We start from the raw sequence: 112342 nt of genomic DNA, 5'->3' as shown, positions 1-112342 counted from the left end.
CGCCTCTCCCAGGAGGGCCTGAACGTCATCGCGCTTCCCAAGACCATCGACAACGACACCTACGGCACCGACATGACCTTCGGCTTCACGAGCTCCGTCGAGGTGGCCACCCGCTGCATCGACGAGATCCACACCACCGCGAGCTCCCACGGCCGCGTCTTCGTGATCGAGATCATGGGCCACAAGGTCGGCTGGATCCCGCTCTACGCGGGCGTGGCCGGCGGCGCCGACGTCATCCTCATCCCCGAGATCCCCTACGACATCGAGAACGTCATCCGCGTCATCGAGGACCGCGACAAGGCCGGCTCGCGCTTCACGATCGTCGTGGTGGCCGAGGGCGCCATCTCCAAGGAGGAGGCCGCGCTCTCGAAGAAGGAGTACAAGAAGCTCGTGGCCGCGCGCACCTCGCCGTCGGTCGCCTACGACATCGCGGCGGAGATCGACAAGCGCACCGGCCGCGAGATTCGCATCGCCATCCCCGGCCACACCCAGCGCGGCGGGCAGCCGGACGCCCAGGACCGCATCTTTGCCACCCAGTGCGGCGTCGAGGCGGCGCTCTCCTGCCTCAAGGGCAAGTACGGCGTCATGATCGCGCAGGTCAACGGCAAGATGTGCCGCGTGCCGCTCAAGGACGTGGCCGGCAAGCTCAAGTACGTCGACCCCAAGAGCGACCTCGTCAAGGAGGCCAAGGCCATGGGGATCAGCTTCGGCGACGAGTAGGCCGCACTTCTCGGCCCGCGCCCCTCGCGCGAACAGGCCGCCGGGCGCGGGGCCTCCTCCGGGGCCCCGCGCCCTTTTTGCTGAGAACTCGCCTAAAAGGGGCCTGTCCCCTTTTAGGCGATCTCCGCCGCGTCTGAGCCGTCGATGCGCAGGTCGGCCTCGTAGAACGCCGTGAGTGCGGCGATGCCGAGCGCCGTGTCGCGGGCGCCCGCCGTCTCAAAGACGGAGTGCATGGCCAGCTGCGGCAGGCCCACGTCCACGGCGTGCACGCTCACCTGGGTGTTGGAGAGGTTGCCGAGCGTGGAGCCGCCGGCCACGTCCGAGCGGTTGGCAAAGGTCTGGTACGGCACGCCCGCGCGCTCCAGCACGGCAACGAGGACGGCGCGGCTGAAGGCGTCCGTGCAGTAGTGCTGGTTGGCCGCCTCCTTGATGACGAGGCCGCCGTTGAGCCGGCAGCGGTTGGCCGCATCGAACTTCTCGGGGTGGGCGGGGTGGACGGCGTGCGCGTTGTCGCAGCTCACGAGCATGGAGCCGGCGAGCGCGCGCAGGTGCTCCTCGGGCGTGCGGCCGAGCGCCGCGCTCGTGCGGGAGAGCGTGTCGGCGAGCAGCGTGGACAGCGCCCCCTGCTTGGTGCCCGAGCCCACCTCCTCGTTGTCGAAGCACGCGTAGACGCTCACGTCGCCCGGGTTATCCGCCGCGAGGAAGGCCTCGAGCGCCACATAGGCGCACTGGAGGTCGTCGAGATGGCCTGCGGAGACGAACTCGCCAGCGCGGCCCCAGACGCGCGGCTCCTCGTGGGCCACGAGGAAGAGGTCGCGCGCGAGGACGTCCGCCGGCTCGCAGCCCGCGGCCTCAGCCACCATCTCGTCGAAGGCCCCCGCGGGAAGCTCGCCCGCCGAGAAGAGCGGGCAGAGGTCCACCGCGCGGTTGAGCTCGGGCGTAAGGCCGCTCGCGCGGTCCAGGTGGATGGGCACGCTCGGGATGAGACAGACGTCCTCGGCGATGTCCACGAGGCGGCTCTCCACGCGCGCGCCGTCGCGCACGAGCACGCGGCCCGCAAGGCCGAGCGGCCGGTCCAGCCACGTGTGGTCGAGCATGCCGCCGTAGGCCTCGACGTCCAGGCGGAGGTACCCCTCCGGGCCCTCGAGCACGGGCGCCGCCTTCACCTTGTAGGTGGGCGAGTCGCCGTGGGCGGCGGCCAGCTGGAAGTGGTAGCCGTCCTCGGGGAGCTCGGCGCCGACCTTCCACGCCACGACGCTCGAGTTGTTGCGGACGGTGTAGTAGCGCCCGCCCGGCTCCATGGCCCAGGCGTCGCCCTCGGGCAGATAGGCAAACCCGGCGGCGTCGAGCCGAGCGCGGATGGCGGCGGCGGTGTGGAACATGCTCGGGCATGCGCGGACAAACTCGACGAGCCCGGCGGCGACGTCCTTCTCGATCATAGGTCTCCTTCGGTCGCAGATTCTTTCGCAGGTCGTTTGCGAAGCGCGACCGTCCAGCCTAGCACTTCTCGGCGCGCCGGGCGCCTCCGGGCGCACGCCCTCCCGGGTACGTACACTCCCCCTCCGGATGCGTACGCAATTTGATAATTCATACGGTACCATGCAGCCAAGGACCCGCAGGCAGAGCGCTTGGCGAGAAGAACGTCGACGCCCGAGGCGTGTACGTACCCGAAAACGGCGTGTACGTACCCGCGGCGGGCGCCAACGGGCCCGGACCGGGCGCCCGGGCGTCAGGCGAGCATGTTGCGGGCCGTGAACTCCGCCTGGACCGTGGCGAGCATGAGCTCCACGTCGTCGAGGCCGAGGTGGCGCTCCGACTCCCCCGCCTTGAGCGTACCGCGGCGGCGCGCCCAGCTCTCGAGCGACGCCGGCCGCTGCTCGTGGGGCAGGATGCGCGTCTCGGGGTCCACGCGGCGGCAGATGTCGCGCGAGTCCACGACCACCACGCGCCCGGCCTTGCGCGCCTCGGCGTAGCCGTCGATGTGCAGCATGAACCAGGAGTCCTCGAAGGCGGCGTTGTGCGCCATGAACGGGTAGGCGCACATCGCGGCCAGAAGCGCCTTCTGCACCTGCTTGTCCTCGCGGAAGGGGGTCTTGCCCTCGAGGTCGGACCACGAGATCTTGTGGATGTCCGCGAGCGGCACGCCCTTCTCGGCGTACATCTCGGGCAGGCCGAAGTAGCCGGCAAAGGGGTCGTGCGGCTTGGCCTTGGGCCCGATGGTCATGAACTCCAGGCCCACGTTGATGATGTAGCCGCGCGCCGGGTCGCGGTCCGTGGTCTCGATGTCGATCCCCACGACCATGCCGGAGACCGGCGCGTCCACCCAGGCCACGTTGAGGTCGCGCGCGTCCGGGCCGGCGAGCGCCGTCACCTGCGCGTCCGTGCGGTGCTGGAGCACCGCCACGGCATGGATGAGGTCGGCCGCGGAAAGCCCGCGCGCGAGGCTCGAGGGAGAGAGGTCGCGCAGCTTCTCTATGCCAAAGCGGTCGCAGACGTCGCGGTTTCTGTCCGCGAGGGAGAGCACGAGGTCGTACGGGAACGGCTCGCGGCCGGCGGGCGCCTCCGCCCAGGCGGCGCGCAGCACCCCGAGCGCCTCCTCGTTCTTGGCGCGCTCGGCGGAGAGCGACGCGTCGTCCGTGAGGAAGCCGGGAAACACGAAGGCGCTCGCGCACTCTATGGCTTGGCTGAGGTCCACGTTGCTCACTTCCGTCCAAGGAAAAAAGACGCCGAGAAGAACCCGGCGCCTTCCTAGGCTAACAGAACGCGCGGCCGCCGCGGCCTACTCCGCGTAATAAACGCGACCGTCCCTCCTCGGCTTGGGCTCCGGCACCTCGGCCGCATACCCCAGGATGCAGTGGCCGATGCCCTCGTAGTCGCCCTCGACGCCCAGCTCGGCGAGGATGGCCTTGCCCTCGGGGGTGTCAAACTCCTCGCGGGCGCGGTGGATCCAGCAGCTGCCGAGCCCCAGCGCGTGCGCGGCGAGCATGAGGTTGCCCATGACGAGGCTGCCGTCGTAGACGCGGTTGGGCTGGTCGCGCGGGGCAAGCACCACGAGCACGACCGGCGCGCCGTAGAACGGGTCGCGGCTGGGGTCGCCGATTATCTCGGCGTTCATGCGCGAGAGGCGGTCGCGCAGCGCGCGGTTGGTGACGGCCACGATGATGGGGCCCTGGCGGTTCATGCCGCTCGCCGCCCAGAGGCCGGCCTCGACGACCTGGTCGACCTGCTCGCGGCTCGGCACCTCGTCGGTGTACGCGCGGACGCTCCGGCGGTCCAGCATGCCCTGGATGACGCTGTTCATGGGTTCCTCCTCGCCTCGATTGCCGTTTGAGGCTGTTATACCCCATCGCGCGCCGACCCGCCCCGTCGCCGGCCCCAAGACGGCGCGCGGCGAGAGGAGGGCCGCGCCTCGCGATCAGCGGGCGGCGGCGCAGGGGAACGTTCCCACCCCTCGTTGCCTACGCCCGCGGAATCGTTCCCACCTTTGGGCGGGCGCACCGCTAGAATGCGTGCGGGAGCATACGCAGAGGGGGAAAGGACCGCCCATGACGGAGAAGGCCACGAGGAAGAGCCCGGCCAAGAAGGCGCCGGCGAGAAGGACGTCAAAGGCTGCGGCCGCCAAGCCGCGCGCCACCGCCGCCAAGGCCGCCACCGCCAAGCCGCGCGCCACCGCCGCCAAGGCCACCAAGCCGAGCGCCACCGCCGCCAAGGCCGCGGCCGCCAAGCCGAGCGCCACCAAGGCGGCGCGCGCGAAGGCCGACGCCGTCTTCCAGGAGCGGCTCGCCCGCCACCACGACGAGCTCCGTTGGCTCTACATGGAGCTCTACGACAACAGCGACATGTTCGCCGAGCTCCTCGACCAGATGCGGGCCTACTACGACGCGCGCTCCGAGCAGCTGCGCGCCCTCGACGCCGAGCGCGCAGCCGCCGGCGAGTGGTACCGCAGCCGCGACATGCTCGGCATGCAGATGTACATCGACAACTTCGCCGGCAACATCCGGGGCGTGGAGGACCGCCTGGACTACCTCGAGCGCGTGGGCGTGAACTACCTCCACCTCATGCCGTTCCTGGACACGCCCGCGGACAAGAGCCGCTCGGACGGCGGCTACGCCGTCAAGGACTTCCGCCGCGTGAAGCCCGAGCTCGGCACGATGGAGGACCTGGCGCACCTCGCCGAGAAGTGCCACAAGAAGGGCATCAGCCTCTGCATGGACTTCGTCATGAACCACACCTCGGAGGACCACGAGTGGGCCCGGCGCGCCCGCGCGGGCGAGGGCGAGTACATGAGCCGGTACTTCTTCGAGAGCAACCAGGCCGTGATCGACCAGTACACCCGCGACGTCCCCCAGGTCTTCCCCACCACCGCGCCCGGCCACTTCACCTACCTGCCGGAACTCGGCCAGTCCGTGATGACGCAGTTCTACCCCTACCAGTGGGACCTCAACTACCGCAACCCGCGCGTCTTCAACGAGATGATGTACAACTTCCTCTACCTGGCCAACCAGGGCATGGACATCATCCGCATCGACGCCGTGCCCTACATCTGGAAGCAGCTCGGCACCAACTGCCGGAACCTCCCCCAGGTCCACACCATCGTGCGCATGATGCGTATGATCGGCGAGATCGTGTGTCCCGGCATCGTGCTTCTGGGCGAGGTCGTCATGGCGCCGGTGGAGGTGGTGCCCTACTTCGGGACGGTTGAGAAGCCCGAGTGCCACATGCTCTACAACGTGACCACCATGGCCACCACCTGGAACTCCGTGGCCTGCCGCGACACGCGCCTGCTGCGCTCGCAGCTCGACGCCGTCTGCGGGCTGCCCAGCCAGTACACCTTCCTCAACTACCTGCGCTGCCACGACGACATTGGCTGGGGTCTCGACTACGCCACGCTCAGCACCTGGGGCATGGAGGAGGTGCCGCACAAGCGCTACCTCAACGACTACTTCCAGGGCCACACGCCGGGCAGCACCTCGCGCGGCGAGCTCTACAACGCCGACCCGGTCACGGGCGACGCCCGCTTCTGCGCCACCACGGCCTCCATGTGCGGCATCGAGGCGGCGGGCTTCGAGGGCGACGAGGAGGCCATGGACCTCGCCATCCGCAAGGACGTCATGCTCCACGCCTACCTGCTCGCGCAGTCCGGCCTGCCGATCATCTACAGCGGAGACGAGGTCGGCCAGGTGAACGACTACACCTACAAGGACGACCCCGAGAAGGCCGAGGACTCGCGCTACATCCACCGCGGCCGCTTCGACTGGAGCCTCGTCGACCGCGTTGACGAGAAGGGCAGCGTCCAGCAGCGCATCTTCGACGCGCTCGGCGAGCTGGAGGCCATCCGCCGGCGCGAGGACGTCTTCGACGCCGACGCTGAGGCGGGGATCGTCGACTACAGCGACCCGGCCATCCTCTGGATCCGCCGGAGCGCCGGCGGCCGCACGCTCAACGCGGTCTTTAACTTCAGCGATGACGAGAAGACCGTGTGGATGCCGTCCTGCTCCGAGTACACCAACCTCGTCACGGGCGAGACCATGGGCTTCGAGACCTTCCAGCTCCCCGCCTGGGACTTCGTCTGGTACCTCGCGTAGCCGCCCGCAAAAAACCTGACGGAATGCCCTGACACCATTGTCATGATGACAAAGGTGCCAGGGCATTTTGTCAGGTCCTAGGAGAGGATCTTCATCTTGGAGAGGGCGTGGCTGAGCTCGAGGTAGCTGAAGCTCGCCCCCTCGAGCGACGAGAGGCAGATGGGGATCGGCATCCGGTCGCGCGGGGCGATCGGCCTCATGACGCAGCCCTCGAGGGGGCCGATGAACTCGCCGCCCACGATGAACGAGAGGCCGTTTCTGTGCTCCAGGAGGTCGTTGTACGACCCCATCGTGGGAATCTCGACGAGCTCCAAGGTCATCCCGCGGGCCGCGTAGGCGCGGCAGACTGACTCGTTGAAGTGGTCGAAGTCCGGTGCGAGCGCCACGGGGCACGCGTTGATGTCCTCGAGCGTGACCTCGCGCTTTCTGGCCAGCGGGTTGGACTTGGACATCAGCACATAGGGGGACATCGTGCCGAGGCTCCCCGTGACGACCCCGCGCTCCTTCAGGGGGCCGATCGTCACGAGCGCGTCAAAGCGGGCCGCCCTGAGCTCGTCCACGCAGGTCCTCCCGCTCGTGAGGATGACCTCGACCTCGCAGCCGAGGGCGCGGCCGGTCACCACGTTGATCATGGCGCAGATGCGCTCGATGCCCGGAAAGCTCGGCACGCAGAGCCCCAGGCGCAGGCCGCGGCCCGCGGCGGCCTCGCGGGCGCTCGACCGGGCGAAGCTCTCGAGCGCGTCGTACTCCACGAGCACCCGCTGGGCGCGCGCCCCGAAGGCGCGGCCGAGCGGCGTGGGCGTCACCCCGGAGCTCGCACGGTTGAAGAGCGGAGCGCCCATCTCCCCCTCGAGCTCGGACATGGCCTTGGAGACCGCCTGGACCGAGACGCTCTCACGCGCGGCAGCGGCAGAGAAGCTCCCCGTGGCGAGAATCGCCACGACGTATCTGAGCTGCTTTATGTTCACGAATGAGCCTCCCTGCGAGACGCGCTGCCGAGAGCGGATATGTGTTATGCGATGTGCCTAGTTTGTCACAGCCGCGCTACCAGTGAATAACATGCGCCCCCTTCCTCAAAAGGCAGTTGACCATGCGGCGCGGCAGGGACCGCACCCTCGAGCCGGCTCCGACCGGCTGCGGCATGCGTCTCGCCACGCACCGAAGTCTTTCAGCCTTGCGGAGGCTTTGGGATTATCGTGAGAGGTCAAGGCGGCCCGTTCCCCGCCCCCGAGAGGACGCCCCATGCACGAGATACCCTGCGACATCACGGACCCGCTGGGTCTGCACATCCAGCTTGCCGTCCTGCTGGCGAGCGAGGCAGAGCGCTGGAGAAGCGACGTCACCCTGGAGCACGCGGGGCGCGTCGTGGACGCCAAGCAGCTCATGCAGCTCCTGATGCTCGGCGTGCGCACGGGCGAGCACGTGGTCGTGACCGTGAGCGGACCGGACGAGGACACTGCCGCGGCGGCCATCCGGCAGATCACGCGGACGTTCTAGGAGCGGGACGGCCAGGGCGTCCACGTTCTTGTCGCCATTCCCCCCGCGGAGCGGATGCGCGGGGCGCTTGCGACAGTCCCGCTCACCAAAACGTCGCCATTCCCCCGCAGACCCGCAGCGCGGGGCGCTTGCGACGGTCTCCCGGCTGAAAACGTCGCGAACCCCCGGCGGAGCCACCTTGCGGAGGATTTGCGACAAACCCACGCGCCAAAACGTCGCCAAGGCCCCGCAGAAGCCTCATGCGGGGATGCGGCGACACATCCCGTTTCCGGAGCGTCGCGAATCCCCCGCAGGCCCGCCGTGCGGGGGCGGGGCGACAAGAACGTCCGGCCGTCAGCACATCAGCCCGGCGAGTTCTTCTCGCCACCGCGCGACGAGCCGGTCGAGCGACCACGCCGCGTTGGCGGGGCTCGTGGACGGCAGCACCCGCGCCGGCAGGCCGCACACGGGCTCCAGCCAGCGGCGATAGAGCCTTCCGGCCGTACCGCCGTTGCAGAGCACGGCCTCCACGGGCGACGCCCGCAGGATGCGGGGGACGTCGGCCGGGACCACGTTTCTGATGGAGGCGTCCGCCGAGCCGCGGATGTCGCAGCTCTCGATGACGTCCCAGAGCGCGATGCCGTGGCGCAGGAGCAGCGCGCGCTTGGCGGGGACGTCGTCATCCGCGGGGACGGGCTCGCCCGCGCAGGCGGCGATCACGCGCCAGAAGCGGTTGCGCGGGTTGCCGTAGTAGAAGCGGTTCTCGCGCGAGAGCGCCGAGGGGAGCGAGCCCAGCACGAGCACGCGGGAGCGCCCGTCAAAGACCGGCTCGAACTCGTGGACTATGTGCTCGTAGTCTGCCATGTCACGAGCATAGCGCCCCACGCCCCGAGCTGACCCCTCAACCTGCGCTTTCATGGCGGTTTGGTGAGGTGTGCCCCGGCGGCGCTACACTCATGCTGTCTGAAGGGAGCCCCAAGGGATGGACATCAACCAGATAGCGCAGATGGCCGGCGTGTCGCGGGCCACGGTGTCGCGCTACCTCAACGACGGCTACGTGAGCCAGGAGAAGCGCGCGGCCATCCGCCGCGTCATAGAGAAGACCGGCTACGTCCCGTCCCAGCACGCCAAGACGCTGCGCACGGGGCGCACCAACGTCGTGGGGGTCATCATCCCCAAGATCAACTCGGCGTCGGTCAGCCGGATGGTCGCCGGCATTACGCCCGTCCTCAACGAGGCAGGCTACCAGGTGCTCCTTGCCAACACGGACAACGACGCCGCGCGCGAGGTCGAGTTCTTGCGCCTGTTCTCCGAGAAGAGCCAGGTCGACGGCGTCATCCTCATAGCCACCGTCATCACCGACGAGCACCGCGAGGCCATCTCGTCGCTCCCGGTGCCCATCGTGATGCTGGACCAGGACACCGACAGCTGCTCCTGCGTCTTCCAGAACGACCTCGAGGCCATGCGCGACGTCACCGCCCTCGCGCTGCGCTCCGCGCGGCACCCGGCCTACATCGGCGTCTTCGAGGAGGACGTGGCCGTGGGCCAGATGCGTCGGCGCGGCTTTCTCGAGGCGTGCGCGGCGGCGGGCGTCGAGGTCCCCGAGCGGGCGATGCGCATCGCCGAGTTCACCGTGGACTCCGGCTACGAGCAGGCCGAGGCGCTCCTCGACACCTATCCCGAGCTCGACGGCATCGTCTGCGCCACCGACTCCATCGCCTACGGCGCCCTCACATGCCTGCGCGAGTACGGCCACCGCGTCCCCGAGGACGTGGTGGTGACGGGCATGGACGACTCCGAGATTTCGCAGATCGTCACGCCCACGCTGACGACGGTCCACCTGCACTACAAGTCCTCCGGCGCCGAGACCGCCAAGACGCTCCTCGGCTTCATGAGCGGCCAGGAGTACGCGCCGCGCAAGGTCAGGATGGGCTACGAGGTCGTGGCGAGAAACTCCACGCGCTAGGCCGCGTGCCGGCGCCGCGTTGCCGATTGCGGGGCCATGGCAGGAGCGGCGTGAGACGCGTTGCGAAGGGCGGGGTCGTGGCAGAGATTGCGCTGCCACGACCCCGCCCTTCGCAACAGGGGCGAGAAGAACCGCAGGTCGTTCTTCTCGCCGATTGCCACAAGCCCCATCCACGCAACGCGCCGGACCGCGGGATTGCCGCTTCTGCCCGCCGCCGCGCGATTCCGTGCGGGGAGGCATGCTCGGGCCGCACGCCGCTTGCCGACCGGATTCAACCGCTCGCACAATATCTTGCGTTCCCCGGCTCTCTGCGCTATTGTGAGAACGATTTCATATGGGAACGTTCTCATACGGCAGGACATCGCAGAGAGAAGGGCGGTTCCAATGGCACTTGACTATCGGCAGGCGGCACAGGAGATACTGGACGCGATAGGCGGCCCGGGCAACGTGGTCTCGGCCGCGCACTGCGCGACGCGCCTGCGCCTCGTGCTCGCGGACGACGGCAAGGTCGACCAGGCCAAGGTGGACAACGCGACCGGCGCCAAGGGCAACTTCAAGGCGTCCGGCCAGCTCCAGGTCATCTACGGCACCGGCACGGTGAACAAGGTCTACGACGAGTTCATCGCGCTCGGCCACATCACCGCTGCCACCAAGGCGGAGGTCAAGGCCGCGGCGGCGGAGCAGCAGACCAACCCGTTCATGCGCGCAATCAAGCTCCTGGGCGACGTCTTCGTGCCCATCATCCCGGCCATCGTGGCCTCGGGCCTGCTGCTCGGCATCATGAGCGCGCTCAGCTTCATGGACACCAACGGCTTCATCAGCCTGGACACCAACAACGCCTGGTACCAGATCCTGAACCTCGTCTCCAACACGGCGTTCACGTTCCTGCAGATCCTCATCGGCTACTCCGCGGCGTCGGCCTTTGGCGCCAACCCGTACCTGGGCGCCGTCATGGGCATGATCCTCATCAACCCCGGCCTGCAGAACGCCAACACCGTGGCCACCGAGGGCGTGCTCCAGACCTACTCCGTCATCCCGGGCCTCTACTCCATCGAGTGGACCGGCTACCAGGGCCACGTCATCCCCATCGTCATCGCCTGCGGCATCCTCGCCTTTGTGGAGAAGCGCCTGCACAAGGTGGTGCCCGAGGCCTTTGACCTCTTCGTGACTCCGCTCGTCTCCGTGGCCGTGACCGCGTACGTGGTCATGCTCGCCGTCGGCCCGATCTTCGTGTGGGCGGAAAACGCCATCCTCGGCGGCATCCAGTTCCTGCTCACGCTGCCCCTCGGCCTGGGCTCGCTCATCATGGGCGCCCTCTACGCCCCCACCGTCGTCACCGGCATCCACCAGATGTACACCACCATCGACCTCGGCCAGATCGCCACGTACGGCGTGACCTACTGGCTGCCGCTCGCAAGCGCCGCCAACATCGGCCAGGCCGGCGCCGCCCTTGCCGTGGCCCTCAAGACCAAGGACGTCAAGGTCCGCTCGCTTGCCCTGCCCTCCTCGCTCTCCGCGTTCATGGGCATCACCGAGCCCGCCATCTTCGGCGTCAACCTGCGCTTCTTCAAGCCCTTCGTGGCCGGCTGCATCGGCGGCGGCCTGGGCGCCATGTTCGCCTCCATCGCGGGGCTTGCCGCCAGCGGCACCGGCGTCACCGGCATCTTTGGCATCCTGCTCTGCCTCAACCGGCCCGTCCAGTACGTGATCATGTTCGCCATCGCGGGCGTCGTGGCCTTTGCGATCTCCTACATGCTCTACAAGGACCCCGAGCAGCAGGCCGCCGCACCCGTGGTCGAGGCCTCCGTCGCCGCGTCCGCCGCTGACGCCGCCAACGCCGCGGCCCTCTCCGCCGCCGCGGCCGACGCCGCCGTGGCGGCCGTGAGCGCGGGCGCCGCCAGCGCCACCAGCGCCGCCGAGACCATCGTCTCCCCGCTCGCCGGAACCGCCATCAAGATGACCGAGGTCCCCGACCCGGTCTTTGCGAGCGAGGCCATGGGCACCGGCGCCGCGGTGCGCCCCACCGAGGGCAAGCTCTACGCGCCCGCCGCGGGCACCGTCACCGTGCTCGCCGAGACCGGCCACGCCCTGGGCATGACCACCGACGCGGGCGCCGAGATCCTCATGCACATCGGGATCGACACCGTGACGCTCAACGGCGCCCCCTTCACCGCGCACGTCCGCGTGGGCGAGCACGTGAGCGCCGGGCAGCTACTCATGGACATCGACCTCGACGCCATCCGCGCGGCCGGGCTCGACCCCGTGACGCCCGTGATCGTCACCAACACGGACGCCTACGGCAGCGTGACCCCGCACACGGGCGCCGCCGTGCGACCCGGCGACGCGCTCGTCGAGCTCTCCTGACCCGTCCCCGTGCGCGGGACCGGCCGGATGATCGCCCACCGGGAGCGCCTCTTCCGCCATCTGCCAAAAACAGCGCGAAGTGCACCGCTTTTGGCCGATGGGACGCCCCTCGACGCGGCACGCCCGCCGAAATCCAGGCACTATCCGCTCGGTCCCGCGCCTCATTTCCCGTTCCCGTCAAAAAGTGGTGCACTTAGGCTATTTTTTGGCAGGAGCTCGCCGCGCCCCCTTTGGGCCCCGATGCCAGCCGGGCGGCGCGGCCCGAATTCCCGTCCCTCCTTCGGGGCGGCCCGTGCCGGACGGGCCGTCCCTCACCCGCAAAGGAGTCCCATGTCACACGACCCCTGGCGCATGGGCTTTCACCTCATGCCACCCACCGGCTGGTTGAACGACCCCAACGGCCTCTGCCAGCTCAACGGCACCTATCACGTGTTCTACCAGTACAGCCCCGACTGGCCCGCCCCGCACGCCCCGCGCGGCTGGGGCCACTTCACGAGCGAGGACCTCGTTCGCTGGCGCGCCGTCGACCGCGAGTTTGTCATCGCGCCCGACACGCCCGACGAGGCCTCGGGCGCCTACTCTGGCTGCGCCGTCCCCGTGGAGGGCGGCGTGCGCTTCTACTACACCGGCAACGTCAAGGAGCCCGGCGACTTCGACTACGTGCACGCCGGCCGCCGCTCCGTGCAGATACTCATAGAGAGCCCGGACGGCTACAAGATGGGCGAGAAGAACGTGCTGCTGAGAAACGCCGACTACCCCGCCTTCTGCACCCGCCACGTGCGCGACCCCAAGGTCTGGCGCGAGGGCGACGCGTGGCGGATGATCCTCGGGGCGCGCGACGTGGACGACCACGGCCTCGTGCTCGTGCTGCGCTCGGACGACGGCCTTGCCTGGGAGAACGCGGGCACCGTCCGCTCCGCGGAGCCCTTCGGCTACATGTGGGAGTGCCCGGACCGCGTGGAGCTCGGCGGGCGCGAGTGGCTCTCCTTCTGCCCGCAGGGCATGCAGGGCCTCCCCTGGGCCAACGGCATCCGCGACCAGGCCGGCTACGTCCCGGTCGCCGCAGGCTCCCGCGTGAGCGAGGGGGCCGTGGTGGACGCGGGCGCCTTCCGCCGCTGGGACTGCGGCTTTGACTTCTACGCGCCGCAGACCTTCGTCGACGAGTCCGGCCGCACGATCCTCATCGCCTGGATGGGCCTGCCCGAGGCGGACTTCGAGAGCGCCCCGGACGGCATGGCGTGGTGCCACTGCCTCACGGTCCCGCGCGAGGTCACGGCCGGGGCGGGCGGGGCGCTCCTCCAGCGGCCGGTGGCAGAGCTCGAGGCGCTGCGCGGCGCGCGGCACGAGCTCGCGGCCGACGGGACGCTCGAGCTGGCCGAGCACCGGGCCGACGTCCTTCTTGCCAACGCGGAGCCCGCGGGCTCCCTCGTGCTCGACGACGCGCTTGCGATAAGCTGGGAGAACGGCACCGTGCGCCTGACGTTTGCGGACGATCGCGTGGGCTGCGGCCGCGACGAGCGCGCGGCATCCGTGGACGCGGTGCGCGACCTGCGCGTTCTTGTCGACAGCTCCGCCGTGGAGGTCTTCGTGAACGGCGGCGAGCTCGCGCTTGCCACGCGCTGGTTCCCCCGCCCCGGTCACCTCGCGCTCGCGCAGAAGGGACAGTCGCTTTTGCACGCCTGGGAGATGGGCGACGGCATGGCCGGCACGTACTAGAAAGGACCGCATGACCCCGGACGACCCCAACGCCAGCTTCGCCCCGCACGAGCAGGCCCTCGCCCGCGCCGAGCGGGGCGTGGCCGAGCTCGCCGCCGCGCGGCGCGACCGCTGGTATCCCACGTTCCACGTGGCCTCCCCCGGCGGCTGGATCAACGACCCCAACGGCCTTTGCTTCTTCGACGGGCGCTGGCACGCCTTCTACCAGCTCCACCCCTTCGGCACGCAGTGGGGCCCCATGCACTGGGGCCACGCCTCGAGCGCCGACCTCGCGCGCTGGCGGTCGGAGCCCGTCGCCCTGGCCCCGAGCCTCGTGGCCGAGCGCGCGGGCGTCTACTCGGGCTCGGCCGTGACCGGGCCGGACGGGCTCCTCTACGTCTTCTACACCGCGCACCGCTGGCGCAACGGGCGCAACGAGGACGAGGGCAACCTCGAGGTCCAGTGCCTGGCCACCTCCGAGGACGGCGTCCGCTTTGAGAAGCGCGGCGTCGTGGTGGGCAACCCGGACGGCCTGCGGGACTTCCGCGACCCCAAGGTGTGGCGCCAGGGGGACGCGTGGTACATGGTCGTGGGCCGGCGCGCGCCGGACGGACGCGGGGAGATTGTGCTCTACGCCTCGGACGACCTGACGCGGTGGCGCCCCGAGGGCGTGATCTACCGCCACCCCGACCCAGACGTCTACATGCTCGAGTGCCCGGATCTCTTTGAGCTCGCCGCGCCGGGCGGCGAGCGCCGCTGGGTGCTCTGCTTCTCCGCCATGGGCGCCCGGCCCTCGGGCTACCGCTACCGCAACTTCAACAACGCGGGCTACCTCGTGGGCACCTGGCGGCCTGGCAGCCCCTTCGAGCCCGCCGGGGACTTCCGGCAGCTCGACTGGGGGCAGAACTTCTACGCGCCGCAGACCATGGAGGCGCCCGACGGCCGCCGCATCCTGATGGGCTGGATGAGCCCCAACGGCGGCGCGCTGCCCACGCAGGAGGACGGCTGGTGCGGCCAGCTCACCGTGCCGCGCGAGCTTGCGCTGGGGCCGGACGGCGCGCTGCACTGCGCGCCCGCGCGAGAGCTCGATGCCCTGTGGGGGCCGGCGCGCGAGGTGGGGCCGCTTGAGCTGGGGCCCAACGAGGAGCTCGTGGTCGAGAAGGACCTCGCGTCCGGCCGCGTGGACCTCGCTATTGACCTCGCCTCCTCGACGGCCGAGCGCGCCGGCCTCATGCTGCACGCCACGCCGGACGGCGGCGGCACCTACGTGGCCTATGACGACCAGGCCGGCCGCGTCGTGCTGGACCGGCAGGCGGCGCGCGTGGGCGAGCGCGGCTACCGCGCGGCTCCGGCTTCCGCCGGCCGCCGGGAGCTCAGGCTGCAGGTCCTCCTGGACCGCGGCTCGGTGGAGGTCTTCGTGAACGACGGCGAGCAGGTGCTGAGCGCCTACAGCCTGCCCGCGGCGGGGCCGCGCGCCGTGCGCCTGGTGGCGGAGGGCGGCTCGCTGCGCGTCAGCTGCCTGTCCGTGCGCCGGCTGCTTCCCTAGAGCCCGGAAAGGAGGGGCGAGAAGAACCTGGGGCCGGCCCCGCGATGGGGCCCGTCCAGGTTCTTCTCGCCCCTCTTGCGTCCCTACGACAGCTCGGCCAGCAGCTCGCGCATCGCCTGCTGGACGGAGCGCTCCGTGTTGGGCCCAATCACGCGCTCCGCGATCTGCTTGAGCGAGTAGCGCGCGTTCTCCACCACCACCGGGTGGCCCACAAAGCGCAGCATGGAGTAGTCGTTCATGGAGTCCCCGAAGGCCATGACCTCGTCTGCCGCCACGCCGTAGTAGCGCATCACCTGCGCCAGGCCCACCGCCTTGTTCACGTGGACCGGCGCCACGTCGATCCAGCGCGAGCCGCTCGGCAGGAACGTGAACCACTCCCCCAGCTCGCGCTCCAGCACGTAGGCCATCTCGGTGATGAGCTCGGGGCGGTCGCAGCACACGGCGGCCTTGATGATGTTGACGCGCGGCGAGGGCGGGTCAAAGACGCGGATGGCCGAGCCCAGGTCCTTGTCGAGCTCGCTGATGTAGGCGCTGAGGTCGTCGATCAGGTAGGTGGCGTCGTCCTCGTAGACGGCCAGGTGCAGGCAGTCGAACAGGGCGCAGGTCTCGAAGAGCCGCATGACCGAGAGCGTTGAGAAGACCTCGCGGTCGAGCAGCTGCCCCTCCGCGTAGACCTGCGTGCCGAGCGAGGCCACGTAGTCGATCTTGTCAGCTATGGGCTCGAAGAACCAGCGCAGCGTGTCATAGCGGCGGCCGGAGCTGGCCACAAAGTGGACGCCCTTCTCGCGCAGGGCCACGATCAGGTCGAAGGTCTCCTCGGGCACGCGCGAGCCCTCGTCCAGAAGGGTGCCGTCCATGTCTGACGCGATGAGCTTGATCATGTGTTCCCTCCCCCTCTCCGGGTGTGTGGTTGTGGTATCGTTCTCATAGTCGTTGACGTTGCGTTTTTCGTCAAGTGCCATCCGGTGAGCGGCGGGGCCGGCCGCGCGTTGGCGCGCCTGACGGAGGAAATGCGCCCTCTTACCGAGAAGAGCGCGCGGCGCGGCGCCACGGCGGCATAATGGCCATGGAATCGATTCCGCAAGCGAAAGGACACCTCATGTTCTCTGTCTCAGCACTGGGCGAGCTCCTCATCGACTTCACCGACGCCGGCACCTCGGCGGGCGGCCAGCGCCTCTTCGAGCGCAACGCCGGCGGCGCGCCGGCTAACGTCCTCGTTGCGCTGGAGAAGCTCGGCCACAAGACCGCCTTCCTCGGCAAGGTGGGCTGCGACATGCACGGCGAGTTCCTGCGCGCCACCCTGGAGGAGCAGGGCATCGACACCACGGGCCTCATCTCCGACCCCGACGCCTTCACCACCCTGGCCTTCGTGGCGCTCTCCCCGGACGGCGAGCGCGAGTTCTCCTTCGCGCGCAAGCCCGGCGCGGACACCCGCCTCACGGAGGACGAGCTCGCGCGCGACGTGATCGCCAGCTCGCGCGTCTTCCACGTGGGCTCGCTCTCCCTCACCGACGAGCCCGCCCGCTCGGCCACGCTCGCCGCGCTCGAGGCCGCGCGCGAGGCCGGCTGCACCCTCTCCTACGACCCCAACTACCGCGCCAACCTCTGGCCCTCCGTCGAGGCCGCCGTGGAGCAGATGCGCGCCGTGGTGCCGCAGATGGACCTCATGAAGCTCTCCGACGAGGAGTGCGGGCTGCTCACCGGCCTTGACGACCCCGAGGCCGCGGCGGCCGCGCTTCTGGCCCAGGGCCCCAAGGTCGTGGCCGTGACGCTCGGCGCGGGCGGCGCGTACGTGCGCTGCGCCGACGGCGGCGTCGAGGTGCCGGGCTTCCCCGCGGACGCCGTAGACGCCACGGGCGCCGGCGACTCCTTCTGGGGCGGCTTCCTCGCGGGCTTCTGCGAGAGCGGCAAGGCGGCCGGCGACGTCACCTGCGAGGACGCGGCCGGCTTCGCGCGCCTCGGCAACGCGGTGGCGTCCCTCTGCGTCCGCAAGCGCGGCGCCATCCCCGCCATGCCCGAGCGCGCCGACGTGGAGGCGCTCCTCGCCGAGTAGCCCAGAGAAAGCGACTCCGTGACATCAGTGACAGGTTCTGGACGTATGCGACCCCAAAATCCGGGCCATCCGTTCAGAGCCTGTTACTCTACCAAGGCGAGACAAAGGTGATGGCGGGGGTGGCTGACCTGACAAAGGTGCCGGGGGAGTTTGTCATAAAAAACATGACAAACTCCCCCGGCACCTTTGTCAGGTCAGAGTGCCGCCGCGTGCATGAGCATCGCGAGCGCGAGGCAGCCCAGAAGCGTCGAGGTGGCCAGGCAACTCAGAAGAACGGCCCGCTCGGACATTCGTGCGATCATGGTGCCCCCTTCCGCGCCGCTGCCCCTCCCCCAGGGACCGGGCGCGCCGAGTCGCCTGCGCGCCCGTCCTGGGAGGGTGACCCCATTCTCGCAGCCAGGCGGGCCGGGGCCAATCGATTGGGCTTACGCGCGGGTGACGCTTTGGTAAGATTCGCCCCGGCGCGTCCTAGCGGCGCAGCTCGGAGAGCGCCACGCGCACGGCCTCGTCCTCGTCGTCAGTCACCACGATGAGCGCAGGGTCGAGCGGCGAGATGTTGCCCGCGCCGAGCACGGTCCCCTCGATCCAGTCCATGAGGCCAGACCAGTACTCCGCGCCGAAGAGCACCACCGGCGTGCGCGCCACCTTGTGCGTCTGCACCAGGGTGAGCAGCTCGAAGGCCTCGTCGAGCGTGCCAAACCCGCCCGGGAAGATGATGGCGCCGCCCGAGTACTTCACGAACATCGTCTTGCGCACGAAGAAGTAGCGGAAGGTCATGCCGAGGTTGACCCACTTGTTGATGCCCTGCTCGTGCGGAAGCTCGATCCCCAGGCCCACCGACTTGCCGCCCGCGCGCGCCGCGCCGCAGTTGGCGGCCTCCATGATGCCGCCGCCACCGCCCGTGATCACGGCGACGCCCGCCTCGGCGAGCTTACGCCCCACGTGGCGCGCGGCGCGATACATCGGGTCCGTGCGCGAGGTGCGCGCCGAGCCAAAGACGCTCACGGCCGGGCCCAGCTCGGCGAGCGCGCCGAAGCCGTCGACGAACTCGGCCTGGATGCGCAGGACGCGCCATGGGTCCATGTGCAGCCAGTCGGTCGAGTCCTCCGCGGCGAGCAGGTTGCCGGTCGTGGTGTCCGAGGGAATCATCGGCCCGCGCATGATCACGGGGCCGCGGTGGTAGGTCTGGCCGAGCGGGTCCTCGGGGGCGGTCCGCTGGTCGAGGCTCTTCTCGTCTGCCATGGTCTCTCCTTCTCCCGATGGACCCTACGGTACGCCCGTTCCGTCAGCGGCGGGTAAGCGCGCCGTGCCGCTGGCATCAGGCGTGCCCGGCACGGCACGCGGCGCGCGGCGCTACCCCAGCCCGAGCGCCATCCCCACGAGGCGCACGGCGAGCGCCACGACCCACGCCACGCCACACTGCATGGCAATGACGGCCCACATCATGCGGGTGCCGAGCTCGCCGCGCACGGCCGAGACCGCGGCCACGCACGGCGTGTAGAGCAGCGTGAACGTGAGGAACGCAAAGGCCGTGAGCGGCGAGAAGAGCGCGGGCAGCCCCGCCGTCGTGCCGCCCATGAGGACGGTCAGCGTGGCCACGACGTTCTCCTTGGCGCCGAAGCCCGCCGCCAGGGCCGCCGCGGCGCGCCAGTCCCCAAACCCGAGCGGCGCGAAGAGCGGGGCCAGCAGGGCGCCCAGCGCCGCGAGCATGCTCTGGGACTGGTCGGAGACCACGTTGAGCCGCACGTCAAAGGTCTGCAGGAACCAGATCACCACGCTCGCCACGAAGATGATCGTGAACGCCTTGGTGGCAAAGCCCTTGGCCTTGTCCCAGGCCAGGCGCGCCACGGTGCGGGCCGCGGGCAGGCGGTAGTTGGGGAGCTCCATCACAAACGGCACCGGGTCGCCCTTGAAGGCCGTGCCCTTGAGCACGAGCGCCACGAGAATCCCTACCACGATGCCCATGAGGTAGAGCGCGATCATCACGAGCGGCGCCTGCTCGGGGAAGAACGCGGCCGAGAAGAGCGCGTAGACCGGCACCTTGGCCGAGCAGCTCATGAACGGCGTGAGCATGACCGTCATCTTGCGGTCGTGCTCGGAGGGCAGGGTGCGCGTGGCCATGATGGCGGGCACCGAGCAGCCAAAGCCGATGAGCATGGGCACGAAGCTCCGGCCGGAGAGGCCGAGGCGCCGCAGCAGCTTGTCCATCACAAAGGCCACGCGCGCCATGTAGCCGGAGTCCTCGAGGATCGAGAGCAGGATGAAGAGCACCACGATGATCGGCAGGAAGGAGAGCACCGAGCCCACGCCGGCAAAGACGCCGTCTATGACCAGGCTGTGCACCACGGGGTTGAGGCCAAAGGCGGTGAGCGCGGCGTCGACCTGCGCCGTCACCCAGTCAATGCCGGCGGCGAGAAGGTCGGAGAGCCGCTGGCCTATGACGTCGAAGGTGAGCCAGAAGACGAGCGCCATGATGCCCACGAAGACCGGGATGGCCGTGTACTTGCCCGTGAGGATGCGGTCGGCCGCCACCGAGCGCGCGTGCTCGCGGCTCTCGTGCGGCTTGACCACGCACTCGGCGCAGACGCCCTCGATGAACGAGAAGCGCATGTCCGCGAGCGCCGCCATGCGGTCGCGGCCGGACTCGCCCTCCATCTGGCTGATGATGTGCTCCACGGCGTCGAGCTCGTTCTGGTCGAGCCCCAGGGCGCCCATGACGAGCTGGTCGCCCTCGATGAGCTTGGTCGCCGCAAAGCGCACGGGCAGGCTCGCCGCGGCGGCGTGGTCCTCGATGATGTGGCAGATGCCGTGGATGCAGCGGTGGAGCGCCCCGTGGTCGGGGCCGTCCGCCGCGCAGAAGTCCACGCGCCCCGGGTGCTCGCGGAAGCGCGCCACGTGCAGCACGTGCTCCACGAGCTCGGAGATGCCCTCCTCGCGCGCCGCGGAGATTGGCACCACGGGGATGCCGAGCGCGGCCTCCAGGCGGTTCACGCTCACCGTGCCGCCGTTGGCCGTGAGCTCGTCCATCATGTTGAGCGCAAGGACCATCGGCCGGTCGAGCTCCATGAGCTGGAGCGTGAGGTAGAGGTTTCGCTCGATGTTGGTGGCGTCCACGATGTCGATGATCGCGTCCGGGCCGTCCTCCAGGATGAAGCGGCGGGAGACCACCTCCTCGCTCGTGTACGGGGAGAGCGAGTAGATTCCCGGCAGGTCCGTGACCGTGACCTCGGGATGTCCCTTGACCTGGCCGTCCTTGCGGTCCACGGTCACGCCCGGGAAGTTGCCCACGTGCTGGTTCGCGCCCGTGAGCGCGTTGAAGAGCGTGGTCTTGCCGCAGTTCTGGTTGCCGGCCAGGGCAAGGCTCAGCGGCCGGCCCTCGGGGATGGCCTTGCCGTCGCGCCGCGGCGCGTACTTCTCGCCAATGGCGGGGTGCGGGGCGGCCTCGAGGCGCTCGCGGGTGCGCGGGGCGTCGTGCATGTCGTGCACCTGCGTGAGCGCGATGTGGCGGGCGTCGTCCCGGCGCAGGGTGAGCTCGTAGCCGCGCAGGCGGATCTCCAGCGGGTCGCCCATGGGGGCGCGCTTCATGAGCGTGACCTCCACGCCCGGCGTGAGGCCCATGTCCAGGATGTGCTGGCGCAGTGACGGCTCGTCGCAGTCCACCGACGCCACCACGGCGTCCTTGCCGATCTCCAGCTCGTCCAGGTTCATGCGCACTTCTCCCCTCGCAGCTCCACTCGCACGCCATTGTAGCGTGTGCGCCTGCCCTGGAGCGCCCCCTTCTCGCCCGCTCGCGCAAACTCGAGGGAAGCCCTGCGGGCAGCGCAGCCCAGCGAGCCCCTGAGCTGCTCAAACGCTGGCAATCTCTTTTTTGGGCGGAGGGCGCGCAACGCCTGCGCGTGCAGGCTCGAAGGAGCCCGCCCCATGGCCTCGAATGGCGAGAAGGGCCGAGAAGGACGCGCGCCCGCCGGGGCTACGCCCGCACCCTCACGGCAAACGCCACGCCGAGGGCGCCGGGGCCGCAGTGCGAGGTGATGACGTCCCCGGTCTCGTACCACTCCACCTCGGCGAAGCCCAGCTCGCGCGCATGCGCGCTCACGAGCTCGCGCACCTGGTCGGGCAGGCCCGGCGACTTCACGAAGACGATGCGCGCGGGGTCGAAGTCCTCGCGCAGCACCAGGTAGTCGACGAGGCGGACCGAGGCCGCCGCCATGGAGCCGCGGAGCTTCTTGGTGGCGACGAGCCTGCCCTCCAGAAGCTCCACGACGGGCTTGATCTTGAGGAGCGTGGCGCCCAGGAACGCTGCGTTGGAGAGGCGGCCGCCCGCGCGCAGGTAACCGAGGTCGCCGGGGAGAAACGCCATGCGCACGCGCGCGGAGAGGTCCTCCACGTAGGCGCGCGCCTCGTCGACGCCGGCCTCGGGGTGCGCGCGCACCCAGCGGGCCGCCTCGCGCACGACGAGCCCCTGGCCGATGGTCACGTGGCGGGTGTCGACGGCCGTCACGTAGTCGCGCGTCTCGGCGGCGGCGAGGGCCGACTCGAGCGAGCAGGTCGTGACGGCGGAATACGCCACGTGCAGGATCTGCGCGTCGGGACGCTCGGCGTGGATGCGGTCGAAGGCCACCTCAAAGTCGTGCGGGGTGCACCCGCTCGTCTTGGGGAGCACGCCGAGCTGGCGGCACTGCTCGAGCATCTCGGCCGGGGAGATCTCCCCGTCGTCGATGGTCCGGCTCCCCACGGTGACGTGCATGGGAACGAGCTCGATCCCCAGCTCGGCCGCCTCGGGGGCGGGAACGTCGCAGCCGGTCTCTGCGGTGATGACGATGCGTGCCATGCGTGACCCCCTGTCTCGACCCAGCAATATGCACATTTTAGACGTCTCCGCACGCCCTGGCCAGCTCTGGCGCGCAGGCACGCTTTTCGCAGACGCAACACAACTTCGAGGCTAAAATGTGAGAATCTAGAATTCTCTGGCGCAGATGAGCGGATGATTGAGGGGAGGGGGCACCATGTATCTTGAGCGCATCGACTCGCCCGAGGACGTGCGCGCCCTGCCCCCCGAGGCGCTCCCCGCGCTCTGCGCGGAGATTCGCGCGGCGATCGTGGAGAGCTCCGCCGTGGTCGGCGGACACGTGGGGTCCAACCTCTCCGTCGTGGAGCTCACCGTGGCGCTGCACCGCGTCTTCGAGAGCCCGCGCGACAAGATCGTCTTCGACGTCTCGCACCAGACGTATGCGCACAAGATGCTCACCGGCCGCGCACAGGCGTTTCTCGACCCGGCGCGCTACGAGGACGTCTCCGGCTTCTCGAGCCCCAGCGAGTCCGAGCACGACCTGTTTGCGATGGGACACACCTCGACCTCGGTGAGCCTCGCCTGCGGCCTTGCCGCGGCGCGCGATCTCGCGGGCGAGAAGTACGCGGTGGTGGCGGTCATCGGCGACGGCTCGCTCTCGGGCGGCCTGGCCTTCGAGGGGCTCGACAACGCGGCCTCCCTCGCGGGCGGCCTCGTCATCGTCGTGAACGACAACGAGTGGTCGATCGCCCCCAACCAGGGGGGCATCTACGGCGCGCTCGCCGAGCTGCGCTCCACGCGCGGCGCCTCGCCGCGCAACCCCTTCACGGCGCTCGGCCTCGACTACCGCTACCTCGAGGACGGCCACGACGAGCAGGCGCTCGAGGCGGCGCTCTCGGAGCTCGCGGGCACCGACCACCCCGTCGTGCTGCACATCCACACCGAGAAGGGCCACGGCTACGCCCCCGCGCTCGCCGACCCCGAGGGCTGGCACCACCCCTCCCCCTTCGACCCCGCCTCCGGGCTCCCCCTGCGCCAGGCGGACGGTCCCGACTACGCGCAGCTCACGGCGTCGTTCCTCGCGGCGCGCATGGAGGCCGACCCCACGCTCGTGGCCGTGAACGCCGCGATGCCCTACATCATGGGCTTCACGCCCGAGCTGCGCGAGCGCGCCGGGCGGCAGTTCGTGGACGTGGGGATCGCCGAGGAGCACGCCGTGACCTACGTGACCGGCCTTGCGCGCGCGGGCGCCACGCCCGTGCTCGGCATCTACTCGACCTTCCTGCAGCGCGCCTACGACGAGCTGTGGCACGACCTCTGCCTCAACGCGGCGCGGGCCGTCATCCTCGTCTTTGGCGCCTCGGCCTTCGGCACCACCGACGCCACGCACCTCGGCTTCTTCGACATCCCCATGCTCGGCGCCATGCCGGGCCTCCCCTACCTCGCGCCCACCTGCTCCGAGGAGTACCTCGACATGCTCGCCTGGGCGCTCGACCGCGCGGAGGGGCCCGTCGCCATCCGCGTCCCCGTGGCGGGCGTGACGTCCCGCCCGGACTTCGCGCGCCCGGCCGAGGGCTACGCGCGAGGCGCCGAGATCGTGCGGAGGGGCTCGCGCGTCGCGCTGCTCGCCCTGGGCGACCTCTTCCCCCTCGGCGAGCAGGTCGCGGGCGCGCTCGCCGAGCACGGCGTACATGCCACCCTCGTCAACCCCCGCCTTGCCACGACGGCAGACGAGGGCCTGCTGGCCCGGCTCGCCGCCGGCCACGACGTCATCGTCACGATGGAGGACGGCATCCTCGAGGGCGGCTTCGGCGAGCGCTGCGCGCGCGTCCTCGCCTGCGACGACGTCCGCATGCGCTGCTACGGGCTGCCCCGCGCCTTCGCGGACCGCTACGACCCGGCCCAGCTGCTCGAGCGGTGCGGGATGACGGCGGAGGGCATCGTGGCGGATATTCGCGCCCTTCTCGGCGCATAGGCGCCCCGCGCCGGGCCGGGCGTCCGGACCCGCGCGGCCGGGCGGCCCTTACCGGACCATGCCCTCGTTTCTGAGGTCTGAGCGCAGGCGCGAGAGCGTCACGGGCGTCATCCCCAGAAGGGACGCCACATAGCGGTTGGGAACCTTCTCCACGATGCCGGGATAGCGCTCGAGGAACCACAGGTAGCGCTCGCGCGAGCGAAGCTGGGACACCACGCGACGCGTCTCCCAGTGCATGTGCCAGGCCTCGCTCACGACGCGGATGAACAGGTGGTTGGCCGCAAGGTTGGTCTCGAGCAGCTCCCTGATGAGCGCATTGCCCAGGTAGACCGCCTCGCCGTCCGCAAGCGCCTCGACGGTCGAGGAGGACGGGCCCTCGAGCTCGACGCTCGGCGAGAGCGCAGATCCCGGCGTGAAGAGGATGCAGTCGGTGATGTCATGGCCGTCTGCGTCCACAGAGAAGCTTCTCACAATCCCGGAGACGAGAAAGCCGACCCCGCTCTGGACCTCCCCCGTCCGAAGCAGGCAGTCGCCCTTCTCGAAGGCGCGGCACGTGGCGTTTTGGGACAGGACGTCGAGAAGTCCCTCGTCATCCACCTTGACGGCGTCCCTGAAAAAGGCGCGGTAATCCATCCTATGGCCTCCCTCCCGGCAATGCTGAGATTTTTTAGTTTACTCCACGTCGTCGGGCTCCACGGCCTCGGAGTCCGCCTGCTCCCGCCCGGGGGCCGCGCCGTGCCCTCCCGCTTTGGCCTCCTCCCGCTCCGCGCGGGCCTGGGCGAACTTCTCGCGCATGGTGGGGTTCTTGAAGGTGAGCTTGCGGATAGTCAGCGCCTCCGCCTTGTCGTTGGCGTAGCGCAGCTGCCGCTCCGAGGAGGTCAGGTCCTCCTTCACCTTCTGGAGGCGCGCGATGGCCTTGTCGATCTCTTCGATGGCGTCCCCGAACTTCTTGCTCGCCGTCGCGTAGTTCTTGCCGAAGCCGTCCTTGAACTTCTCGAGGGCGTTCTCGAAGTTGGTGACGTCGATGTTCTGCTGGCGCACCTCGGCGAGCTCGCGCCGGTAGGCGTGCGCGTTCTCCGCCGCGTTTCTCAGCAGCGTGATCATGGGGATGAAGAACTGCGGGCGGATGACGTACATCTTCTCGTACTCGTAGGACACGTCCACGATGCCGGAGTTGTAGAGCTCGCTCTCGGGCTCGAGCATCGAGACGAGCACCGCGTACTCGCAGCTCTTGTTGCGTCGGTCCTGGTCGAGCTTCTTGAAGAAGTCGGAGTTCTTGTGGCGGCTCGTGGCGGCCGAGGCGTCGTCCTCGTTCTTCATCTCGAACATGATGGAGACGACCTCGACGCCCTCGTCGTCAACCTCGCGGAAGACGTAGTCTCCCTTCGAACCGCCCACAACCTCGTTGTCCTTATGGAACTCGGCGCCGCGAAAGCCCAGCGAGCGCCAGCGGTTGAACTCCATCTCGCAGTGCTGCTCGAGCGACTCGCCGATGAGCTTGGTGGAGAGGCGCGCACGCTGGTTGCGCAGGCGCTCGATCTCGTCCTCGCGGTCGCGGATCGTCTGGTCCTTGAACCGCTCCTGCTCGGCCATCTGCTGGCGCAGCGACGCCTCGACCTGCTCGCGCTCGAGCTTGGCCGCGCGCAGGTCTCCCTCGAGGGCCGCAAGGCGCTCGCCCTGCTCGCCTGTGGCCTTCGTGACGGCGAGGGCCTTCTCCGTCACGAAGGCGGACTCGCGGGCCTTGATCTGGGCCTCGAGCTCGGAGACGCGGCGCTCCTGCTCGAGCCTGGCCGCACGCAGGTCTCCCTCAAGCTCGGCGATGCGCTTTTCCTGGGCGTCCGTGGCCTCGCTCACCGCAAGGGCCTTCTCGGTGGAGAAGGACTGCTCGCGGGCCTTGAGCTGCGCCTCGAGCGCGGCGACGCGACGGTCGCGCTCGGCGAGCTCCGAGGCGCCCTTCGTGGCCGCCTCGCTGAGGGCCCGCTCCTGCGCCGCGCTGGCCTCGAGCAGGGCACGCTGCTGCTCGGCAATCTTCTGGTCCCGCTCGGAAATCGCCTGGGCGAGCGCGCGCTCCGCGGCCGCGCGGGCGAGCGCGACGGCGTCCTCTCCGCGCTCCACCTGGGCGCGGAGCTCGGCGAGCTGCGCGTCCTTCTCGGCCGACGCACGCTCCGCGCCCTGGCGCGCGGCGGCGAGCTGGGCCTGCAGCTCCTCGCGCTCGCGCGAGGCGAGCTCGCGCGCCTCCTGGCGCGCCTGGGCGACGGCGGCCTCCACGGCGCTCGCGCGCTCGCGCTCCGCCATCTGCTCGCGCGCCCTGAGCTCGCGCGTGAACTCCGCGTCGCGCACCTGGCGCACGATCTGCGCGTACTCCGTCTCGTCGACCTGGAACACCTCGCCGCAGTGCGGGCATCTGATCTCAGCCATGGGCCCTCCCGTTCTTCTCCTGGGAACTAGGGTACCCGTACCGCCGGACAGAAATGGGCGCGGAGGAAAAAGGGCGAGAAGAACGCGGGCCCCGCGACGCGCGCCGCGGGGCCCGAAAACCTGACAGACGCCCCGGTCACCTTTGTCGGGTTACCTGCCGCCGAAGGGGCTCATCTGCTGCTCCTGCTGGTACTGCTGGTAGAGGTCGATGAGGTCGTCAATCGTGACCTCCTGGCCGTTGACGTTGACGGTCTGGTCGCGCTGGTCCTGCTGCTCCTGCTGAAGGGCCTCGTCGGAGCCGAGGGTCACGTCGAGGGTCAGCTCCTCGCCGCCGCGCATGACGGTCACCTTGACGGTCTCGCCGATGCTGTGGGAGCGCACGGCGAGGATGGCGGCGTCGGCCGAGGAGATGGCGTCGTCGCCGATCTTGGTGATGACGTCGCCCTCCTGGATGCCGGCCGCGGCAGCCGGGCCGCCCTGCGCGACCTCGACCACGTAGGCGCCCTGGTCGACGGAGAGGTTGTTCCTGAAGGAGTTCTGCGGGGTCACCGTCTGCATGGTGAGGCCGATGTAGGCGTGGGTGACCGCCTCGCCGGCGATGATCTTGTCGGCGACCTCGGTGGCGTAGTCGCTCGGGATGGCGTAGCCGATGCCCGCGAAGCTCTGCGTGTCGGACGAGTAGAGCGTGCAGATGCCCACGAGCTGGCCCTCGGCGTTCACGAGCGCGCCGCCGGAGTTGCCGGGGTTGATCGTGGCGTCCGTCTGGATGAGGTTGGTGTAGAGCGTGTTGCCGGAGGCGCCCTCCATGAGCGTGTTGCGCGAGAGCGCCGAGACGATGCCCTGCGAGACGGAGTTCTCAAGGCCGAAGGGGCTGCCCACGCTCATCACCCAGTCGCCCACCTGCAGGGCCGAGGAGTCGCCGATCTCCATCGGCGTGACCTCGGTGTCGCCGAAGTCCACGTGCAGGACCGCGAGGTCGCTCGAGGCGTCGGTCCCCACGAGGGTGGCGTCGTAGCTCTGGCCGTTGAGGGTGACGCTGATGGACTCGGCGTCCTCGATGACGTGGTTGTTGGTGATGACGTTGCCGTTGGTGTCGTAGATGACGCCCGAGCCCATGCCCTCGCCGTTGGCGTAGGTGCTGTAGACGGTCACCACGGAGGGCAGGGTCTTGGCGGCCACCGCGTTGGCCACGGTGGTGTCCTCGTCGGAGGGGTCGATGGTGATGGCCTGCGAGGTCCCCGCCGCCTGCGCGCCGCCGCCCGCGCTCACCACGCCCGTGCCCAGCAGCACGCCCGTGAGCGCCGCGGCGCCCACGACGCCGCCGAGCAGCCCGGCGAGCACCGCCCTCAGGCCGGGGCGCGGCTTCTTCTGGGGCTGGAAGTCAGGCGCCGCGGGCGGCTGGGGCGCGCTCGCCTCGGGCCGGGGCGGCGTCTGGCCGGGCTGGGCCGGCCCGCCCTGCGCGTCATGCGCGGCGTGGGCGCCCTGCGCGCCCTGGGCACCCGGGAAGGGCGGCCGCTGCGCCGTGGGCTGGGCCTGCGTGGGCTGCTCGCCTGCGGGCTGCTGGTAGGGGCTCTGCGGGCCCTGGGGGTCCTGCGGGTTCTGCGTGCCATACGGATAGTCGCTCATGTCTTCCCTCTCTCGCGTCGCCCCGTTGCGTGGGGCGTGTTTTTGTGTCCGCTGTCGAATGTACCCCGCGGGGAGGGGCGCATACGCCGTCTGCGAGCGCATCACCGGGGTGGCACGATGCTTTCTGCTTCCTGAAAAACGGGCGCGAGAAGAACGTGGAGACGCACGTTCTTCTCGCGCCCCGCTCGCCTCTTGCGCCCCCGGCCGGGGCGGCGGCGCTAGATGCGGAAGAGGTAGCCCACGCCGCGGATGGTGACGATGTGGCTCGCCACCTGGGGGCCCACCTTGGAGCGGACGCGGCGGATGTGGACGTCGACGGTGCGCGTGCCGCCGCAGTACTCGAAGCCCCAGACACGGTGCAGCAGGGTCTCGCGCGAGTAGGCGCGGCTGGGGTGCGTGGCCAGGAAGGACAGCAGCGAGTACTCCATGAGGGTGAGGTCGACGGGCTTCTCGTCGATATAGACCTGGTAGGTGGCGAGGTTGATCGTCATGTTGTCCACGGTGACGATGTCGGCCGGCGCGGACTCCTCGCCGGGCCAGAGCAGCAGGGTGCAGCGGACCTCGAGCTCGGCCACGCCGGCGGTGGAGAGGATGAAGTCGTTCTTCCCCTGCATGGGCATGCGCAGCGTGGCAAGCTTATCGGGGTCCTGGACGAGGAGCATCGGGATGAAGCCGTTCTCCGCCACGAACGCGTCGACGGCGTTCAGGATGTCCTGGCCCATGCCCTCGCCGTCCAGGATGACAAGGTCGAACTCGTGGCCGGACGAGACCGCCTGCGAGAAGGTCTCCTCGCTCGCGAGGGCGATGGAGACGTCAATGGCGTGGGAGAGCTCGCGCATGCGGTCGTGGAGCCGCGTGGTTGCAGATACGAGAAGGATGTTCTTGTGATGCATCCTCAGGCCTCCCGGAATTGAGCACATGTATTTGAAAAGATTAGCACATCGCCCCCGCGTTCGACGGGGGCGATGTCAGAACTTCGTAAACGAGCCGCAGCTCAGTGACCGTCCGGAAACGGCGCTTAACGAGCCAGAAACGCTATGTTTCAAACGAGCCGCAGCTAGTTGATGCTGCCGAGGAACTCGGCCGTGCGGGCGTTCTCGGGATGGTCGAAGACCTTCTCGGGCAGGCCCTGCTCCACCACGTAGCCGTCCTCCATAAATACCACGCGGTCGGCCACGTCGCGCGCGAAGCCCATCTCGTGCGTGACCACGATCATGGTCATGCCCGAGTTCTCCGCGAGGTCGCGCATGACGTCAAGGACGCCACGGACGAGCTCGGGGTCGAGCGCCGAGGTGGGCTCGTCGAAGAGGAGCACGTTGGGGTGCATGGCCACGGCGCGGGCGATGGCGACGCGCTGCTGCTGGCCTCCGGAGAGCTGCGTGGGCTTGAAGTCCGCGCGGTCGGCGAGCCCGACGGCGGCAAGCTGCTTGAGCGCCTCGGCCTCGGCCTCCTCCCTGCTCTTCTTGAGCACCTTCGTCTGGCCGATCATGACGTTTTCCTTGGCCGTGAGGTGCGGGAAGAGGTTGAATTGCTGGAAGACCATGCCCACGTCGCGGCGCAGGCGGTTGACCTCGGCCGCGCTCTTGTTGGTGATCTCCTCGTCCTCGATGAGGATGTGCCCCGCGCTCGGGCGCTCGAGGAGGTTGATGCAGCGCAGCATCGTGGACTTGCCCGAGCCCGAGGGCCCGAGCACCACCACGACCTCGCCGGGCCAGACGTTGAGGTTCACGTCCTTCAGGACGAGCGTCTCGTCGAAGCTCTTGTTGAGGTGCTCGATGCGCACGATGGGGTGCTCGCCGGGCGTGAAGTGGTGGCTCGTGAGGCCCTGGTCGTGCGCGTAGGCGATGCGCGCGGCCTCGTCTGCCGGCAGCGCGGGCGGGACGTCGATGGCGGCGCGGCGGTGACGCTTAGCAGGCATTCGCGGCCTCCTTCATCTGGGCGGCGGGAGCGGCGGGGGCGTCCTTCTCGGCGCCCTTCTCCACGTCCTTCTCGGCGCTCTTCTCCACGAGCTCGTCAGCGTGGTCGGCCACGTCGGCGCGGCGCTTGGGGCGCGGGCCGCCGCCGCGCTCGGAGCGGGCGATGTTCTCCTCGACGATGCCCACGACCTTGATCAGCGGCAGCGTGACGATGAGGTAGAAGATGCCGGCGGCCACGTACGGCGTGATGTTGCCCGTGACGGTGGTGAGGTTCTTGGAGAACATCATGAGCTCCATGACGCCCACCGAGGAGAGGAGCGACGTGTCCTTGAACGCGGTGATGAAGTCGCTCGTCACCGTGGGGATGACGCGGCGCACGGTCTGCGGCAGGATGATGGAGAACATCGTCTGCACGTAGTTCATGCCGAGCGAGCTGGCGGCCTCGTACTGGCCCTGCGGGATGGACTGGATGCCCGCGCGGAAGATCTCGGCGAGGTAGGCCGAGGAGTTGATGGCCATGACGATGATGCCAAGCAGGTTGTTGTCGATGTTGATGTTGAGCATCGGCAGGCCGAAGAACATGATGTAGATCTGCAGGAAGAGCGGCGTGCCGCGCAGCACGTTGATGTAGACCACGGCGATGGCGCGCAAGATCCGCCACTTGGAGATCTTGAGCATGGCGAAGAGCAGGCCCAGCGCGATGGCAAACGGGTAGGCCGCCACGACGATCCCCAGGCACAGCAGCCAGCCCGGCGCAAGCGACGAGAAGGACGTCACGAGCAGCTGGGGCCTCAAGAACATGCCGAGGAACTGGTTGGAGTTCCACGCCTCCACCCACGGCTGCTCGTCAAGCCAGTTGACGAGGCTCTGGAGCGGGGTGTTGGCGATCGTGGCGATGGGGTCGGAGTCCGCGAGCTCGTGCGTGGCGCCCGCGGACTCGTAGCTGCCGGAGACCACGCAGTCGCCGCCCGCGGCGGGAAACTGCATGTTGGTGATCTCCAGGCGCAGGAGCGACCCCTCGGGGATGGCCTGGTCAAAGCTCACCGTGATGGAGTTGGCGGAGGGCGTGGCCTCGCCGGTCACGTCCATGCGCGAGAGGCCCTCGAGCGCGGTGATGCGCGTCGTGGAGCCTTCGAACGTGGCGCCCTCGGGCAGGGTCAGCGTGACCGAGGTGACCTCCTCGCCGGGCTCGACCGTGCCCTCCCAGGTCAGGCGCGTGTCCATCCCGCCGATGACGCCGTCGCCGCCGTCCTCGTTGGGGCGCGCGGTGGCCTTCTCGGTGGTGAGCGCCTGCGCGGGCTGCGGCGCCGCCGTCGCAAAGACGCCCGTGAGCGCCAGGGCGAGGGCAACGAGAAGCGCCCCTCGTCTGTGCTGCATGCTTCCTCCGTTTCGTGCGTTGCTGACAAAGGTGTCAGGGCCCTTTGTCATGATGCGCGAGTCGCGGCGATCATGACAAAGGGCCCTGACACCTTTGTCAGCAACCGCCGCGACCCGCAGGTTCTTCTCGTCTAGATCTCGGTGGTGCCGAACCACTTCTGCTTGATCTCGTCCATCGTGCCGTCCTCCTCAACGGCCGCGAGAGCCTCGTTGATGGCCGCGAGCAGACCGGGGTTGTCCTTGGAGACGGCGATGCCGTACTGCTCGCCCGTGGGGATCTCCTCGACGACCTCGAGGTCGGAGAAGGACTCGGCGATCATGTTCTGGGCAACGGGGAGGTCGATGACCATGGCGTTGTAGAGGCCCGTGGAGATGCCCATGAGGGCTGCCGTGACGTCGGCCAGCGGCACCTTGGTGGCGTTGGGCAGGTTCTCGGAGATCCAGTCGTCGCCGGTGGTGCCGGTCTGGCAGGCGACCTGCATGCCCTCGGCGTTGAGGCTCTCGGAGTTGAGGTCGGAGCCGGCGGCGGCCACGATGCCCTGGTTGGAGTTGAGATAGGGGTCGGAGAAGTCGACCTCCTCGAGACGCTCGTCGCTGATCGTCATGCCGGCGATGCAGATGTCGGCCTTGCCCCCCTGCTTGATGGTGGGGACGAGCGTGTCGAAGGCCTGGTTGGGCAGCCACTCGCAGGTGAGGCCCATCTTCTCGGCAAGGGCGTTGGAGAGGTCCACGTCAAAGCCCACGGTGTTGCCGTCCTCGTCGATGTACTCGAAGGGCGAGAAGCCGAGCTCGGCCACGTTGGTGAGCACGCCCTCCTTCACGAGGGTGTAGGAGGCCTCGTCGGTAGACTCGGCCACGTCGTCGGCGGCCGGGGCGTCGGCGGCGGGCTCGTTGGAGCCGCTGCAGCCCGCGAGCAGCGCGGTGCCGGCAAGGCCGAGGGTGACAACGAAGTTACGCCTGTTCATGCTGGACATTTCTTTTCCTCCCAATCCGCCTTGCCTAAGCGGGGACAGGCCCCTTTTAGGCAAGTTTCTCAAAACAACTTGCCTAAAAGGGGCCTGTCCCCGCTTAGGCAAGGCGTGCACGCTAGAGCTCGGCGCCGAGCCACTTGACCTCGAGCTCGGAGACGTAGCCCTCCTCCTCGAGCTCGGCCAGGGCGCCGTTGATGGCCTCGGTGAGGCCGGGGTTGTCCTTGTTGACGGCGATGCCGTACTGCTCGCCCGTGGGGATCTCGATGGCCACCTGGCAGTCGGTGAACGAGTTGGAGCAGAGGTAGGTCATCACGGGCAGGTCCGCCACGGCGGCGGCGTACAGCCCAGTCTGCACGCCGGTCACGGCCACCACCGGGTCGTCGAGCGCCACGATCTCGGCGTTGGGCAGGTTCTCCTCGGCCCAGGAGGCGCCGGTCGTGCCGGCCTGGACGGCGACCTTGGTGCCCTTGACGTTGAGGGAGTCCTCGGTCACGTCGCCCGCGCTCGAAAGCGTCACGAGGCCCTGGTTGGAGTCCATGTAGGAGTCGGTGAAGTCCACCTGCTCCCAGCGCTCGTCCGTGATGGTGATGTTGGAGACGCCCACGTCGGCCTTGCCGCCCTGCTCGATGAGCGGGACGATGGTGTCGAACTTCATGGCGGGCAGGACCTCGCACTCGAGGCCGAGCCTGTCCGCGACGGCGTTGATGAGGTCAATCTCAAAGCCCTGGGCCTCGCCGGTCTTCTCGTCCACGAAGTCGAGCGGCGCGTTGGCCAGGTCCGAGGCGACGATGAGCTTGCCGTCCTCCACGAGGGTGTAGGCGGCGGTGTCGGCGGCGTCGCCCGCGGGGGTGCTGGTCTGCCCTCCCCCGCTGCATCCCGCGATAGTCACGGCTAGCGCGCAGGCGACCGCGAGGCCGCCCGCAATCCGGCTGGAGAGCTTCATGGTGGGTGTCCTTCCCCCAATGCTTCGGCGCGTGGTCACGCCCTTTCCCGACGGTGGCACGGGTCTTCCCGTGTCAGGGCGCATGCCCCGTCCGTCGCCAAGGTTTCAGTTTGGTTCAAGTCGTCCTACGAGGTTCTTCTCGCCAAGTTTCTTAACAAGATTGACACGTATGGGGCAGGCGGCATCGCGCGCCGACCGGGCGCGTTAGGATTCGGGGGTCGTTGCGGGCCCCGCCCGAGGGGCGGTTAGGGAATCGCGGTCGTTGCGGGGCGGAAGGCCTGCGGGCGGCCCTCGTGCCCCCGCAGCGGGCCCGCATCGCCCGGCGCGCCGCGTCCCCACGCCTCCCGCCCCGCAACGACCGCGATTCCCTAACGAAGGCGCGCCCCGGAGCTGCAACGACCCCGCATCCCTAACGCCGAGGCGGCCGCACGGCGCAACGATCCCCCAAGGGCTAAGCGCCGCGGCCCCCGCAGGCAAGAAGTGCGGTGAGAAGGACAGCGCCGCCCGGGAACCCCCGGACGGCGCCGCATGCCATCGTTCTTCTCGCCTGACGCGAGTCGCGGCTAGAAGCCGCCGTAGTAGTGCTCGCGCTCCCAGTCGGTGACGGCGGTGCAGTACTCGTACCACTCGTCGCGCTTCTCGCGGACCAGGTAGTCGAAGATGTGGTCGCCGAGGACGGTGCGCATGAGCTCGGAGGACTCGAAGCGGTCCACGGCCTCGCCGAGCGTGCGCGGCAGGCGGGCGATTCCGCGGGCGGCGAGCTCGCGCTCGGAGAGGGCGAGCGTCTCGCTCGTGGCCTCCTCGGGGAGCGGCAGGCCCTCCTCGATGCCCCTGAGGCCGGCGGCGATGGTCACCGCGAGGGCCAGGTAGGGGTTCGCCGTGGGATCGGGGCTGCGCAGCTCGACGCGGGTGGCGATGTGCTTGCCCGGCTTGTGCGTGGGCACGCGCACGAGCGCGGCGCGGTTCTTGCGGCCCCACGTGGCGTGCGTGGGCACCTCGCCCGTGGAGATGAAGCGCTTGTAGGAGTTCACCGTGGGGTTGGTGACCAGCGTGAACTCGGGCGCATACTTGAGGATGCCGGCGATGTAGTGCTGGGCGAGCTCGGAGAGGTGCGCCTCGTGGAACTCCTTGGGGCCCCAGAAGAGGTTCTCGCCGTCATGGTCGAGCAGCGACTGGTAGAGGAACATCGCGGACCCGGGGACGTCGGTGATGGGCTTGGGCATGAACGAGGCGTACATGCCCTGCTCGGCGGCCTCCTGCTTGATGACCAGACGGGCCGTCATGATGTTGTCCGCGCAGCTCACGGCCTCGGTGAAGCGCAGCTCCACGCCGTTTTGCGAGGGGCCGGCCGCGTGGTAGGAGTACTGGACGGGGATGGACATCTTCTCCAGCGTGAGCGTGGTCTGGCGGCGCAGGTCGTTGGCCGTGTCCATGGGCGTGAGGTCGAAGTAGCCCGCGTTGTCGAGCGGCACCGGGTCGAGGTCGTTGTCAAAGTAGAAGTACTCCATCTTGGGACCCACGTTGGGCACGTAGCCCCGCTCCTCGGCCGCCTGGAAGACCTTCTTGAGGCAGCGGCGCGGGTCGCCCTCGAAGGGCTCGCGCGAGGGGGTGAAGACGTCGCAGAAGACGCGCGCGACGCCGGACTCCGAGGGGCGCCACGGCAGCAGCGCGAAGGTGTCGGGGTCGGGAAAGGCGAGCATGTCCGACTCCTCGAGCGAGGCGAAGCCGTCGACGGCCGAGCCGTCGAAGCCGATGCCCTCCTCGAAGGCCTCCTCGAGCTCCTCGGGAGAGATCGCGAACGACTTGAGGTTGCCGAGCACGTCAGCGAACCACAGCCTCACGAAGCGGATGTCGCGCTTCTCGACGGTCCGGAGAACGAAGTCGATGTCCTTCTCGCTGCTCATGCGGTTTCCTTTCCGGTTGACCGGCAGGGCTACTCATTATTCAGCGATAGGTTCTCACACGCGTGTTTCGCGCCTGTTTCCCGGCGTGCCGCCGGCGGCATGGCTACTTGCCGAGGTTCTTCTCCACGTTCCTGAGCATGTCGCGCGCGGCCGGGCAGGGGCCGCCCGCGGCGTGCGCGGAGCACGAGCCCCTGCTGCCGCAGCTCGAGCACTCGCCACCCGACCTCCTGATGGAGCGCACTGCCAGGGCGAGAAGGACCGCGATGGCGGTAATGATGACGACGTCGGCGAGGCCCATGCGACCAACCTCCGAAAAGAGGAGAAAAGTTTGTTGTTAACCAAAGGCAACTATACCCATCTGCGTCATACTAGAGGGGCAAGGCGGCCTCGGCCGCACAAACTTTGCATCAGAAGGGACGTGTCTCCAATGAACGACGATCAGACCATGCAGCTCGTCATCGTCCGCCACGGTGAGTCCGAGTGGAACAAGCTCAACCTCTTCACCGGCTGGACCGACGTCGACCTCACCGACACCGGTCGCGAGGAGGCCCACGCGGGCGGCAAGGCCCTCAAGGAGGCCGGCTACGACTTCGACGTCTGCTACACCTCGCTGCTCAAGCGCGCCATCCACACGCTCAACTGCGTGCTCGACGAGCTCGACCGCAACTGGCTGCCCGTCCACAAGGCCTGGCAGCTCAACGAGCGCCACTACGGCGCCCTCCAGGGCCTGAACAAGGCCGACGCCGCCGCCGAGCACGGCGAGGAGCAGGTCAAGATCTGGCGCCGCTCCTTCGACGTCTGCCCGCCCGCCCTCGAGCCCGGCGACGAGCGCGACCCGCACGTCCTCGAGATGTTCCGCGACGTGCCCAAGGAGGACCTCCCCTACACTGAGTGCCTCAAGGACACCATCGCCCGCGCCTGGCCGTACTTTGAGCAGGAGATCAAGCCGCAGATGGAGGCCGGCAAGCGCGTGCTCATTGCCGCTCACGGCAACTCGCTGCGCGCCCTCGTCATGCAGTTCGAGAAGCTGACCCCCGAGGAGATCCTCGAGGTCAACATCCCGACCGGCGTGCCGTGCTCCTACACCTTCGACAAGGACTGGAACGTCGTCGACAAGCACTACATCGGCGACCCCGCCACCATCGAGGCCAAGATTAACGCCGTCGCCAACCAGGGCAAGGCCAAGAAGTAGCCAGCGTTCGTCCGCACGAAAGGCCCCGTCCCCTGCACGCAGAGCCGCGCTTCGCGGAAGGCTCCGCCTCGCAAGGGGCGGGGCCTTTTCGTATGGATGCGAGTCACTGACCAGCAGGGGCGGAGAGGCTCGATTAACGCGCGCTCGTGCAGGCCTTTTTCGCGTTTCCCCAGTTGACGTTCAGAAAACCGCGCGCGAGTGCGCGTTAATCACGGCGGCGAGGGGCGCCGGGCCAAAACGCAAAGGCGCCACCTGCCGTAGAGGGGGTGGGCAGGTGGCGCAAGGATGCGCCGTCTGCGACGGGGAGAGGGTCCGTCGCTCGGGCAGGGTTAAACGCACTGGTGCCGATGCGAGTCGCGGTTCTTCTCGGCACGATGGTAGGATAGGTTAACCAGAGCTAACTTCAAACGGGAAAAGAGGCCGACACAGGTTCTCCATAAGTAAGCATAGGTTTACTATTGGCTAGCCCAGCGCCACGTCCAGCACCATCATCAGGACGAAGCCCGCGATGAAGCCGAGCGTTCCCACGTTGGAGTGCTCGCCGAGGTGGGACTCGGGGATGAGCTCCTCCACCACCACGTAGACCATCGCGCCGGCGGCAAACGCCAGGAGCCACGGCATGTACGGGCTGATCCAGCCGCTGGCCAGCACCACGAGCACGCCGAAGATCGGCTCCACGATGCCGGAGAGGCTGCCCATCACGAAGGCGCGCCCGCGGCTCATGCCCTCGCGCGCGAGCGGCAGCGAGATGGCCGCGCCCTCCGGGAAGTTCTGCAGACCGATGCCGATGGCGAGCGCCACGGCCATGCCGAGGTAGGCCTCCCCCGCCGCGCCGGCGGTCTGCGCCGCCATGGCAAAGAGCAGGCCCACGGACATGCCCTCGGGGATGTTGTGGAGCGTCACCGCGGAGACGAGGAGCGTGGTGCGCTTCCAGCCGGAGGGCACGCCCTCCGGCTCGTCGGAGTCCGCGTGGAGGTGGGGCAGGAACGTGTCGAGCGCCATGAGGAAGGCCACGCCCAGAAGAAAGCCGCCCGCGGCGGGCAGCCAGCCGGGAACGCCGAGGCCCTCCGCCTGCTCGATCGCGGGGTTGAGCAGCGACCACACGCTCGCCGCAACCATGACGCCCGCGGCAAAGCCGAGGAAGATGTGGTGCATGTTCTTGCGCTCGGAGCGGAAGAAGAACACCACGGCCGAGCCCGCCGTGGTCATGAGCCAGGTGAAGCCGCAGCCGAGCGCCGCCCACGCGAGCGCCTGGGGGATGTTGTCTATCATCTCGTGCCTCCTTGGTCCCCTCTTGGGAATCAATCCGTTTCTAGGTGTTTTTTCAAGACACCTCTAAATACTACTAGTTAGGTGTCATTTGTTGACCTGCGACTATTCTAGTCAGGATACGCCGGGTATCCGTATGCCATCGCAAAAAACACCTAGAAATGGACCCGCGGGGGCGGGCCCCTCCCCGCCGGGGCATGGGACCCCTCGAGACGATTGTCGGCGGTTCTCGGCGCGCCCCTAAGTACGACTAAAATTATGTCATTTATTTACCAGCGGTTTTCCAGGCCGGGCCAGGCCAGATACTCGCACGGCCGCACATAAACCACCGACAATCGATATGCATGCAGACCGGGGGGCCTTCCCCGGCATAAAAACGGGCGCGCCGCCGGCGAGAAGAACCGGCGGCGCGCCAATGTGTGCAAAAGTGCCTGCCCCTTTTGCACGCCTTTGCACGCTACGCGAGCTGGGCGAGGACCTTCTCGTCGGGCTGCTCGTCGCGCGGCATCGGGCGTGCGATCTGGAAGATCATGCCCGCGAGCAGCGCAAATGCGACCACTGTCCACACGCCGAAGTTCCCCAGCGCGAAGAGCTCCCAGAGCTGGTTGATGATGAGGCCCACGCACCAGGCAAAGACGCACTGATAGCCGATCGCGAACCAGAACCACTTCGGCGAGTCCATCTGCTTGCGGATGGTGCCGATGGCGGCGAAGCACGGCGCGTCGAGCATGTTGAACGCCACGAACGCGCACATGGCGCCGACGTGCAGGATGCCCGAGGCGTCGGTGAACATGCCGGCGAAGCCGCTCCACATGGTCACGGAGTTCTCGGTGGCGTCACCGATGCCGTAAATCACGCCGAAGGTGGAGACGAGGTTCTCCTTGGCGATGAGGGCGTTGATCGACGCCGCCGCGGCCTGCCAGGTGTCGGCGCCGAGCGGGGCGAAGATCCAGGCGACGGCGTTGCCTACGATCGCGAGCAGGGAGTAGTCGGTGTAGTACTCGGGCGCGCCCTCCATGAGCGACATGAAGCCGAAGGCCCCGTTGCCGCCCTCCCAGTTGGCGAAGCCGAACTCGAGCAGGAACCACACCACCACGGACGCGGCGAAGATGATCGTCGTGGCCTTCTTGAGGTACGCGGAGATGCGCTCCCACACGTGCAGCCACCAGCTCTTGAGGGTGGGCAGGTGGTAGTCGGGGAGCTCCATCACGAACGGCGCGGGCTCGCCGGCGAACATCTTGGTCTTCTTGAGCATGAGCGCGGAGACGACGATCGCGGCGAGACCGAGGAAGTAGAACATCGGGGCGACCCACCACGCGTCGGAGCCGCCGATGAGGACGCCCATCACGAGGGCGATGATCGGGGTCTTGGCGCCGCACGGAATCATGGTGGTGAGCATCGCCGTCATGCGGCGGTCCTTCTCGTTCTCGATGGTCTTGGTGGCCATGACGCCGGGGACGCCGCAGCCCGAGGAGATGAGCATCGGGATGAAGCTCTTGCCGGACAGGCCGAAGCGGCGGAACACGCGGTCCATGACGAAGGCCACGCGGCTCATGTAGCCGCAGTCCTCGAGGAAGCACAGCATGACGAAGAGCACGAGCATCTGCGGGATGAAGCCGAGCACCGCGCCAACGCCGGCGACGATGCCGTCGAGGACGAGCGCGGTCACGAACTCGGAGGCGCCCGCCGCGGCGAGCCAGCCCTCGATGACGGAGGGGATCGACGGCACGAAGCTGGCGTAGTCATCGAGCGCCGGCGCGCTCTCCTGCGCGGCGACGGCGTCGGCGAAGTCCGACGCGCTCACGGAGTCGATGACCGCGAGCTCCTGCCCGTCAGCCAGCACGGGCTCGCCGTCGGCGTCGATGCGGGTGACGACCTCCTCGTTCGCGTCGAGGAAGTTGCCGTCGCCGTCGTGCATCGGGACGTCGGTGGCCACGACGCCTGCGGCCTGCGCCTCGGCGACGAAGCCAGAGACGACGGCCTGTGCCTCGGGATCCTCGGGATCCTCGGCGAGGGCGGCGACCGCGTCGCTCACGCCGGCGGTGTCAAGCCCGTCGGCCTCGGCCGCGGCCAGGAAGCCGTCGATCTTGTCGCCGTAGTAGCCGGCGTCGTACTCCTCGGTCGCCGTCTCGTAGGCCGCCTGGTCGGACGGGTTCCAGAGCCAGCCGTCGCCGAAGACGCCGTCGTTGGCCCAGTCGGTGCCCCACGTTCCCACCGTGGACACCGCGATGAAGTACACGACGAACATCACGGCCACGAAGATCGGCAGGCCCAGCACTCGGTTGGTCACCACGCGGTCGATCTTCTCGGACATGCTGAGCTTCTTGGGCGCCTTCTTGACGCACGCGTCCATGACGTCCGCGATCCAGTCGTAGCGATCTGAGGTGATGATGGACTCGGCGTCGTCGTCACGGGACCTCTCAACCGCCTTGATGGCCTGCTCGGCCTTGTTGAGCTGCGCGGACGAGAGGTGGAGGGCCTTCACCGCCTCGGCGTCGCGCTCGAAGACCTTGATTGAGTACCAGCGCACGAGGTTTGCGTCGCAGCTGCCGGAGACGATTCCGGCGATCTCGCCGAGCGCCGCCTCGACCTCGGGAGAGAAGCAGGGCGCCCCGGGCTGGACCTTGCCCGCGCGCCCGGCGGCCACGGCCTTGTTCACCAGCTCGTCGAGGTTGGTGTTGCGCAGCGCGGAGACCTCAACGACCGGCGCGCCCAGGCGCTCGGAGAGGGCCGCAACATCGATGACGTCGCCCTTCTCCTTGAGCAGGTCACACATGTTGAGGCCCACCACGACGGGACGCCCCGCCTCCAGGAGCTGCGTGGTGAGATAGAGGTTGCGCTCGAGGTTGGTGGCGTCGACGAGGTCGATCACGGCGTCCGGCCGCTCGTTCACCAGGTAGTCGCGCGAGACGACCTCCTCGGGCGTGTACGGGGAGAGCGAGTAGATGCCGGGCAGGTCGACGAAGGTGACGTCGCGGTCCGCGCGCCAGGTCGCCTGCTTCTTCTCCACGGTGACGCCGGGCCAGTTGCCCACATACCCGTTGGAGCCGGTGAGCTCGTTGAACAGCGTGGTCTTGCCGCAGTTTGGGTTGCCTGCGAGACCGATCGTGATCTCAGCCATGTCCTGCCTTTCAGAGTTTGCTAACTGCTACTTGCACGGTGACAATTGTTAGACTTAGCTAACTTGTTGCGCGAGAAAAACGGCCGCTCCCGGCCGCCTCCTGACAAAGGTGTCTTCCTGACAAAGGTGTCAGGGTCGTTTGTCAGGTTTTACCGGTCGTCGCGCATCACGTCAGAAACCTCGACGCTCGCCGCCTCGTCCTTGCGGATCGAGAGCTCGTAGCCGCGCACCGTGAGCTCGAGCGGGTCGCCGAGCGGCGCCACCTTGCGAACGTGGACGCGCGTGCCCTTGATGAGCCCCATGTCCATGATGCGGCGCTTGAGGGCCCCGGCGCCCGTGAGCCTGGACACCGTCGCGCTCTCCCCCACCTTCACATCCTTAAGCGTTGTCATTTGCCTTCCTTTCTCCCCAACGGCGAGAGGGGCGGTCCCCCTCATCACAATGTCACGCTGATGTGGCTCGCCATCGAGCGGTTGAGCGCCAGACGCGCGCCCTTGACCGACACAATGACGTCGCCGCCCGCGCGAGAGACGACCCTGACCTCGGAGCCCTCCACAAAGCCGAGCTCCGAGAGGTGCTGCCGCAGGTCCGCCCCTCCGCGCACGCTGGCCACGCGCGCCGTCTCGTCCGGGCCGACCATGGCCAGCGGAAGCTGGGATGCCGCCATGACTTGCCTCCCATAAGTTAGCTGCTTGAACTCCTCATGAGTAATATAGGACTTACTTTTTCATGCGCAAGTACCGTTCGCCGATTGAGTTGAATGCGGGTTACTTTTCCGTACGCCCCATCTCAACCGATGCGGCGCTCGCCGCGATGTGCCGAAACAGAGCGAGCCGACGCTTTCGGGTATCGGAGAGGCCGATTTTGTCTATCGCTCTGTCCGGCATCCCACACGCCGGAACTCTCATCCGCCGCCACGTCAAAGTGGGGAACAAGAACAGAAACGCGACTAGGGAGGCACACATGGGCGCAGGCGTACGCGACTTCACGGTGACGGGCGAGAAGGGCTTTCGCCTGAGCGACTATCCCACCTCGCTCAGGGTGGACGGGGACGAGCGGCCCGCCTGGGAGGAGCGGCTCGCGCGCAACAAGGCCCGCATCGAGGAGCTGCAGGACCCCCTCTACGCGGAGGCGCGCGAGAGCGTCATCGTGATCTTGCAGGCCATGGACGCCGCCGGCAAGGACTCGACGATTCGCCACGTGCTCGGCGGCATCAACCCCACGGGCATAGACGTGCGCAGCTTCAAGCAGCCCACCAGCATTGACCGCGAGCACGGCTTTCTCTGGCGCAGCTTCTCGGCGCTGCCGGCGCGCGGCAAGATCGCCGTCTTCAATCGCTCCTACTACGAGGAGTGCCTCGTGGTGCGCGTCCACGGGCTCTGGCGTGACTACCAGCTGCCGGACCGCTGCCGCGACATGGGCGAGAAGCGCTACTTCAGGGAGCGCTTCGAGGACATCCGCGGCTTCGAGCGCTATCTCTGGCGCACCGGGAACCGCATCGTCAAGGTGTTCCTCAACGTGAGCGCGGACAAGCAGCGCGAGCGCTTCCTCGAGCGCATCGACGACCCAGCCAAGAACTGGAAGTTCTCTGAGAGCGACCTCTCCGAGCGCATGGAGTGGGACGAGTACCAGGCCGCCTACGAGGAGATGATCGCCGAGACCGCAACCGAGCGTGCCCCCTGGCTCGTGCTGCCCGCGGACCAGAAGTGGGTGGCCCGCACGCTCTTCTCCGAGGCGCTGCTCCAGGTGCTGGAGGACATGGACCCGCGCTACCCTGAGCTGCCGCGCACGTCGCTCGACCGGCTCGATGAGTGCCGTGCCGCGCTCGTGGACGGCCCCGCGGCGGACGTTGACGACTAGGCGAGAAGAACCTGGCGGCGGGCGCCGTATGCGAGTGACGCGATCGAGTGACGCGTGCGAGTGACACACTCTGACCAAACGGGCCTCGAATCATACGTCCATCCGTCCAAAACCCGTCACTCGAATAGCAGTCCGTCCAAAACCCGTCACTCACGTCACGGGCGAGAAGAACGGACGCGCCGTGGGCCCGACCCCTACAGCAGGTGCTTGCGGAGCTTCCTCAGGAACGTCTTCACGAAGTCGCGGCGCGTGCCGAAGAAGAGCCGGTCCGTGGCGTTCTCCTCGTGCGCGTCGTACCTCAGCGCCGCCAGCTCCACGCCGCAGGCGTAGTCGGCGACCTGCAGCATGCGATACCCGTCAGGCCGCGCGTCGCGATAGATGACCGCCTCGCGGGCGAGCGCATACTCAAATCCGTCGTGAAGCGCCCGCGTCACGAGCGCCTGGCCGTCGTCATAGTAAATCTTCACCAGGTCGAACCCCTAGAGGCGCTCGATGTGGTCAAAGAGGAACTCGACGAGATCGCGCCTCATTCTGGCGCCGAGCGATGCACGGTCGCGAAACTCGCTCTTGCGGTACACAAACACGTGGTAGGTAAAGGGAGAGTGCTGAACGAAGGTGCCAAAGCTAGCGAGATAGGCGGCGCGACGCTTTGGCTCCATCTCAGCGTAGGCGTCGTTTCCCCGAAGCAGGGGGCTGAGGTGCAGAGGAACGTCTTCAAGCCCGCGGACGGCCAGATCGCCCTCATAGAGGCGAATCGTTCGCCCAAGATCATCTGCTTGATCATGAAAGACAAGCGCAAGGAGATAGTACTTGGACTCACCGCCCAAGTCGCCCGACTCGTCAACGAATACCGAGAGCTCCCTCACCTTCCACCGCCTCGCGATATTAAAAATGCCGGGGGGAACCCCCCGGCCCTTGATAGCCCCCTCTTACGAGACGACCAGTTAGTTTATATCACAGCTCATCTCAAGATGCAAGGAAATTCTTAGGTTGTTATGATTCAACATTAACACAATGTCATACTATATAATCTTCTAGTCCATCTCACCAAGAGACATGAATGGGGCACATCAAGACCGCCCGGCGAGAAGAACGCGCAGCCCGTAGACTCGCTACCGCCCCGCCCGGCCGCAGACCCTCCGGACGATGGTGGCCACCAGCAGAACAAGCACCACGACCAGCAGCGCCAGCCCGCCGATGCGCAGCCAGCGCTCGACCTCGAGCGCGGGCGAGCCGGTCGACTCCGCCGGGAGGAACGCCGCGACCACCCGCTCGACGGCACCCGGGCTCGCCTGCGCCTCGTCGTTCTCCACTCGCTCGCAGTACACCAGATAGCGATGCGAGGAGACGGCATAGGGATGACAGGTGAAGAGCGTGACCAGGTCCCTGCCCTCCTGGACGGCTAGCGCGTCGACGTCGTCCGGCTCGATGACGCGGATCTCGCAGACCCGGTAGGTGAGCTCGTCCCATGCCGTCGTGATGGTAATCGTGTCCCCCACCTCAAGAAGCTCGATGTCGCGGAACATCTGCACACCGTGCCAGACCCCCCGGTGCGCCGCAATCACGCAGTTGGAGGACTCCCCGCCGACGGGCATCGAGGTCCCGGCGACCACCGCCGCGCCGAGCTCCATGTTGGCCTCGGTTGCACCGAGGTAAATAGGCAGCGTGACGCCCATGGCCGGGATGTCGGTCGAGCCCACGATGCCGTCCGGGAGGCCCATCGCGGCCAGCTCGTCACCGGAGAAGGCGAAGGGGTCGTTGACCTTGTCGCCCGTGCCCTCGCGCACCCGCTCGCTGTAATCGACGAGCGCCTCATAGGTGGGGTCGCCCTCCTTGGGGCGGAAGGCGTCCCCGCCATCGTCTTCAGCGGCAGCGGGGGGATCCTCCTCGTCGGACACGGTCGCGGACGTGCGAGACTCCTCGACCACCTGCTCCACGCGTCCCTGCTCGATGACCGCCGAGACGCTCGGCGCCAGGAGCAGGCACGCGCCGATGGCGAGAAGGACGAGCGCGGCCACGAGGGGCGCCACCCCGCCCCGCTGCCTACGGGGCCCCTCGGGACCGGGCGTTCCCTGGGCGAGGTGCCTAGCCACGGTAGCGCCTCCCGTCACGGCGACGTCCGTCGCGCGGGATGACGGGCCTCACGCCGACGGCGCGTCTTGGGCCGGACGATGCGTCGCCTCCGGGACCCTGGCCGGCGAAGTGCCTGCCCGTCGGCCTTGGCGTGGGCTGGCCAGCGGGAACCGGGGCGCTCCCCGAGCCGCCGCGCCCGCGGGACCGCAGCTTGGACACGAGCACGTATGTGCCAATCACCAGCGCGGCGAGAAGCAGGCCGAGAAGGACGGAGGGTAGCAGCGCCTTGTCGGGTGGCTCGGTGTAGCCGGAGGGGAAGTCGGCGTCGCCCTTGTCGAGCCACTCCGCGGGCAGCTCGCAGCGCTCCGCGTGGACGAGCAGGCGGTGGGTGTTAACGCCGTACGGAGTGCAGGTGACGAGCGTGCAGAGATCGCGGCCCTGCTCGATGACGAGGGAGTCGGTCTCGTCGGGAAGGACCACCTCGACGGAAGTGACGCGGTAGGCGTGGTCCTCGCCGAGGACCGAGATAACGAAGTAGTCCCCCACCTCGAGCTGGTCCAGGTTGTCGAAGATCTTCATCGAGGGAAGCCCGGTGTGGCCGGAGAGGACGCAGTGCGTCGACTCGCCTCCGATGGGGACGGAGGTCTGCTCGAGATGGCCCACGCCCCGCTGCAGCGTATCGGCCTCGGTGCCGTGATAAATGGGGAGCTCGACGTGAATCTTGGGAATGTTGATAGTGGCCATGACTCCATCACCCGCAAGATTGAGCACACTCTCGTAGTCTTCATCCGTGGGCTTCTCGGCATCTGGGTCAAACGGGTCGGTGACGACCGTCCTGCTTGAGAGGAGCTGCTCGTTGTAGGCAATGGCTCGCTGCCGCTCCGAATCCAGGAGGCCGTCGTCGGTCTCGCTCACAATCTCCCTTGACTGCTCGACCACAACACGCTGCTCGCCTTGGTGCACGGCATTGCTGACAAACGGGTAGGTAATGCAGAGAAGACCAGCGAGAAGGGCGATGACCGCGGCCGCGATTCGCCCGCGAGACCTTGCCGCAGCGGAGGTCAAGCTGACCTGCGAGCGAGAGGCGCCGTTGAAGACGTCTGACCTGACCATGAGACCTCAATTCAAGAATGCACAACCAAGAAGGCCCGGCTCCCCAAGGGGGCCGGGCCAGTGGCTCGAGAGCCTTACGCACGGAGGCGCACCAGGTCCTAGTTCTCCTTGCGGGAGCGGACGATGAACGCGGCGGCGCCTGCGACGAGCACGACGCCAGCGGCGGTCAGGGCAACGGTACCCGCGCCACCGGTGGTCGGGAGCTCGGTGAAGAAGTTGGACTCCTCATCGACGATCTCGCCGCCGTTCACCTCGTAGAGGCTGCCCGTATAGGTGCCGTCATCGGCAAGGCCGGAGGAGGTAATGGTGAACGCCAGATCGGCAATCGGCTTGTAGCCGGCGGGAGCCTTGGTCTCCACGAGCGTGTACTTCTGGCCGGCAGCAAGCGCGCCGTTGAGGGTCACAACGCCGTTCGCACCGGACTTGAGGCCCGTGTAGAGCTCGTTGCCATCGGCGTCCTTGATCGTAAACTCAGCGCCCTCGAGAGCGTCCTTGTCGCCGTTGACCTTCTTGAAGGTGATGCCGTAGACGGTCATCCACACGGTATCGTCATCCGTGGAGGTCTCTTCATCAACGGAGTTGACGGAGAACTCAAGCACGACGGAGTTGGACTCGTCGGCGCTGTAGACGGGGGCGTTGCCGTCCTGGGCAAGGGTCGCCTTGTAGGTCACCGTAAGCGTCTGGTTGGCATACGCCTTGAGGGCGGTGCCAGTGAGCTGGATGGTGCCGAAGAAGCCGTCGGCGGAACCGAGGATGTAATCGTCGCCAGCGGTCAGAGTGGTCCCACCAACCTTGACCTCAAGGCTGTCGGCAACATAGACAAAGCCGTCATCCATGGTGTCGGTCAGCTTGTACACGCGGGTGCCAAGCTCGTCGACGTACTTGGGAACGGGAGCGGTGATGGTGAAGGTCACGGTGTCGTTGGTGTCGACGTTGTCGACGGCATCCTGGCCGTTGATCTTCTTGTCCACGACAGATCCGTCGGGATCGGGCGTCATGTCGGTGTACTTCAGATCGGCGCTCACGTCCACCTCAACCCAGTCGGCGCCGTCAGCCTCGGGCATGACGGTGACGATGGTGTTCTGATACACGCGAGTCGCATCGTTGGCACTCTCTACGACCACGAGGTACTGGCCGGCGTCAACGTCGTTGAAGACGGCGCCGGCAGCGGTGGCGCTCACGGGGCCATACATCTTGAAGCCAGTGGCACCCCACTGCCCAGCGTTCTCGTTCACGTACTGGGCGATGGTGTTGGCGTAGCCCTCGACCTCGTCCGTGGTGTCGGGGTCGGCAGCCGTGTTGCTCGCGGCCCACTCCTCGTCAAAGTCGATGCCGAAGTCGGTCACGAAGCTGTTGGTCGCCTCGTTGTTGGTCGTGTTAACGTCGGTCTTCACGACCTGGTACAGATAGACCTGGTCGCCAGGCTCGACGTTGGTGATGGTGACGTCACCGCCCGTGATCGGGTCAGCGAGCGCCGTCCCCGGGGCAATGGCGAGGGCGGCGACGAGCGCCACGAACGCGGCGAGCAGCCCCCTCAGCCTGTTCTTGATGTGAGCCATGTTCTTCTCTCCTTTCGCCGGCTCCCCGCCGGCATTGCCCACGAATTACTAAACGAGTTAGCTATCAACACCACCCGGTATCTCCGAGCGGGAGTTGCTGATGAATCTCCAGCGCTACCCCCGGAGCAGGCCCTTCCTTCTCGCCAGATACGCCCCGCCGACCGCAACCGCGGCAACGCCGGCCGACATCATGAGGATCGTGCCGGAGGAGCCTGAGGTCGGGAACTCAGGGTTGGGCTTGTTGGCAACGGAGAAGCTGAACGTGGCGGTATCCTTGTTGAGCTGGACCGTCTCGGTCGTCGGGTCCTCGCCCTCGTCCCCGGGGATGGTGAAGACCGCCTGGTCTCGTCCGACCTCGATGACGATCGTCTTGTCGAGAATCTGATAGCCTGAGGGAACCCTGGTCTCCTTGAGGTAGTAGGTGCCCCCCTCCTCGAGGCCGGAGAGAATCACATGTCCCTTCGTCACGCCATTCTCGCCGTCGCTGGTGACGCCCTTTGCGACCTCCTGCGTGCATGCCTCGTCGCTGTAGAGCGTGAACTCGGCGTCCGACAGCGGCCTATTGGGGTCTGCGACGGGCCTGCCGCTCCCGTCCTTACCGAGCTCGCCCTTGAAGATATCAAGGTGATAGACGCTATAGACGTTCTTGAAGGAGACCGTCAGAGGGTCGGCATGGCTTTCGTCAGAGGTTTTGTAGGTCGCAGACCCTGCGTTTGCCCAGTCGCCGTCGCCAACCTTCTTCTCAAGCGTCAGCACGGCCTGAATGTCATCCTTAGCGCTCTCGTCGACCCAGGTCACGGCAACAGAGACGCGCCAGGTGGTCTCCTCCTCCTGATGCCACTTGCTGTCCTCGCCGAGAACCTCAGCGTACTCGTAGACGTAGGTGTGGCCGACGTTTGCGGCGGTCAGCGTCAGCTCGTTGGCGGAGCGAACCGTGCGCGTCTGGTCCGTGGTGATCGACTCGCCGTTGCTGAAGGTAAGAACGTTGTCCTGGAACGCGCCGTTGAGCTCGCCAGCAAGGTTAGAAAGCCCGGCGAGTTCAGCCGCCTGCTCGGCAGTGGTGCCCGTGGCCTCATCGGCAAGCGCCGTCACGGTGAAGCTGAAGTCGCCCGCGCTCGCATCATGGCCAACGACCTGCTTGGTCTCCTGGAGTCCGGCGAACGTCAGGGACACGTAGCGGTTAGTGAACACAAGGCTCTGGTAAATACCTCTCGCGGATTCTTTGGAGTCGAGGTCCCTCTTGACCCACATCCCCGTTACGTTCAGGCCGCCGCCCGCGATGTTGTCAGAGACTTCAAGCTCGACATACCAAGGATTGTCGTACACCAAGTCATCGGGGCTGCCATCCTCGACCTCGGTCACCTTGTAGTAATAGAGTCCCGGCTCGTCAAACGTAATAGGGCAGAAGGCTTCCACCTTTGCAGTGCTTCCATCCACATTGATCTGCGGGCTCTGACCATCAATTGTGACCTCCTGCTGGACATTGCCCTCGTCGCATCGCGGCAAAGGCATCTCATAGGTGGTGTCCAGCCCTTCTCCCGGGTTCGCAACTCGGCCAACGCCCTCGATGCGGAAGGTAAACGAGTCGCTCTCGCGCCACTCGCGGCCGTCAATCTTCTTAAAGACGTCCAGCTCGTAATGTGCAAGCGCAGACGTGTTGGTCATGACCACCTTGATGACGGGGTCTTGCCCGAGAGCGGTGCCCTCGTTGGTCTCGCCCTTGATGCCCGTTCGGCCATCGTCGTCCTGCACGTTCGACGCTCCGCCCTTCAGGGGGGTGCCGCTTTCATCCGTCATGGAGAACGTCGGGGCGAGATAGTCCTCATCGCTGAACGCCATCCCGTCGGCGTTCACCTCGTAGACGGTGACCGTGTTGCCGCCAACGATCCCCCGGATCTCAGCATGCTGGCCGGCCATGAGCTCGACGAGGCCGCCGCTGGTCGTCCTCTGCTCTCCCGACGTATCGTCATCAGAGTCGTAGAGGTAGTACGTGCCCTCGTACTGCCTGGATCCAATCATCACCATTGCGTAGAAGACGTCGCCATCCTCTACCTTGCCGTCCTTCTTGACCTCGACGTTGAACGAGTTCTCCGCGGAGATGGAGTTCTCGAACGTCACGTGGGCGGTCTGGTTCACGACGAACTCAGGGCTCTTGACCCCGTTGACGGATCCACCTTGCCACGAGGCGGAGGTACCGTTGATCTCCACCTCGTACTTGTCGCTCGTCGCACCCGTCTCCACGACGTAGTAGCGGCTCTGGCGGGTGATGCGCGAGCCATCGGGGTTGTCCGACGTGATGAGTCGGGCGGTCTGGCCGTCCTTGAGCTTGATGACGCCGTTCTCGGCCGTGAGCCCAGCCTGCACGCGCTCGCCGTCCTCGTACACGTCATAGGCGCCGGTATAGAGCTGGTAGTCCGTGCCGTCCCCGTCATAGTCGACGTAGGCATTGAACGTGAAGTCGATGTCCGAGACATCGTTGAGGTTGGAGTAGGTTACGTCCTTATCGATCTCGACCGAGCCGTCGGGAATGGTCGGGAGGTTGAAGCGGATGCGGCAGTTGGACCCGCCGTCGCCGCGCTCGAGGTAGAAGAACTTGATGGTGTGCGTGGCGTACGGGTCGTCGTTCCACGTCTTGCCGGCCGCAGTGAAGGCGTCTTCGATGGAAGCATACGTATTACCGGTTGCCCCAGTCCAGCGCTGGCCCCTCTCCCCGCGATACGGACTGGCGTCGTAAGTTATTGTGCCAGTATGGAAATTGATATTTCCACTCGTTGCGTCATGAATGCCGCCGAGGTCGAGCACGAGCACGTCATCGATGAAGACCCAGACGTCATCGTCTCCGGTGAAGTCGAAGATCATGTCCTCGCCGTTGGATAGTACGCCAGACTCGCCCTCGTACTCGGGCATATAGAACGTCGCGGAGATATCTAGACCGAAGGAATAGTTGAAACCGCTTTGCGTCCTGCTATCGTCGAACGGCGTGAACTGGGGAACGCTCGCCGCGCCCGTCCTCGTATCCGTTGTCAGGGTAAAGCTATTGGTTCGCTCGTTATATCGAGCATAGTTCTGCGAACTATCGAAGTAGTAGTAACCGTCGTCATCGCGCTGGAGAAGGCCGGTCACGTTCTGGTAGTTATGAATATAGGACCTGTTGGAGCCATCTCCCCCAAACAGGTAGGAGAGGCTTTGGGTAGAGCGAGTCGTCGAATAGTTAAGAACCGGACACCCATCGTCCGACAGTTTTCTCTGAACAATCTCAGCAAACATCTGATTGCCATGGGTGTACTCGTTGAATGTATTGTCATTCATATCGCCGAACTTCATGGCATGGAGACTGTCGTTAATCGTTCCCCAACCAGACCGATCGTAGTCGTGAAGGTTAACCACGATGCCGTCCTCCTGGGCAGCATCGGCCCACGCCGTAGCCGGAGCAACCCCAAGCCCGAGCAACATTGTCGCCGCCGCAAACGCCAGCAGCGAGACAGCCCTTCCGAGCGCCGTTCTTCTCCGTACCTTCATCCGCCTACCTCCATGCCTTTGGAGCGCCAATGCGTCCATGCTTTGTTGCGCATCTTTGATTGAGACGCATTTTCGAATCACATGAAGGAAAGTTTAGGGTTGGTTGAGGGCTAACCTATTTTCTTGTTTTATGGTAGGGGGTACTGAAATCGCATCATTTGCGCAATTGCATGGGGAGGGGGTGCATCCATTTTCGCACCGTATTTCTGGGCTATAACACCAAAGAGGTTCTTATCGCCTAGACACATAATCCCACATTGCCCGATGAGCTGGGATAACGCATCCGAGTATGTTATCTTTCGCACATTCCCCTCACCACTTCATGGGGAGGGGCCATCTTCTTCGCTTACGGGATTTTTACACGCCAGGAATTGGCACCGCACTCAGCGCATTATCAAATGTTATATCTCTCGACGGACGGCGTCAGCCCTCGAGGCTCGCCTCGTCCACCACCGTGTAGACGTTGGCGAGCTGAGCGCCGTTCTCTGCGTGGACGGGCGTGGAGACCACGATGCCCTCGCGGCGCATGCGGGAGAGCAGCCGGTCGATGGTCTTCTCGTTGCGGCCCAGCACGGCGGCAATCTGAGCCTTGGAGCAGGGCCTTCCCTCGTGCCGCTCGATAAACTCGATGATTCTTGCCTCCGTCGGGGTAAGGCGGACAGGACCCGCGGCGGTCATGCGGATGCGCTTTGCTCCGCGGGCGCGGCGCGTCCTCTTCTCGTCGGTGGCGCCCCCGCTCGCCCGGGCATCGCCCTTGGGTGAAGGCGCCGCCTTCAGGGGGTTATCCGGCGAGGACCCCCCCCCACTGCACCTTTTTTGCCCCTATGCGCGCCATCCTGCGTTCCTTCCGTCACGTGCCCAACCGACAAGGCCCCTGCCCTCTGGCCGCACGAGCCACAGTCATCTAATCATTTCGAAAAGTGTACGGGGGAAGCGGCGACCTCCCGTCGCGAGGCGTCGCACAACCTGCGTCGCGCCATCAAACCGTCATCATTTCATGGGGAGGGGGTCTAATGTGCAGACCTCATCCGGCGCAGCGCCCGCAGGCTGCTGCGAATCAAAGCTCAGAGCGCCGCAGCTATGGCCCTCCTGATGAAGTCGGACCGGTTCTGCGCCCTCTCGTCGATTGCCTTGACCATCGACTGGGGAATCTTGACGGTCACCGACACAAGCGGCTCGTCGGCGACGGCCGCCGGTCCCTGGTGGATGCGTTGGAGGCGGCCCGCCCATGACTCAGTCTCGAACTCCTTGCAGATGCGGTCGATGTCCTCATCCGTGAGGACTTCACCGTTTGCCAGCTTGTATTCGGCCATGTCAGTTCCTCCTTATTAGATAGTCAATCTCATTCAGAACCTTCTTGGTTGGAGGGGTCATCGCGTGATACACGAGCCACTCACCACCTGGAAGAAGCGACCCCACCATCTCAACCAGACGCCCCGCAGGGTCAACCCCCACGCGAACCTCCAACTCTCCGGGAACGCGGACGGCACCAATCAGATAGTTCTCCCAAGCCAATCTGACTTCAGTGGCGGTGAGGCCATGTCTGAGAGCGTTCGAGTGCACCTTTACCATCTGTCTCCTTCCTATTGTAATACTTTGGGTGTTACCAATCGAAGAGGGTCTTCCCTTCAATACGGATGTTCTCGCCCGACTCATCCTCCCCAGGGCGCGAGCGTAGCACCCGGGGCGGCGGAGGTGTCTTCCCAGTTGCTGACGCGTTGCTGCGCCCGCAGGTCAGCACGGGTTTGGGGGCTGCGAGCCGTGGTCCTTCTCGGCAGGTGGCGGGAATGCGGGGATGGGCGGGGTGCGGGAGTTCTCCGCGTCGTGGGGCGCGTCGCAAATCTTCCGCGGAGTTGACGGGCGGGGGATTCGCGACGGAACGCGGAACGAAAACGTCGCCGGACCCCCGCGTCACGGCTGAGCGGGGGTCCGACGACGTTTCAGGAGGCGGGACTGTCGCCACGCCCCCGCAACGCGGCCGTGCGGGGGCCCGGCGACAAAACCGGGATCACCCCGTGTTCTGCAGGCCGGCCGCGACGCCGGAGACGGTGCAGAGGATGAGGTAGGTGAGCGCGTCGCGCTCCTCGGGCGTGAGGTCGCCCGCGCGCAGGCGCCGCAGCGCGAGGGCCTGCGTCACGGAGAGCACGTTCACGAACGGCAGGCGCATGCGGATCACGGGCCCGAGCACGCGGCGGTGCTCGAGCGGCCAGGCGTCGCCCACGATGGCGAGCACCCAGCGACGGGTGAGCGCCATCTCGTCCAGGACCTTCTCGGCGAGGTCAGAGCGGTCGCCGAGCGAGAGGTAGAGCCGCGCGATGCGCTCGTCGGTCTTGGAGAGCGACATCTCGACGTTGTCCACGAACGTGGTGAAGAGGGGCCACTCGGCGTAGGCCTCGCGCAGGCGGTCGAGGTCGCCCAGGCGCTCGCAGGCGGTGCCCAGGCCGAACCACGCGGCCAGGTTGATGCGCGCCTGGCTCCACGAGAAGATCCACGGGATGGCGCGCAGGTCATCGAGGGAGGTGGCGCCGAGGCCGCGCTTCGCGGGGCGCGACCCGATGGGCAGCAGGCCCACCTCGGTGAGCGGCGTCACCGTGGAGAACCACTCCGCAAAGCCGTCCGTGTGCAGGAGGTCGAGGTACTTCTCGCGCGAGGCGGCGTCGAGCGTGCGCGCGAGCTCCGCGTACTTCTCGGTGGCCTCGGTGTTGACCCAGTCGATGGAGGGCGCGGACTGCAGGAGCGTCGCCCCCGCGACGGACTCCACGTGGCGGCGCGCCAGCGTGGGGTCGCCGTAGCGGGCAAAGATGACCTCGCCCTGCTCCGTGAGCTTGAAGCGGCAGTTCACCGAGCCCGAGGGCTGGGAGAGCACCGCGCGGTTGGCGGGCCCGCCGCCGCGCCCGACCGCGCCGCCGCGGCCGTGCATGAGGACGAGGTCGATGCTGTTCTCGTCCGCCCAGCGGGCGATGGCGGCCTGCGTGGCGTGCAGCACGAGCGTGGCGGAGGTGGGACCCGCGTCCTTGGAGGAGTCGGAGTAGCCGAGCATGACCTCGAGGCGACGGCCCGTCTCTTCCAGACGACGCTGGACCTCGGGGAGGCGGATCATCTCGTCGAGCGTGGCGACGGCGTTCTCCAGGTCCTCTGCCTGCTCGAAGAGCGGGATGACGTCGAGCACGGGGACGTCGGCCTCGTGCGCGAAGGCGAGGTGCGCCAGGCGATAGACGTCCGCCACGTTCTGCGCGGACTTGGTAAAGGAGATGATGTAGCGGCGCGCGGCGTCCACGCCGTTTTTGCGCTGGATCTGCGCGATGGCGCGGAAGGTGTCCAGCACCTCGCGCGTCATGGGCTGGAGCTCGCCGCGCTCGCCCCAGCGACCGTGCTCGCGGATGTCCTCGAGGGCGCGCGTGTGCACGACGGAGTGCTGGCGGAACTCCATCTCCACGAGGTGGAAGCCGAAGGTCTCGGCCTGCCAGATGAGCTTCTGCAGGGGCCCGTAGGCAGTGCGGACGGCGCCCGCCTTGGCAAGGGAGAGCTGGACCACGCGCAGGTCGGCGATGTAGGACCGCGCGTCGGGGTACATGATGTCCGCAGTGCGGTCGATGGTGGCGCGCAGGCGCTCGGCGATGACGAGCATGCACGCGCGGTGGAGCTCGCTCGCGGAGACCTCGAGCGCGCGGGCGGTGATGGCCTCGCTCATCTCCATCTGGTGGTTCCAGAGGTTGACGAGCTGGTCGGAGGGCGGGGTGGACGAGGCGTCGAGCGTGAGGTTGCGCCCCGTCACGCGCGTGGCCTCGGCCAGGGCCTCCAGCACGTGCCCGCGGAACTTCTCGGCCACCTGGCGGCTCACGCGGGCGGTGACGTTGGGGTTGCCGTCTCGGTCCGAGCCGATCCAGCTGCCGGGGTGGAAGAACGCCGGGCAGACGGGCGGCACGGTGCCGGCGCGCTCGCCGAGCTCCCAGTCGTCGAAGCGGCGGTAGACCTCCGGCACCATGTCGAAGAGCGTGTTGTCGAAGATGTCGATGATGGTGTCGGCCTCCTCGACGGGCGTCGGCTTCTTGTGCGCAATCGGCGAGGTGCGGAAGAGCGCGTCGATCTCCTGCAGGAGGCAGCGCTCGTTCTCGGCGAGCGCGATGCCCGCGAGGCCCTGCCGCGCGGCGAGAAGCCCGGCGATGCGGCGGATCTTGCCCTCGACGGCCTTGCGGCGCGCCTCGGTGGGGTGCGCGGTGAAGACCGGGCGGAACTCCAGCCGGTTGAGCAGGGCGATGGCCTTCCCGCGGCCGCACTCATCCACGAGCTGGCGGTAGGCGACGGTGATGTCGTTGATCGGGTCCTCGTCCGCCGTGGTGGGGACGGCGCTCTCGCGGCTGCGCAGCGACGCCACGCGGTAGTTCTCCTCGCAGATGTTGGCGAGGTGGAAGTACGCCGTGAAGGCGCGCATGATGATGGTGGCGCGCTCCTCGTCCAGGCCGTCGATGATCTGCTCGAGGTCGGCGAAGGCGGCCCGCTCGCCCTCGGTCTCCTCGGCCTCGTCCGCGTTGGCACGAATCGCGTCGGCGAGAAGGACGTCGAAGGTGGCGCGCACCTCGGGGTCGAACTCCTCGAGCACCTTGCGGATCAGGCGCAGGAACAGGGCCATGTTCTCCGCGATGCTCTCGGGCAGGTCGACGCCGGAGAGCGCCTGGCGCGCGGAGTCCGTTGCGACGCGCACGGCGTCGGCGAGCTCGGGCGAGGCGGGTATGATAGCTGACGGGCTCTCAGGCGAGGGGTTCTTCTCGGCCAACGTGTCTCCTTTGACGGGCGGGCGGTACACGGTCTGCGTATCCACCATAGCGTGAGAAGGCCGCTGGCGAGAAGACCACTCAAGAAAGACCCACGGGGGAAACGCGTTGTTCACGCGGGGCGGTGCGGGCGAGCGTCACTCAGTTCCGGAGCCATGACAAGGGCACCTGACAAAGGTGCCGGGGGAAATTGTCAGGTTTGGAGCCGCTCGACGCGGTGGCCGCAAGACGGCGACCCGCCCTGCTTTACATTCCCGTCACGCCCGGACGCTACAATCGTGGGGCCAGAGCCGCTCGAGAGGAAAATGCCGTCCATGCCACGCAACCCGTTCAAGCGCCGCGAGGTCACGCCCGTGCGACCCGCAAGCCAGACGCCCAAGACGCCGCGCTACGGCGTGGTGGTGAAGGGCCGCAGGCGGAAGCGCCCGCCCAAGGCGGCGGCCGACAGGCAGCCTGGGTTTCTCGCCCGCGTGGCCAACGACTGGTGGAACCGCCTCATCGGCGCCGTCTTCGGCGGCACGTTCTCCAGCGAGACCGAGCAGTACCTCGCGCACCAGACCAAGCGCGACTACGTCTGCAACACGCTTGGCCAGGCGGCGTGGGGCATGCTGTTTCCCCTGCTCACGATGGTGGCAACCTGGCTCGTGGGCGCCGAGCAGGCGGGCCTCTTCTCGATGGCCTTCACCGTGGGCACGCTGCTGCTCTTCCTTGCCAACTACGGGGTGCGCACCTACCAGGTCTCGGACCTCGACGAGATGCAGTCGTTTCTGGACTACCAGGTCCAGCGCGTCATCACGTGCGCGCTCATGCTGCTCGTGGGGTGGCTGTGGTGCCAGTTCAGGGGCTATGACGGCCACATGTTCTCCATCTGCATGGGCGTGCTCGTCTTCCGCGCGGTCGACGGCCTGGCGGACGTCTACGAGGGGCGCCTCCAGCAGGCGGACAAGCTCTACCTGGCGGGCCTCTCCCAGGCCGCGCGGTGCGTGCTGGGGATCGCGGTCTTCTCCGTGGTCCTGCTGGTGACGCGCAACCTGGCGTGGGCGAGCTGGGGGCTTGCCGTGGGCGGCGTGGCGTCGCTGCTGTTGCTCTCCCTGCCGCTCGCGTACTTTGAGACGGAGCGGTCGCTCCCGGCGAGCGCGCGCGGCGTGCGGGAGCTCTTCGTCCAGTGCTTCCCGCTGTTCCTCGCGCTCTTCCTCTACAACCTCATCGACTCCGTGCCCAAGTTCACGATGGAGGGCGCGCTCTCCTACGACAACCAGCTCTACTACAACGCCATGTACTTCCCCGCCCACTCCATCCTCATGGCGGCGGGCTTCATCTACAAGCCGCAGCTCGTGCGCCTGGCGCGCATCTGGGACGACCCCGAGAAGCACCGGCGCTTCGACCTGCTGGTCCTGGCCATGATGGGCGTGATCGCGCTCATCACCGGCGGCATGGCGCTCGTGATGGGCACGGTGGGCATCCCGGTGATGGGCTTCATGTACGGGATCGGCTTCGAGCAGTTCCGCAGCCTCTGCCTCGTGATGGTGGCGACGGGCGGCGTCTGTGCGTGCATCGACTTCCTGTACCAGATCATCACGGTGCTGCGGGCGCAGGAGCAGGTCTCGCGGCTCTACCTCATCGCCATAGCCTTTGCCGTGCCGGTGTCCATGCTGCTGGTGAACTTCGCCGGGCTCGCGGGCGCCGTGGTCTCGAGCCTCGTCTCCATGGCGATCCTGCTGGTGCTGCTGGTGACGGAGTACTTTGCCATCCGCAGGCGCCTGGCGGGAGGGCGCTAGGCTCCCCGCCTCGAGCGGCCGCCGCGCCGAGGGGCCTGGGACCGGTCCTTGCGGACGGAGTAGCCAAAGGTCCCGATGCGCCGCCCCAGCTCGAAGTACTCGCCGTGGCTGTACGCGGTGAGGCCCGCGCGGGCGAGGTCGAGCCTGCCGCGCGCGTCGAGGAGGCCATCCTCCACCTGGACGGCGGTCACGTCCGCGAGGAAGAGGTGGTGGCTTCCCAGCTCGAGCACGTCATGGACGCGGCACTCGATGCTCACCGGCGACTCCTCGATCGCGGGCGCGAGCCCGAGCGTCGCCGCGGGCGCGGGCGTGAGGCCGCACTCCGCCCACTTGTCGAAGTCCCGCCCGGAGCGGACGCCGCACCAGTCGCACGCGCGCTGGAGCCGCGCGGTCACGAGGTTGACGACGAACTCCCCCGACTCGCGCACGATGTGGTAGCTGTGGCGCTCCGGCCTGAGGGAGATGGAGAGCATGGGCGGGTTGGTGCAGACGGTCCCCGCCCAGGCCACGGTCACGATGTCCCGCTCGCCCTCGGCGTTTGCGCAGCTCACCATCACCGCGGGCAGCGGATAGAGCATGTTGCCGCCCTTCCAGGCCTGCTTTGCCATGGCTCCCCCCTTCGTTGGCCGGGCCAGAGAGTCCCGAGTGTGCGCGTGCCGCGCTTCCCACCCAATTCTGGCATCAAAACGCGGCACGTGCACGGTCGGGCGAGCAGCCTCGTCCCATCGAGGGCGCGGGATAGAACGCCCCTGACGCACAACCCGACAAAACGGGCGTTTTTTCCTCTGATTTGTCGGGTTGTGCGGCATCGAACGAGGGCATCTCAGGAGCAGAGCGCGCCGCCGAGGCGCGTGCCCGCCCAGACCGCGACGAGGCACGTGGCCACGTTCAGCGCGACGTTTGCCGCCGCGGCCAGGCCGTTGCCCGCCTCGAGCAGCTGAAACGTCTCGTTGGAGAACGTCGAGAACGTGGAGAGCCCGCCGCAGAGCCCCACGGTGAGAAGCAGGCGCGCGGGCTCGGGCAGCGGAGAGGCCGCGTTCACGCCGCCCACCACGCCGATGACAAGCCCGGCGAGGACGTTGGCGACGAAGGTCCCCGCGGGCAGCCCCGGCAGGAGCGACGAGAGCGCCAGCCCCAGGCCCCAGCGCCCCACGCTGCCCACGGCGCCGCCCAGCGCCACGGCCGCAAGCTCGATCATGAACATCCCCCTCCCGGCCGGGGCGCGCCCTGGCCCGGCCTAGTCCAGCTCCTTGGCACCGGTCCAGAGCTGCCAGTACTCCCCGCGAAGCGCGAGGAGCTCCTCGTGCGTTCCGCGCTCCACGATGCGCCCGTGCTCCAGCACCATGATCGCGTCCGCGTTGCGGACCGTGGAGAGGCGGTGCGCGATCACGAAGACCGTGCGCCCCGCCATGAGGGCGTCCATGCCGCGCTGGATGAGCGCCTCGGTGCGCGTGTCGATGCTCGAGGTGGCCTCGTCGAGGATGAGCACCGGCGGGTCAGCCACCGCAGCGCGCGCGATGGCGAGGAGCTGCCGCTGCCCCTGCGAGAGGTTGGCGCCGTCGGCCACCACGGGCGTGTCGTAGCCGCGCGGCAGGCGCGAGATGAAGCCGTCCGCGTTGGCCACGCGCGCGGCGGCGCGGACCTCCTCGTCCGTGGCGTCGAGCTTGCCGAAGCGGATGTTCTCGGCGATGGTCCCCGAGAAGAGGTGCGTGTCCTGCAGCACGATGCCAAGCGAGCGGCGCAGAGAGGCCTTCTCGATGTCGCGCACGTCGATGCCGTCGTAGGTGATCACGCCGGAGCGCGTCTCATAGAAGCGGTTGATGAGGTTGGTGATGGTGGTCTTGCCCGCCCCCGTGGAGCCCACGAAGGCGATCTTCTGCCCCGGCTTGGCGTAGAGCGTGAGGTCCTTGAGGACCGTCTGGCCCTCCTCGTAGCCAAAGTCAACGTTGTAGAAGCGGACGTCTCCCTGGAGCGGCACGTGCTCGCCGTCGATGAGCCACGCCCAGCCGGCGGCGCCCGCCGCCACGCGGGCGGCCTCCACGTCGTCGGCGTGCTCGAGGCGCACCACGCCCTCGTCCACCTCGGGCGCGAGGCGCATCACGGAAAAGATGCGCTCGGCTCCCGCAAGCGCCGTGAGCAGGAAGTTGCCCTGCTGCGTGAACTGGTTGAGCGGGGCCGTGGCCTGTCGCACAAAGACGAGGTAGCTCGCGAGCGACCCCACGTCCATCTGCCCGCCCATGGCGAGCAGCGCGCCCAGGATGGTGACGATGGCGTAGTTGATGTAGCCCACGCACACGGTCACGGGCACCATCGTGGAGGCGTAGGCCTGCGCCGACGTGCCCGCCTCGCGCAGGCGCTCGTTGAGCTCGCGGAAGCCGGCGAGGTTGGCGGCCTCGTGGTTGAAGACCTTCACGACCTTCTGGCCTGAGATCATCTCCTCCACGTAGCCGTCGAGCGCGCCGAGCTCGTGCTGCTGGCGCGAGAAGAACCGCCGGCTCCGACCGCCCGAGAACCGCACGTAGAGCGCGATGCCCACGTCGCACGCCACCGTGACCAGCGTGAGCCGCCAGTCGAGCACCAGAAGCAGCGCCAGCGTGCCCACGATCTGCACGCCCGCCTGGACGAGGCTCGCAAAGCTGTTGTTGAGCGCCTCGGAGACCGTGTCCACGTCGTTGGTGAAGTAGCTCATCACGTCGCCGTGGCGGCTGCGGTCAAAGAAGGAGAGCGGCAGGCGCTCGATGTGGTCGAAGAGGTCGCGCCGGATGTCAAAGACCACGCGCTGCGCCGCGCGCACCATCGTCTGCGTGTAGCCCGCCGCCGACGCCACGCCCAGAAGATAGATGACCGCGGTCAGCGCCACGCCGGACGAGAAGGACGCGAAGTCGCCCTCCCCCACCGCGTTGACCACGGGCTTGATCATGTACGTGCCAAAGAGATTGGCGAGCGCGCTCACGGTGACGAGCACGGCCACCAAAAGGAGCATCCAGCGCGCATGGCTCATGTAGGAGAGGAGCGCCCTCAGCGTGGCGATCGGGTTGGTGGGGCGCGCGGGCGCCGCGGTCTGACGGGACGGCATCTACGCCACCTCCCCGCTGATCCCAGAGCCTATCTGGGACTCGTAGATCTCCTGGTAGATGGGGTCGCTCGCGAGAAGCTCCTCGTGGGTGCCCTGCGCGTGCACGCGCCCGTCGTCCAGCACCACGATCTTGTCGGCGTCCATCACGGAGGCCACGCGCTGGGCGATCACGATCTTGGTGACGTCAGTGAGCGTGGCCAGGTTCGCCCTGATCGTGGCGTCCGTGGCCATGTCCACGGCGCTCGTGGAGTCGTCGAAGATGAGGACGCGCGGACGCTTGAGCAGGGCGCGCGCGATGCAGAGGCGCTGGCGCTGGCCGCCCGAGACGCCCGCGCCGCCCTGGCCGAGGTCGCCGTCGAGCCCGCCGATGCGGTCCAGGAACTCGTCCGCGCAGGCGAGGCGGCACGCCTCGAGCATGTCCGCGTCCGAGGCGCCCGCGTCCCCCCAGGCGAGGTTCTCGCGCACGGTGCCCGAGAAGAGCACGTTCTTCTGCAGCACCACGCCCACCGCGTCGCGCAGGCGCGCGAGGTCGTAGTCGCGCACGTCACGCCCGCCAACGCGCACCACGCCCGAGCTCACGTCGTAGAGCCGGGCGATGAGCTGCACGAGCGTGGTCTTGCCCGAGCCCGTGCCGCCGAGGATGCCGATGGTGGACCCCGCCGGGAAGTCGAGGCAGACGTCCTCGAGCACGTTCTTCTCAGCCGTCGCCGCGTACTTGAAGCTCACGTGATCGAAGGAGACCGAGCCGTCGCGGACCGTGCGCTCGGCGGAGCGGGGCGAGGATATGGTGGGCTTCTCGTCCAGCACCTCGCCCACGCGCTCCACGCTCGTGACGGCGCGCGCGAGCAGCAAGAAGACGTTGGAGATCATCATGAGGGAGTTCACGATCTGCAGGACGTAGCTCATGAAGCCGGTGAAGGTGCCCACCGTGAGCGTGCCCGCGAGGATCATCTGGCCGCCGAGCCACATGATGCCCACGCACGTGGTGTACATCGTGGCCTGGAAGATCGGGAGGTTGAGCACGGCCGTGCGGAAGGTGCGCGTGGCCGTGGAGGCGAGGCGGGCGTTCACGTCCGCGAAGCGCTCGGCCACATGTCCTTCTCGCACGTAGGCCTTGATCACGCGGATGGCGGCGAGGTCCTCCTGCAGGGCGTCGTTCAGCTGGTCCATCACGCCCTGGAGCACGCGGTAGAGCGGGCCCACGCGGCGCACCACGAGAAAGACCGCCACCGCGAGCACCGGCATCACCACGAAGAACACCACCGCGAGCTCGGCGGACATGAGCGCGGCGCACGCGAGGCCCATCACCATGATCACGGGCCCGCGCACGAGGGGGCGCGTGCCGGAGACCAGGGCGTTCTGAACCACCGTGACGTCGGTGGTGAGGCGCGTCACGAGAGACGAGCTCTCGAAGTCGTCCAGGTTGGCGAAGGAGAACTCCTGCAGGTGGGCGTACTCGGCCTCGCGCAGGCGCGCGCCCAGACCCATGGCGGCGCGGGCCGAGAAGCGCGCGTAGAGAAAGCCCAGGCCGAGCGAGAGCAGCGCGCAGACGAGCATGCCGGCGCCGCCCCTGAGGACGGTCGCGAGGCTGCCGGCCATGATGCCCTCGTCCAGCACGTAGGCCATGAGCACGGGGATGAAGATCTCAAGCGAGGTCTCAACGGCCACGCAGAGCACGGCCAGGAGGAAGTCGCGGCGATACGGGCCCAGGTAGCGGGCGATGAGGCGGACGCCGTCCATCAGGCCTCGCCCCCCTCGGGCCCGCTGGCGGAGTCGGTGCCGTCGATGGCGCGCCAGAGGTTGGCCCGCACGCGGGCGAGAAGGCCGGCGAAGGCAGCGCGCTCCTCCTGCGAGAAGCCCGCGAGCATGACGCCCTCCTCCTGCGCGCAGATGGCGTCCCAGGCGTCCGAGGCGGCCTGGCCCCGCTCCGTGAGGGCGAGCATCTTCGTGCGGCGGTCGCGGCCGGGCGCGGAGGTCACAAAGCCCGCGCGCTCGAGGGAGTCGAACATGCGCGAGACGGCGCCCGGGTCGCACTCGAAGAAGTCGGCGACCTCACGCTGGCTGGACGGACCGTGAACGGCCAGGTAGACGAGCATCTTGGGCTGTCCGGGGCCGAGCCCGAGCCCGTCGACGCGCGGCCGCAGGTAGGTGCGCTGCGCGTGGAAGGCGCGCATGAGGCGCATGTGGAAGTCCTCGAGCGAGGACCCCCTCTTAGGGGTGGTCATGGAAACTCCTTGACACGTCAATGGTTGTCTATGCAAGGGTACTGTAAGCCGTTGCCGTGTCAAGGGTTAGCGGTTTGGGGAACGCCATGACGTCGCGGATGGAGTCCTCGCCGGCGAGCAGCATGCACACGCGGTCGAGGCCGAGCGCAAAGCCGCCCATCGGGGGCGCGCCGTACTCGAGGGCGTCCATCAGGAAGCCGAACTGCTCGCGGGCGCGCTCCACCGTGAAGCCCATGAGCTCGAGCATGTCGAGCTGCATCTGGGAGTTGTGGATACGCATGCCGCCGCCGCCCGCCTCGCAGCCGTCCATGACGAAGTCGTACGTGGCAGAGCCAATGGCCAGCGGGTCCGCCTTGATCTTCTCGACATCGAGCTCAGTGGGCAGGGTGAAGGGCTGGTGCTCGGCCTCGTAGCGCTTGGTCTCGTCGTCCCAGTGGAAGAGCGGGAAGTTGACCACCCAGAGGAAGTCGTGGCCCTCGCGCGGGACGTTCAGGGCGTTTGCCATGTGCAGGCGCATGCCGCCGAGGATCTCGTCGGCCGTCTTGCGGTCGGCCACGGCAAACATCACGAGGTCGCCCAGCTCGACGCCCATCTCCTCGCGCAGCGCCGCCATCTCCTCGTCGGAGAAGAACTTGACGATGGGGCTGTTCACGGAGCCGTCCTCGCGGAAAGCGATCCACGCGAGGCCCTTGGCGCCGAACTCGGCGGCGACGTTCGCCAGCTTGTCGATCTGCGCGCGCGGCCAAGCGCCGGCGCCCTTGGCGTTGATGGCCTTGACGTACTGGCCGTCGGTCGCGGCGGCGCTCGCGAAGAGCTTGAACTTGGAGGCCTGGAAGATGCCCGTCACGTCGTGGAGCTCCATGCCAAAGCGGGTGTCCGGCTTGTCGGAGCCGTAGGTGTCCATCGCGTCCCAGTAGTCCAGGCGACGCAGCGGGCAGGGCATCTCGACGCCCATCTTGGAGAAGGCGTCGGCCAGCACGTCCTCGAGCGCACCCATGACGTCGTCCTGCTCGACAAAGCTCATCTCGATGTCCACCTGCGTGAACTCGGGCTGGCGGTCGGCACGCAGGTCCTCGTCGCGGAAGCACTTGGCGACCTGGTAGTAGCGCTCAACGCCACCCACCATGAGGAGCTGCTTGAGCAGCTGAGGGGACTGCGGCAGCGCGTAGAAGTGGCCGGGCTGGGTGCGGGACGGCACGAGGAAGTCGCGCGCGCCCTCGGGGGTGGACTTGAAGAGCGCCGGCGTCTCCACCTCGAGGAACTCGCGGTCGTGCAGCGCCTGGCGCAGCGCGAAGGTGAAGTCGGAGCGCATCTTGAGGTTGGCCGTCATGCGCGGGCGGCGCAGGTCCAGGTAGCGGTAGCGCAGGCGGACGTCCTCGGAGGTGTCCACGTGGTCCTCGATCTGGAAGGGCGGCGTCTTGGAGGAGTTGAGGACCTCGATGGCATCGATAAGGACCTCGACCTCGCCGGTGGCGAGCTTGGGGTTGTCCATGCCCTCGGGGCGCTCGCGGACGGTGCCCGTGACCTTGATCGGCCACTCGGAGCGGATGGTCTCGGCCGCGTGGAACGCCTCGCCGCCTGAGTGCTCCGGGTCAAAGGAGACCTGCGTCACGCCGTCGCGGTCGCGCAGGTCAACAAAGATGAGGCCGCCGTGGTCGCGGCGGTGCCAGACCCAGCCGGTGAGCGTCACCTGCTGGCCGATGTGCTCGCGGCGCAGCTCGCCGCAGGTGTGGGTGTGCATGGTGTGTGAGTCCATGATTGCCTTTCTCGTCCTGCCGCCCCGTGCCGTACGGGCGGCGCCTGCCGGATGGCCGCGGCGCGCGTAGACGGCGCGCGGCGCAGCGGGGGTGATTGTACTACGGACCGAGTGGGCGTCGAGCGGGCGAAAGCAGACGGAAACCTGACAAACGACCCTGACACCTTTGTCAGGTTAACGTGCTACCCTAGCGGCGACCAATCGAAGGAGCGTCCATGCCCGCATACAAGACCGTGGTCTTCGACCTTGACGGAACCCTGCTCAACACCCTCTGCGACCTGCATCTCTCCACCAACGCCGCGCTCGGGGCGCACGGCATGCCGCCGCACACCCTCGACGACGTGCGCCGCTTCGTGGGCAACGGCATCCGCCTGCTCATCCACCGGGCCGTGCCCGCCGGCACGGACGCCGCCACGGAGGAGGCCGTCTACGAGGACTTCTGCGCGCACTACGCCGCGCACTGCGAGGATCACACCGGCCCCTACCCCGGCATCCCCGAGCTCCTGGCGCACCTGCGCGCGGCCGGCGTGCGCCTGGCCGTGGTCTCCAACAAGGGCGACTTTGCCGTGCAGGAGCTCATCGCGCGGCAGTTCCCGGGCACCTTCGACGCCGTGCTCGGGGAGAACGAGGCCGCGGGCATCCGCAAGAAGCCCGCGCCCGACATGGTCCTCGCCGCGCTCGAGCGCATGGGCGCCACGCGCGACGGCATGGTCTACGTGGGAGACTCCGAGGTGGACGTTGCAACCGCGCGGGCCGTGGGATGCAGCTGTCTTTCATGCACGTGGGGATTTCGCAGCCGCGACGAGCTCGTAGCGGCGGGGGCGACCACCCTCGTGGACACGCCCGACGAGCTGGAGCGCGTTCTTCTCGCCCGCGCTCAGTGAGCTCAGAGCCTACGCTCACCTAACATTTCCAGAACGGGCGCATAACGGAGGGCGAGACGGGTTATAGTTTCCCTATCGTCCATTTGGTAGTCCGGAGAAAGGAACCGCCATGGGAAAGAAGGCAGCAGAGGCCCTCGACATCAACTACGACGAGCTGGCCGAGTACCTGCACTGCAACCACTCGGTCTACATGAAGACCGGCTCCTCCATCTATTACCTGACCGACTGCAACTTCGAGTCCTGGCGCGCGCAGGACACGAGCCGCCGCAACGAGAAGGACCACTTCGTCGACTGCTCCGAGCTCGTCCCCACCGTCGACGAGTTCCTCGCCCTCCCCTTCATCAACGGCAAGACCATCAAGGACGTCTTCGACCACGCCACCTTCTTCGCCTCCATCTCCGGCGAGAAGGACTGACCTGACAAAGGTCCCGGGGGAAAATGTCATGAACGGGGCCGGAACCTCAGGGTTCCGGCCCCGATTCTGTACTCTGAATAACGCGCACTCGTGCAGGATTCTCAACTCGCCAACTGGAAAAACGCGAGAAGAACGTGCACGAGTGCGCGTTAATCGCGGAGAGGCACGCCGCCGGGCGGCCTCGGGCCGCCGAGCTACTCCTCGCCGAGGGCGGCGCGACCGTAGGCGTCGGCCGCGAGCATGGCGGAGGCGACCTTCTCGGGCGTGACCTCGAAGGGCATGTTGCCGAGGGTGTCGGTGGGCGCGCAGGCGAGCTTGGCCACCTCGAGCACACGCTCGTAGCTCGCGTCCTCGACGCCGAGCTGCGCGAACGTCACGGGCAGGCCGACCTCCACGCAGAAGTCGAGCACCTCGTAGAGCTCCTCGGCGTTCTCCAGCACGAGCTGCGTGAGCGTGCCAAAGGCGACCTTCTCGCCGTGGTAGTAGGCGTGGGTCTCGGGCAGGGCGGTCATGCCGTTGTGGATGGCGTGCGCGCCGGCCAGGCCCGCGGACTCGAAGCCCAGGCCGGAGAGCAGCGTGTTGGCCTCGATGATCTTCTCCACGGACTCGGTGCAGGCGCCGGCCTCGAGCGCGAGCTTGGCCTTGAGGCCGTCGGAGATGAGGGTCTCGTAGCAGAGGCGAGCGAGGGCCATGGCGGCCTCGGTCACGTGGCCGCCGGCGCAGGTGGTGGAGTCGGAGCGCTTGCAGGCGCGCGCCTCGAAGTAAGTGGCCAGGGCGTCGCCCATGCCGGAGACCGTCAGGCGCACCGGGCTCTTGGCAATGACCTCGGTGTCCATGAGCACGAGGTTGGGGTTCTGCTTGAAGAACTGATACTCCTTGAACTGGCCGTCGTCGGTGTAGATGACGGAGAGCGCCGAGCACGGGGCGTCGGTGGCGGCGATGGTGGGGACGATCACCACGGGCACGTCCACGGCCGCGGCCACGGCCTTGGCGGTGTCGAAGATCTTGCCGCCGCCCACGCCCACGACGACGTCGGCGCCGGACGCGCGCAGCACCTCGACGAGGCGGTCAATCTCTGCCTGGGAGCACTCGCCGTTGAAGTTGTCATAGGTGCAGGCCACGCCGGCCGCCTCGAGACTCGCCGTGATGGCGTCGCCGGAGCGGCGCAGGCCGCCCGCGGAGATGACCACGAGCGCGTGGGCGCCGTAGGCCTTGACGTACTCCCCGAGGCGGGCGAGCTCGCCGGGGCCCTGGACGTACTTGCTGGGGCTGATGAAGATGCGTGCCATGCTGTTCCTCCTGTCGCTGCCATATGAGAGGGCCCCGCACGCTCTTACGTACGGAGCCCTGATTGCTTTTTATCGTAACACCCTCGCAGGGGCGACGCTACTTCTTGGCCACGAGGAGCGGGTCGCCGATCTTGACGAGCGGGCGGTCGCCGATGAGCGTGCCCGAGGAGCCGACGTGACGGATCTTGGCGAAGCTGTCCGGGTTGGAGATGACGCAGGCGATGACCTCGTCACAGCCGGCGAGCTTGATGGCGTCGACGTCGAAGGTCATGATCGGCTGGCCGGCGTGGACCTCGTCGTTGGCCTCGACCAGCCGCTTGAAGCCGCGGCCCTTCATGTTGACGGTGCCGATGCCGATGTGGATGAGGACCTCGATCCCCTCGGGCGTGGCGATGCCGATGGAGTGGTTGGTCACCGTGGTGGCGCCGATGCGGCCGTTGACCGGCGAGTAGAGCACACCGTTGCCGGTGGGGAGGATGCCGTAGCCGTCGCCGATGAGGCCGGCGGAGATGATCTCGTCGTTGACCTCCTCGAGCGGGATGAGCACGCCCGAGACGGGGGCGTAGACGGTATCCGGGCGGGTGGCGAACGACGCCTCGGGGGGCGTGTACGTGCCGTCATCAGATACGAACTTGCTCTTGATCTTATCGAACAGTCCCATGGATACCTCCTGTCGCTTCCCTTCCATTGCTTCATGGTAACGATGTTGCATGCGTGTTTCAGGTTCATTCGGCCAGCGGCGCAGGCGGCCTGACAAAGGTGACAGGGTCGTTTGTCACGAAGCCGCTCGTGACAAACGACCCTGTCACCTTTGTCAGGTCAGGCGGCCCGTCAGCGGACGATGAGGCTGCGCGAGGTGAGATAGGTCACGAGGAAGTAGCCGCCGTAGAGGGCCACGACGAAGGCGACCGTCCCCACGAGCGCCGTGCCGATCTGGAAGCCGGTGAGCAGCGCCACGATGTCGTTCACCACGCTGAGCGCCACCGCCGCGTGCGCCACGGCCACCACCAGCGGGAAGAGGAAGTACACGCCGATCTGGGCGAGAAGAGCGCGGTTGATCATGCGTCGCTCGGCGCCGAGCTCGGCGAGGACGCGGTAGCGGCCCACGTTGTCCGCGGCCTCGGAGAGCTGCTGCAGGGCGAGCACCGTGGCGCAGTTCACGAGCAGGATCACGCCGATGTAGATGGCCAGGTAGGTGACCACGACGGTGGTGCCGGACGCCTGGTCGAGCAGGCTCTGGGCGGTCGTGCGCATCCAGACCGGCCAGGCGTCGAGCGTGGAGCCCTGGCCCATGATGTCTCCGTAGGCCTCGTCGGTCGCGGCGACGGCGGCGGCCTCCACCTCCGCGCGCTCGCCCGCGTACATGAGGTTCACCACGGTCGAGGTGGGTCCGGTGCCCTCCGGGACCAGGTCGTCGGGAACGATGAGCGCGCCCGACACCGTGCCGCCGGCGCTCGAGTCCGAGAAGGGCAGGCGCGCGAGCGGCTCTGCGGCGAAGCGCAGCGTCTGGCCTTGGACCTCGACCTCGGGGTTCTGCGCGACCACGGCCTCCCAGAGCTCGTCGAGAGACGACATGTCGTTCCAGAGCAGGCACTCGTCGTCCGCGAGCTCCACGTTCTTCTCGCCCAGCATCTGGGCCAGGGCGTTGTACTGCGAGACCGGCACGATGACGAGGTGCTGGTCCGTGTTGCCCTGCATCATGGTCTGCATGGTGGCGTTGCCCGTGAAGTCCGTGTTGGCGAAGAGCTCCTCCACCGTGGTGTCCACGAGCAGGTTGCCCTCGGCATCGTAGGTGTACTGGTTGACCTGGACGGCGTCGCGGAAGAGCTCGTCGTAGTCAGGGATGTCCGCGCGCAGGCGGGCGATGGCGTCGTAGCCGTCCGCCGCGGCGGGGCCCTCCTCGGGGTCGTCGGAGACGAGCGCCGAGGCCATGCCCATGGGATAGCTCACGAGCGACATGTCGTAGCGCGTGCCCACCTTGAGGCTCTCGTTCATGCCCGTTGCCACCGAGAAGCCCGTGCACACGCCGCAGATGGCGAGGAAGAGCATCGCGCACACCAGGGAGACGGAGAGCCACGCGGTGTTGATGCGGCTGTTGAGCTGGCGCATCACGAACATGTTGAGGCCGGAGAGGTAGGCGCGCGGGCTCGCCTGGAGCGCGCGCAGCGCAAAGCCGGAGATCGAGAAGAAGAAGAGCAGGGTGCCCACCGTGACCAGGCCCGTGGCGCTGGCGAAGTACGGGCCCTCCTCCATCATGCCGTGCTCGAGCAGGACCTTGTACGCCACGCCGATGAGCGCGAGCGACACGAGGAAGAGCACCACGGAGAGCGGCAGGCTGCGCAGGCGGACCTTCTCGCTCACCTTGTCCGCGTTGATGAGGTCGATGAGCTTGTAGCGGCTGACCGTGGTCACGTTGAAGACGAGCGTCACGAGGAAGATGCCCGCGAAGCACGCCATCGTGGAGAGGCACGCGGACGGCGAGAAGGCGAAGACGAAGCCCTTGATCGTAGCCTCGAAGAGCCCGGCCGTGACGTACATCATGACCTGCGAGAGGCCGATGCCCAAAAGCAGGCCCACCGCCAGCGCGACCACGCCCACGACGAGCGTCTCTATGACGACGATCCACGAGACGTGCCGGATGTCCATGCCCAGCGTGAGGTAGATGCCAAACTCGCGCTTGCGCCGCCGTATGAGGAAGCGGTTGGCGTAGACGACGAGAAACCCGAGGATGATGACGACGAACACGGAGACGCCGGAGAGGATGTCCGCGAGGGCCTGCACCATGCGGCGCTGGTCCTCGGCCATCTGCAGGACGGCGGCCTGGTCGGTGATGGACCCGAAGGCGTAGAACACGCAGACGCCGAAGGTGAGCGTGAGGAAGAAGACGGAGAAGTCCCGGAAGGACTTGCGGACGTTGCCGAGCGCGATCTTAGCGTACATCTGCGCCCTCCCCTCCCAGGAAGGACACGACGTCCATGATCTCGTCGAAGAAGGCCTTGCGGGTCTTGGCGCCGCGGACGATCTCGTTCCAGACGCGACCGTCCTTGAGGAAGAGGGCGCGGCGGGCATAGCTCGCGGCGAAGGAGTCGTGCGTGACCATGATAATGGTGGCGCCGTCGGCGTTCAGGGCCTCGAGGCTCTCGAGCAGGCGGCGGGAGTTCTTGGAGTCGAGCGCGCCCGTGGGCTCGTCTGCGAGCACGAGCGAGGGGTCGGTCACGATGGCGCGGGCGGCGGCCACGCGCTGCTTCTGGCCGCCGGACATCTCGTGCGGGAACTTGTCGAGCACGTCCGCGACGCCGAGGCGCTCCGCCACGCCGCCCACGCGCGCGACGACCTCCTTGGCCGGGGTGTGGTTGATCGTGAGCGCAAGCGCGATGTTCTCGCGCGCGGTGAGGGTGTCGAGCAGGTTTGAGTCCTGGAAGACAAAGCCCAGGCGCTCGCGGCGAAACTTCGAGAGCTGCCCCGGGCGCAGCGCGGTGATGTCCTGCCCGTCCACGTAGATGTGGCCGGAGGTGGGCCGGTCGATCGTGGAGATGCAGTTCAGAAGCGTGGTCTTGCCCGAGCCCGACGGGCCCATGATGGCGATGTACTCGCCCGCCGCCACCTCGAAGGACACGCCGTCGAGGGCGCGCGTGACGTTTGAGCGGCTGCCGTAAAGCTTCTCGACGTCCTGGCAGATGAGGACCGGTCGTTCTGATCTGATGTGAGCGGGTGCCATGGGGGCTCCTCTCGTGTGGCCGTCTGGTACAGGACCATACTCGCCCGGCGAGAAGGACGGCGCCATCGGACGGGCTTATCGGCGCCTTATGCTTTCGTAAGGTTGGTGGCCCAAATGGGGACGGGCCATCTCTCTCAGAGTTTTTGGGTCACGCGCGGTCGACCATGTCGGGGAAGAACAGGTACACCGTGGTGCCCGCGCCCTCCTCGGACTCCAGCGCGGTGCGCACGCCCATCTTCTCGCAGAGCTCCCGCACGAGGTAGAGGCCCATGCCGGTGGAGCGGGCAAAGCGGCGGCCGTTCTCGCCCGTGAAGCCCTTGTCAAAGACGCGGCCCACGTCCGAGACCGGGATGCCCACGCCGTCGTCGGCGATCGCGAGCACCGTCTCCCACGCGTCGAGGCCCGTGTCGCGCCGCGTGGCCGTGATGCGCACGCGGCCGCGCCCGTCCTTGTCGCTGCGGTACTTGGCGCTGTTCACGAGCGCCTGGCCGATCACGAAGGAGAGCCACTTGGGGTCGGCGTGCACCGTGAGGTCGAGCCCCTCCAGCTCCGGCGTCACGCGCGCCCCGATCAGCGTGCGCGCCTTGTGGCGCAGCGCGTCGCGCACCACGTCGGCGAGCAGGACCTCGCGAATCTGGAAGTCGCGCTCGAGCGAGGTGCCGCGCGAGTAGTAGAGCGCCTGCTCGACGTAGCCCTCGATGGCGTCTACCTCCGCGTCCATGGCGTCCACCTCGGGGGCGGGGTTGTTCCTCGCGATGAGGTGCGCCGCGGCGATGGGCGTCTTGATCTCGTGCACCCAGGTCTCCACGTACTCGCGGTACTCGCGCTGCCGGCGGCGCGCCAGGGCGATCCGGTCGCGCATGGCCTTTGACTCGCGGTCGAGCGCGTCGTAGAAGATCTCGCCCTCGAGAAAGCCCGGACGGTCGATGAGCTCCGTGGCGAGATACGCCTCGTCGAGCGAGTCGAGCAGGTCGGTGAGCCGCAGGTAGAACGTGCGCCGGTGCAGCCAGTCGAGCAGCAGGGCCACGGCGGCAGCGAGCACGAGCACCGCGCAGACAAAGCCCACGGCCGCGGGGTCGAGGCCGTAGACGGTCATGACGAGCGCGACGAACGCGAGCGCCATCGCCCCCACGGCGAGCGGCACCAGCCGGTCGGCGACGTATGCGCCAAACGTCATGTTCCCTCCCAGCCGACAGGGGTGCCGACAAAGGTGTCAGGGCATTTTGTCATGAAAAAGCATGACAAAATGCCCTGACACCTTTGTCAGCACCTACTCCACCAGATAGCCCATACCGCGCTTGGTGAGCACGTAGTCCTCGACGCCGATCTTGGCGAGCGTGGCGCGTAGGTGGGAGACGTTCACGGTGAGCGTGTTGTCGTCCACGAACTCGTCCGAGGCCCAGAGCTCCTCCTGGATGCGCTGGCGGCTCACCACCGCGCCGGCGTTGCGCATGAGCAGCGCCAGGATGCGCAGCTCGTTCTTCGTGAGCTCGGCGGTATGGCCCTCGTAGCTCACGCGGCAGCGCGCCGTGTCCAGCGCCACGCCCCCGTGGCAGATCTCCGCCGCGGCAGCGCCCTCGCCGTAGCTGCGCTTGAGGACCGTCGCCACGTGGGCGAGAAGGACCTGGTCGTTGTAGGGCTTGGGCACGAAGTCGTCCGCGCCGAGGGAGAGCGTGAGCAGCTCGTCCATGTCGTTGTCGCGGCTCGTCACCACGATGATGGGCACGTCGCTCGTGCGGCGCACCTCGCGGCAGACGTACTGGCCGTCAACGCCAGGCAGGTTGAGATCCAGGAGCACGAGGTCGGGCGCGGCGGAGAGGATCTTCGCCGCGGTGTCCGCGAAGTCCGTGAGCGCCACGGCCTCGTAGCCGTTGCGCTCGAGAAGGACGCAGAGCTCGTCGCGCAGCCGGGCGTCGTCCTCCACCACCAAAAGGCGTCTCATGGGGCCTCCTGTCCGCAGGTTCTTCTCGCCACGAGGGTAGCACAGCGGCGCGACGGACCGAGGGGGACGCCGGCGCGGGCGGCGGGCGCTGCGTCCGAGGGGGTCATGGCGGCCCCATCGCCCGGCGCGTTGCCGAAACTGGGGTCATGGCAATCGGTCCAGACCGCCACCTGCGCGTTCTTCTCGCCCCGCTGCGCTTTTCGGGGCTATGGCAGCCGTGCCGCTGCCATAGCCCCCATCCGCGCAACGCCCATCCGCCCCGGATTGCCACGACCCCCAAAGCCGCAACGCTACGTCACATGAACGTTACCGGACGCGAAGTCGCGCGCCCTTCTTTGCACGCCCGCGTCTATCATGTTCCTCACATGTGACAAGACCGAAAGGCTCCCCATGACCATCGTCGACATGCTGCGCGCGAACGCCGAGAAGTACCCGAGCGAGGTGGCCCTCGTCGAGGTCAACCCCGAGCGGCGCGAGAACCGCCACATCACCTGGCGCGACTACGACCTCGTGGAGACCACCGACGACGAGCCGTTCCGCCGCGAGATGACGTGGTCGGTCTTTGACGAGAAGGCCAACCGCTTTGCCAACCTGCTGCTGTCCCGCGGGGTGCGCAAGGACGACAAGGTGGCCATCCTGCTCTACAACTGCATCGAGTGGCTGCCGCTCTACTTTGGCGTCCTCAAGAGCGGCGCCACGGTGGTGCCGCTCAACTTTCGCTACTCCTCGGACGAGATCGAGTACTGCCTGGACAAGGCGGACGTGAACATCCTGGTGTTTGGCCCGGAGTTCATCGGGCGCGTCGAGGACATCGTGGACCGCATCCAGGCGGGGAGGCTCCTCTTCTACGTGGGCGACGACTGCCCCACCTGGGCGGAGAGCTACCGCGAGCTGGCGAGCCTGTGCTCCTCGGCGGACCCGCGCGTGCCCCTCTCCGAGCGCGAGGACGCGGCCATCTACTTCTCCTCCGGCACCACGGGCTTTCCCAAGGCGATCCTCCACAACCACGAGAGCCTCACGCAGGCGGCCGAGATGGAGCAGCGCCATCACGGGCAGACCCACGACGACGTGTTCCTGTGCATCCCGCCGCTCTACCATACGGGGGCCTGCATGCACTGGATGGGAAGCCTCATGGTGGGCGGCCGCGGCGTGCTCTTGCGCGGCGTCTCTCCCAAAACGGTGCTCGAGACCGTCTCGAACGAGGGCTGCACCATCGTGTGGCTGCTCGTGCCGTGGGCGCAGGACATCCTCGTGGCGCTTGAGGAGGGGACGGTGCGCCTGGAGGACTACCGGCTCGACCAGTGGCGGCTCATGCACATCGGCGCGCAGCCGGTCCCCGCGAGCCTCATCCAGCGCTGGCGCGCGGTCTTCCCGCACCACGACTACGACACCAACTACGGGCTCTCGGAGTCCATGGGCCCCGGCTGCGTGCACCTGGGCGTAGAGAACGTCGACCACGTGGGCGCCATCGGTGTGCCGGGATACCGCTGGGAGTGCAAGATCGTGGACGAGCGCGGCGCCGAGGTGGGCACCGACGAGGTGGGCGAGCTCTGCGTGAAGGGCCCCGGCCTCATGGAGTGCTACTACAAGGACCCCGAGGCCACGGCCGAGACGCTCGTTGACGGCTGGCTCCACACCGGCGACATGGCCCGGCGCGACACCGAGGGGTTCTACTGGCTCGTGGACCGCAAGAAGGACGTCATCATCACGGGCGGCGAGAACCTCTACCCGGTGCAGATCGAGGACTACCTCATGGGGCACCCCGCGATCAAGGACGTGGCCGTGATCGGCCTGCCCGACGAGCGCCTGGGAGAGATTGCCGCCGCCATCATCGAGCTCAAGCCCGACGCCGCCCCCCTCACCGAGGAGGACGTGGACCGCTTCTGCAAGGGCCTGCCGCGCTACAAGCGTCCGCGTCGCGTGATCTTTGCGCCCGTGCCGAGAAACCCGACGGGCAAGATAGAGAAGCCGGCGCTTCGCGCGAAGTACGGGGCCGACGCCCTCGTCGCCCGCGAGACCCGCCACTAGGCGTGCAAGGGGGACGGGCGTGCAAAAGTGACTGTCCCCCTTGCACGCCTGCCCCCCTTGCACAACCGCAGGAAAGGAGAGACATGGACAAGCACCTCATGTCCGGAAACGAGGCCATCGCCCAGGGCGCCTGGGAGGCGGGCGTGGCCGTGGGCGTGGGCTACCCCGGCACGCCGTCCACCGAGACGCTCGAGGCCCTCGTGCGCCACGAGGACGTCTACTGCGAGTGGTCCCCCAACGAGAAGGTCGCCTTCGAGGTGGCGCTGGGCGCCGCCATCGCCGGCGTGCGCTCGCTCGTCACGATGAAGCACGTGGGCGTCAACGTGGCCGCCGACCCCTTCATGGCCGCCGCGTCCACCGGTGTGAACGCCGGCCTCGTGCTCCTGGCCGCGGACGACCCGTCCTGCTACTCGTCCCAGAACGAGCAGGACTCGCGCTTCTACGCCGCCTTCGGCCGCATCCCCTGCCTCGACGTGGCCGACTCGCAGGACGCCTACGAGATGACGCGCGCCGCCTTTGCGCTCTCCGAGCGCTTCGACACGCCGGTCATGCTGCACGAGACCATGCGCATCGCCCACACCCGCACGCTGGTGGCGCCCGCCGGCGCGCGCGAGGCCGTGGCCCCGCGCGACTACGCGGACGACATCCCCAAGTACGTCATGATGCCGGCCAACGCCGTCAAGCGCCGCGCCGTGGTGGACGAGCGCCAGGCAGAGCTCGAGGCCTATGCCGAGACCTGCCCGTTCAACCACGTGGAGATGCGTGACGAGAAGATCGGCGTCATCTGCGCCGGCGCCGTCTACCAGCACGTCCGCGAGGCGCTGCCCGAGGCCTCCACGTTCAAGCTGGGCCTTTCCTGGCCGCTGCCGGCACGGGCCCTCGCCGACTTCGCCGCGTCCGTGGACGCCTGCTACGTGGTGGAGGAGGCGAGCGACTACTTCTCCTCGCACGTCCGCGCCCTCGGCATCCAGCTCGCCGAGCCGGCCGCCGGCGCCCTGCCCGTGGCCGGCGAGCTCAAGCCCGAGCTCATTCGCACGGCCTTTGGCGTCGAGCAGCCCGCGCACCTCGCACCCGCCACGGACCTCCCGCCGCGCCCGCCGGCGTTCTGCCCGGGCTGCCCGCACCGCCTGGTCTTCTGCGAGCTGCGCCGGCTCAAGGCCATCGTCACCGGCGACATCGGCTGCTACACGCTCGGCGCCGTCGCGCCCTACGGCGCGTGCCACACGGTCATCGACATGGGCGCCTCGCTCTCCATGGCGCACGGCATGGAGCTCGCCCGCGCGCAGGAGCGCACGGGACGCCCCGTCGTGGGCGTCATCGGCGACTCCACCTTCGCGCACTCCGGCATCACGAGCATGCTCGGCACCATCTACAACGGCGGCACCGGCACCCTCTGCATCCTGGACAACCGCACCACCGCCATGACCGGCACGCAGGGCAACCCCGTGAACGGCGTCACCCTCACGGACAGCTCGCACAAGATCGGCCCGCTCGACAACCCCACCGGCACGGCGCTCGACCTGCTGGCCCTGTGCCGCGCGATGGGCGTTGAGGACGTGGTTCAGGTGGACGCGCAGGACCTCCAGGCCGTGCGCTCCGCCCTCAAGGCCGCGACGGCCGCCACCGACCGCCTCTCCGTCATCGTCTTCAAGGCGCCGTGCCGCCTCATCGACCGCAGCCGCGGCAAGGAGCCCACGATCCGCAACTGCCGCGCGTGCGGGCAGTGCGTCAAAATCGGCTGCCCCGCGCTCGGGCGCGCCAAGGACGGCACGGCCGTGATCGACCCCACCCAGTGCGTGGGGTGCGACCAGTGCGTCCAGTCCTGCCCGTTCGGCTGCATCACGAAGGAGTAGCAATGGCAGATACCGAGAAGAGCGTGCAAAGGGGACAGGCACTTTTGCACGGAACCAAGACAATCCTCCTCGTGGGCGTGGGCGGCCAGGGCACCATCCTCGCGGGCAAGCTCCTCGCCACGGTGGCCGCCGAGGCCGGGCTCGACGTCAAGGTCTCCGAGATCCACGGCATGAGCCAGCGCGGCGGCTCGGTGAGCACGGTCATCCGCCTGGGCGAGCACGTCTCCACCATGGTCTGCGACGACGGCTGCGCCGACGTGGTGGTGGCCTTCGAGGCCGTGGAGGCCCTGCGCGCCCAGCACTACCTCGCCGTGGGCGGCCGCATGTTCGTGAACGACGAGGAGATCACGCCCGTCTCCGTGAACATCGGCAACTTCACGATGCCCGAGGGCGTGGGCGAGCGCCTGCGCGAGCTCGGCGCCCACCTGCTTGACGCCGGCGTCATCGCGCGCGGCCTGGGCGCCCCGCGCTCCACCAACGTGGTCCTCGTGGGAGCGCTCTCCACGGCGCTGCCCTTCGACGCCGAGCTCTGGCGCGACGCGGTGCGCCGCTGCGTGCCGCCCGCGACGGTGGACGCCAACCTCGCGGCCTTCGACGCCGGGCGCGACGCGGCCCTTCGCGGCGCCGCCCGCTGACCTGACAAAGGTGTCAGGGTAGTTTGTCATAAAAACGACGTGGCCCCGGCCGCCCGAGTGGCGCGGCCGGGGCCCTTCTCGTCTGGTGGGCTGGCGCGTCCCCCGACCACGCCAACCCATTGCGTTCGGGGGATGTAAAGCAATCATACCCCATTTTCCTGCTCGCATTCCCTCACGACTCGTCAGCCGCCCGAGCGGATGCCGCGACGCGCCCTTCTCCCCGAGCAAAACCGACCGTCCGCGAACGCGCCGCGCTCGCGGGGGGCCGCACGCGGTAGGCTCTTGTAATCCGCAAGTAAGCCGACTTAGGTGGTGATTTCCATGGGTCAGTACGTCGTGGTTGAGAACGAGGGCCGCTACTGCTTCAACCTCTGCGCCTCCAACGGGCACATCCTCATGTCCTCAATCATCTTCCCGTCCAAGGATGAGTGCCTGCACGGAATCGAGTGCGTGCGCTCCTCCGCCGCCGAGGCGGAGATCGAGGACAGCACCATCGACGCCTTCGACCGCGAGGCATCGCCCAAGTTCCGCATCTACGAGGACTTCGACGGCCACTTCTTCTTCCGCTTCATCACGCACGAGGCGGGAGACATCGCGCGCTCCCACACCTATGAGCTCAAGGAGTCCCTGCTCAGGCGCATAGAGCGCACGCGCGCGGAGGCGGACTCCTCCCTTGCCGCAGACGAGAACTAGCGCCTGGCACAAAGAATGTCGACTCGGCACGCCCCCGGGACCTGCATGCCCGGGGGCGTCTGCGAGTTGGGGACAGTCCCCAATTTGCAGAAAAGTTTTATGTGATTTGGGGGCTGTCCCCAATTTGCAGACCCACCTCGCAGACACAGGGAGGAAGCCATGGACATGACGGGCGTGCGGCTCACGGAGCTCGTGGAGGCGGCGGGGTGCGCGGCAAAGATTGCGCCGGGCGAGCTCGCGGGCGTGCTGGCCGGGCTGCCGCGCCTGGACGCGCCCGAGCTCGTGGTGGGCTTCGACGCATCCGACGACGCCTGCGTGTGGGACCTCGGCGACGGTCGCGGCCTCATCTCCACCACGGACTTCTTCCCGCCGATGGTGGACGACCCGTTCCTGTTTGGTCAGGTCGCGGCCACCAACGCCCTCTCCGACGTCTACGCGATGGGCGGCTCCCCCGCCCTTGCGCTGAACCTCCTCTGCTTTCCCAACTGCCTGGGCATAGAGGTCGCCGGGCAGATCCTCGCCGGGGGCGCCGAGCAGTGCCGGCGCGCCGGGTGCGTGGTCGCGGGCGGCCACTCGATCAACGACCACGAGCCCAAGTACGGGCTTGCCGTGACGGGCTTTGTGCGCCTGGACGAGCGCCTGGAGAACGGCGGCGCACGAGCCGGAGACGCGCTCGTGCTCACCAAGGCGCTCGGCACGGGCATCCTCACCACCGCGCACAAGGGCGGCATCCTGGACGACGCCGGCCTCGCCGTGGCCACGGACTCCATGACCACCCTGAACGAGGCGCCCATCCGCCTGGCCCGCGAGCTGGGCTGCTGGCCGCACGCAGCCACCGACGTCACGGGCTTCTCGCTCATGGGCCATGCCTGCGAGATGGCGGAGGCCTCGGGCGTCACGCTCTCGGTGGACGCCGCCGCCGTGCCCGTCATGGCACGCGCCCGCGAGATGGCGCGCATGGGACTCATCCCCGCCGGCGCCTACCGCAACCGGGACTTCTTCGGGCCGCGCGTGGCGCTGGCGGAGGGGCTGCCGCTCGACCTCGCCGACGTGCTCTTTGACCCGCAGACCTCGGGCGGCCTGCTCCTGGCGCTGCCCGAGTCAGGCTCGGAGCGCCTGGCGGGCGCCCTGCGCGAGGAGGGCCTTCCCGCGGCCGTCATCGGTCGCGCCCTCCCCCGCGGCGAGAAGAGCGTGGTCGTGGCGTAGGCCCCGCGACGCCGCTATCCATCGAGAAGGACGGATAGGTTGCGGGCGAAGCGCTCGCGATCCTCGTTGGTGAAGGCGGCGGGCCCGCGCGTCCGGCCTCCCGTGCGTCGCAACTTCTTCTCCTCGTGGCGAATGAAGAGGTCCATGTCGATCGTCGCCTTTGAGTACACGCGCCCGCGCACGCCAATAGCGGCCGCCCCACGTCCCAGCACCATGCTCGCAAGGCCGATGTCCTGCGTGACCACCACGTCATCTGGCTGCAGGCGCTCCACGATGGCAAAGTCCGCGCTATCCGCCCCGACGGACACGTCGAGCACGTCGACCCAGAACCCGCCGTGCTTGGCATCGCGGCCGCGGGCCCGCTCGGGGCCGCGCGGGTCATCCCGTCGGACGTGCCGTTCAAGGTTCTGCGTGGTGTTTCCCACAATGACCACCGGCACCCGCGCCCGTCGCGCGCAGGCGAGGGCCTCGCGCGTGACCGGGCACGCGTCGGCGTCAATGTAGAGGGTACGACTGTGGGCCACCCGCTCCTCCTCTTAGCGCGCCTCGCCCCCATACCAGCGGCGCAGCGTGGGCAGCACCGCGCCGAGCAGCGACGCCGCCTCGTCCGCCGTCCAGCCCATCGCCTTGGCCATGCGCGGGGCGCAGTCCTCGATCATCTCGTCCATCGTGACGTCCTCGACGTATGCGCCGTCATCGTAGCACCACCGGCAGAGGTCCCCCACCTCGGAGCCGTCCGCCTCGTGGCCGTGCTGGCCGGGCGCGACGAACATCATGCCGCAGCTCTGGCAGTAGTGCTCCGGCATGTCGAGGAGTGCCGTCACGGGGACGTCAAGCTCGCGGGCAATGAGCTTGATCATGTCAATGCCGGGCTCAGTGGCACCGGTCTCCCAGCGACTGACTGCCTGGCGGGTGATGTAGAGCCTTCGCGCCAGCTCCTCCTGCGTGAGCCCTCGCTCGCGCCGCAGGCGGGACAGCGCGTCCTTGAGCATGAGCATGGGACGTCTCCTCTCATCCGGATTCTTCTCCCCCATTGTCCGGGGGGGGCGGCGCAAGAGCCAAGCAACAGATCGTTGCGCGGACTACCCCCTGGCAAGCTCACGCTGCACGCGCTTGGGCAGCTTGGCAACAACGAGCCTGTAGCTCAGGTCGCAGAGGTCGAGCACGAGCCCCTCAGGCAGGTCGGCGTCGAGGTCCACCGAGATCCACGTGCGCCCGTCGGAGTAGTAGCCGGGCAGGACCGCGTCCGGCCACTCGGCACGCAGCTCCAGGATGCGGTCGGGATCGCACTTGAGCGAGAGCAGGTGACGCCCGGCATAGGGAGCCTTGGCGTCGGGCGCGACCATGAGCTCGCAGGCAAACTGCCGGCCACCCACCCAGTACACCATCCAGCCCCACTTCTCGTGAAGCGCCTTGGTGGCGCCGGCGAGCGAGAGCAGGCGCTTGTCGACATTCGCAAAGTCCATGGCGGCCCCCAATCAGGGAAACGGATTGCCCTGCCAAAGGCTACCAGACAGAAATAGGCCGGGGCGCCGTCTTCGGCGACCCCGGCCCGTCAGTCACGCCCCGCCGCGTCTACGCGTTGAGCTTCTCCTTAAGGGAGAGCAGCTCACGATAGGTGTCGGCGAAGTTCAGCGCCATGAGCTTGCAGGTCTCGGCGCTCGCCATCTGGTCCTCGGCGTGGAGGAGGAGCAGCGGCAGCGTCTTCTTGCCCGCGCCGGACGCCTCGGCCTGGAGCAGCCTCATGTGAACCTCGTGGCCGCCGTTGTACGCCTCGTCGCCCTGCTTGACCAGGTCGGCCGCCGCGTCGAAGTCGCCCTCCTTGGCCTTGGCGATCGAGTTGACGTAGCAGGACTTGGCGGTGCCCACGTAGCTGATGATCTCGAAGCAGATCTGCTCGAGCTCGTCCATGTCTTCCATCTCAGCCTCCTCGCTGGCTAGCCGAGCATCTTCTTGACGTCGTCGAGAATCTTGGCTGCGTTCATGCGACCGTAGTCGACCATCGGGATGACGGCGACGGGGATGCGCCCCTCGACGGCCTTCTCGAAGTCGCCCTTCGCGTAGCCGATCTGGGGCCCAAGGAGGATGACGTCGGCCTCGTTGATGTGGTCCATGGCCTCGTTCATCGGGCGCGCCTCGATTGCGACCTCCTCGCCGCGGCTCGCGGCCTCCTTCTGCATCTTCTGGACGAGCAGGCTCGTGGACATGCCCGCGTTGCAGCACAGCATAATCTTCATGATCTGTCCTTTCCGACCGGCATACCGGTCCGTTGCATCCGACGACCGCCAGATGACGGTCACCGCTTCTTGACATGGGACCCCTCCGGGGGGCACCCTCTGCGGACGAGCTGGTATGGCCCGTCCGCAGAGAGCAGGGGGAACTACGCGACTACTCCTGAGCTATCTCGAACTGCTTGCGCTGCGCGGTCTCCGATGCCTTCATGAAGGGCAGGTAGATCAGCGTGAAGATTACCAGCAGCACGATCTGGAGAATGCCCGCGCGGATGTCGCCGCCCGTGGACAGGATGCCCGAGGCGATGATCGGGGTGGTCCAGGGCACCTGGATGCAGGTGGGGCTGACGAGGCCGATGACCGTGGCAAAGTAGCCGACGAGGATACCGATGATGGTGTTGAGCACGAACGGAACCATGAGCGGGATGTTGAACACGATCGGGTAGCCGTAGATGACCGGCTCGTTGATGTTGAAGATGGCAGGCAGGATGCCGAGCTTGGCAACCTCGCGGGAGGGGCGCCACTTGCCCCAGATGAACGTTGCGATGAGCAGCGCCAGCGTGCAGCCCGAGCCTCCCATGAGCGCGTAGACGTTGATGGTGTTCATGTTGAGCCACAGGTCCGGACGGGCGATCACGGCGTCGATGCCGCCGGAGCTGTACACGCTCGTGGCCTCGACGAGCACGACCGTGAGGACGGGCTCGACGAGCACGCCGTTGATGGTGGACTGGTGGATGCCGAGGGTGAACAGGAACACACCGAGCGAGTAGATCACCACGAGGCCGATCGGGTTGGTGGTGAGGGCTCGCAGCGGGGTCTGGATGAAGGTGTTGATGAGAGCAGTGACGTCAGTCTGGAAGCCTGCGTAGAGAACCATCGAGAGCACGCCGAAGGCGCCCAGGGTGAGCAGCATCGGGATCAGGACGTTGAAGGACTTCTCGACCGCGGGCGGCACGCCCTCGGGCATCTTGATGCGCAGCTTCTCGACGCCCGAGACCTTGATGAAGAGCGTGGGCGCAAACAGGCCGATGATGATGGCGGTGAACATGCCGTTGGTGCCCGTGTAGTTGGTGATGAACGCGCTCGAGACCTGAGCGGTGGTCACCTCTTCGGCCACGTAGAGCGGCGATGACGCAGCAAGGTTGGCAGCCACCGTCTGCGGCATCATGATGAAGAAGACCGCGAGCGCCACCACTACGCATGAGACGGGGTTGTCGAAGCGCTTGTTGTTCGCGAAGCTGTAGCCCACCATGGCGCACAGCAGGATGGCCGAGATGGAGAGCGCGCCCTGCGTGAGCGAGTTGCCCCAGTACTGGGCCGTGGCGAGCACGTCGGCGTTCGGGAAGAGCCCGGGGCTGCTCGGGTCCGCGCTCCACAGGAACGTGAAGACAACGTTGTTGAGCAGCGCTGCGATGCCGGCGAGGATGAAGATCGGCATGATGGTGGCGAAGCCATCGCGCAGGCTGCGCAGGTGCACCTAGTTGCCGACCTTGGCGGAGACTTCCGCGAACTTGTCGAGGAAGCTTTGTCCGTTGGCCATGTCTTTCACTCCTAACTGAACTGTTGGAAACATTAGCCGTGCCATCGCGCCCCTCTCCAGGGGACGCGTATCCGATGGCCGAACCGAGGGGAGGGAGCCCGGGACCGTTCCCCCCGGTCCGGCCCAAGGACCTACTTCACCACGTGTGTCGCGACAACCTCCCTGAGCCACGCCGCGGACTTCTTGGGCCTGCGCTCGTAGTTCTCCATGAGGTCGACCTCAACGAAGCCGTAGCGGTTCTTGAAGGCGTTCGCCCAGGACCAGTTGTCGATGAGGCCCCAGTAGTGGTAGCCCTTGCACCTGGCGCCGTCGTCGATCGCGCGGGCGATCCAGGCGAGGTGGTCGCGCACGAAGTCGACGCGGTAGTCGTCCTGGATCTGGCCGCTCTCGTCGCGGTTCTTGTACTCGCCCTCGATGCCGATGCCGTTCTCGGACACGAACCACTCGAGGTCGGGGTACTCGTCGCGGCACTTCATGCCGAAGTCGTAGATGCCCTTGGGGTAGATCTCCCAGCCGCGGCTCTCGTTCATGACGCGCTCGGGCCAGACGTAGGGCTCGGCGAAGAGCGGGTTGCCCCACTCGTCGCGGTCGCGGCTCGGCGCCTGCACGCGGCAGGGCTGGTAGTAGTTGCAGCCGAGCCAGTCCACGACGCCCGAGCGCAGGACCTCCTCGTCGCCGGGGCGCGCCGGGACGGGCGTCCCGAGGCGGGCAAGGGTCTCGAGCACGTCCGCGGGCAGGCTGCCCTTAGTCGCGAGGTCGAGCCACCAGCGCGTGGTGAGGCCGTCGTTCATGCGCAGCGCCTCGAGGTCGGCCTCGCTCGGGTCCTCCTTGGTGTAGGAGGGGCTGAAGTTGCACACGATGCCGATCCGCGCGTCCGGACGGAGCGCGCCCTCCTCGCGCGCCGCGCGGTAGCGGGCGACGCCGAGCGCGTGCGCGATCGAGATGTTGTACTGCGCCACCACGGCCTCGCGGAAGCTGTGGTGCTGCGGGTACCAGCCACCGTGCCAGTAGCGGTTCTCGGGCTCGACGCTCGGCTCGTTGAACGTGAACCAGTACCGGACCTCCTTGCCGAACTCGTGGAGCGCCTTCTCGACGTAGTTCGCGTACGCCTCGCAGGTCTCGCGGCTCTCCCAGCCGCCGCGGCGGAAGAGATAGGTGGGGAGGTCAAAGTGGTAGAGGGTCACGAAGGGCTCGAGCCCCTCCTCGCGCGCCGCGCGGAAGAGCTCGTGGTACCAGGCCGCGCCCTCGGGGTTGATGTTGCCGTCCGCGTCGAGCAGGCGGCTCCACTGGATCGACGTGCGAAAGCTGTCAAGTCCGAGGCCCTTGAGGATGGCAAGGTCCTCCTTGTAGTGGTGCATGAAGTCGTTGCCCACGTAGGAGCCCACGCGGTTGTAGAACGCCTCGATGTCCTCGTTGGACCAGGTGTCCCACACGTTCTCGAGCTTGCCGCCTACGTTCCAGCCTCCTTCCGTCTGCGGACCGGACATCGCCGCCCCGAAGAAGAAGTCCTTGGGCAAGGTCAGTTCTGCCATGATGCCTCCGTTTCCTCGCTCGTCCTGCGCGGCTCTTTGTCGCGCTTTGTTGGTTAAATTGTAGCGCTTTTATTTTCTCTATGTAGCGGATTTATTGCCGACAAAGACGGGGACAAAGGAAGATAATGGATTACGTCAGACGAGAACCACGTCGATGAGCTGGGGTTTTGCAGCCAACCAGCCCGACGGGGCGCAACGCGCACGAACCCGCGCCCTCTTGCCTGGCCGCAAAATCAAACCGCTCGCGGGCGAAACAAGACCGTTCGCGGAGCGCGTCGAGGACCGCGGGAAGCACAAGGGAGGCCGCCATGCTCAAGTACGAGTCGATTGCCCAGGACATCCAGAGCCGCATCGAGGACGGCGACCTCGTGCCCAACGACAAGCTACCGACGGTCGTGGACCTCTGCGACCGCTACGGCGTGAGCAAGATCACCGTCAAGCGCGCCTTCGAGATCCTCACCGAGAAGGGTCTCATCGCGAGCAAGCGCGGGTCGGGCACCTACGTGAAGAACATCACGGAGCTCTTCGACACGGGGGGCGTCGACCCGCTGCTCGTGGGCGAGGACGGCACGCGGGAGGACACGTTCGGGTTCACCAGGTCCGACCAGCCGATCGGCTTCACCGCCTCGCACAGCGCGCGCGGGAGGAGCGTGAGCTCGGTGGTCTACGACTTCTCGGTCACGAACCCGCCCGAGAGCGTCGCGCGGCACCTGAGCATCTCCCCCGACGACTTCACCTACTACTTCTGCCGGGTGCGCTGCCTTGAGGACGACCCAATTACGATTGAGTACACCTACATGCCGATCGACGTAACGCCCGGCCTCAAGCGCGACCGGCTCTACCACTCCGTCTACTCGTTCGTCCAGGACACGCTCGGGCTCAAGATCTCGAGCTTCCACCGCATCATCCGCGCCGTGGGCGCGACCGAGGAGGAGGCCGGGCGCCTGCGGCTCGGCGCGGGCGCCCCCCTGCTCGAGATCTCCCAGGTCGGCTTCCTCGACGACGGAACGCCCTTCGAGTTCTCCGTCGCACGCAGCAACGGCATGCGCTCCGAGCTGCGCGACGTGAACGTCATATAGGCAGCAGGCAGGGACAGGAGAAGGACATGAAGAAGCTGGCGGTTCTCGACGTAGGCGGCTCCGCGATCAAGTACTGCACCATGTGCGGACCGGGCCTCGAGGGCAAGGGGGAGGTGCCCACCCCCGACGGGGAGAGTCACGACCCCGAGCCGTTCCTCGAGGCCATCGAGGGCATCCTCGCCCGCATGGGCGACGTCGAGGGCCTGGCCCTCTCCATGCCCGGAGAGATCGACGCGCGCCGGAAGTACATCCGGACGGGCGGCGCGCTGCTCTACAACTACGACGTCGACGTAACGGAGTGGGAGAAGCGCTTCAGACTCCCAGTTGAGATCGAGAATGACGCGCGCTGCTCGGCAATCGCTGAGTTCTCCCGCGGTAACCTCCAGGGCGTTAACTGCGGCGTGGTTCTTGCCTTTGGGACGGGCATCGGCGGCGGTGTGGTCATCGACGGCAAGGTCCTGCGGGGGGCGCACCTCTTTGCCGGTGAGGCATCGAAGGTCCTCACCTCCTGGCCCGAGGACCCCAGGAACCCCATCACAAGTGATCAGCTCTGGTCGTCTGCCTGCTCGACGAAGTCCCTGTGCGAGCGCGTTGCCCGAGCGAAGGGGGTTGACGGCTGTGACGGGCGGCAGCTGTTCGGCTGGCTTGAGGACGGGGACGAAGTCGTTGCCGGCGTGTTCCGTCAGGTGTGCGACGAGATTGCCCTGCAGATCCACAACATCCAGTGCTGGCTCGACCCAGAGCGCATCTGCCTCGGCGGCGGCATCAGCCAGAACCCGCTCTTCGTGGAGGGCGTGCGGGACGCGCACCGCCGCTTCAACGCCTCGTTCGACAACGCCTTCCCCGAGGCGGACATCGTGGCGTGCCGGTTCTTCAACGACGCCAACCTCATCGGCGCCTACGAGCACTTCCTCGCCATGGAGCAATCGCGCTGACATGTGCGCATTATAGAAATGCATAGCGTCACATAGGGTAAAACTGACCCAAAAAGAGGCCCGTCTCTTTTTGGGTCTTTCCTACGCCACCTGGTGCCGGCGGAAGGAAATCGCCGCCACCGGGGTCGAGACGAGTGCGAGCGCAGCGTAGACGAGCAGCACCATCCCGATCAGGTCGAGCACCACAGGCCCCAGCGGGTAGGACTCGAGCGCCGAGAAGAGCACGCTGAAGTTGGCGAAGTTGATCGGGAAGAGGGCGAGCACGCGCTCGAGCGCACCCACGCCGGCCGAGGGGACGAGCCCGGTAACGAGCACGAGCGCCACGTCCGCCAGAAAGACCGAGAGCGTCGAGCGGGTGCGCGAGGACACCGCCAGCGTCAGGCACGCAAAGCCCAGGCACGCCACGTACATGAGCCCCACCAGCACGAGCGCGGCCTGCCCCGCCGTGAGCGGGTAGGGCGAGGAGAGCGCCATGCTCTGGACGGAGAGACCGAAGCCGTCCGCCCCGTAGAAGACGAGCGAGACCCCAACGATTATGCCCGCGCAGAGCGCGAAGTACGCCGTGGCGTAGGCGAGCCCCGCCACGACCTTGGCGGCCACGAGCGACGAGCGCCCGCGCCGGGTGGCAAGCACCACCGCGTCCGCGCCGGAGCTGTACTCGAAGGAGAACGTGGGCGCCAGCGTCACGCAGACGGCCAAGATCGCAAAGACGAGAAACGCCGCGCAGTTGACGACGTTGTCCCAGCCGCCCGAGTAGCCGTACGTGATCGGCTCGGGAACCCCAGCGCGCAGCTCCGTCCAGTACGCGCGCTCGGCCTGGCCGTACTCCCACATGCCGCCCTGGCCGTCGTCAAGCGTCTGCTGAGTGAGCTCGGCCGCCGCGCCGTACCAGTCGGCCGCCATCTCGGGCGTCACGCGGGCGGCCGTCTGCGCGGGCTCCTCCCTCGCCACGCGCCAGGGGCGCAGGAGCCAGCTCCAGTACGAGTTGTAGAGCTCGTCCACCTCCTCGGGCGAGAAGCTCTGCGCGATGAGCGAGTAGACCGCCTCGCCCGTCATCTCGCCCACCGCGTCGCGGTCGACCCGAGAGAAGAGCAGCTCCTGGTAGGCGGCGATGTCCGCGGCGGCGCGCTCGGCGGTCACCGGCCCCGCGTACTTCTCGGCCTCCGCGCGGTTGTACGCTATGGCCGCAAGCCCGTTGAACTCCTCGCCCGCGAAGTTCGCCGTCCGGCTCTGCGTCACGTTGAGCGCCATGATTGCCACGAGGAACACGACCACGCCGATGTTGGCCGCGAGCGCCACGCGGCGCGTGAGCATCTTCTTGAGCTCGAACAGGATGAGCCTAGCCATGGCGGTCCTCCTTGAAGTGGGCGCCGCGGAAGGCGCGCGGGGCGCCTGCCCCGGCAACCGCGCCGTCGCGGAACAGATACAGGTACAGGTCCTCGAGCGTGGGCTCCACCGGCGCCGAACCCGGCACCGCAGGCGCGTCGGCCACGTAGCGCAGAAGCACGCGCCCGCCCTCCGCGTGGCGGACGTTGCCCACCGTGAGCGCGGCCTCGAGCGCCTCGGCGCGCGCGGCCGGGACCGTAGCCTCCCAGACCTTGCCCTCGGCCTCCGCCACGAGCTCGGCCGGCGGCCCGGAGAGCACCACGGAGCCCGCGCGCATCACGAGGATCTCGTCGGCGATGTGCTCCACGTCGGAGACGATGTGGGTGGAGAGCAGGACGATCTTATCGCGCGCGAAGCCGGCGATGAGGTTGCGAAAGCGCACGCGCTCCTTGGGGTCGAGCCCGGCCGTGGGCTCGTCGAGCACGAGGACCTCGGGATCGTTGAGGACGGCCTGCGCGATGCCCAGGCGCTGGCGCATGCCGCCGGAGAAGGTGCGGATGCGCCGCCGCTCCTCTCCGCCAAGCCCCACGCGCTCCAGCAGCGCGAGCGAGCGGTCGCGGGCGTCCCAGCGGCCGAGGCCCTTGAGCGAGGCCATGTACTCCATGAAGTCGAGCGCCGTGAACTCCGGGTAGTAGCCAAAGTCCTGCGGCAGGTAGCCGAGAAGCGCGCGGTAGGCGTCGCCCATGCGCTCGACGGGCGCGCCGTCGTAGCGCACCTCGCCCGAGGTGGGGCGCAGCACCCCGCACACCATCCGCATGAGCGTGGTCTTGCCGGCGCCGTTGGCGCCGAGCAGGCCGTAGACGCCGGGGGTGAGCGTCGCGCTCACGCGGTCCACGGCGATCTTGGGCCCGAACTCCCGGGTCAGCCGGTCGAGCGTCAGTTCCATCCTTCGCTTCCTCTCTGGTAGTCGGTCTTGCCGTGGGGTCGCTAGAGCGCCGTGGCGGGAGCGGGTGCGTCGGCAAAGCCGGACGCCGCGGCCCGGAGCCAGGCGCGGGCCTCGACCGCCGCAAAGGCGAGCGCCGCGGCGGCCGCACCCCACCAGGCGAGCGCCGCCGCGGGGCCAAAGGCCGCCGGGCAGACGGTGCGCGCCACGACGCAGGCGGCGCACACCCCGGCGGCCGCAGCAACGGCAGCGACCGTTGCGTCGGGGCTTGCCACGCGCCGGGCAACAAGGAGCCCCGCCCCGAGAGCCGCAAGGTAGGGCGCGAGCCCCTGGGAGAGCACGGCCCAGGGCGCGCCGCCCGCCGGCCCCGCGAGGACGGCGAGAAGCGCCACGGCAAGCGCGTCGGCGCAGCAGAGCACTAGGGTCCGGGCGCATGCGACCGCCTGGGCGTTCACGGGGCAGGCGGCCTCGAGCTCCGCCATGCCGCAGGAGCGCGAGCGCGTGACCTCCGCAAGCGTCGCGAGGGCAAGCGCCGCCCCGAGGACGGCCGCGGCCGTCCCGGCGCCGATCCCGGAGAGGGCGCACGCCACGGCGAGAAGGACGAGCGCCGCATGCAGCGCCCACGTCCCCACCCCGACGCGCCGGGCCTGCTCGGCGACCACCGCGGCGGCGCGCGGCCGGGCGGGGCGTGCCATCTCGGCCGCAACGGCCTCCACGAGCGCCTGCGGCGGCGCGGCGGCGTAGGCGCCCGCACGGTAGTGCTCCCGCAGCGCCCCCTCGAGGGCCCGTCTCTCCCGCATCCTCATCTCAGGCCTCCTTGTCCGTCCGTCGGAGCGCCCAGCTCCGCCCGCAGCGCCTTGAGCGCCGCAGACAGGGCCCTGCCCGCCGCGAACCTGCTCATCCCCAGCGCCGCACCCACCTCGCCGACCGTGAGGCCCTCCCCGTACCTGAGCTCCAGCGCCTCGCGCTGGGCGCGGGGCAGCCGGGCGAGGGCGGAGGCGAGGTCGCGCTCGTCGTCCTTCTCGCCCGGGTCGCCCCCGGCGGGCAGCGTCTCGGGAAGCTCGTCCCACCCGGCGGCCCGCCCGCGGGCGAGGTCCGCGCAGACGTTGCGCGCGATGGTGACGAGGTAGGCGCGCGCCCGGCCCCGCTCCCGGTAGCGCGAGCGGGCGCGGACGAAGCGCAGGAACGTCTCCTGGGCCGCGTCCTCGGCAAGCCCCGCCGGCGCGTGCCTGCGGCAGTAGCGCAGCACGTCCGCGTAGTGCTCGCCCACGAGCTGCCCCGCCTCGTCTGCCCGCGCGTTCTTCTCGCCCATGGCGTCACCTCCCTCTATCCCTAATAACGCTCCGGCCGCCCTGGATGAGCGGTCGAACCGAAAATAATGCCGAGGCGGCGCATGGGGTCGCCGCCCCTTTGTTTCGAGCCGGTAAACCCCGCACGTGGTCCCTCTTTTCCGGGGCGCGGCCGGAGTTTCCGCAGTTGACAGGAGAGCTGGCTTGAAAAAACATCTACTACGTGTGAGGTTTGCCGGCGGGCTCCGGCCCCCGAAGGTCCAGCGTCACCTCCCCTTGCGCGCCACCGCGACGCAAGCCGTCAGGCCCACGCGGCGCCACGCGACCTCGCTGAACCAGGTACCGAGGATGCGGCGCAGCTCGGCCTCGGAGTAGATGCGCACGTCGCCCTCGCGCGAGCGCGGCATCCATGCGTTCATGAGGGCGCGGGCGGGAGCCGGCTGCCACGCGTCGCCCACGACGAGCGCGCCGCCGGGCGCGAGCACGCGCCACGCCTGGAAGGCCGCCCGCTCCGGGTCCGGGTAGTGGTGGAAGGAGTCGTTGCACCACGCCACGTCGAAGGCGCCCTCGTGGAAGGGCGGGCGCTCCGCGTCGCCGAGCTGGACCGCGGCCCGTCCGCCCAGCCGCGCCCGGGCGGCCTCGACCATCCTCGGCGACAGGTCCACGCACGCGAGGCGCGCGCCCGGCACCTGGGAGAGCACGAGCTCGGCGAGCGCGCCCGTGCCGCAGCCCAGGTCGAGCAGGCGCGGCGCGGGGTTTCCCGCCACGGCGCGCGTCACCTCCGCGAGCACGTGCGGGTAGAGCCTCCGCGCGTGCTCGCCCTGCATCCCGGTGTCGTAGGTCGCCGCCTGCGCGTCGAAGGCCGCGCGGGAGCGGGAGCGCAGCAGCTCGGCGTTCTTCTCGTCCATCGTGATTCCCTTCTGTTGAACAATGTTCAATACAATCGGCCGAAAAGAGCCCCGACCGCAGCCGGGGCAAGACCTCTAGTCTGCGTCGCCCCCCGAGCGGAACTCGGCGAGAAGGGCGCGCAGGTAGCGCCGGGCGGCCGCGACGGCGGCCCCGTCCGGCATGCCCGGGCCCGAGGCGAGGCCCACGCAGGCGTAGGTCATGATCGCGGCGAGCTCGCCCGCGTCCCCGGCCGGCGCCCCCCGCCCCACGGCGTCCGCCTCGAGCGCGGCGCGCAGGTGCGGCCGCACCGCCTCGCACATGGCGAGCGAGAGCCGGTCGTGGAGGGCGCTGTGCCCCTCGGCGTGGAAGAACGCGGCGTAGGGGTAGCCCCCGTGCCGCGCGCCGGCGTCGAGCGCGCGCTCGAGCCTCTCGTCCAGCGTGAGGTCCCTCCCGTCCAGGACCTCGCAGACGCCCTCGGCACAGCGGCGGGCGTAGTCCTCGATCGCCTCGGCGAACAGGCGCTCCTTGGAGTCGAAGTAGTGGTAGGCGAGCCCCGGCGCCACGCCGGCGGCGCGCGCCACGGCGCGGACGGACACGTTGTCGTAGCCCTCCTCGGCGAAGAGCCGCATGGCGCACCCCAGAAGCTCGCGCCGGCGCTCCCCGGGGTCCTTGACGGTTCTTGGCACCTCCGCCACCTCCTCCCTGAGTGCGTACCCCTGTATTGAACATTGGTCAATACATCGGATGAGCCGAGAGTTGAGGATTTCTTGACCTTGCTCGGGTAGCATGGACGGGTTTAGTCGGGAGACGGAGGCGGGATGGACGTGACGCGGGACGGGCGCGGCGAGGCGCCCCTCGTTCTTATCGTCGATGACGAGCGGGACATCGCGGACATGCTCGAGGCGTACTTCAGGCTCGAGGGCTACCGCACCCTCGTGGCGCGCGACGCCGCGGGCGCCGTGGCCGCGGCGGGCCGCGCGCCCGACGCGATCCTCCTGGACGTGAACCTGCCGGACGCCGACGGCTTCTCCGTCTGCCGCCAGATTCGCGAGGTCGTGGCCTGCCCGATCATCTTCCTCACCGCCCGCGTGGAGGACGCCGACGCCCTCGCCGGCTTTGCCGCCGGCGGGGACGACTACGTGACCAAGCCCTTCTCGCTCGACGTGCTCGGCGCCCGCGTGAGGGCGCAGCTCGCGCGCGACCGGCGCCAGCTCGACCGGGCGACGGTGCGCTTTGCCGGCGGGGTGTCCGTGGACTTCTCCCGGCGGGAGGTGCGCGTGGGCGAGAAGAACCCGCGGGTCGCCCCGCTCGCGCGCAAGGACTTTGACATCGTGGCGCTTCTCGCCGGACGGCCGGGCCAGGTCTTTGGCCGCGACATGATCTACGAGCGCGTCTGGGGCGAGCCCGGGGACTCCTCCGTGGTGACCGAGCACGTGCGCCGCATCCGCCGGGCGCTCGCCGACGCTGGCTGCACGACCGAGCCGCTCGCCACCGTGTGGGGCGTGGGGTACTCGTGGCGCGCGTGAGGCGCGCCCCGCGGCGATGGGCGCGCAGGCTGCGGGAGCGCGTGGCCAACTGCTCCGTCCGCACGGCCTTTGCGCTCTACGCCGCGGCGGCCCTTCTCGCCGGCATCGCGCTCTCGTTTGTCTCCACCGGGCTTCTGGGGCTGGCCGCCGAGGCCACGCTGCCCGAGGACCCCTACGCCTACGCCGGCACCTACGTCTACGACGCCGCGAGCAACGAGCTCGTGCCCGCCGAGGCGCTCTCCTGGTACGAGATGCCCGCCTACGAGGCGCTCGCCGAGAGCGGCGACGCCGCGGAGGAGAGCGCCGAGGCGACCGTGGACGCCACGGACGTCATCGTGCTCTACGTGGAGTCGCACGCCAACCAGGACGCGAGGCCCGTCCCGGTCTCCGACCCGCCCGAGGCGGCGCCGGACGGCGAGGTGGTGGACCTCGCCTGGTGGTCCGCCAGCGTGTCCGACGTCACGGACCGGGCCCTCTCCTTCGAGGAGATCCCCGTCTACGACGTCTCGGCGTCCACCGCCCGCCCCGGCGCCGAGGAGGCGGTCCGCCTCGCGCAGGCGCTGCCCGCAAACGCCGAGGGGGAGCGGCCCGTGGTCTCCAACGTGGGCTACTACCTCCCCTACCCCGGAGACCCGGGCGCGTACAGGGCGTTTGCGTGGGCGGCCATCGCCTCGGTGCCGGCGATCTTCGTGGCATGCCTCGTGGTGGCGGGCCGGCGCTTCTATCGCGCGCGGCTCGCCGGGCAGCTCGCCGCCATGGACGAGGCGGCGCGGCGCATCGCGGCAAGCGACCTCGACTTTCACGTGGAGCCCCAGCGCCCAGACGAGCTCGGCCGGCTCGCCGGGCAGCTCGAGGCCATGCGCGCCGAGCTCGAGCGCACCGAGGGCGAGCTCTGGCGCGCCGCCGAGAACCGCCGCCAGGTCAACGCCGCCTTTGCCCACGACCTCCGCACGCCGCTCACCGTGATCCGGGGCCAGGCCGAGCTCGTGGGGAGGATGGCCGAGACCGACGCCGTGCGCGCGGCCGCCGCGACGATCGTGCGCCAGGCCGAGCGGCTCGCCGCCTTCGCGGACTCCATGCGCGGGCTCGACGCCCTCGAGTCCGCGCAGGTCACGCCGGAGCCGATGGACCCGGGCGCCTGGCTCGACGGGGCGGCGGCGGACGGGCGCGAGATCGTGCGCGCGGCCGGGGCGAGGTTCCTCGTGACGGGCGCCGAGCTGCCGCCGCTCGTCCGGGCGGACGGCCGGGCGCTCTCCCGCATCGCGGACAACCTCGTGGCCAACGCAGCCCGCTACGCGCGCTCCGAGGTGCGGCTCTCGCTCTCGTGGGGTCAGGGCGCGCTTGAGCTTGCGGTCTCGGACGACGGGCCCGGCTTTGCCGCGACCGCCCTCGCGCGGGCGGCGGAGCCCTTCTGGGGCGAGTCAAAGGGCACGGGCGGGCACCTGGGCCTGGGGCTCTACGTGGCGCGGACGCTCGCCGAGCGCCACGGCGGCCGCCTCGAGCTCTCCAACCGCGCGGGCGGCGGCGCCCTCGTCCGCGCGCGCATCCTCGCCCCCGAGGTCTCATGACGTGACGAAAAAGCCACCTTCCGTTGAGGGTTTCTTGACCTTCGTTCCGTAGGCTCGTACCCAAGAGACGACGGACGAGAGGGGCGCGGGATGGCGAGAAGAACGATGCGGCGTGGCATGGTCGTGGCGGCGGCGATCGTCGCGGCGCTTCTCCTCGGGGCCGCCGGCGTGGCGTTTGGCCCCGGCCTCTGGGCGTTCTTCACGGACGGCGAGGCCGTTCGCGCCTGGGTGGACGCGCAGGGGGCGCTTGCGCCCGTGGCCATGGGGGCGCTCGTCGTGGCGCAGATCGTGGTGGCGGTGCTGCCCGGCGAGCCGGTCGAGCTTGCGGCGGGCTACCTCTTCGGCACCTGGGAGGGCACGCTCATCTGCCTTGTGGGCGGCCTCGTGGGCACGCTCGTCGTGACGGCGCTCGTGCGGGTGCTCGGCACGCGCGTCGTGCGGACGTTCTTCTCGGCGGAGCAGCTGGAGGGCGTCGCGTGGCTCAGGGACTCCGCGCGCTTCGAGCTCCTGATGCTCGTGGTGTTCCTCATCCCCGGCACGCCCAAGGACGTGCTCACCTACGCCGCGGGCCTCACCACGTGCCGCTGGTGGCGCATCGCCGCCATCGCCACGGTGGGCCGCATCCCCTCGATCGTAACCTCCACGCTGGCGGCCGGCTTTGCCTCCGCGGGCAACTGGGCGGCAGCCGGCGTGACGCTCGCCGTCACCCTTGCGCTCGTGGGCGCGGGCGGCGCCGCATACGCCACCATGCGCCGCCGCGAGGCTGCCCGGTAACATCATGACAAACGCCCCCGGCACCTTTGTCAGGTCAGGTAGGCGAGGAACGCGTTGGCCTCGGCGGCAAGCTCGGAGCGCGCCTCGTCCGTGAGGGCGAGCACGTCCGTCTCGAACGCGCGGCGGTCGAGCCTCACCCCCACCTGCGGCTCTCCCATGAGGTCCATCTGCAGGGCCGCGGCCAGCTCCGCGAGCTTGGCGCGCGCACCGGCGCCCGCGGACGAGCCGGCCGCGGAGCTGAGCGCGAGCCTCTTCCCGCGCGTCACCGCCGTGGCACGATCTCCCGCGACGACGGGCCTGCTCAGCCAGTCGAGGAGGTTCTTGAGGACGCCGGGGTAGCTGTAGTTGTACTCGGGCGTGAAGATCCATATCCCGTCCGCCGCCGCAACGGAGGCGCGCACGCGCTCGACGGAGGCGGGCGGCGGGAACTCGAGGTCCTGGTTCATATACGGGAGGTCGCGGTACTCGAGCGTCTCGACCTCGGCGCGCCCGGCGAGAAGCGCGGCCGCCTCCTCGGCGAGCTGGCGGTTGAAGGACCTCTCCCGCAGGGAGCCAACGATTATCACGATGCGCTTCATGGGACACCTCTCGTCATGCGCGCCAGGCCAGCCCCGCGCGCCCCGTCTTGTGGGCATCGTACCCAGATGCGGGCGCCGCCTTTCTCGCCCGTTAGGGCTTCGTTAGGATCGGGCCCCACCATGGATGACGTCCCGGAAAGACCCGTACGAAAGGACGCACCATGGGATACCTGCTTGAGACGCGCGGCCTCACCAAGCGCTTCGGCCGCGGCGCCGAGGCGCAGACGGCCGTGGCCGACGTGAGCCTCCACCTGCGCGTGGGCGAGGTCTACGGCCTCTTGGGCCCCAACGGCGCCGGCAAGTCCACCACGCTCAAGATGATCTGCGGGATGCTGCGGCCGACCGCCGGAGAGATCCTCTTCGCCGGGCACGCCTGGCGCCGCGAGGACCTCTACGCCATCGGCAGCCTCATCGAGGAGGCGCCGCTCTACCCCAACCTCACCGCGCGCGAGAACCTGCGCGTGCGCGCCACGCTGCTCGGCCTTCCCGAGGGCCGCATCGACGAGGTGCTCGCCGCCGTGGACCTCGCGGACACCGGGAAGAAGCGCGCGGGGCGCTTCTCGATGGGCATGCGGCAGCGGCTGGGGCTCGCGCTGGCCCTTCTCGCCCGTCCGCGCCTTTTGGTGCTGGACGAGCCCACCAACGGCCTCGACCCCATCGGCATCGAGGAGCTGCGCGACCAGATACGCGGATTTGCTGCGGCGGGCACGACGGTGCTCGTCTCCAGCCACATCCTCTCCGAGGTGCAGCAGATGGCGGACACCATCGGCATCATCTACCGGGGGCGCCTTGCCTACGAGGACGCGCTGCGCCCGGGCGAGGACCTCGAGGAGCTCTTCATGAGCGTCTGCCGAGAGGGGCGTGCCGCATGATGACAAAGGTGACCGGGTCGTTTGTCAGGTCGTGCGGTGCGGCCTTCCGGGCCGAGGCGCTGAAGTCGCGCCACTCGGCGCCGGCGCGCATCGCCGTCCTCATGGCGCTGCCGATGCCGCTGCTCGGCGCGATGCCCTACCAGGGCGTGCAGTCCTTCAGCGCGTGGAACTACTGGTACGCGCTCTTTTTGCCCGTGGCGCTCTCGCTCGTGGTGGCGTGCGTCGCGCAGGCGGACGCGCGGGCGCGGATGCGGGGCGTGCTGGGGCTGGGCGTGCCGCTCGAGAGGTCCTGGTGGGCCAAGGCGCTCTGGTGTCTGGCACTTCTCTCCCTCTCCAACCTCGTGGTCTTTGGCATCTACCTCGCCGGGTCCGCGTTCTCCGCCCAGGGCCTCACGGCGGCCGGCGCGCTCACGATGCTCTGCTGCGCGCTCGTCAACACGCTGACCGCGGCGTGGATGATCCCGGCGGGGCTCTGGGCCACGGCGCGCCTCGGCATGCTCGCGGGCATCTTCTGCCCGCTTGCCGTGCAGCTCGTAGGCGGGTTCGCATGGTCGCTGGTGCCGCTGCCGCAGCTCTTCCCGCCGTCGGCGAGCATGGTCATCCCCACGAGCTTCATCCCCGTGCTGCCGAGCGGCGAGCCGCTCGCGGCGGACATGGCGCTCGGCGGGGCGCTCGCAGCGGACGGCGTGCTCACGCTGGCCGGCCTTCTGGTCTGCGCGCTCGCGTTCGTCGCGCTCACGGCGGCGGGCGCGGCCTGGTTCGCGCACTCCGAGGAGCGGTGATCGCCATGGCACGACTCTTTGACCCGACGCCGCGCATGACGCTCGCGCGGGCCCTTCGGTCCGAGGCCCTGCGCCTGGCACGCTCCCCGCTCGTGGCGGTGCACCTCGTCTGCGGCCTGGCCGCCGGCCTTGCCTGCGGCGAGTACTTCTCCGTCGCCCGATGGGACCCGGCGCTGGGCGCGGACGCCTACGCCCAGTTCCTCGGCGCCCTCATACCCCTCATGTCCGCCATCGTCTGCGGGCTCGCCGTGGACGAGGAGCGCGCCGCCGGGCGCCTCGCCAACCTCACGGCGATCCCCTCGCGCGGGCGTGCCGTCGCGGCGAAGTGGCTCGCCCTTGCGGCGCTCGGCGCAGGCGCGCTGGCCGTGGCGCTCGGCGTGTTCGGGGCCGTGCTCGCCGCAGCCGGCCGCCTGCCGCTCGGGCCCGCGCCGCTCACGGCCGCCTGGGCGCTCACCGTGCTCGGCAGCCTGCCGCTCTACACGCTTGGGCTCGCGCTGGCCCTGCGCCTCGGCCGCAACGCGTCCATCGGCACGGGCGCGGCGGGCACGCTCCTCGCATTCTTCTCGGTGGGCGGGCTTGCGCACGGCCTCATGACGGGCGAGCTCACCGGCGCGCTGGCGACCCCGCTCTCCTGGGTCCCGTTTGCGTGGCCCGCGCGCCTGGGGTCGCTCGGGGTGGAGGCCTTCATCGACGTCGCGCGCACGGCGGGGCCGCTCGCCGCGACCGCGCTCGCCGGCGCCGCGCTCTCCCTCGCGGCCGTCGTCGCCCTTCTCACCTGGTTCCGCCGCTTCGAGGACGGGAGGGCCGATGCGTAGGAAGCCGCTCGCCGCCGCCGTGCTCGCCCTCCTCGCCGCGGCGCTCATCCTGGGCGGGAATACCCTGCTCGACGCCGGCTGGGGACCGGCCCTGCGCTCCGTCTCCGACCGTGTTCTGCCCAACCCGGAGGTCACCATGTGGGCGCCCGCGCCCGTGCCCGGAAGCCACACGAGCTCCTACGCCGACGCCACGGGCGCCGGCACCAACTACGTCTACCTTGTGACGGCGGCAGACGCCGACGGCAACGTCCGGGGGCTCCAGCTCATCTTCTTCGGGCGGGAGTCGGACGGCGGGGGCTGGCTCGAGATCGAGGCCCGCGGCGGATCTGGGGTACGCTACCGGGCATGCGACAGGACAGGCGTGCCCCCAAAGGCCCTCGACGCGCTGGGATAGATTGGCCGACGTCGCATACCCCGACATTTTGGGCTCAAATTTGGCCCAAAAAGTCGGGGTATGCGACGTCGGCAGAAGTACCCCCGTTACACCTTCGTTAGAATTGGGCGCCAGACTGGTCTTGGGCGAGCGAGGGGGCGAGAGATGGCGCGCATTCTGGCGATAGACGACGAGCGGGCGATCCTGGACGCCCTCGCGCGCGTCCTGTCACGCGACGGCCACGAGGTCGTGCGCGTCACCGACCCCAGGAGCGTGCCGGGCATGGACCTTGCCCGCTTTGACCTCGTGCTCTGTGACGTCATGATGCCGGGGCTCGACGGCTTCGAGCTCGTGAGGCAGATTCGCCCCTCCTTTGACGGGCCCATCATCTTCCTCACCGCGCGCGTGGCCGAGGAGGACGCCGTCACCGGCTACGGCCTGGGGGCCGACGACTACGTCCGCAAGCCCTTCGGCGCCGCCGAGCTGCGCGCCAAGGTGGCCGCCCACCTGCGCCGCGAGCGCCGGCCGCACGCGCACGCCCTCGCCTTCGGCGACGTGCGGCTCGACCTCGGTGCGCGCGAGCTCTCCGTGGGCGGCCGCGCCCTTTCGCTCACGCCCACCGAGTACGCCATCTGCGAGCTTCTGGCCCGCCACCCCGGGCAGGTCATGAGCCGCGCCCAGATTCGCGAGGCCGTGCTCGGCTGGGAGAGCGACGCCGACGACACGGCCATCTCCATGCAGGTCAGCCGCGCGCGCAAGAAGCTCGCCGCAGCCGGCGCCGACCCAATTGCGACCGTCTGGGGAATGGGGTACAAGTGGCAGCTCTAGGGACCGTGCAAAAGGGACAGGCACCTTTGCACGCCGGCCTGCCGCTCTCCTTTGTGATCGCGCGCTACTTCGCCTACGCGTTCGCGGCGGTTGCTCTGGCGTGGCTCCTCGCGTTCATGGCGATCTCCGCGGCCATCAACCTGGGATGGGTCTACCAGGCGAGCTGGGGGCCCGCCAACGTGCGCGAGGTCGCGGAGGACCTGGCGCACGAGGGCGTCCACGGGCCGCAGGACATACCGACGGCCTACCGCTACCTCGTCACGGACGCGCGCGGCGGCGCGCTGATGACGGATCTCGAGGGGGCGCGGCTCGAGGCCGCGGCGGAGATGGCCCGCGCGGCGCTCGCCGCCGAGCCGGGCACGGTGGAGATAGAGGGCGGCGGCTCGGGCCTCACCTACGCCGCGTTCCCGCTCGCGGACGGCGGCGCGTGCGCGCTCGTCAGCGAGTACCTGCCGCAGTGGGTCTCGCGCGACCTCGCCGGCCTGCTCCCCAACCCGCAGGACCTCATGCTCGCCGCCGGCGTGGCGGGCAGCGCGCTCGCGCTCGCGCTCGTGGCGCGCCGGGCCGCGCGCGTGATCTCCCGCAAGATGGCGCCGCTCGCGGAGGCCGCGGCGCGCGTCGGCCGCGAGGAGCTCGACTTCTCCGTGCGCCGCACCAACGTGCGCGAGGTGAACGACGTCCTCGACGCGATGGACGCCATGCGGGCCTCCCTCGCCGAGTCGCTCGACGCACGCTGGCAGGCGGAGCGCGAGCAGCGCGGGCAGGTGGCCTCGCTCGCGCACGACCTCAAGACCCCGCTCACGGTCCTGCGCGCCAACGCCGACTTCGTGGCGGAGGAGCTGGGCGGCGGCGCGCCGGGTGAGAGGGACGGCGAGCTCGCGGCCGCGGCGCGCGACATCGCCGCCGGTGCCGAGCGCCTGGACGGCTACGTGCGCCTGCTCATCGAGGCGTCGCGCGGGCAGGATGCGCCGGCAAAGGCGCCCGTGCGGCCGGCGGCGCTCTGCGCGCAGGTCGTGGCCGAGGCCGGGCCCGTCGCGCGGGCGCACGGCGTGGAGCTCGTCGCGGACGTCGCCCCTGCCGTCGCGGGCGCGCCCGAGGCCCCGCTCGACCGCGCCGCCCTGGCACGCGCCGCCGCGAACCTCGTCGCCAACGCCGCCGAGCACGCGCGCTCGCGCGTCGAGCTCTCGTGCTCGCTTACAGATGAGGCGCTGGTCATCGAGGTCGCCGATGACGGGCCGGGCTTCTCCCCCGCCGCCCTCGAGCACGGATGCGAGCGCCTCTTCACCGACGACGCCTCCCGCGCCGCGCGCGGCGGCGAGCGCCACTATGGCCTCGGCCTCTACGCGGCGGCGGAGGCCGCCCGCGCCCACGGCGGCAATGTCCTTCTCGCCAACCGCGCCTCGGGCGGGGCCGTGGCCGGCATCACAATCCCGCTCCGCGCGCGATGACCCTCCGCACGGCTGCAACCACCCCACTTTCCTAAGCGGCCATCTACCTGAGACGATGCGAGTATTCGCAGGTAGATGGCCTTCTTTTTGTGCTTAGAAACTCGCGGTCGTTGCAGCGGCGGAAGCAGTGCGGCGCCCGCACGGCCCTTCGACGGGCTCCTCCCCCAGCGCGGCGAGGGCGGCGCCGCGCGCGTGGATGAGGGTGGTGTCAAAGAGCGGGACGTCCGTGTCCTGCGGGCGGACGAGCAGGCCGATCTCCGTGCAGCCGAGGATGACGCCCTGCGCGCCGCGCGCGGCGAGGTCGTCGATGATGCGGAGGAACTCGGCGCGGGAGCCGTCGCGGATCTCGCCGCGGCAGAGCTCGTCGAAGATCACGCGGTTCACGAGGGCGCGGTCCTTCTCGCCCGGCGTGAGCACGGTGAGGCCACGACGCTCGAGGACGCCCGTATAGAAGTCCTGCTCCATGGTGTAGCGGGTGCCGAGGAGTCCCACCGTGGCCACGCCCGCGCCCTCGAGTGCGTCTGCCGTCATGTCTGCGATGTGGAGCAGCGGTATGCCGACCGCCGATGCGACCTCGCCCGCCACCTTGTGCATGGTGTTGGTGCAGATGAGGACCATGTCCGCGCCGGCCCGCTCGAGGGCGCGCGCCGCGCCGGCGAGGATCTGGGCGCTCCTGTCCCAGTCTCCCGACGACTGGCAGCGCTCTATCTCGTCGAAATCCACGCTGTAGAGGACGATGCGGGCGGAGTGGAGCCCGCCCAGCCGCTCCGCCACCACGCGGTTGATGACCTGGTAATAGGTGACGGTACTCTCCCAACTCATACCGCCGATGAGTCCGATGGTCTTCATTGCGCCTCCCTTGCGCAGCGGGCCTGTCCCGCTGCTGCGGAGATTCTAGGCTCGTGGGCCAATGCGTCCGAAAGTTGAGCGGAATCGCAACAAAGCGCGGGCGAGAAGAACCTGTCAAAATGCTGATTCTGCCGTTTTGCGAGGATAACCTCGGAACGGACAACGATAAAAACTAGAGCGCATCCGCTATGCGGACACGCCCTTACAAAACCCGAAGGTTTTACATCTATTCGAATTGTGCCCGTTTCGGCGTCCAAATGTCAACGAGCTTCATGATGAAATCGAAGTATGACGTAAGCGACCCATCGGCAGGGCAGAGGGGCCGGACGGCATCGAACGCCTCTCGGACGGTTTCCATTGCCTCGGAATGGCGTGTGCGTGTGGACTCACGCCTGCAGAACTCGCTCGATGCAAAGAGCACGGCGGCTATCTGGGCAACCCGAAGGTTCCTCATCTTTGAGCGACGTGACTTGCTGCTCTTGAGACCGTGCTCGTTCATGGAGGCGGCAATAGGATTCGAGGTCGGGAAATCTGCCCGCTCAGACGTTACGGAGAAACCGTTGATGATGCAGCTGTTGTGACAAACGGCGTTTCTGATGGCCTTGACGGACTTGAGGACGTAGTGCAGGCGCCTCATGTCGCGGTCGCCCCACCTACGAGCACAGAAGAGCCACAGGTCGCAGAAGCGCCCGAACTCAACCACCTCGAGGAAAACCCACAACGGGTAGCCTTCGACGCGATAGTGAGCAATGAGAGCTCCAGAGTACTCATCACGCGACTCACCGTCCCGGGCACGCCACCCAAGCCCGCCCGTAACGCGTGCGTGGTCACGTGGCGTAAGGTCGGCGAGGTAGTCTTCCACGATCTGATAGCCGTCCTCGCCCTCGACGATCGCTCGGTTGAGCAGGCAAACGCGCGCGAAGTGCTCGACGTCGATGCAAATCTCTCGAAGGGCCGACCGCAGCACGCGGTCGGCAGATGACAGGCGGCGAAGAGCTTCGAAGTCGAGGCCAACGTACTCGCCGGCGCGCTTCCCCTCTATCTGCATGGGATAGAGCTTGCGGTATGACGCCGCGCGAAGGTAGTTGTTGGCATGGGTCAGGTAGTCGGCGGCCTCCCCCTCCGAGCACCGCTCGAAGGTCACGCCGCGTGCCTTGAGGGCGGCAACGAGTTGCGTGGGCGTCATGAAAGGCTTGTGGGCAGGCGTTGCTATCTTCTCATCCAGGCGATTCTCGAGTTTGCATCTCTCCGTCGAATCCGTCACGAGCGGCCTCCTCGGTTCCGCGGGAGACCATTCTATCAGTGGCCGAGAAGCTCAGAGCCTCATCACCTGATCGGCCACGCCGTCGAAGAGCCCCTCGTGATCGACCATGACGACGAGGCTGTCACGCGCAAGGCGGGCGAGCAGGTCGCGCAGCGAGGCCTTGGCAGCGGGGTCGAAATCTGTCACCGGCTCGTCGCCTCCTCGCCGGAAGGACGCGTCGCCGCGTCGACGATCTCCTGGTAGCGGGGATCGTCTCCGGCGAGGTCGCGCCACTCGGGGGAGGTCACCCGCTCGGCGGCCTGCTGGAGCAGGGCGCGGCGCAGGTCATCCAGCTGTCGCGCCTTGTGCTCGGCCCAGGCCTCGCCGGCCCGGGCGGGGTCGAGGCGCCCGGCCATGCGGTCCCAGAGCGGGGAGTCGGACGGGTCCGGGCCCGCCGGGTCGGCCGCCACGGCGTCGACCGCCCGCGCAAGCGCCGCGAGCGCCTCGTCCTTCTCGCCCGCGCGACGCAGGGTCTCGGCCACCTCAAAGGCCATCGTGGCCGAGAAGAACGGGTTCACCGCGCCCATGCCCAGCGCCGCAAAGACCGCCTCGGCAGCGTCGCCGGCCGCCCGTGCGAAGGCCGCGTCGCCCCGCATCCCCACCTCCTGCATGAGCGAAGAGAGCACGAAGCTCGCCGCGCGAAGGCGCTCCGCCTGCAGGAGGTCGAGGGCGTCATCATCACGGCCGAGCTTGCGGTAGGCCGAGGCCAGGAGCATCGTCGGCGCGCCCGCGTCCTGCCGGCGCACGAGCGGCTCCAGGAGCGCCGCGGCCTCCTCGTGCCGCTCCGCCTGGAAGAGCGTCGTGGCCTTCTGCTGCTGCGCAAGGTAGAGAGTCGAGGGGTCCGTGGACAGCTCGAGCACGCGGTCGAGCAGGGCGAGCGCCTCGTCCGTGAGCGCGGCGGCCTCGAGCGCGCCGTCCTTCTCCCCCGCCGGCGCGAACGGCGTGGCCATGCCCGCCGCCCACACCGTAAGGAGCGACGCCAGCATGAGCAGCAGGTTCACGTCGGAATAATGCGCGGCAGCAAGCTCGCGCAGCCGCTCGTGCGCGGCGGCGAGGTCCTTCTCGCCCAGCGCGTAGACCTCGGCGTAGAGCGCGGCGGACTCCTCCTGGGTGAGCTCGTCGCGCCAGTCGAAGAGCTCGTCCAAAGAAAGCGAGAAGTACGCGGCGATGCGCGGCAGCAGGCTCACGTCCGGCAGGCTCTGGCCGAGCTCCCACTTTGAGACGGCGGCCTTAGAGACGCTCAGGTGGGCGGCCAGCGTCTCCTGCGTGACGCCCCTGCGGCGGCGCTCACGCGCGATGGTGCGGCCGATGTTGATCGTTTCTCTCATGATGTGCTCCCTCGACGCGGCGGATGGGCGGCGGCCGGCTGCCGTCTCCAGTATGCGGTCGAGCGGGAGTGGAATCAAAGGAGCGCTGGTTGACGTTTTGCTCGCGGGGTCAACAGCCGCTCGACGCCAGGGCTCAAAAAAGACGGCCCAAACGGAACCGGCCGTGCTAGAATCCCCGGCAAGACAGCAAGCACTCGATTTCCTTTTGGAGCGCATCAAGCACAACAAACCAAAGACCACATCAGTAGCCCGCCGGGGTTTTGTCCATTGTGTAGTAGGCCTGCGTTACACAAACGCGGGCCTACTTTTTTGTGTAGGAGGAAGAACATGCTGATCTTACTTGGCACCACCCTGACCGCAAGCTTCTTTGACAGCCTGAACCCGTCCGCCATCGCGCAGCAGATGCTGCTCCAGGCCATGGTGAAAAGAAAACGGCACATCTGGTTCTTCATCCTTGGCATCGGGACGGCAAACCTGCTGATGGGCCTAGCCATCTACTACGGGATCGCCACGTGGGTGTCCAAGCTGCTCGCGCAGGTCGTCGGCTCCTACCCGCTGCAGGTGTATGGCGCGGCGGCGGTGGGCGGCGCGGCCCTGCTGGTTGCCGGGCTGCGGCTCGTTCTTGTGACGAGGCGCAGCAACGCCGAGAGGGACGAGACCGAGTGCGCGGAGACCGGCGAGGTGAAGGCCCCCGCCCAGCTCTCGCCCGTGTCCCTTTTCATCATGGGGGCGGCGTTTTGCATGGTGGAGCTGACGAGCGCCTTCCCGTACTTCGGCTTCCTGGCGCTCCTGACGAGCTACGACCCGGTGTTCCCGGCGGCGATGCTGCTGATTGGGGTCTACGACTTCATGTACGTGCCGCCCCTCATCCTGCTCTACTTTGGCTACAACCGCCTGCAGGGGACGACGGCCATCATCAAGCTGGAGAGCGTACTGGAGAAGGTGTCGTCCTACATCGTCCCAGCGGTGGTGAGCCTGGTGGGGGCTCTGCTGGTCTACTACGGCGCGACGTCGCTGCTCTCCGTCTAGGGCACAACGGCTCAGGAGGTCTCTCATGAATAGAATCGTTACCATCAGCCGGGAGTTCGGAAGCGGGGGCCGCGAGGTGGGCCGGCGCCTGGCGGAGGCGATGGGGGTCGCGTACTACGACCAGGAGATCGTCGCCGCCCTCATGCGGCGCTCGAAGGCCGCCGAGGAGTACGTCCGCTACATGGAGGAGCAGCGCCCGCTGCCGCTGCTCCCCATCACGACCGCGCGCACGTTTGGCCTGCCAACGAACCAGGCCGTCACGGAGAACCTGGACTTCTACCTGCAGGAGAGCCGGGTCATACAGGAGGTCGCCGAGGCGTCCGACTGCGTGATCGTGGGGAGGTGCGCGGACTACGTGCTGCGCGACCTGAGCCCGGTGCGCCTGTTCGTCTACGCGGACATGGAGCACAAGGTCGCCCGCTGCCAGGAGAAGGGCGACGACGCGGAGGAGCTCACGGTCTCTGAGCTGCGCAGGAAGATCGCGTCCGTGGACAAGAGGCGGGCGCGGTACTACCAGTTCTACACCAGCCAGCTCTGGGGAAGGAAGGAGCACTACGACCTGTGCGTCAACACGTCGCGCCACGCCCAGGCCAAGGACCTCATCCCCGGCCTGGCGGCGCTGGTCGAGCGCTATGCCAAGGGAGAGGGTGGCGGCTGCTAGCGTGGCGGGGCCTTCGTCCTGCGGGGCCGGGCGAGAAACGCGCGCGACCCCGCAGGCCCGCTCACGCCGAGCGGGTCGCCGCGTCAAGGATGCCGGGGAAGGCGTTGGCTGCATAGAGGGGTATGTTTACCAGCCAGTCCTGCTCCTTCAATCCGCGTAGCGAGAAGCGCGCGGCCCTCTTGAGCCCATAGTCCCGCACGAATGCGGCAAGGCTCCCCCCGGCGATGTTCTCGTCCGCCTTGACCTCAACGGGGACAGGGCGTCCTGCAACCTCAAGTAGGAAATCGACCTCGCCCTTCTTCTGCTTGCCGTCTGCTGACCAGTAGTACGGCACCATGCCGCCCGCCACGAGCTGCTGGCACACGAACTGCTCGGCATAGACTCCCTTGTACTCGGTGAAGAGCCGGTCCCCCTCCACGAGCACGCGAGGCTCGAGCCCCGTCGCGGCACCGAGAAGCCCAATGTCGAGCAGGTAGAGCTTGAAGTATGTCTCGTCAGCGTATCCCTTGAGCGGAATACCTGGCTTAGTTGCGCGCGGGACCTTGGTGACCAGGCCCGCATCGACAAGCCACGCGACCGCATCCCGGTAGTCGCGCCCACGCCCACCTTCCCGGACGGAGGCGTAACTGAACCGACGGAGGTCGCTCTCCCGCGCAAGCTGAACGGGCACTGACCTCCATGTCTGCCGGATGCGCTCCACTTCGACGGCGCTTTCAACGTGCTTGGAGAAGTCATGCTCGTAGTCCGCAAGCAGCGTCTGCTGTACCGCTCGCGCCGCCGCAAAGTCCCCGGTCTCGCTGTAGCGCTTCACCGCCTCGGGCATGCCGCCTACGTAGTAATAGGTGCGCAGGAGGTCGGTCAGGCGCTCCGAAAAGACGCTGATGAGATCGGCGTCACCGTGGGCAATCGCGTCGGCGAGCGTTGGGTTGCCGACCTCGCGGACAAACTCGTCAAACGAAAGGGGGTGCAGGTCAAGATAGTCGACCTTCCCAACGGGCCACGACGTGCCAGTGCCGTCTTTTCCACGCTCTCGACTGAGAGCCACGCCGAGAAGGGACCCTGCTGCAACCACGGGCACGTCAGGTCGCTGCTCGCAAAACATCTTGAGGGCGGTGATGGCGCGCGGGCATTCCTGGATCTCATCGAGAAACACGAGCGTTCTGCCGTCACGGGGATTGGTCCCCGTTGCCGCCCCGATGATGGTGAGCAGACGTTCCGCATCGAGGCTTCCCCCGAAGGCCCGCTTCATGTCCTCGTTCTCCAGAAACACGACATGAGCTATGGAATCGTAGCGATCCGCTCCGAAGGCGAGGACGAGCCACGTCTTTCCCACCTGACGGGCGCCGTTGACGATGAGCGGCTTGCGACTGGGGCTGTCGCTCCACGAGTGGAGCCTGGTCATAGCGTTGCGATACATCCCCGACCTCGATTCTGGCGGATACCGGTTTCGGTATGAGCCATATTTTGGCGGAAACCGATATCGGTATCAACCAAATGATGGCGGATGCCGAATTCGGTATCCGCCATCATAGAGGAGGCCCGAAGCAGGTCTGTCTGAGGCATAATGCCGTTAAAAGCTTTGACGAGCCAGACGAACGGCGGAGGGGAGCCCATGGACCACGTGACCGACCGCATCCGGCATGAGCTCGAGGCGCTGGCCGACCCCGCGTACCGCGACTTCCAGGCGAGGCTCGTGCCGACGGTCGACCCCGCGCGCATCCTCGGCGTGCGCACGCCGGCGCTGCGCAGCTACGCCCGGCAGCTCGCCCGCGAGCGTCCCGCCGACGCGCGCGCCTTCCTCGCCGCGCTCCCGCACGAGACCTACGACGAGAACAACCTGCACGGCGAGCTCATCGGCCGCGTCACCAAGACGCCCGCGGAGGCGTTCGAACTGCTCGACACGTTCCTGCCGCTCGTCGACAACTGGGCGACCTGCGACCTCATCCGCGTTCCCGCCTTCAAGCGCGACCTGCCGGCGGTACTCGAGCGCATCTACGGTTGGATCGCCGCAGAACCGGAGTACATGGTGCGCTTCGGCGTGGTCCAGCTCATGACGCTCTTTCTGGACGACGCCTTCGAGCCCGGGCACCTCGCGCTCGTGGCCGCCATCGCCCGCCCCGAGTACTACGTCAACATGGCGCGCGCCTGGTACTTCTCGTTTGCCCTGATAAAGCAGCCGGCGGCGACGCTGCCCCTCTTTGAGCGGCGGCCCTGCGCCCTCGACGTCTGGACGCACAACAAGGCGCTCCAGAAGGCGCGCGAGAGCCGCCGCGTCACCCCGGAGCAGAAGGCGTACCTGCAGTCGCTCAAGGTGCGAGTCTCCCCGCAGGTCAAGTGACGGCGCCATTCCCGAAGTCGTGTCGGTTTTGTGACCCGCCCCCGGCAACGTGGAATAATGCTTCTGTCAATCAAGCGCGTATAACGGTTCAGCGCGGGGCATGCAGGTGCCTCGCGCTTTTTTTGTTTGCGCGCGCGTCGAAAGGAGTCCGGTTTTGCAGTTTCACATGCGCCTTCCCCGCAACAAGCGGGAGTTCTGCCTCTTCATGGCGGTCATCTCGGTGATTTCGGTCAACATCATCGCGCCCGTCATCACCTGCTTCGAGATGGGCTTCTCGCTCTCCGCCTGGGCGGCGGCGCTCCATGCCATGCCCCTCATCTGGCTCGCCGTCATCGCGTGCGTGCTCGCCACCTACTACCCCGCCGAGTGGGTCACGGCACGCTTCCTCGCAGAGGGCGACTCCTACAACGCGCACGTCCTCGTGAACATCCTGGCCACGGTGTGCATGATGTCGGTCGTCCTCACCGTCGTGGCGCCCTGGATCGCCTCCGGCCAGGTCTCGATGGAGCCCGTCGAGCACTTCTTCCTCCGCTGGCCGCGCAACTTCGCGGTGTCGTTTGCCGTCAAGGCGCTCGTGGCGCAGCCCATCGCCCGCGCGGTCATGAACCGGCTGCACCTCGCGCTCGACGCGCGGCGCGCGCAGGTTGCGGCGTAGCGCGCAAACGCCGTTACCCCCCTCGACAATGGGCGGGGAGCGCCCTGGCGTGAGAGCGGCTCATGATCCACTCACGGGCGCGCGTCACCGGCATTGCGATGATGCGCGCCCCAACCCCGCCCAGCCAAGCGCCCCATTAGTCGCTATGGGCGTCATGGGCGAGAAGCGACGGCACCTGCGCGAGGCAGACGCCCGCGAGAATCACCGCCACCCCGAGCCACTCGATGACGCCGAGCGGCTCGCCGAGCACGACCATGGCGATGAGAAGCCCCGCAGGGAGCTCCGCCGCGGCCATGACGGTGGAAAGGCCAGCGGGCAGGTAGGGCGAGCCCAGGCCGAAGAGCAGCACCGGGCACATGAGGCCGAAGAAGCCAGCTACCGCCGCAAAGGGCAGGATGCCTTGGAAGACGACGCCCGATGCCAGGTAGTCCGGGCACACGGTGAGCGACATGACGCCCGCCCCCAGGCACACCACGACACCGCGCTGCTCGTTGGAGCAGGGCGCCTTCACCTTGCCGGAGAGCGTCACGAAGAGCGAGCAGGTCACGGCGGCGCCGAGGGCGCAGCTAAGGGCCACCGGGTCGTAGCCCGCGAGCCCCGTCTTGTAGACGCCGCTCGCGAACACGGTGCCGAGCACAATGACCGCCGCCGAAGCGACCTCCACGGGGCGCGGGGCCCGGCGCGTCGCGACGGTCTGCCAGACAAGCCCCATCCACGTGAACTGGAAGAGCAGCGTGAGGGCGACCGACGCAGGCAGCACGCTCATGGCATAGCAGTACAGAATCGAGGTGGTGCAGGTGAGGGCCCCGAGCCCCATGAGCTTGAGCGCCTGTTTGCCGGCCAGACGCTCCCACCGCCTGCCGCGCAGGCGACCAACCAGCGCCGCAAGGGCAAAGAACAGGCACCCGAACCACGCCTGGCTCGCCACCACCTGCGCGGAGGTGAAGCCCGCCGCGTAGGCGAGCTTGTAGGTCGTTGCCATCGCCCCGTAGCAGGCGCCGCCCGCAAACACCTGGAGCGCCGCCACCGCCCGACGGCGTCCCGAGGGCCCCGTCCCCGCAGACGGCATCGGCTGATCAATCACGTTCTCCATACCCATCCTTCCTCTCGCCCCGCACCGCGGGGCTTCGGCCCTATGCGTCTCGGGCTCTCGGAAGGAGGCTGACCGTACGCCGCGTGGTCAACTGGCACGAAAAAGCCGCACAACCGGAGCTCCGTTGTGCGGCAAAAAGGTGGCTCGCGCCCAGAAAAGTCCACACGATTTTAGACGGTCAAAACCGTACGATTCTCAGCTGTGGAAGTCAAGCGAGCCCTCATGGCACCCAACGCCTCGCACAAGGCATCCCGCGCTTCGCGCGAAAACGCATTGAGCGTAACGGCGTCGTCACAGCAGAAGGACCCCGCTTGGGGTGGGCATGCTGCGGCACGGGCATGTGCCCCGCCGCCGAGCGCTACGCCAGCCGGTCGCGCTCGGCGGCGAGCTCGCGCGCGAAGCGACGGCACGCCCACGCGGCGAGAAGAACGCCCACCCCAGCCCACACGGCAACGAGTGCCGCCAGCACCGGTACCGGCGCCGCAGCCCCCATCCCGCACGCGGCGCGCAGCAGCTCGACGGGCACCCCCAGCGGCCAGAACCACGTGAACGTGCGCACGGCGTCCGACATGAACGCGAGGACGGGCGCCACGGTGACCACCGTGAGCGGCACGGCGAGCAGGCTCGACGCCATCTGCTCGCGCGCGGAGAGGCCGGCGGCAAGGCCCGCGAGCAAAAGCGGCTGGGTGGCCACGGCGGAAAGCGCGAGCAGGGCGGCGGAAGCCGTGGGCACAAGCCCCAGCAGCAGGCAGGCGACGGCCTGGGTGACGAGCGTCACGCACGTGGCGGAGAGCCACTTGGAGACGGCGAGCTCGCCCGCCGTCACGCCCACCTCCAGCAGCGTGCCGTACGCCCCGCGCTCCCGCTCCTCCGCCATGACGTAGAGCTCGGTCACGCAGCCGGCGAACGCCGGGGCAATGCAGAAGGCGGCGACCAGGGCAAACGCCTCCGCCTCGCCGCTCGTCAGCCGGGCAGAGCCCGCCGCCACGCCGCCGATGAACGCCGTGAGCAGCGCGCCCGCGCCGCACGACATGAGCACCGTGGGGTTGCGGACGGCGTCCGCGAGGTCGCGTGCCACGAGCGCGCGTATGATTCCAAGCCGCGTTGCCATGTGCCCCATCATAGCCGATATACTGGACGCGCCCGCCCCGCCCGAAGGAGGAGCCCCGTGCCGCAGCCCGCCTCATATGACACCGTCGAGGACCTTCTTGCCGCCCGCGAGGGAGAGGGCGTGCACCTCGAGTGCGCACGCGAGACCGTGGACCGCGCCGTGCGGTTTGTCCACGAGCGCTACGCGCGCCGCCGCTGCGCGTTCTACGTCTCCACGGACAGGGGCTTTGACCGCGAGACCGTCCGCACCTACCTGAGGTTCTTCTCGCGCCTTGCCGGGGGAGCCGTGGCGCCGGAGGACGCGATGGCCCACTTTGGCCTCGTCCCGGCCGCGCGCACGCAGGTGAGGAGGCTCACCGAGGAGCAGCGCGCGCTCATGAACTTCGCCCGCATGAGCCTCTTCGAGCCGGAGGTCGTCTTCTGCGAGCGGCCGCTCGCCGACGTCACGCCCGCCACGCGCGGTCTTGTGACCGCATGGATGGGCCAGGTGGCAGACGCCGGCGGCATCCTCATCACCGCGGGCGAGCCCCTGCGCGAGGCCCTGCTCATGCCCGGGACCGCCTTCTATGAGGAGGACGGGCGGCTCTGGGAGGCCAAGACCGCCGTGGGAGCGGAGGACGAGAAGGACGCGGGGGTCGCCTTTGCGGGCGACGAGGTGCGCGTCTTCAAGGTGCCGGCCCGCGCGGGCGCGGCGACGCTGCTCTTTGACCCGCGCGAGGTGGACTTCGTGGAGAGCGTGAACCGGCAGAACTTCGCCTCCGTGCGCGGCGAGCTCTACCCCGTCACGATGACGCTCGACGAGCTTGAGGCCGAGCTCGAGCGCTTTGGCTTCTTCCGCTGCCACCGCTCCTACATCGTGAACGTGCAGAAGGTGGCCAAGGTCGAGCGCTTCACGCGCAACAGCTTCAACCTCACGCTGGCCGACGCGGCGGCCACCCAGATCCCGCTCGCCAAGGGGCGGGCCGACGCCATGCGCGAGCGCTACGGCTGGCGGTAGACGCGGGTCTCCCAAAGTCCGGCCCGGCCTGCGCTGCAGGTAGACGGCCTCTCGCCCAACGGTCGATTGACATGGCGCGACGCTCAGGGCAGCATCGGGGCATCCCGACCGCACTCGCGAAGGAGCCCCCATGCCAGACGCCCCCAACGCCCGCCCGCTCGACGCCGCCACGCTCGGCTCCTTTATCGCCCGCGTCCGCGCCGAGCGCGGCCTCACGCAGCGCCAGCTCGCCGAGCGGCTCTACGTGAGCGACAAGACCGTCTCAAAGTGGGAGCGCGGGCTCAGCCTGCCCAGCGTGCCACTGCTCGTGCCGCTCGCAGACGCGCTCGGGCTCTCCATCTCCGAGCTCATG

The 112342-nt window shown here is 68.2% G+C and carries 102 protein-coding genes and 1 pseudogene (1 of these 103 cut by a window edge); 37 read left to right on the top strand and 66 right to left on the bottom strand.

The features are described 5' to 3' along the window. Nucleotides 1–720, top strand: the 3' portion of a protein-coding gene (locus tag H6A23_RS05510) for a 6-phosphofructokinase (RefSeq protein WP_204831198.1). 360 nt of this gene lie to the left of the window's left edge; only the last 720 of its 1080 coding nucleotides appear in the window; its start codon lies off the left edge, out of view; the stop codon is at nt 718–720. A gap of 113 nt (nt 721–833) precedes the next feature. Here H6A23_RS05510 and H6A23_RS05505 read toward each other — a convergent pair whose 3' ends face one another. The 3 genes from H6A23_RS05505 to H6A23_RS05495 form a co-directional block, all read right to left on the bottom strand. Beyond that, nucleotides 834–2159, bottom strand: coding sequence for a M18 family aminopeptidase (locus H6A23_RS05505; protein ID WP_204831197.1), 1326 nt, complete (start codon nt 2157–2159; stop codon nt 834–836). Between the two features lie 290 nt (nt 2160–2449). Then, nucleotides 2450–3415, bottom strand: a complete 966-nt coding sequence (locus tag H6A23_RS05500) for a 3'-5' exonuclease (protein ID WP_204831196.1) — start codon at nt 3413–3415, stop codon at nt 2450–2452. Nucleotides 3416–3499: 84 nt separating this feature from the next. Beyond that, the gene (locus tag H6A23_RS05495; RefSeq protein WP_204831195.1) at nt 3500–4021 is read right to left on the bottom strand and encodes a nitroreductase; all 522 of its coding nucleotides are present in this window, start codon (nt 4019–4021) and stop codon (nt 3500–3502) included. Nucleotides 4022–4265: 244 nt separating this feature from the next. Here H6A23_RS05495 and H6A23_RS05490 point away from each other — a divergent pair, with 244 nt between their 5' ends. Then, entirely contained in the window at nt 4266–6305 is a 2040-nt protein-coding gene (locus H6A23_RS05490) for an alpha-amylase family protein (RefSeq protein ID WP_204831194.1), read from the top strand. Between the two features lie 77 nt (nt 6306–6382). Here H6A23_RS05490 and H6A23_RS05485 read toward each other — a convergent pair whose 3' ends face one another. Further along, nucleotides 6383–7273, bottom strand: a complete 891-nt coding sequence (locus H6A23_RS05485) for a LysR family transcriptional regulator (RefSeq protein ID WP_204831193.1) — start codon at nt 7271–7273, stop codon at nt 6383–6385. Between the two features lie 274 nt (nt 7274–7547). On the opposite strand from H6A23_RS05485, the gene H6A23_RS05480 reads away from it, so the two are divergent. Continuing rightward, complete coding sequence (locus H6A23_RS05480; RefSeq protein ID WP_204831192.1) at nt 7548–7802, top strand: HPr family phosphocarrier protein; 255 nt, start codon at nt 7548–7550, stop codon at nt 7800–7802. Nucleotides 7803–8135: 333 nt separating this feature from the next. On the opposite strand, the gene H6A23_RS05475 is transcribed toward H6A23_RS05480, so the two are convergent. Continuing rightward, on the bottom strand, nt 8136–8645 hold the full coding sequence (locus tag H6A23_RS05475) for a DNA-deoxyinosine glycosylase (protein ID WP_204831191.1): 510 nt from the start codon (nt 8643–8645) through the stop codon (nt 8136–8138). 115 nt (nt 8646–8760) lie between these two features. Between H6A23_RS05475 and H6A23_RS11500 the strand changes: the two are divergent. The 5 genes and pseudogenes from H6A23_RS11500 to H6A23_RS05455 all read left to right on the top strand — a co-directional run. Next, nucleotides 8761–8889, top strand: a pseudogene (locus tag H6A23_RS11500) (LacI family DNA-binding transcriptional regulator); the annotation flags it as partial. 51 nt (nt 8890–8940) lie between these two features. After that, entirely contained in the window at nt 8941–9747 is an 807-nt protein-coding gene (locus H6A23_RS05470; RefSeq protein WP_353653021.1) for a trehalose repressor, read from the top strand. Nucleotides 9748–10131: 384 nt separating this feature from the next. Beyond that, entirely contained in the window at nt 10132–12111 is a 1980-nt protein-coding gene (locus H6A23_RS05465; RefSeq protein WP_204831189.1) for a PTS beta-glucoside transporter subunit IIBCA, read from the top strand. A gap of 330 nt (nt 12112–12441) precedes the next feature. Then, a complete protein-coding gene (locus H6A23_RS05460; protein WP_204831188.1) occupies nt 12442–13827 on the top strand; it encodes a glycoside hydrolase family 32 protein in 1386 nt (461 codons plus the stop codon). A 10-nt stretch (nt 13828–13837) separates the two neighbouring features. Continuing rightward, nucleotides 13838–15352 carry a glycoside hydrolase family 32 protein gene (locus tag H6A23_RS05455; RefSeq protein ID WP_204831187.1) on the top strand — a complete coding sequence of 505 codons (1515 nt, stop codon included), beginning with the start codon at nt 13838–13840 and terminating at the stop codon, nt 15350–15352. A gap of 83 nt (nt 15353–15435) precedes the next feature. On the opposite strand, the gene H6A23_RS05450 is transcribed toward H6A23_RS05455, so the two are convergent. Next, nucleotides 15436–16233 carry an HAD family hydrolase gene (locus H6A23_RS05450; RefSeq protein ID WP_204831186.1) on the bottom strand — a complete coding sequence of 266 codons (798 nt, stop codon included), beginning with the start codon at nt 16231–16233 and terminating at the stop codon, nt 15436–15438. Nucleotides 16234–16451: 218 nt separating this feature from the next. On the opposite strand from H6A23_RS05450, the gene H6A23_RS05445 reads away from it, so the two are divergent. Continuing rightward, on the top strand, nt 16452–17405 hold the full coding sequence (locus H6A23_RS05445; protein ID WP_204831185.1) for a carbohydrate kinase family protein: 954 nt from the start codon (nt 16452–16454) through the stop codon (nt 17403–17405). A gap of 468 nt (nt 17406–17873) precedes the next feature. On the opposite strand, the gene H6A23_RS05440 is transcribed toward H6A23_RS05445, so the two are convergent. The 3 genes from H6A23_RS05440 to H6A23_RS05430 form a co-directional block, all read right to left on the bottom strand. Then, nucleotides 17874–18647 carry a TIGR00730 family Rossman fold protein gene (locus H6A23_RS05440; RefSeq protein ID WP_204831184.1) on the bottom strand — a complete coding sequence of 258 codons (774 nt, stop codon included), beginning with the start codon at nt 18645–18647 and terminating at the stop codon, nt 17874–17876. A gap of 111 nt (nt 18648–18758) precedes the next feature. Next, nucleotides 18759–21113 (bottom strand): ferrous iron transport protein B, encoded by a 2355-nt coding sequence (gene feoB, locus H6A23_RS05435; RefSeq protein ID WP_204831182.1) that lies wholly within the window; start codon nt 21111–21113, stop codon nt 18759–18761. 262 nt (nt 21114–21375) lie between these two features. Further along, on the bottom strand, nt 21376–22236 hold the full coding sequence (locus H6A23_RS05430; RefSeq protein WP_204831180.1) for a DegV family protein: 861 nt from the start codon (nt 22234–22236) through the stop codon (nt 21376–21378). Nucleotides 22237–22411: 175 nt separating this feature from the next. Here H6A23_RS05430 and H6A23_RS05425 point away from each other — a divergent pair, with 175 nt between their 5' ends. Continuing rightward, a complete protein-coding gene (locus H6A23_RS05425) occupies nt 22412–24169 on the top strand; it encodes a 1-deoxy-D-xylulose-5-phosphate synthase (protein ID WP_204831179.1) in 1758 nt (585 codons plus the stop codon). Between the two features lie 48 nt (nt 24170–24217). Here H6A23_RS05425 and H6A23_RS05420 read toward each other — a convergent pair whose 3' ends face one another. The 10 genes from H6A23_RS05420 to H6A23_RS05375 form a co-directional block, all read right to left on the bottom strand. Beyond that, nucleotides 24218–24802 carry a Crp/Fnr family transcriptional regulator gene (locus tag H6A23_RS05420; RefSeq protein WP_204831178.1) on the bottom strand — a complete coding sequence of 195 codons (585 nt, stop codon included), beginning with the start codon at nt 24800–24802 and terminating at the stop codon, nt 24218–24220. A gap of 39 nt (nt 24803–24841) precedes the next feature. After that, the gene (locus H6A23_RS05415; RefSeq protein ID WP_204831176.1) at nt 24842–26587 is read right to left on the bottom strand and encodes a DUF2130 domain-containing protein; all 1746 of its coding nucleotides are present in this window, start codon (nt 26585–26587) and stop codon (nt 24842–24844) included. A 150-nt stretch (nt 26588–26737) separates the two neighbouring features. Further along, nucleotides 26738–28213, bottom strand: a complete 1476-nt coding sequence (locus tag H6A23_RS05410) for a S1C family serine protease (protein WP_204831174.1) — start codon at nt 28211–28213, stop codon at nt 26738–26740. 218 nt (nt 28214–28431) lie between these two features. Beyond that, complete coding sequence (locus H6A23_RS05405) at nt 28432–29106, bottom strand: response regulator transcription factor (protein ID WP_204831172.1); 675 nt, start codon at nt 29104–29106, stop codon at nt 28432–28434. Between the two features lie 164 nt (nt 29107–29270). After that, entirely contained in the window at nt 29271–30131 is an 861-nt protein-coding gene (locus tag H6A23_RS05400) for an amino acid ABC transporter ATP-binding protein (RefSeq protein WP_286165833.1), read from the bottom strand. Further along, the gene (locus H6A23_RS05395) at nt 30121–31506 is read right to left on the bottom strand and encodes an amino acid ABC transporter permease (RefSeq protein WP_286165832.1); all 1386 of its coding nucleotides are present in this window, start codon (nt 31504–31506) and stop codon (nt 30121–30123) included. The genes H6A23_RS05400 and H6A23_RS05395 overlap by 11 nt, the downstream gene beginning before the upstream one ends. 131 nt (nt 31507–31637) lie before the next feature. Further along, complete coding sequence (locus H6A23_RS05390) at nt 31638–32480, bottom strand: ABC transporter substrate-binding protein (protein WP_204831170.1); 843 nt, start codon at nt 32478–32480, stop codon at nt 31638–31640. 112 nt (nt 32481–32592) lie between these two features. Continuing rightward, nucleotides 32593–33420 (bottom strand): ABC transporter substrate-binding protein, encoded by an 828-nt coding sequence (locus H6A23_RS05385; RefSeq protein WP_204831168.1) that lies wholly within the window; start codon nt 33418–33420, stop codon nt 32593–32595. Between the two features lie 563 nt (nt 33421–33983). Continuing rightward, complete coding sequence (locus tag H6A23_RS05380) at nt 33984–35324, bottom strand: glutamine synthetase family protein (RefSeq protein WP_204831167.1); 1341 nt, start codon at nt 35322–35324, stop codon at nt 33984–33986. A gap of 103 nt (nt 35325–35427) precedes the next feature. Next, nucleotides 35428–35622: a FeoB-associated Cys-rich membrane protein gene (locus H6A23_RS05375; protein ID WP_204831166.1), complete on the bottom strand. Its 195-nt coding sequence runs from the start codon at nt 35620–35622 to the stop codon at nt 35428–35430. Nucleotides 35623–35751: 129 nt separating this feature from the next. Here H6A23_RS05375 and gpmA point away from each other — a divergent pair, with 129 nt between their 5' ends. Beyond that, nucleotides 35752–36516, top strand: a complete 765-nt coding sequence (gene gpmA, locus H6A23_RS05370; protein WP_286165831.1) for a 2,3-diphosphoglycerate-dependent phosphoglycerate mutase — start codon at nt 35752–35754, stop codon at nt 36514–36516. Nucleotides 36517–36978: 462 nt separating this feature from the next. Here the strand turns inward: gpmA and H6A23_RS05365 are convergent, their stop codons facing one another. The 4 genes from H6A23_RS05365 to H6A23_RS05350 all read right to left on the bottom strand — a co-directional run bounded on the left by H6A23_RS05365 (nt 36979) and on the right by H6A23_RS05350 (nt 41573). After that, a complete protein-coding gene (locus H6A23_RS05365) occupies nt 36979–37788 on the bottom strand; it encodes a ZIP family metal transporter (protein ID WP_204831165.1) in 810 nt (269 codons plus the stop codon). A 454-nt stretch (nt 37789–38242) separates the two neighbouring features. Beyond that, on the bottom strand, nt 38243–40906 hold the full coding sequence (gene feoB / locus H6A23_RS05360; protein ID WP_204831164.1) for a ferrous iron transporter B: 2664 nt from the start codon (nt 40904–40906) through the stop codon (nt 38243–38245). A 149-nt stretch (nt 40907–41055) separates the two neighbouring features. Then, nucleotides 41056–41298, bottom strand: a complete 243-nt coding sequence (locus H6A23_RS05355) for a FeoA family protein (protein ID WP_204831163.1) — start codon at nt 41296–41298, stop codon at nt 41056–41058. 44 nt (nt 41299–41342) lie between these two features. Next, nucleotides 41343–41573 (bottom strand): FeoA family protein, encoded by a 231-nt coding sequence (locus H6A23_RS05350; protein ID WP_204831162.1) that lies wholly within the window; start codon nt 41571–41573, stop codon nt 41343–41345. A 296-nt stretch (nt 41574–41869) separates the two neighbouring features. Between H6A23_RS05350 and H6A23_RS05345 the strand changes: the two genes are divergently transcribed. Next, nucleotides 41870–42766, top strand: coding sequence for a PPK2 family polyphosphate kinase (locus H6A23_RS05345; RefSeq protein WP_204831161.1), 897 nt, complete (start codon nt 41870–41872; stop codon nt 42764–42766). Nucleotides 42767–42960: 194 nt separating this feature from the next. On the opposite strand, the gene H6A23_RS05340 is transcribed toward H6A23_RS05345, so the two are convergent. The 10 genes from H6A23_RS05340 to H6A23_RS05295 all read right to left on the bottom strand — a co-directional run bounded on the left by H6A23_RS05340 (nt 42961) and on the right by H6A23_RS05295 (nt 55732). After that, nucleotides 42961–43233 carry a hypothetical protein gene (locus H6A23_RS05340; protein ID WP_204831160.1) on the bottom strand — a complete coding sequence of 91 codons (273 nt, stop codon included), beginning with the start codon at nt 43231–43233 and terminating at the stop codon, nt 42961–42963. A gap of 12 nt (nt 43234–43245) precedes the next feature. Next, the gene (locus H6A23_RS05335) at nt 43246–43632 is read right to left on the bottom strand and encodes a hypothetical protein (RefSeq protein WP_204831159.1); all 387 of its coding nucleotides are present in this window, start codon (nt 43630–43632) and stop codon (nt 43246–43248) included. A gap of 246 nt (nt 43633–43878) precedes the next feature. Beyond that, nucleotides 43879–44859, bottom strand: a complete 981-nt coding sequence (locus tag H6A23_RS05330; RefSeq protein ID WP_204831158.1) for a class C sortase — start codon at nt 44857–44859, stop codon at nt 43879–43881. Continuing rightward, complete coding sequence (locus H6A23_RS05325) at nt 44852–45952, bottom strand: class C sortase (RefSeq protein ID WP_204831157.1); 1101 nt, start codon at nt 45950–45952, stop codon at nt 44852–44854. Before H6A23_RS05325 ends, H6A23_RS05330 begins: the two co-directional genes overlap by 8 nt. Nucleotides 45953–46050: 98 nt before the next feature. After that, entirely contained in the window at nt 46051–47511 is a 1461-nt protein-coding gene (locus H6A23_RS05320) for a SpaH/EbpB family LPXTG-anchored major pilin (protein ID WP_204831156.1), read from the bottom strand. Between the two features lie 114 nt (nt 47512–47625). Beyond that, on the bottom strand, nt 47626–51030 hold the full coding sequence (locus tag H6A23_RS05315) for a Spy0128 family protein (RefSeq protein WP_204831155.1): 3405 nt from the start codon (nt 51028–51030) through the stop codon (nt 47626–47628). Between the two features lie 423 nt (nt 51031–51453). Further along, nucleotides 51454–51708 carry a MarR family transcriptional regulator gene (locus H6A23_RS05310; RefSeq protein WP_204831154.1) on the bottom strand — a complete coding sequence of 85 codons (255 nt, stop codon included), beginning with the start codon at nt 51706–51708 and terminating at the stop codon, nt 51454–51456. A gap of 386 nt (nt 51709–52094) precedes the next feature. After that, on the bottom strand, nt 52095–52343 hold the full coding sequence (locus tag H6A23_RS05305; RefSeq protein WP_204831153.1) for a ribbon-helix-helix domain-containing protein: 249 nt from the start codon (nt 52341–52343) through the stop codon (nt 52095–52097). Between the two features lies 1 nt (nt 52344). Then, nucleotides 52345–52602, bottom strand: a complete 258-nt coding sequence (locus H6A23_RS05300) for a hypothetical protein (RefSeq protein WP_204831152.1) — start codon at nt 52600–52602, stop codon at nt 52345–52347. Nucleotides 52603–53038: 436 nt separating this feature from the next. Further along, a complete protein-coding gene (locus tag H6A23_RS05295) occupies nt 53039–55732 on the bottom strand; it encodes a phosphoenolpyruvate carboxylase (RefSeq protein ID WP_353653020.1) in 2694 nt (897 codons plus the stop codon). Between the two features lie 384 nt (nt 55733–56116). Between H6A23_RS05295 and H6A23_RS05290 the strand changes: the two genes are divergently transcribed. After that, on the top strand, nt 56117–57580 hold the full coding sequence (locus H6A23_RS05290) for a lipopolysaccharide biosynthesis protein (protein WP_286165829.1): 1464 nt from the start codon (nt 56117–56119) through the stop codon (nt 57578–57580). Here H6A23_RS05290 and H6A23_RS05285 read toward each other — a convergent pair. From H6A23_RS05285 to aspS, 6 genes are all read right to left on the bottom strand, one after another. Beyond that, entirely contained in the window at nt 57577–58188 is a 612-nt protein-coding gene (locus H6A23_RS05285; RefSeq protein ID WP_204831150.1) for a flavin reductase family protein, read from the bottom strand. The genes H6A23_RS05290 and H6A23_RS05285 overlap by 4 nt on opposite strands. Nucleotides 58189–58403: 215 nt before the next feature. Beyond that, nucleotides 58404–58778, bottom strand: a complete 375-nt coding sequence (crcB, locus tag H6A23_RS05280; protein WP_204831149.1) for a fluoride efflux transporter CrcB — start codon at nt 58776–58778, stop codon at nt 58404–58406. A 39-nt stretch (nt 58779–58817) separates the two neighbouring features. Then, on the bottom strand, nt 58818–60656 hold the full coding sequence (locus H6A23_RS05275; RefSeq protein WP_204831148.1) for an ABC transporter ATP-binding protein: 1839 nt from the start codon (nt 60654–60656) through the stop codon (nt 58818–58820). Beyond that, nucleotides 60657–62396, bottom strand: coding sequence for an ABC transporter ATP-binding protein (locus H6A23_RS05270; RefSeq protein ID WP_204831147.1), 1740 nt, complete (start codon nt 62394–62396; stop codon nt 60657–60659). Continuing rightward, nucleotides 62396–62881, bottom strand: coding sequence for a MarR family winged helix-turn-helix transcriptional regulator (locus tag H6A23_RS05265; RefSeq protein WP_204831146.1), 486 nt, complete (start codon nt 62879–62881; stop codon nt 62396–62398). Before H6A23_RS05265 ends, H6A23_RS05270 begins: the two co-directional genes overlap by 1 nt. Before the next feature lie 28 nt (nt 62882–62909). Continuing rightward, nucleotides 62910–64637 carry an aspartate--tRNA ligase gene (aspS, locus tag H6A23_RS05260; RefSeq protein ID WP_204831145.1) on the bottom strand — a complete coding sequence of 576 codons (1728 nt, stop codon included), beginning with the start codon at nt 64635–64637 and terminating at the stop codon, nt 62910–62912. 215 nt (nt 64638–64852) lie between these two features. Between aspS and H6A23_RS05255 the strand changes: the two genes are divergently transcribed. Both H6A23_RS05255 and H6A23_RS05250 read left to right on the top strand, forming a co-directional pair. Then, nucleotides 64853–65521 (top strand): HAD family hydrolase, encoded by a 669-nt coding sequence (locus tag H6A23_RS05255; protein WP_204831144.1) that lies wholly within the window; start codon nt 64853–64855, stop codon nt 65519–65521. Nucleotides 65522–65630: 109 nt separating this feature from the next. Next, the gene (locus H6A23_RS05250) at nt 65631–65936 is read left to right on the top strand and encodes a CDP-alcohol phosphatidyltransferase (RefSeq protein WP_204831143.1); all 306 of its coding nucleotides are present in this window, start codon (nt 65631–65633) and stop codon (nt 65934–65936) included. Between the two features lie 194 nt (nt 65937–66130). Here H6A23_RS05250 and H6A23_RS05245 read toward each other — a convergent pair whose 3' ends face one another. The 6 genes from H6A23_RS05245 to H6A23_RS05220 form a co-directional block, all read right to left on the bottom strand. Beyond that, nucleotides 66131–67225, bottom strand: coding sequence for a glycerol dehydrogenase (locus H6A23_RS05245; protein WP_204831142.1), 1095 nt, complete (start codon nt 67223–67225; stop codon nt 66131–66133). Nucleotides 67226–67322: 97 nt separating this feature from the next. Continuing rightward, a complete protein-coding gene (locus tag H6A23_RS05240; protein WP_204831141.1) occupies nt 67323–67886 on the bottom strand; it encodes a PTS sugar transporter subunit IIA in 564 nt (187 codons plus the stop codon). 170 nt (nt 67887–68056) lie between these two features. Next, a complete protein-coding gene (locus H6A23_RS05235) occupies nt 68057–70165 on the bottom strand; it encodes an ABC transporter permease (RefSeq protein ID WP_204831140.1) in 2109 nt (702 codons plus the stop codon). Then, nucleotides 70155–70943 carry an ABC transporter ATP-binding protein gene (locus H6A23_RS05230; RefSeq protein WP_204831139.1) on the bottom strand — a complete coding sequence of 263 codons (789 nt, stop codon included), beginning with the start codon at nt 70941–70943 and terminating at the stop codon, nt 70155–70157. The genes H6A23_RS05235 and H6A23_RS05230 overlap by 11 nt, the downstream gene beginning before the upstream one ends. 148 nt (nt 70944–71091) lie before the next feature. After that, on the bottom strand, nt 71092–72120 hold the full coding sequence (locus tag H6A23_RS05225) for a sensor histidine kinase (protein WP_204831138.1): 1029 nt from the start codon (nt 72118–72120) through the stop codon (nt 71092–71094). A 93-nt stretch (nt 72121–72213) separates the two neighbouring features. Next, nucleotides 72214–72885: a response regulator transcription factor gene (locus H6A23_RS05220; protein ID WP_204831137.1), complete on the bottom strand. Its 672-nt coding sequence runs from the start codon at nt 72883–72885 to the stop codon at nt 72214–72216. Between the two features lie 390 nt (nt 72886–73275). Between H6A23_RS05220 and H6A23_RS05215 the strand changes: the two genes are divergently transcribed. From H6A23_RS05215 to selD, 5 genes are all read left to right on the top strand, one after another. Then, a complete protein-coding gene (locus H6A23_RS05215; RefSeq protein WP_204831136.1) occupies nt 73276–74913 on the top strand; it encodes a class I adenylate-forming enzyme family protein in 1638 nt (545 codons plus the stop codon). A gap of 83 nt (nt 74914–74996) precedes the next feature. Further along, a complete protein-coding gene (locus H6A23_RS05210; RefSeq protein WP_204831135.1) occupies nt 74997–76766 on the top strand; it encodes a thiamine pyrophosphate-dependent enzyme in 1770 nt (589 codons plus the stop codon). A gap of 2 nt (nt 76767–76768) precedes the next feature. Continuing rightward, entirely contained in the window at nt 76769–77401 is a 633-nt protein-coding gene (locus tag H6A23_RS05205; RefSeq protein ID WP_204831134.1) for an indolepyruvate oxidoreductase subunit beta, read from the top strand. Nucleotides 77402–77722: 321 nt separating this feature from the next. Continuing rightward, nucleotides 77723–78094 carry a DUF1508 domain-containing protein gene (locus H6A23_RS05200; RefSeq protein WP_204831133.1) on the top strand — a complete coding sequence of 124 codons (372 nt, stop codon included), beginning with the start codon at nt 77723–77725 and terminating at the stop codon, nt 78092–78094. A gap of 165 nt (nt 78095–78259) precedes the next feature. Further along, complete coding sequence (selD, locus tag H6A23_RS05195) at nt 78260–79300, top strand: selenide, water dikinase SelD (RefSeq protein WP_286165841.1); 1041 nt, start codon at nt 78260–78262, stop codon at nt 79298–79300. 14 nt (nt 79301–79314) lie between these two features. Here selD and H6A23_RS05190 read toward each other — a convergent pair whose 3' ends face one another. The 7 genes from H6A23_RS05190 to H6A23_RS05160 all read right to left on the bottom strand — a co-directional run bounded on the left by H6A23_RS05190 (nt 79315) and on the right by H6A23_RS05160 (nt 84603). Next, the gene (locus H6A23_RS05190) at nt 79315–79824 is read right to left on the bottom strand and encodes a YaiI/YqxD family protein (protein WP_204831131.1); all 510 of its coding nucleotides are present in this window, start codon (nt 79822–79824) and stop codon (nt 79315–79317) included. A 12-nt stretch (nt 79825–79836) separates the two neighbouring features. After that, complete coding sequence (locus H6A23_RS05185; protein WP_204831130.1) at nt 79837–80298, bottom strand: zinc ribbon domain-containing protein; 462 nt, start codon at nt 80296–80298, stop codon at nt 79837–79839. Nucleotides 80299–80382: 84 nt separating this feature from the next. Beyond that, on the bottom strand, nt 80383–80766 hold the full coding sequence (locus H6A23_RS05180; RefSeq protein WP_167930977.1) for an MmcQ/YjbR family DNA-binding protein: 384 nt from the start codon (nt 80764–80766) through the stop codon (nt 80383–80385). Between the two features lie 109 nt (nt 80767–80875). Further along, nucleotides 80876–81220 (bottom strand): PTS lactose/cellobiose transporter subunit IIA, encoded by a 345-nt coding sequence (locus tag H6A23_RS05175; protein WP_200799611.1) that lies wholly within the window; start codon nt 81218–81220, stop codon nt 80876–80878. Between the two features lie 17 nt (nt 81221–81237). Next, nucleotides 81238–81537 carry a PTS sugar transporter subunit IIB gene (locus tag H6A23_RS05170; protein WP_206109101.1) on the bottom strand — a complete coding sequence of 100 codons (300 nt, stop codon included), beginning with the start codon at nt 81535–81537 and terminating at the stop codon, nt 81238–81240. Between the two features lie 151 nt (nt 81538–81688). Further along, nucleotides 81689–83008 (bottom strand): PTS sugar transporter subunit IIC, encoded by a 1320-nt coding sequence (locus H6A23_RS05165; protein ID WP_353653019.1) that lies wholly within the window; start codon nt 83006–83008, stop codon nt 81689–81691. Nucleotides 83009–83202: 194 nt separating this feature from the next. Then, entirely contained in the window at nt 83203–84603 is a 1401-nt protein-coding gene (locus tag H6A23_RS05160; RefSeq protein ID WP_204831129.1) for a glycoside hydrolase family 1 protein, read from the bottom strand. Between the two features lie 308 nt (nt 84604–84911). On the opposite strand from H6A23_RS05160, the gene H6A23_RS05155 reads away from it, so the two are divergent. Beyond that, nucleotides 84912–85682 carry a GntR family transcriptional regulator gene (locus tag H6A23_RS05155; RefSeq protein WP_204831128.1) on the top strand — a complete coding sequence of 257 codons (771 nt, stop codon included), beginning with the start codon at nt 84912–84914 and terminating at the stop codon, nt 85680–85682. 26 nt (nt 85683–85708) lie between these two features. After that, complete coding sequence (locus H6A23_RS05150; RefSeq protein ID WP_204831127.1) at nt 85709–86617, top strand: ROK family protein; 909 nt, start codon at nt 85709–85711, stop codon at nt 86615–86617. Between the two features lie 81 nt (nt 86618–86698). On the opposite strand, the gene H6A23_RS05145 is transcribed toward H6A23_RS05150, so the two are convergent. From H6A23_RS05145 to H6A23_RS05120, 6 genes are all read right to left on the bottom strand, one after another. Next, entirely contained in the window at nt 86699–87964 is a 1266-nt protein-coding gene (locus H6A23_RS05145) for an ABC transporter permease subunit (protein ID WP_204831126.1), read from the bottom strand. Then, nucleotides 87957–88889, bottom strand: a complete 933-nt coding sequence (locus H6A23_RS05140) for an ABC transporter ATP-binding protein (protein ID WP_204831125.1) — start codon at nt 88887–88889, stop codon at nt 87957–87959. Before H6A23_RS05140 ends, H6A23_RS05145 begins: the two co-directional genes overlap by 8 nt. Before the next feature lie 41 nt (nt 88890–88930). Further along, nucleotides 88931–89692, bottom strand: a complete 762-nt coding sequence (locus tag H6A23_RS05135; protein ID WP_204831124.1) for a hypothetical protein — start codon at nt 89690–89692, stop codon at nt 88931–88933. Further along, complete coding sequence (locus H6A23_RS05130; protein ID WP_204831123.1) at nt 89689–90198, bottom strand: RNA polymerase sigma factor; 510 nt, start codon at nt 90196–90198, stop codon at nt 89689–89691. The genes H6A23_RS05135 and H6A23_RS05130 overlap by 4 nt, the downstream gene beginning before the upstream one ends. A 243-nt stretch (nt 90199–90441) precedes the next feature. After that, nucleotides 90442–91113: a class I SAM-dependent methyltransferase gene (locus H6A23_RS05125; protein WP_286165828.1), complete on the bottom strand. Its 672-nt coding sequence runs from the start codon at nt 91111–91113 to the stop codon at nt 90442–90444. A 45-nt stretch (nt 91114–91158) separates the two neighbouring features. After that, nucleotides 91159–91749: a TetR/AcrR family transcriptional regulator gene (locus tag H6A23_RS05120; RefSeq protein WP_204831121.1), complete on the bottom strand. Its 591-nt coding sequence runs from the start codon at nt 91747–91749 to the stop codon at nt 91159–91161. 132 nt (nt 91750–91881) lie between these two features. Here H6A23_RS05120 and H6A23_RS05115 point away from each other — a divergent pair, with 132 nt between their 5' ends. The 3 genes from H6A23_RS05115 (at nt 91882) to H6A23_RS05105 (ending at nt 94931) form a co-directional block, all read left to right on the top strand. Further along, on the top strand, nt 91882–92589 hold the full coding sequence (locus H6A23_RS05115) for a response regulator transcription factor (protein WP_204831120.1): 708 nt from the start codon (nt 91882–91884) through the stop codon (nt 92587–92589). Continuing rightward, on the top strand, nt 92577–94157 hold the full coding sequence (locus H6A23_RS11685; protein WP_204831119.1) for an ATP-binding protein: 1581 nt from the start codon (nt 92577–92579) through the stop codon (nt 94155–94157). Before H6A23_RS05115 ends, H6A23_RS11685 begins: the two co-directional genes overlap by 13 nt. Nucleotides 94158–94247: 90 nt before the next feature. After that, nucleotides 94248–94931, top strand: coding sequence for a TVP38/TMEM64 family protein (locus H6A23_RS05105; RefSeq protein ID WP_204831118.1), 684 nt, complete (start codon nt 94248–94250; stop codon nt 94929–94931). A gap of 29 nt (nt 94932–94960) precedes the next feature. Here H6A23_RS05105 and H6A23_RS05100 read toward each other — a convergent pair whose 3' ends face one another. Continuing rightward, on the bottom strand, nt 94961–95509 hold the full coding sequence (locus H6A23_RS05100; protein WP_204831117.1) for an NADPH-dependent FMN reductase: 549 nt from the start codon (nt 95507–95509) through the stop codon (nt 94961–94963). Nucleotides 95510–95670: 161 nt separating this feature from the next. On the opposite strand from H6A23_RS05100, the gene H6A23_RS05095 reads away from it, so the two are divergent. The 6 genes from H6A23_RS05095 (at nt 95671) to H6A23_RS11680 (ending at nt 100627) form a co-directional block, all read left to right on the top strand. Next, nucleotides 95671–96381 (top strand): lantibiotic protection ABC transporter ATP-binding protein, encoded by a 711-nt coding sequence (locus H6A23_RS05095; protein WP_204831116.1) that lies wholly within the window; start codon nt 95671–95673, stop codon nt 96379–96381. Then, nucleotides 96378–97163 carry a hypothetical protein gene (locus tag H6A23_RS05090; protein ID WP_286165827.1) on the top strand — a complete coding sequence of 262 codons (786 nt, stop codon included), beginning with the start codon at nt 96378–96380 and terminating at the stop codon, nt 97161–97163. The genes H6A23_RS05095 and H6A23_RS05090 overlap by 4 nt, the downstream gene beginning before the upstream one ends. 5 nt (nt 97164–97168) lie before the next feature. Continuing rightward, on the top strand, nt 97169–97978 hold the full coding sequence (locus H6A23_RS05085) for a lantibiotic ABC transporter permease (protein WP_204831115.1): 810 nt from the start codon (nt 97169–97171) through the stop codon (nt 97976–97978). Beyond that, on the top strand, nt 97971–98372 hold the full coding sequence (locus H6A23_RS05080) for a hypothetical protein (protein WP_204831114.1): 402 nt from the start codon (nt 97971–97973) through the stop codon (nt 98370–98372). Before H6A23_RS05085 ends, H6A23_RS05080 begins: the two co-directional genes overlap by 8 nt. Nucleotides 98373–98516: 144 nt before the next feature. Then, the gene (locus H6A23_RS05075; RefSeq protein ID WP_204831113.1) at nt 98517–99179 is read left to right on the top strand and encodes a response regulator transcription factor; all 663 of its coding nucleotides are present in this window, start codon (nt 98517–98519) and stop codon (nt 99177–99179) included. Next, on the top strand, nt 99167–100627 hold the full coding sequence (locus H6A23_RS11680) for a sensor histidine kinase (RefSeq protein WP_204831112.1): 1461 nt from the start codon (nt 99167–99169) through the stop codon (nt 100625–100627). Before H6A23_RS05075 ends, H6A23_RS11680 begins: the two co-directional genes overlap by 13 nt. 93 nt (nt 100628–100720) lie before the next feature. On the opposite strand, the gene H6A23_RS05065 is transcribed toward H6A23_RS11680, so the two are convergent. The 4 genes from H6A23_RS05065 to H6A23_RS05055 form a co-directional block, all read right to left on the bottom strand. Then, on the bottom strand, nt 100721–101476 hold the full coding sequence (locus H6A23_RS05065) for an aspartate/glutamate racemase family protein (protein ID WP_204831111.1): 756 nt from the start codon (nt 101474–101476) through the stop codon (nt 100721–100723). A 226-nt stretch (nt 101477–101702) separates the two neighbouring features. Beyond that, on the bottom strand, nt 101703–102740 hold the full coding sequence (locus H6A23_RS05060) for an Abi family protein (RefSeq protein ID WP_204831110.1): 1038 nt from the start codon (nt 102738–102740) through the stop codon (nt 101703–101705). A 51-nt stretch (nt 102741–102791) separates the two neighbouring features. Further along, complete coding sequence (locus H6A23_RS11485; RefSeq protein ID WP_286165826.1) at nt 102792–102926, bottom strand: hypothetical protein; 135 nt, start codon at nt 102924–102926, stop codon at nt 102792–102794. Further along, entirely contained in the window at nt 102923–104107 is a 1185-nt protein-coding gene (locus tag H6A23_RS05055; RefSeq protein ID WP_204831109.1) for a helix-turn-helix domain-containing protein, read from the bottom strand. Before H6A23_RS05055 ends, H6A23_RS11485 begins: the two co-directional genes overlap by 4 nt. A 327-nt stretch (nt 104108–104434) precedes the next feature. Between H6A23_RS05055 and H6A23_RS05050 the strand changes: the two genes are divergently transcribed. Then, complete coding sequence (locus tag H6A23_RS05050) at nt 104435–105136, top strand: hypothetical protein (RefSeq protein WP_204831108.1); 702 nt, start codon at nt 104435–104437, stop codon at nt 105134–105136. Nucleotides 105137–105161: 25 nt separating this feature from the next. Continuing rightward, nucleotides 105162–105797: an AAA family ATPase gene (locus H6A23_RS05045; RefSeq protein ID WP_204831107.1), complete on the top strand. Its 636-nt coding sequence runs from the start codon at nt 105162–105164 to the stop codon at nt 105795–105797. 61 nt (nt 105798–105858) lie between these two features. Here H6A23_RS05045 and H6A23_RS05040 read toward each other — a convergent pair whose 3' ends face one another. After that, nucleotides 105859–107199 carry an ATP-binding protein gene (locus H6A23_RS05040; RefSeq protein WP_286165825.1) on the bottom strand — a complete coding sequence of 447 codons (1341 nt, stop codon included), beginning with the start codon at nt 107197–107199 and terminating at the stop codon, nt 105859–105861. A gap of 210 nt (nt 107200–107409) precedes the next feature. On the opposite strand from H6A23_RS05040, the gene H6A23_RS05035 reads away from it, so the two are divergent. Further along, complete coding sequence (locus H6A23_RS05035) at nt 107410–108135, top strand: DNA alkylation repair protein (protein ID WP_204831105.1); 726 nt, start codon at nt 107410–107412, stop codon at nt 108133–108135. A 154-nt stretch (nt 108136–108289) separates the two neighbouring features. Continuing rightward, the gene (locus tag H6A23_RS05030) at nt 108290–108790 is read left to right on the top strand and encodes a hypothetical protein (RefSeq protein ID WP_204831104.1); all 501 of its coding nucleotides are present in this window, start codon (nt 108290–108292) and stop codon (nt 108788–108790) included. Between the two features lie 136 nt (nt 108791–108926). Here H6A23_RS05030 and H6A23_RS05025 read toward each other — a convergent pair whose 3' ends face one another. Both H6A23_RS05025 and H6A23_RS05020 read right to left on the bottom strand, forming a co-directional pair. Continuing rightward, entirely contained in the window at nt 108927–109883 is a 957-nt protein-coding gene (locus H6A23_RS05025) for a DMT family transporter (RefSeq protein ID WP_204831103.1), read from the bottom strand. A 358-nt stretch (nt 109884–110241) separates the two neighbouring features. Then, the gene (locus H6A23_RS05020; protein WP_204831102.1) at nt 110242–110994 is read right to left on the bottom strand and encodes an ABC transporter permease; all 753 of its coding nucleotides are present in this window, start codon (nt 110992–110994) and stop codon (nt 110242–110244) included. A 57-nt stretch (nt 110995–111051) separates the two neighbouring features. On the opposite strand from H6A23_RS05020, the gene H6A23_RS11675 reads away from it, so the two are divergent. Both H6A23_RS11675 and H6A23_RS05010 read left to right on the top strand, forming a co-directional pair. After that, nucleotides 111052–111990, top strand: coding sequence for a LytTR family DNA-binding domain-containing protein (locus H6A23_RS11675; protein ID WP_204831101.1), 939 nt, complete (start codon nt 111052–111054; stop codon nt 111988–111990). Between the two features lie 130 nt (nt 111991–112120). Next, nucleotides 112121–112342: helix-turn-helix domain-containing protein (locus H6A23_RS05010; RefSeq protein ID WP_204831100.1), on the top strand; the 222-nt coding region annotated here is incomplete at its 3' end.

Source organism: Olsenella uli, assembly GCF_016900775.1.
GTDB lineage: Bacteria > Actinomycetota > Coriobacteriia > Coriobacteriales > Atopobiaceae > Thermophilibacter > Thermophilibacter uli_A.
Note: the sequence above shows the minus strand (reverse complement) of the source record. Positions and strands in the feature narration are given on the sequence as shown.

Excerpts from the sequence above, each read along its gene's own strand:
- H6A23_RS05245 (WP_204831142.1), bottom strand. The coding sequence starts at position 67,225 with ATGGCACGCATCTTCATCAGCCCCAGCAAGTACGTCCAGGGCCCCGGC.
- H6A23_RS05230 (WP_204831139.1), bottom strand. The coding sequence starts at position 70,943 with ATGGCACCCGCTCACATCAGATCAGAACGACCGGTCCTCATCTGCCAG.
- H6A23_RS05225 (WP_204831138.1), bottom strand. The coding sequence starts at position 72,120 with ATGACGTTTGGCGCATACGTCGCCGACCGGCTGGTGCCGCTCGCCGTG.
- H6A23_RS05445 (WP_204831185.1), top strand. The coding sequence starts at position 16,452 with ATGTTCTCTGTCTCAGCACTGGGCGAGCTCCTCATCGACTTCACCGAC.
- H6A23_RS05390 (WP_204831170.1), bottom strand. The coding sequence starts at position 32,480 with ATGTCCAGCATGAACAGGCGTAACTTCGTTGTCACCCTCGGCCTTGCC.
- H6A23_RS05265 (WP_204831146.1), bottom strand. The coding sequence starts at position 62,881 with ATGACCACCCCTAAGAGGGGGTCCTCGCTCGAGGACTTCCACATGCGC.
- H6A23_RS05135 (WP_204831124.1), bottom strand. The coding sequence starts at position 89,692 with ATGAGGATGCGGGAGAGACGGGCCCTCGAGGGGGCGCTGCGGGAGCAC.
- H6A23_RS05420 (WP_204831178.1), bottom strand. The coding sequence starts at position 24,802 with ATGGATTACCGCGCCTTTTTCAGGGACGCCGTCAAGGTGGATGACGAG.
- H6A23_RS05315 (WP_204831155.1), bottom strand. The coding sequence starts at position 51,030 with ATGAAGGTACGGAGAAGAACGGCGCTCGGAAGGGCTGTCTCGCTGCTG.
- H6A23_RS05425 (WP_204831179.1), top strand. The coding sequence starts at position 22,412 with ATGTATCTTGAGCGCATCGACTCGCCCGAGGACGTGCGCGCCCTGCCC.
- H6A23_RS05130 (WP_204831123.1), bottom strand. The coding sequence starts at position 90,198 with ATGGGCGAGAAGAACGCGCGGGCAGACGAGGCGGGGCAGCTCGTGGGC.
- H6A23_RS05155 (WP_204831128.1), top strand. The coding sequence starts at position 84,912 with ATGCTCAAGTACGAGTCGATTGCCCAGGACATCCAGAGCCGCATCGAG.
- H6A23_RS05055 (WP_204831109.1), bottom strand. The coding sequence starts at position 104,107 with ATGAGAGAAACGATCAACATCGGCCGCACCATCGCGCGTGAGCGCCGC.
- selD (WP_286165841.1), top strand. The coding sequence starts at position 78,260 with ATGACGGGCGTGCGGCTCACGGAGCTCGTGGAGGCGGCGGGGTGCGCG.
- H6A23_RS05350 (WP_204831162.1), bottom strand. The coding sequence starts at position 41,573 with ATGGCGGCATCCCAGCTTCCGCTGGCCATGGTCGGCCCGGACGAGACG.
- H6A23_RS05305 (WP_204831153.1), bottom strand. The coding sequence starts at position 52,343 with ATGGCCGAATACAAGCTGGCAAACGGTGAAGTCCTCACGGATGAGGAC.
- H6A23_RS05465 (WP_204831189.1), top strand. The coding sequence starts at position 10,132 with ATGGCACTTGACTATCGGCAGGCGGCACAGGAGATACTGGACGCGATA.
- H6A23_RS05175 (WP_200799611.1), bottom strand. The coding sequence starts at position 81,220 with ATGGAAGACATGGACGAGCTCGAGCAGATCTGCTTCGAGATCATCAGC.
- H6A23_RS05505 (WP_204831197.1), bottom strand. The coding sequence starts at position 2,159 with ATGATCGAGAAGGACGTCGCCGCCGGGCTCGTCGAGTTTGTCCGCGCA.
- H6A23_RS05495 (WP_204831195.1), bottom strand. The coding sequence starts at position 4,021 with ATGAACAGCGTCATCCAGGGCATGCTGGACCGCCGGAGCGTCCGCGCG.
- H6A23_RS05310 (WP_204831154.1), bottom strand. The coding sequence starts at position 51,708 with ATGACCGCCGCGGGTCCTGTCCGCCTTACCCCGACGGAGGCAAGAATC.
- H6A23_RS05460 (WP_204831188.1), top strand. The coding sequence starts at position 12,442 with ATGTCACACGACCCCTGGCGCATGGGCTTTCACCTCATGCCACCCACC.
- H6A23_RS05085 (WP_204831115.1), top strand. The coding sequence starts at position 97,169 with ATGGCACGACTCTTTGACCCGACGCCGCGCATGACGCTCGCGCGGGCC.
- H6A23_RS05400 (WP_286165833.1), bottom strand. The coding sequence starts at position 30,131 with ATGCCTGCTAAGCGTCACCGCCGCGCCGCCATCGACGTCCCGCCCGCG.
- H6A23_RS05415 (WP_204831176.1), bottom strand. The coding sequence starts at position 26,587 with ATGGCTGAGATCAGATGCCCGCACTGCGGCGAGGTGTTCCAGGTCGAC.
- H6A23_RS05385 (WP_204831168.1), bottom strand. The coding sequence starts at position 33,420 with ATGAAGCTCTCCAGCCGGATTGCGGGCGGCCTCGCGGTCGCCTGCGCG.
- H6A23_RS05285 (WP_204831150.1), bottom strand. The coding sequence starts at position 58,188 with ATGGCAAAGCAGGCCTGGAAGGGCGGCAACATGCTCTATCCGCTGCCC.
- H6A23_RS05325 (WP_204831157.1), bottom strand. The coding sequence starts at position 45,952 with ATGGTCAGGTCAGACGTCTTCAACGGCGCCTCTCGCTCGCAGGTCAGC.
- H6A23_RS05090 (WP_286165827.1), top strand. The coding sequence starts at position 96,378 with ATGATGACAAAGGTGACCGGGTCGTTTGTCAGGTCGTGCGGTGCGGCC.
- H6A23_RS05355 (WP_204831163.1), bottom strand. The coding sequence starts at position 41,298 with ATGACAACGCTTAAGGATGTGAAGGTGGGGGAGAGCGCGACGGTGTCC.
- H6A23_RS05115 (WP_204831120.1), top strand. The coding sequence starts at position 91,882 with ATGGACGTGACGCGGGACGGGCGCGGCGAGGCGCCCCTCGTTCTTATC.
- H6A23_RS05215 (WP_204831136.1), top strand. The coding sequence starts at position 73,276 with ATGACCATCGTCGACATGCTGCGCGCGAACGCCGAGAAGTACCCGAGC.
- H6A23_RS05480 (WP_204831192.1), top strand. The coding sequence starts at position 7,548 with ATGCACGAGATACCCTGCGACATCACGGACCCGCTGGGTCTGCACATC.
- gpmA (WP_286165831.1), top strand. The coding sequence starts at position 35,752 with ATGAACGACGATCAGACCATGCAGCTCGTCATCGTCCGCCACGGTGAG.
- H6A23_RS05430 (WP_204831180.1), bottom strand. The coding sequence starts at position 22,236 with ATGGCACGCATCGTCATCACCGCAGAGACCGGCTGCGACGTTCCCGCC.
- H6A23_RS05410 (WP_204831174.1), bottom strand. The coding sequence starts at position 28,213 with ATGAGCGACTATCCGTATGGCACGCAGAACCCGCAGGACCCCCAGGGC.
- H6A23_RS05345 (WP_204831161.1), top strand. The coding sequence starts at position 41,870 with ATGGGCGCAGGCGTACGCGACTTCACGGTGACGGGCGAGAAGGGCTTT.
- H6A23_RS05455 (WP_204831187.1), top strand. The coding sequence starts at position 13,838 with ATGACCCCGGACGACCCCAACGCCAGCTTCGCCCCGCACGAGCAGGCC.
- H6A23_RS05185 (WP_204831130.1), bottom strand. The coding sequence starts at position 80,298 with ATGCTCATGCTCAAGGACGCGCTGTCCCGCCTGCGGCGCGAGCGAGGG.
- H6A23_RS05035 (WP_204831105.1), top strand. The coding sequence starts at position 107,410 with ATGGACCACGTGACCGACCGCATCCGGCATGAGCTCGAGGCGCTGGCC.
- H6A23_RS05290 (WP_286165829.1), top strand. The coding sequence starts at position 56,117 with ATGCCACGCAACCCGTTCAAGCGCCGCGAGGTCACGCCCGTGCGACCC.
- H6A23_RS05100 (WP_204831117.1), bottom strand. The coding sequence starts at position 95,509 with ATGAAGCGCATCGTGATAATCGTTGGCTCCCTGCGGGAGAGGTCCTTC.
- H6A23_RS05440 (WP_204831184.1), bottom strand. The coding sequence starts at position 18,647 with ATGGCAGACGAGAAGAGCCTCGACCAGCGGACCGCCCCCGAGGACCCG.
- H6A23_RS05025 (WP_204831103.1), bottom strand. The coding sequence starts at position 109,883 with ATGGAGAACGTGATTGATCAGCCGATGCCGTCTGCGGGGACGGGGCCC.
- H6A23_RS05145 (WP_204831126.1), bottom strand. The coding sequence starts at position 87,964 with ATGGCTAGGCTCATCCTGTTCGAGCTCAAGAAGATGCTCACGCGCCGC.
- H6A23_RS05320 (WP_204831156.1), bottom strand. The coding sequence starts at position 47,511 with ATGGCTCACATCAAGAACAGGCTGAGGGGGCTGCTCGCCGCGTTCGTG.
- H6A23_RS05045 (WP_204831107.1), top strand. The coding sequence starts at position 105,162 with ATGAATAGAATCGTTACCATCAGCCGGGAGTTCGGAAGCGGGGGCCGC.
- H6A23_RS05200 (WP_204831133.1), top strand. The coding sequence starts at position 77,723 with ATGGGTCAGTACGTCGTGGTTGAGAACGAGGGCCGCTACTGCTTCAAC.
- H6A23_RS05040 (WP_286165825.1), bottom strand. The coding sequence starts at position 107,199 with ATGACCAGGCTCCACTCGTGGAGCGACAGCCCCAGTCGCAAGCCGCTC.
- H6A23_RS05365 (WP_204831165.1), bottom strand. The coding sequence starts at position 37,788 with ATGATAGACAACATCCCCCAGGCGCTCGCGTGGGCGGCGCTCGGCTGC.
- H6A23_RS05180 (WP_167930977.1), bottom strand. The coding sequence starts at position 80,766 with ATGGACTTTGCGAATGTCGACAAGCGCCTGCTCTCGCTCGCCGGCGCC.
- H6A23_RS05220 (WP_204831137.1), bottom strand. The coding sequence starts at position 72,885 with ATGAGACGCCTTTTGGTGGTGGAGGACGACGCCCGGCTGCGCGACGAG.
- H6A23_RS05450 (WP_204831186.1), bottom strand. The coding sequence starts at position 16,233 with ATGATCAAGCTCATCGCGTCAGACATGGACGGCACCCTTCTGGACGAG.
- H6A23_RS05475 (WP_204831191.1), bottom strand. The coding sequence starts at position 8,645 with ATGGCAGACTACGAGCACATAGTCCACGAGTTCGAGCCGGTCTTTGAC.
- H6A23_RS05250 (WP_204831143.1), top strand. The coding sequence starts at position 65,631 with ATGGGAAAGAAGGCAGCAGAGGCCCTCGACATCAACTACGACGAGCTG.
- H6A23_RS05395 (WP_286165832.1), bottom strand. The coding sequence starts at position 31,506 with ATGCAGCACAGACGAGGGGCGCTTCTCGTTGCCCTCGCCCTGGCGCTC.
- H6A23_RS05160 (WP_204831129.1), bottom strand. The coding sequence starts at position 84,603 with ATGGCAGAACTGACCTTGCCCAAGGACTTCTTCTTCGGGGCGGCGATG.
- feoB (WP_204831182.1), bottom strand. The coding sequence starts at position 21,113 with ATGAACCTGGACGAGCTGGAGATCGGCAAGGACGCCGTGGTGGCGTCG.
- crcB (WP_204831149.1), bottom strand. The coding sequence starts at position 58,778 with ATGATCGAGCTTGCGGCCGTGGCGCTGGGCGGCGCCGTGGGCAGCGTG.
- H6A23_RS05270 (WP_204831147.1), bottom strand. The coding sequence starts at position 62,396 with ATGGACGGCGTCCGCCTCATCGCCCGCTACCTGGGCCCGTATCGCCGC.
- aspS (WP_204831145.1), bottom strand. The coding sequence starts at position 64,637 with ATGGACTCACACACCATGCACACCCACACCTGCGGCGAGCTGCGCCGC.
- H6A23_RS05255 (WP_204831144.1), top strand. The coding sequence starts at position 64,853 with ATGCCCGCATACAAGACCGTGGTCTTCGACCTTGACGGAACCCTGCTC.
- H6A23_RS05065 (WP_204831111.1), bottom strand. The coding sequence starts at position 101,476 with ATGAAGACCATCGGACTCATCGGCGGTATGAGTTGGGAGAGTACCGTC.
- H6A23_RS05020 (WP_204831102.1), bottom strand. The coding sequence starts at position 110,994 with ATGGCAACGCGGCTTGGAATCATACGCGCGCTCGTGGCACGCGACCTC.
- H6A23_RS05150 (WP_204831127.1), top strand. The coding sequence starts at position 85,709 with ATGAAGAAGCTGGCGGTTCTCGACGTAGGCGGCTCCGCGATCAAGTAC.
- H6A23_RS05240 (WP_204831141.1), bottom strand. The coding sequence starts at position 67,886 with ATGGGACTGTTCGATAAGATCAAGAGCAAGTTCGTATCTGATGACGGC.
- H6A23_RS05275 (WP_204831148.1), bottom strand. The coding sequence starts at position 60,656 with ATGCCGTCCCGTCAGACCGCGGCGCCCGCGCGCCCCACCAACCCGATC.
- H6A23_RS05205 (WP_204831134.1), top strand. The coding sequence starts at position 76,769 with ATGGCAGATACCGAGAAGAGCGTGCAAAGGGGACAGGCACTTTTGCAC.
- H6A23_RS05375 (WP_204831166.1), bottom strand. The coding sequence starts at position 35,622 with ATGGGCCTCGCCGACGTCGTCATCATTACCGCCATCGCGGTCCTTCTC.
- H6A23_RS05095 (WP_204831116.1), top strand. The coding sequence starts at position 95,671 with ATGGGATACCTGCTTGAGACGCGCGGCCTCACCAAGCGCTTCGGCCGC.
- H6A23_RS05170 (WP_206109101.1), bottom strand. The coding sequence starts at position 81,537 with ATGAAGATTATGCTGTGCTGCAACGCGGGCATGTCCACGAGCCTGCTC.
- H6A23_RS05210 (WP_204831135.1), top strand. The coding sequence starts at position 74,997 with ATGGACAAGCACCTCATGTCCGGAAACGAGGCCATCGCCCAGGGCGCC.
- feoB (WP_204831164.1), bottom strand. The coding sequence starts at position 40,906 with ATGGCTGAGATCACGATCGGTCTCGCAGGCAACCCAAACTGCGGCAAG.
- H6A23_RS05490 (WP_204831194.1), top strand. The coding sequence starts at position 4,266 with ATGACGGAGAAGGCCACGAGGAAGAGCCCGGCCAAGAAGGCGCCGGCG.
- H6A23_RS05380 (WP_204831167.1), bottom strand. The coding sequence starts at position 35,324 with ATGAGCAGCGAGAAGGACATCGACTTCGTTCTCCGGACCGTCGAGAAG.
- H6A23_RS05105 (WP_204831118.1), top strand. The coding sequence starts at position 94,248 with ATGGCGAGAAGAACGATGCGGCGTGGCATGGTCGTGGCGGCGGCGATC.
- H6A23_RS05300 (WP_204831152.1), bottom strand. The coding sequence starts at position 52,602 with ATGGTAAAGGTGCACTCGAACGCTCTCAGACATGGCCTCACCGCCACT.
- H6A23_RS05405 (WP_204831172.1), bottom strand. The coding sequence starts at position 29,106 with ATGCATCACAAGAACATCCTTCTCGTATCTGCAACCACGCGGCTCCAC.
- H6A23_RS05050 (WP_204831108.1), top strand. The coding sequence starts at position 104,435 with ATGCTGATCTTACTTGGCACCACCCTGACCGCAAGCTTCTTTGACAGC.
- H6A23_RS05080 (WP_204831114.1), top strand. The coding sequence starts at position 97,971 with ATGCGTAGGAAGCCGCTCGCCGCCGCCGTGCTCGCCCTCCTCGCCGCG.
- H6A23_RS05140 (WP_204831125.1), bottom strand. The coding sequence starts at position 88,889 with ATGGAACTGACGCTCGACCGGCTGACCCGGGAGTTCGGGCCCAAGATC.
- H6A23_RS05235 (WP_204831140.1), bottom strand. The coding sequence starts at position 70,165 with ATGTACGCTAAGATCGCGCTCGGCAACGTCCGCAAGTCCTTCCGGGAC.
- H6A23_RS05075 (WP_204831113.1), top strand. The coding sequence starts at position 98,517 with ATGGCGCGCATTCTGGCGATAGACGACGAGCGGGCGATCCTGGACGCC.